Source organism: Alkalibacillus silvisoli (genome assembly GCF_039521975.1).
GTDB lineage: Bacteria > Bacillota > Bacilli > Bacillales > Alkalibacillaceae > Alkalibacillus > Alkalibacillus silvisoli.
Window position 1 is genome coordinate 57,672 of record NZ_BAAACZ010000005.1, and the last position, 115,343, is coordinate 173,014.

The window sequence follows — 115,343 nt, forward strand, 5'->3', positions numbered from 1 at the left end:
GTCATAATACTTCTTTGGAAGGTATGCTTCCATTAACCAACGAGCACCTTCTTTCTCTTCTCGGTCAATGATTAACGCATCAAAAAAAGCAATCCCTTTACTCGCAAGGTCTTCTCCTGATTTTTCTAAAATATCAAGCGACACTAATTTAAAAGTTTTCATCGAACCTTCCTTTCCTGTTCTTTATTATTATATAGGAAATTGCAGGAAGACAAAAGTCTTATTGTGAAATCGATGGTTTAGTTTCAAGTTCTTTTAGCAGAAGCTCATCAATTTGCCTCAGGCGGATTTCAGCTTCTTCTATACTCATGTATTTATAGTGATGTTGACCACCGGGGAGCTCTTCCATTTCATCAGCCTTATAGACGACTTCATGTAAGGGAGAACGCATATTTTCTATTGAAAAAGGCAAATATGAATCAGTATGCAATAAGATCGCAATCGAAATTTCTTTAGCTGTTTGAGGGTCTTCACCTAAACGAACTAATAACTTATGCGCTCGTTCTGCACCTTTAATTGCATGGATATCATGCTTCCGATACTCTTGATAATCCCACTTCCCATCCTTGTACCATTCATAATGCCCTATATCATGTAACAGCGCTGCCTTAGCAGCTAAGTTAATGTTTACCCCACTCTGCTTAGCTAATTCAACAGCCCGCTCAGTTGTCAAGACTGCGTGGTGAACTCCAGAACGCTTTAAATACTTTTGTGTTATTTTATGCTTAATGATTTCTGTTAAAAGTACCTGTTTCACGACAACCCACCCCTCTTTAAGTTTTTAAAGAATAATGTATCATGATCTATACTATTAAATCAATTGTTATTATTTACTTTCCACTTGTCAGTCATACTTAACCTTAATCTTGTACAAAGGCGTAAAAACTGAACTTCTATCTCTACAATATTGACTCTACTCTGTAAATGTTCGTCGGTTTAGCTCTAAGGAATTCTCTATATGAGTCGACCTTGAGTCATCACCTTCGCTCAAATACCCATACAATAATTAAAATTATTTATAAAAAAAGCTGCCGAAACTTTGTCGGGCAGCTAATGAATTAATTTATGAGAGAACGTTCACGATAGATCACCTTAAAGGCAATCAATGCAATTAGAACTAATCCCATAAAGGTTAGGAACAGATTACTATATACCGCACTTTCACCTGTTGCGGCTAAAAAGTTAACCGGATTTTGTGGATTAAATAAATCTAATACAACCCCTGCAATGGCACCACTTAATGCACCAGAAACAAAATTCATTAGATTAAATACGCCCATACCAACACCTGTTTCACTCTTTTTAAGTAAATTAGCTAAAATATCAGCACCAGATGCTTGAACTAAAGGAAAGCACATCATTGGGAATATAAGCATTAAACTAACAATTAATGGACTTAAACCGACTACTGATGAAATGATAAGAAAGCCAGTCATCAAAAGGGCTAAACTAGCTAAATAAACTTTTCTAGCACCCTTCTGGTCAACGAGACGTCCACCCTTCCTTCCAATGAGTGCAGCACTTATTGCCCCTGGAAACATAACTAATCCAATTTCCATAGTAGATAAGCTATACACTTCTCTAAGCATGATCGGAACTGTAAACATTAAGCCAAACAAGCAAGCAACGGCTAAAAAGCTCGTAAATAATGCAACAATATAGTTTCGGTCTTTAAATAAATGAGGAGGGATAAATGGATTTTTAGCTTTAAACATACGGATTATTGCTAACAAACCAAATATAACCGTTAATCCTAACGACCAGCCAACTCCTAAAGTAATTCCAATTAAAGCTGTTGCGATAGTAAGTCCAACTAAACTCGCACCTAAATAATCCAATCTAACATGAACTGTTTCTTCATCAGGTAAGTTTCTTAATAGAAATGGTAAAGTCACAATCATTAATGCTGAAGTTAAAAATAAAAACTGCCAAGATAAGAAACCAGCAATAACTCCACCTAAAATCGGTCCAATCCCAGATGCGAAGGCCATTACCGAGGCAATAATACCAAGGATCTTACCGCGTTCATTAGGGAAATAACGAATAGGTGCGATAAACGCAATAGCAGGCATCATTGAACCACCAATAGCTTGAATAACCCTTGCTACTAAAACGAAGTAATAATTAGGAGCTAAAAAGCCAATCAATGAACCAATTGAAAACACGATTAAACCAAATGTAATTAACTTCTTAAAAGCAACTGTATCGGCTAACTTACCGTATATTAATGCACCAATCGAGTACACCATAATGTATCCCGTCATGACCCAACTTACCTCTGAGGGCATTAAATCAAATGCTTCAGCTATATCTGGAATTGCAATATTAAACATCGTACCGTTCATAACCGAAAACATTAACACAAAACAAATCGAAAACAATAACATGCGGGGATTTTTAATATCTATTTGATGATCTTGTTTTATTGTTTCCATATAACAATCTCCTCTCACATTCACCTCATCTATATTATCGGTTCCCTATTAAACTTGCAATCGATCAGACTCTTTTCAACAAAATTCTCTAAATAATATTCCGATATGGTAGAATGGTATTAAATTTATTGTAAGAAAATTTGGAGGTGTTTGAATGTTTGAGGGCGATTTTCGAACAATTGAGGAACAATCATTACACAAAAAGAACATTTTACTATTTTGTCTACTTCTAACTATAACAATCGTCAGTACGATTGCCAATATTTTATCCGGGTTAGAGATGAGTGTGGTTCTTACAGTCATTTTTGGTGGTCTTTCGATCTTAACAGCCGCTGGAATCTTGATTTTTATGAACAAAGCAACAGTGTTTATTCCTTACATATACGTAATCGGGTTATCCGGATTCCTCGGTTTTATCATATTAGAAGCAAGTATTTCGACGCACAATTTTGGTTTAATTTTCTTTATTTTAGTTACTTCAGCTATTTACATGTCACGTACTTTATTATTGGTTGGCTTTATTTCCAGTATGATCATTTACCATAGCTTTATCTTCTTACATGGGGATATTCTAGATTTAAGATATGAAACAGCCTTATCGTTTATTTTGTTTACAGCCATTATTCTCTTTGGCTTACAAAAAATCACGAAGCAAACGGACAATCAATTAGAACAATTGCGCAAAGAAAACGAAGAGCGCTTTAACAATGAGGTAAAGCAAAAGCAGCAAATTGAAAAACAAGCCGATATTATTAAAAATAGCATGGAAGAAATTGAATCACAATCGAATACGAATAACCAAGCGCTTGATGAGGTTAACCGCGCCATTCAAGAAATTGCTACAAGCACTGAAACACAATCAAATGATTTATCATCAATCAATAATTTAATTGACCAAACCGCATCAAACATGGACCAGATGATGCAGGATTTAATACAAATTCAAAATGATACCGACCAAACTTCTTTACAAGCCCAAACTTCTCGACATGAAGCTGATCAATTAATAGATGAAATCCAGTCATTCGAAGCAAGTATGGATCAAATGCGACAAACCTTTAATCATTTAACGGAAAAGGTTGAATCATCAGCGAGTTTCATTCAATCGATCAAAGAGATAAATGAACAAACAGGTCTACTTGCTTTAAACGCATCCATTGAAGCTGCACGTGCGGGTGAACATGGTAAAGGATTTGCAGTCGTAGCTGATGAAATTAGAAAACTAGCTAATCATACGGACCAAACGGCATCAAATATATCAGATAACTTAACAGTAATGAAACAAACAAATGAAAAGACAGACGAACAAATGGAAAAACTACTTAAACTGTTAGAACAAAACATAAACTCTGTTCATAACAATGGTAAGAGTTTTGATCAATTTGAAGCCCATACACATAACCTTACTGCCAAGCTAGATCAGTTTAGTAAAGTTGCCGAGCAAGTCAGTACTAATGCGACTAGAGTTAATGATACAATGGAACAAATCTCCTCAAGCGTTGAACAAACGACTGCCTCGGTTGAGGAAATAACCGCCACGGTACAGGAACAAACGAATCAAAACAGTCACCTTCATGAAGAGATTGAAAAAACAACAATCGCCTTACAACAATTAACAAAGGAGTCATCAACATGAATGAAACAATTGATTTACTAATGCAACATCGATCGATTCGACAATTTAAAGATGTTCAATTGACTCAAGAACAAATTAAAACCATCATTAAATCAGGCCAAGCGGCATCTACATCAAGTTACTACCAAGCTTATACCATTATTGGTGTGACAGAACCTCAACTAAAACAACAACTAAGAGAGGTTAGTGGCCAAGAATATGTTGAAAATAACGGACACCTTTTCGTCTTTTGTGCTGACCTTAATCGTATGTATCAATCTCAAGATAAAACCACACAGGTAAAAATGAAAGATAACATTGAAAATACAGAATTTTTCATGATGGCAACAATCGATGCAACATTAGCCGCTCAAAACATAGCAATTGCTAGTGAATCATTAGGTCTAGGGATCTGTTACTTAGGAAGCTTACGCAATAACATTAATCGTGTAAACGAACTTTTAGACCTACCACAATATGTTATTCCGCTTTTCGGAATGGCAGTCGGTGTTCCAGATGAACAACCAGATGTGAAGCCACGGTTCAACTTTGATGCAATTTATCATGAGAATAGCTATCAATTCGAGAACCAGCACGTCGTAGCATTTGATGACACGACAGAGCGTTACTATGAAGAACGTTCATTTAATACGAAGGCTGATTCATGGAGTGAGCAAATCGGCCGAAAATTATCAAATCCGATGAGAATGGACGTCACTGATTTCGTAAAGAAAAAAGGATTAAATAAAAGATAAAACGGATTAGAAGACTCTAATCCGTTTTTCATTAACAACTATACGAGTATATTACTCAGAATCACCTTTTCCCTTTTTACGCTTTCTTCTTAAGCGAATCTTCTCCCTGATTTTCTTGTAATCCAATATAATCGTCTTTGGTTCATATTGATCATCAGCGATTAAATCTCCAGTTGTCGTTTTCATAAAGGACCACGCAATCAAAAACATAATGAAAATTAATGGGAATCCACCAATAATACTCGCGGTTTGGAGCGTCTCAAGCCCTCCTAAATACATTAAAGCCAGTGGTAGTAAACATAATGTAAACGCCCAAAACATTCGATTCCATCTTAACGGCTCTTGATCTTCAACTTTCTTCTGTGTTACTGAAGCTAAAATGTATGAGCTTGAATCAAATGTCGTAGCTAAAAATACGATTGATAAGAAAACAAAGATCGCAACCATTACACTTGAAAAAGGTAATTGATTAATAATCATAATGATTGCTGCTGGTGCTCCTTGATCATTAAGTACTTCAATGACATCAAAAGTCCCGCTTAATTGTAAATATAAACCGAAGTTACCCATAATTCCGAAAAATAACACGCAACCGATCGATCCGTAAATCATCGTTCCAGCAATCACTTGCCTGATCGTACGTCCTCTCGATATTCTTGCAATAAACAGACCTACAAATGGTGCATAAACAAGCCACCAAGCCCAATAGAATATTGTCCACGCCTCTGGGAATCCAGTTGGGTCATTTTCTAGTACAACAGCAAATGGCTCTGTCCATGTACTCATTCTAAAGAAGTTATCTAAAATTAGACCAATACTATTTGTTGTTGTTTCAGCAATAAATAAAGTGGGTCCTGTGACAAATACAAAAATAAGTAAAAAGATCGATAAGCCCAAATTCAGATTACTAAGACGCTTAATACCTTCTTTTAGACCTACAAATGCACTAACTGCAAATATTGCTGTTACAACTAACAAGACGACTGTTCTTAACACCATGTTATCTTCAAGTCCTGTTAATTCTGTAACCCCCCGTGAAATGAGTGGTGTACCAAGTGCTAAAGTCGTCCCGGCACCACCAATTAATCCAAAAATAAATAACACATCAATCATTTTCCCGAGAAATGTATCAGACCACCCTTTTAATAATGGTCTTAACGTTTCACTTATTTTAATAATCGGCGTTTTTCTTACGTAGAAGAAATAGGCCATCGGAAGTGCTGGTAAAGCATAAATTGCCCAAGCAATAGGCCCCCAATGGAAAATGCCATAAGTAGATGCCCATTGGATTGTTTCTAGTTGTTGGTCGGTTGGGCTCAAGCCAAACGGAGGGCCTTGGTAATAATACGCCCACTCAATTGTACCCCAATAAAGAATACTTGAACCAATCCCTGCACTAAATAACATCCCTGCCCATGCAGGTGTACTAAATTCAGGCTTTTCATCTTCTTCTCCGAGCTTAACTTGTCCATTTTGACTGAATGCAACATATATTAAAAAGAGAAAGATTGCTAATCCCATTAATAAATATAAAAAACCAAATGTATCAGACATAAAAGCATTAACATCAGCAATCACCTCAGCACCGGCTTCTGGAAATAGAACGAGCGGAATGACAACTGATAAAATAACGACAAACGAAATAATAAATGTCGGCCAATCTATTAATTTTCTACCCATATTTAAGTCTCCTCTTTGTTGTTGTAATACTTAGGTTGGTTAAAATGGGTTATTTTATTAAGGATTTTGAGTAGTATTAATGAGATTGACTGGTCGTTATTAAATTTAAAAAGAGACACTTATTCGATTAAGTGCCTCTTTTAACCCTTTTATTATTCAGCTTTTAACCTTAACTTTTCACCGGTGTATTCGTCCATTCTCGTTTCGTGATAAATTCCTTCAACCCAACCTTCAATCTGATGATCATACCACTTACTCCGGTAATGCCCTACTTGACCTGGACCAACAATATGGTAAGCTGATTGCGCATCAGACATATCGGTTACAAACCGCCAACTTGCACCATGATTAACAATCCCATCATCACCAAATGATGCAGCCATAACCGTTACATTGCTGCCATCAACAGGAACTGCACCTTCGCTATTAAAGAACCGGTCTAAAAAGGCAGTACTTGATAATGGATGGGCGAAATAAACCCGGTGATAATCCCCCCAATTCCACTCCTCTATATTTGCACCTTGCATTTCAACAATATCATTGACCGCATTCGTAAACGCTTCACTGACGACATAATCCAACCCACCACTTCTCTCAATCCAATTCATCTCTTCACCACTATAAGCACTTTGAATTAGGTGATCGACATTTTGGCCACTCCCTTTAAACATCGACATCAACTCTTCAGGAATTTCTTCTAAAAAGAGTTCATCTTCAATAAAGCTAATCAACCGGTGAAAGACTAACGGAGCTGCCAATTCACGATGATCATAGTAATTCCAATCTTTTAAAATATCTAATGCTTCTACTTCAAGCTCAGACAATTCAAGTCCTTCTAATAGATCAACAAAAATCGGTACAAACTCTCTTGCTTGTAAGTTTTTCGCATCCATTTGAAGATCTTTCATATCCTCAGCCGTTAAATCATCTCTCTCTTCTAAAAATTCATGAATACGAGTGTACCGGTATGGTTGTGCCCAAATATTACTAATATGATATGGATAAACATCAGAGATCACACGATTATTCGCTGTTGCGATAAACCCTTTATCAGGATTCACAACTTTTGGTAACTCTTCATAAGGAATATATTCATCTAAGGCAAATTCTGAATCCCAACCAGGCATTGGTAGTAACGCATCATCTGGATGGTCATAAATCGGCACACGCCCATTTGCTTTATACGCAATCGTCCCATCGCTTCCGGCAAAGACAAAGTTTTGAGCAGGGGCATGGAAATCTTCTAAAGCTTCCTCAAACTCTTCCCAATTCGTAGCACGATTCATTTGTAACACAGCAGACAGCTCTTTTGTAGCTTCTAATGCCGTCCAACGTAAGGATAAAACAGATTCATTCAAATGCTCATCGACATCCTCTGCAAATTCAGATACAACTGGACCATTAACCGTTTCAATTACTTCATATTCAACTGGGTCTTCTCCATCGACATAAATCGTTTCATCTATAATATCCGCTTCATACCATTCATCATCATATAAGAATTCATAAGGGTTGTTCTCATGCCTTCTTTCAATATATAGCTGTTGAACATCTGGACCTACATTTGTAACACCCCAAGCAATTTGTTCATTGTGACCTAATATAACACCAGGAATACCAGCGAAAATAACACCCGAAACATTATAATTAGGTGAATCTAAATGGACTTGATACCAAATCGATGGTGTTGCTAAACCTAAGTGAGGATCATCCGCTAATAATGGCTCTCCAGATTCTGTTTTACTTCCGTCTACTACCCAATTGTTACTACCATTAAATGGATGAGGTATTGTTGCTTTAGATAAACTTGAGGTGATCTCAACATACTCCTCATCAGCTATGTTTGATAATGCACGCTCAGGGTATGTTGGGAATAACTCAAATGCCTCTTCTTCAGGGAATGTGTGTAATAAGTAGTAGTTAAATGCTTGGCGTTCCCAATGGCCACCTAAATCAAAAGCCATATACTTACCAATAGTTAATGAATCAATAGGTGTCCATTCATCCATTTCACTCACACCCATTAACGTAAATTCAACTGGCATACTTCCTTCTTCTTCAGCATGTGCAATAAAGGTATTGACCCCTGCAGCATAAGCCTCTAAAGCCATTAACTCTTCATCATTATATTCACCTAATGATTTTTCGGCTGCACGCCTTAACCCTAGTGTTCTAAAATACTTATCTTGATCTAACGCCATATCACCAACAACTTCACTTAACTGACCAGACGCTTGTCTTCTTGACATTTCCATTTGAAACAAACGGTCTTGTGCTGTAGCAAAACCTTGTGCAAAGAAAAGATCCTCATCGGTTTCTGCCTCAATATGAGGAACTCCATTTTCATCTCGCGTGATCAACACTTCATCTTCTAGACCTTCAAACGCTAATCCCTCTATTACTTCTTCAGTATAACTTCCTACTTCTATAGATCCTTCTGTCTGAGGTAATGACTGATCAATATAAGCATTAACAAACAACAGTGAAACAACAGCGATTATAACTAATATGACTAGTGCGATTAAACTCCATTTAACACTCTTACGCATCTTACGTTTAGATCGAACTGCGTCTCCCATAGAACCTCCCCCTTTATATTATTATAATAATATAAAAATTCAAAAATTTTAACACTTCTATGTACTTTTCAACTTTTAATTTACTAAACGGTTAAACAAGCCTTATAATATACATTGGATTAAATGAACGAGGTGAACATATGGACCCGAAGAAAAAAGCATTAATAGCAGGTTTAATCATTGTTTTCTTTCTGTTAATAGGCATCATCTATTTATCTTACTTAGGGCTAGCAGAAGACCCTGAGAGTGTAGATGAGGTTAAAGTAAACGCAGAACAATATTTAGAGGATCATTTTGATCAAAAGACTGAAGTTGTCGATACTTTACTCGATTCCACTGGAGTCTATGAACAATTCCGGTATGCCGCCATTGTTGAACTTGAGGAACATGATGATTTTAGAATGCTCGTATATAAACATAACCAATATGAAGAATACATGGATAGTTATGTAGCTGAAATGTGGGAGCATGAACTTGAAGAATTTCTAATACCCGAACTAAAGAAGCGATTTGGAGATGATGCGATTCATGAAATCTGGACTACGTATCCGAAAGATGTCGGCTATCAATTAGAGATTAGCCCTCATGATGTCCCTTCATTACAAGGACAATCAGCTCACCCTGTTGTTCGCATCACACTAGATCGTGGCCATGAAGAGGGTGATGAGGAATACTTAGATGAAATTATTCAATTGATCCAAACAGAACTAGATATTCCTAGTGGTAATGTTACTCTAAGTTTTAACGATGATGCGTTAATTTTTAGTGATCGTAACATTAGAGAGGAATTTTAAGGTTAGAACAAAATGATTCATCACAATATAAAATCCGAACGATTCATCATAAATGAACGCGTTCGGATTTTTGCGTTTCGATCGTCTAACACCAAGTAATAATATCTTAACAACTCTACACCCTTTTATTTTGGCTCTACAATATTTGTTGGGGTAGAGACACAATTCAGAGTGAGGTTTTGGATGGCGGCCGTTGGCGTCAGGTGTTCCGCTTACGGTGGATGCTTGCACCCAAAGGGCACAAGTGCAACATCTGCTTAAACTTCCCTACGGTCGTTTGTCGCAGTGTTTTCTTTGCCGGGGCACGGCTCGAGCCTCCTCGGCCTAAAAGCGTGGCCTGCGGGGTCTCGAGACGCGTGCTGTTCCCGCAGGCGTCACCACCTACGCTTCTCACCTGAGGCCAACTCAGCGGTTTGATAAGACAAAAAAGCACGCAAACTCCTTATTTGTTATCCTTGTTTTATACGACTAAAACAAAACAAAGGAGCTGCGTGCATATGCATCATAACATGACTTTACCAGGATTGGAAAGCTTTCACGTCATTGAAACGCGAGACGAAAATGGCTATTATCACATCTTCATAAATATAAGGATATACAAAGCCAAATGGCATAAATAAGGAGTGCTCTTAACATTTGACTTAGAACCTTTATTTAAGGCAGGAACTTCCCGAAGTAACGCTCATGGAGACGAAAGGTTACTTTCGTCGTGGAAGTGAGAAGTTCCCACTTCAAGCGTCAGCTAAGTGGTGAGTAGTTCACTTAAGTCATCTTCAATTTTAAATGGTGTTGCTTGAGGTGGATAGCGTCTGATCACTTTTCCATCTTGATCAATTAAAAACTTGGTGAAATTCCATTTAATTTCGCCGCCTAAAAAGCCTTTTTTCTCACTAGTTAAAAATTCAAACAACTTACTTTGCTTCTCACCTTTAACATCAATTTTCTTAAACATTGGGAACGTTACACCATAATTTAACTTACAAAAACTTTCGATTTCACCTTGATCGTTAAACTCTTGATTCATAAACTGATCACACGGAAAGCCAAGTATCTCAAATTCTTCATCTTGGTATTTGTCATAAAGGTCTTGTAGCCCTTTAAATTGCGGCGTAAAGCCACACTTACTTGCTGTGTTAACAATAAGCAACACTTTCCCCTTATAATCAGCCATAGATTGTAATTCGCCACCACTTCTTTCTACTTCAGTATCATAAATTGAACTCAATAACATGACCTCCCCTTCTTTATATAGAGCACTTATGACATAACAATTTTCCGTCTATGTAATCACCGTTTAGAAATCCACTTTCACAATAAACGTGATCACCACATTTACTACAATACCCAACTAATTCTTTCATTCAAACCCACTTTCTAGTACAAAATATCTAATAAACTACTTATAACAAATTTATATTAATAAGGCTACCAATAGGCAAAAATTAGTGGTTATTTGTCAAAATTCGTGTTTTTCAAACAGGGTATAATCCTTTATAATTAGTAGTTAGAATACAATCAGGCAGGTGAAATAAATGAGTCTGAAGTCGAGCATTTATAAATTCCTTAGAATTTGGAATGATGTTGATGCAGTACGTAAGGGGCGTGTTGGACGTCGTGCCGGGCGCCGAGTAGCAGGTCGTGCAACAGGGAAAGCTTTTCGTAAATTGTTTAAATAAAGACTTGGACCATTAAAATCCAAGTCTTTATTCTTCATCTTCAGCATTAATTTTAACTAACTTTAAATCTATATCTTCTTGCTCTTTTATTCGACTCCCAGTAACAAATTCGTTAAATAATTGCTGTATATCTTCCGCATCACCACTCCCGTGTAACTCTCCATTAATATATAATTCGAATAATGAAAGTTCTCGCTTAGATTCAGCTACTTCTGTATTAAGGTTACACGCCTTGCATTTTTTATACAGGTTAGAATCGCTTTCCTCTTCCCAATCACCTTGATTTAAGTAATAACAATAACCGTTTTCATCTTGGTCTTGTTCAAAGTTTATACTCCAAAACGGACATGTACCATTGTCATCATAACAATTTAGACCTTGAGGAATGAAACGTTCAGGATGTAACTGCTTCTTTTCATAATCAAATGCTTCTTTAATTTCATCTTCTGTTAAATAGTCAAAATCTCGTATTACAACATCTAAGCTACCGTATTGGTATAAATGTCTCGGTTCGACATTAGTGCTTTTACATACACCTTTTCCTTACCATAAAGCTCTTTTTTCCTCTCTAAATACTCATATTTATGTATGAAATCTCTCAAACGAAAATCCCTCCAGCACACAATGTATATTCAAAATCTTCTATCTATTATACTATTATAATTAGAACTAAATGTACAATTTCATCTTCAGAAAAAGTCCGTTGGTATGAATCGAATTTTTCTTTCGTCTTTCGTTAGGGGGTGCAAATTTAGCATTTGTTTAAACTTCCCTAAGGTGAAAGGTGATTTGCTGCAGTGTTTTCTCCTTTAGAGCGCGGTTGACTAAAGCCAAAACAAAAAACTTGCCTGACACTAGGTACAAGCAAGTTAACTAACATCTAATACAACTCCTGATACTGCATCGACAATTACTTCAAAAAACAATTCATCATATTCAATACCAACTAAGTATATTAATTCGCCTTCTTCATCAAGTAATTCAGCTTTAACCGGTTTACCATTAACCGTTTCTAAAGCCAACTCAATCGCGTCTAACTTCTCAATCGTAGACTGATTATTTTTAGCTATTTGATCTGAATAGACTCGTCTAACCGTTTGATCAGGTGAATACTCTAAGTTAAATGAAACAACCTTTCCTCTAACACCATCAACGGTTAATTGATAATGATTCTTACCTTGAATTACCTTCACTTCAAATTGTTCATGACTATTTAACTCAACATCTTGTATTTGACCTTCAATCTTTTCACTTACGATCTGTTCTAGTTCATCATGTCCAATTAATCTTGTTGCATTATACATAACATTCGCCTCCGTACCCGATTTATTTTCCGAGATGGAATGTTCTTGCTCTTTGTTTTCAAATGCTGTTAATCCAAATACACTTCCTAATACAAATGTGCTAGCGAATGTGCTGTAAATAAGTTTCTTTCGCATATATATTCCTCCACGAATACTCGTTTCAACTCTACAATACCTAGTCTAGTCAACGAACATGAGAAAAAAGAGATAATAGGATTAAAAAAAGATTAAAATTTGTATGAAGTCACACAAAACGAAAATCACGTGTCAATGCTTCATAATTTAGCCTAAACGAAAAAATCACCGAAATGTCTGAAGAGTACATCAAGATATCATGAAATACACTGTTCATGGAGTTAGTGGCTATGAAATCGTAAATGATCTTGAGTGGTAGGAAACGAAGTAAATAATACTTAATTTTAAACCGGAGAGTGAACGAGTGTTTCTTATGTTTGAACCGTGGCAAAGTTTATTCTACTAAAAAGAAGAGGAAGATCATTTACTCTTCCTCTTCTTCCTCTTCTTCGTCTTCTTCCTCTATTTCACGCTCGTCAAAGGCAACAGAATGAATTTCTCCTGAAAAGGCATTGATTTGAGCAGTGGCCTGTTCTTCTTCGTTAATAGCAATGGTTATGAAGTAATACAAACCACCATCCACTTCACGAAGGTCAATCTCTAGAACATCCCCTTCAATCTCACTTAATCCAATCTCAATAGCCTCTTCCTCTGTAACGACCGTTTCAGGTGTTTTTCGTTCTGATTCTAAGGAAAGGACCGAACCCTCATAAGCATCAATCATCATCTCATAAATCATTTCGTCATCTTCAACCGTTATTTCATAATATGGTTGTTCACTTTCAACCAATTCTAAATATGTCACTTCACCACTTTGTTCGTTTAAAGCAATCGTTGTCATTTCTTCATATGAAAGGATGGTTGGCTCATCCTCATTCGCCTCTTCATCTTCTTGAGGCTCTTCTTCTATTTCTTCATCATTATCTTCTTGCAAAGCGCCTGGATCACTTTCTTCAGGGGATTGCTCTTCTTCAACTTCCTCATTTTCTTGTTGTTCACCTTCATAAATTTCTTCACGAATCACGCGATCAATATATCCATTTTCTTTCTCCACCAAGACCCGGTACACACCTGTTTTCAACTCTATTTCAAACTCATAATGTGAATTTGTTTCACGCACTTCTGTGATTTTTCCTTGAAAACGTTCATTAACTTGCCTCTCTGCTTCCTGTTGTGATAATTGTTCAGCTGAAGCGGTTGAGAAAACAAATTGCTGTGCAATGATAAAGATGATGACTGTCATTATAGTACCTATTATGAGCCATGTGATCTGATTTTGTTTCATGTTAACCATCCCTGTTCATTTCCGTTTACTTCAATTTTAAACCATTAAGATTAAAATTTAATTAAAAATGAGTTAAAAATAAAGCGTAACAACTGTCCCTCTACCTTCTTCACTGACTAATTGAATGTCAATATTTAATGCATCCGCTACTTCTTTTGCTAATGTTAAACCTAAGCCACTTCCCCCTGTTTGACGATGGCGTGCTTCATCAACACGGTAAAATCGTTCAAACACACGCTCTTGATGGTACTTTGAAATCCCAACTCCATAATCTTGTATATGAATCGCAGGTTTATGATTATGTTGACTTAAGGTCAGATCAATTGGTTGTTCACTATATTTAAGCGCATTGTCTAGTAAGATATAAAGTAGTTGAGTTAGTTTTTGCTCATCCGTTTTTAAATAGTAAGAGTCTTTAGAATGAAAGCGAATTTCCCTTTCATAACCTTGTGATAAATGATCACTAACTGTTTGTAACAATTGATTAAGGTGAACATTAGTGACACGGATTTGCCAATCTTGATCACGTTTAGCAAGTAGCAATAATTGATCTGTTAAGTCCTTCATACGTAGCGATTCAGAGTGAATGGCTTCAATGGCTTCCTCAATAACCTCAGGACGCTCTAGACCATGACGCTTTACTAAGTTCGCATACGATTCAACTACAGTAATTGGCGTTCTTAACTCATGTGAAGCATTGGAGACAAACTGTTCTTGTTTTTCATAATTTTGTTGTAGTAATGCAATCATATCGTTAAATGTCTCACTCATGGTATACAATTCATCTTTTGACTGACGTTTAAGTGGAATTTGTTTAAACGTTTGGCTTTCTTTAATATCATTCATCGTCTTAATCAATGACTTAATCGGCTCTAAAATTAAATCTGCTAACAATTTTCCAGATACAATCACAGGCACAACAGCGATTAACACAACGAATAACAATACGAGCATTAAGTTATTTAAACTTTCCTCGATATGAGTTATATTTTCAATTACTTGAACGTAAACAACTTGTCCATCTTGCCAAATCATGGGCTCTTGAACAAAAGCTAATGAATCAGAATCAGCATCATCAAACAAGAAGACATGTCGTCCTCTTTCTTCTGGTAATGTTAACTGATACATTCCGATTTGTTCACCTGATGTTATGGATGTCATCATACTAAAATCAGAATCAAGCACACGAATAGAGCCATTAGAAGGAACATAAGCACGTAATAAATCGTCTATTGGAATGGATTCATCAACATCACTTAAATTCATCACCATATGATCAACATCTGCTTGCAAGCGGTCTAATTCGCCTTCATATGTGTGATCTTTAAATAAATAATAGATCGAAACCGCAAAGGCTATTAATAAAATAATAAATAAACCAGTTGTATAAAGGAAAATTTTATTTCTTAGCTTCATAAGAATCCTTCATTACATATCCAACACCACGAACGGTATGAATGAGTGGCTTTTCTTCTTGTTGGTCGACCTTTTTTCTTAGATAGCGAATATATACATCCACAACATTCGTATCTCCAACAAAATCATAGCCCCATACAGTATCTAAAATTTGTTCACGTGTCAGTACTTGCTTTCGGTTTGTCATAAAATAAACGAGCAAATCAAACTCTTTCGGCGTTAACTCCATTGTCCGTTCACCACGGAAAACTTCACGCGTAGACGAATTTAATCGAAGGTCTTCAAAGGATAACCATTCCCCTACTTCCATTTCTTCAGGTTTGGGCCGTAGATTAACACGAATTCGCGCTAACAACTCTTCAATTTGAAACGGCTTTGTCACGTAATCTTGAGCACCTGAATCTAACCCAGTTACTTTATCTTCAACTGCATCTTTTGCTGTAAGCATAATGACAGGTGTTTGTTCATCGTCTGTTCGCAATCGTCGCAACAATTCTAACCCACTCATTTCTGGAAGCATTATATCTAATAAGATTAAGTCCCACTCATTCGTGCGAAATTGCTCTAACGCTTCGAATCCCGTTTTAGCTTTCGTTACTTGATAACCTTCAAATTCTAGTTCCAACTCCAATACCCGCGCGATTTTCGCCTCATCTTCCACGACTAAAATATGCGTCATCTTATCACCTTCTAAATGATTTTTAACGTCTCTTTTATTAAAATATGATACCATAAAGGGAGCAAAACGTTACATAAAGAAGCTTAAAACGATCAAGAGGTGTTATGAAATGTTAACCTGCGCCAATTGTAATTACCAATTCCAATACAAAGAAGCCTTACCCTTTAGTTGGAAAACCCGTGTTGGGCATACTTGTCCGAATTGCGATGAAAAACAGTATTACACTGCTTCTAGTCGCAAACGTTCGTTTAACATCACAATTATTGCGTTTATTTTGATCATTTTCTTAAATGCCATTGATGTTCCTTTTACAATCATTTTATTAGTAGCTGCCGCTGTTATCGTGGCCATGATTTTTTTATCACCGTATATTTATAAGTTATCAAGTGAAGAGGAACCAATGTGGTAGCTGAAAGGGGATTTTATGAAAGTTGTCATTCTTTTTGATGGTGTATGTAATCTCTGTAATGGGGTCGTTCAGTTTCTAATTAAACGTGACTCAAATGATGTCTTTCGTTTTGCCGCCTTACAAAGTCAATTAGGCGAAAGAATAACAAACAATATAAAGCAATCAAACTTAGATAGCATCATCGTCATTACAAATGACAAAGTCTATACACGTTCAGAAGCCGCCTTACAAATCATTAAACAAATGGATGGTGCTTGGAGATTTCTATACCTTCTACGCATCATTCCCAAGCCATTAAGAGATCATTTATATGACATGATTGCAAGAAATCGGAGCAAGTTGTTCGGACAAAGAGAAACCTGCATGATGCCAACACCTGAGTTAAAGCGGAAGTTTTTGAGTTAAATAAAAGCTTAAGTTAGTTCGGTTAGTGTCGACATCAAGATCACCTTAAAGTATTAACAATATAACAACAGGTTATAGAGATCACTTAAAGGAGATCAAGCAAGGGCTAACTGTATCGTATAGGTATCGTATAGCGATCAGTGACTTTTTAAATAAAGGTGTGAAAGTACATGGAAGATCAATTTAATTTATCTTTAAACGAAAACATATTCTTAGCTAAAAAAACATTAGTCGAGAATATTTATTATGCTGCTAAAATAGAAGGCGTTAATGTTACCTTCCCACAAACAAAGACTATACTAGAGGGTGTTTCGGTTAGCAACTTAAATATGGACGATGTACAAAAAATATTAAATTTAAGAAATGCTTGGCGATATACCTTAAACCATATTGAACAACCATTTGTTTTAGAATTTATTAAAAAGATCAATGAATTTGTTGCATATAACGAAAGTATTGATTGGGGTGTATTGCGTTATGGTAACGTTGGTATATCAGGTGTGAACTATCAACCCACTATCCCTGTTGAAAGTGAAGTTAATAAACACATACATGATATTCTAAGCATCCCATGTGTAACCGAGCGTGCTTTAACTTATATGTTATGGGCAATGCGAGAACAGTTATTTTGGGACGGCAATAAACGAACAAGCCTAATTGCAGCCAATAAAATATTAATCAAAAATGGAAAAGGTATCATCACAATTGAGGAATCTAAATTAGAAGAATTCAACGAAAGACTAACTAAATTTTATGAAACAAATGATTACAGTCAGATCATTTACTTTTTGTACGATAGCTGTCTATACGGAATAGACTATAAATGAGTAAGTCACAGGACATAAATCTGTGGCTTTTTTATTTGTAAGACACGACTGACTAGATGTCCTCTGTAGCTTTCAACAATTATAAAGCTACAGCGTTAATCAACAAGTGGTTTCGCAGGTTCTTAAGGCAGATTAAATCAATAATAACATCATTTATAATAATCGTAGGTGTAATTGTGTCCTCATAGTATTTTTGAATTAAAAGGTATTAGGGCATTGCCAATATTATTTTGCTACTGCCATTTTACATATTCGATTAGATACAGCTGTCGTTAAGCGCTTTGACGTTTGGGGAACGAGACTTTTTAATACGGAGTTAATAACAGGTCCCTTCATCCCTTTTGCTGTAACATTTAAGCTTCCACTTATTTTCGTGCTTGTTTCCATTATTTTTTTGGCGTGAAAATAACCATGACCGACTACATTTTCATTTATTCCGATTAATTTAAACGTGACCTTTTCTAACTCGATCGATTCCTGTATTTCTACTTTTAGCGCGACAGTCTTATACATCCTGCCAACTTCACCTTTGAAGGTCCATGTTGAATGACGATCATTTATGATTTCATGATTTAGATAACCTGGAACTAAGGGTGCCCAGTTATCCATTTGACTGACAAAGTCCCAAACGATGTCAATCGGAACATTCACTTCCACATGATGTGTACCACTTGGCATTCGCCACCACTCCTATACTAGTTTCACGTTTAACTATATGCACACCTCTGGTCGTCCTATACAAAAATTAAGCACGTGTAGCTTTTTTAATTACTCACGTGCTTAAAATTTTTATTTTACGATGAACATTTGCGTCCAATAAGGGCTCATTTGACCACTATCTTCATAGCCTACACCAATATGTGTCCATTGATCATTTAATATATTTTCACGGTGCCCTTCACTATTCATCCAATTATTTACCGCTTCATCAGCTGAATGCTGACCAGCAGCAATATTTTCAGATGCACCAGTATAAGACACATCGTAATGGTCTAACATGTCAAATGGAGAGCCATAAGTTGGTGAGTTATGACTGAAATAATTATTATCTGCCATATCCACTGACTTACGTTGTGCAACATCTGTTAATTCATTGTCTAACTCAACTGGGTTTAAACCATGCTCTTCACGCTGTTCATTCGTTAAACGAACAACTTCTTCAATCACACTTTGATCAGTCTCGACATCAGTTGTTTGGTCTTGATCTTGTTGACCTGGTTCACCCACTTCATCATCTGCTTCTGGTGAATCTTCACGTTGTTGGTCTTGTTGGCCTTGTTGACCTTCGTCACGTCCTTGCTGTCTTCCTTGGCCATGTTCACGCTGACCTTCTTGACCGCGTAAAATATCACCTAATCCATCCTGACCTTGTTGGCCTCGCTGATTATCACCACGACGGTTATTAAAATTGAACGGCTCCCAATCGTTTACATTTTCACGTCCACGCATTTGATAATTGATATCATTTGTTTCATAAGGAAAACGTAAATTATCTTGATTTTGTCGATTGTAATAAGGATGAGTATTACGATTACCGTCTTGACGCTCACCTGTATTTAATTGTGTAATATTTTGATCGTCACCAGTTTGACGTTGTTGTGCCTCATCTCCCGTCTGACATGCTGCTGTAAAAAGTAATGCCATCGCAATCATACTTAAAATTGAATTTCTAAACCTTTTCATCTTGATGCTCCTTTCAATCATGATGCACTTCTATTTTTAGTTTTATGGCTTAAAATATACCGCTCATAAGATGGTAATTTTTAATGTGAGAAATCCATCAAAACCCCGTATTGCTGCTCATTTAAAAGTTAAAATCGCCGGTTTCATCCGGCGATTTCTTTATGACCTATATGGACTCAGCAACCCCCATTAATTTATAATGCCTTACTTCTTGTTGGTAACTATTTATGACAATGCTGTAAGTCTGGTCATACTTATCCATATAAAGCCAGCTCACATCTGGGTCTTTTGAGTCTTCATCGACATCAACAATAAACACCTCAGTACCATCACTTAACTCATATGTATGACTGTCACTTGGAAGTTCATTTCGTGACTCAGAAGTTAAATGAACATGAAAAACACGATCATCATCTTCACCTACGACTGCAATGGATAACCCGTTCTCATTTACTTTGCCAAAAAAATGCTCACCTTGAAAAGGAATTTTCGATGGTAAATAAACTTGTTGTTCGATCTGTTCTTCATATTGATCAAGTGCTGATAATAAATCCGTATACCCTAACTTCTCATAAACCTCTGTTATAGAAAGTTCACGATCCTCAAACGCATAAATAGACGGTTGAACGGTTAACATGATGATGACAGCTAAACTTGCAACACGCATCGTATCACCTCAGGATTAGCATGAGTTACTTATTAATAATTTATACAAAAATAAAGCCGCCCCATTATGAGACGACTTAACTTATGCATCTTTAGCGTATAATTCTTTAGGCAATGAATTAAAAGCTTGCTCTAAATCAGCAATCAAATCATCGATATCTTCAATCCCTGCAGAATATCTGATTAAACCTTCTGGGATCCCCATTGCCTCTCGTTCTTCTGGTGTACATTCAACGTGACTTGTTGTACGTGGCGGTCCTATAATGGTCTGAACACAACCTAAACTTGCAGCACGTTTGGCTAATTTCATCTTAGGCAATAATTGATGCACGGTTTCTAATCCACCTTTAACAGAAAAGCTTAACATACCGCCGAACCCTTTCATTTGTCGTTTTGCAATAACATGACCTTTATGCTCTTCTAACCCTGGATAAAAGACATCATCGACCCAATCGATTGTTTTTAAATATTGCGCTACTTTCATCGCATTTTCGTTTTGCCTTTCGACTCTTAAATGAAGCGTTTTCATTCCGCGAAGTAATAAATATGATGCCATTGGATTTAACGTTGCTCCATTAATTTCACGATAATGATAAATTTGATCGATTAGCTCTTTAGAACCACAAACAATGCCACCTAATGCATCTGAATGACCACCTAAATATTTCGTTGCGCTGTGTAAGACGAGATCAACACCTAACTCAAGCGGATTTTGGTTAACAGGTGAAGCGAATGTGCCATCAATGATGACAAGTGCACCAGCTGCATGGCCTGCTTTTGCCATTCGTTCAATATCAATGATTTTTAACGTTGGGTTTGTTGGTGATTCCAAATAAAGGACTTGACAACCATTCGCTATTTCCACTTCAATCTCAGCATGATCGTCTGTTTCACAAAAGACGACATCGACACCACTTTTCGGTAAAAATTCAGTGAAAATTTTATTTGTACCACCATACGTATCTTTAATTGTCACAACGCGATCACCTGGGCGTAAAAATGTATAAAGTGTATTCGATATAGCTGCCATACCCGTTGAGAAACTAGTTGCTGCTTCTGCGCCTTCTAAATCTTTGACTTTGTCTTCGAATGCTTGTGTCGTTGGATTCGTGTTGCGTCCATAAATGTGACCTTCCCGCTTACCTGTTGCAATTTCATGCCATTCATCCATATCATCATAACCAAATGATACACTGTGCACAACTGGAACTTGAGTTGCCCCGTAAGCTAATTGTTCTTTTTCCCCTGACCATAAAGCTTTTGTACCTGGTTTAAATTGTGTCATCTAAAGCCCTCCTCTAAAATTTTATTTATGCGGTTAAAAGCATTAGCTAATAATCCCACTACTGTCATCTGGAAAGTGAAATGGACTTGTTACAATTAATTCACGTGGATAATCCGTTAACATCTCAACACCACTTTCAGTAATAACGAATGACTCACTCATCTCAATACCATCATTCTCAAACCACAGCCCTGGAATGAAATGAAAGGTCATGTTAGGCTCGAGCACTGTTTTGTCACCTTTACGAATGCTTGCTGTATGCTCTCCCCAATCAGGCGGATAATTTAAGCCCATCGAATAGCCGAGGCGCGATTCTTTTTCAATACCATATTTGCGCGTTGACTCACGCCAAGCTGCTTCTAATTCTTCTAAATAAACACCAGGCTTTGCATGCTCTAATACATTCTCAATCCCTTCACGAACGATACTAGCTAAACGTTGTAAACGCTCTGGTGGCACGCCAATTGAAACGGTCCGTGCTAATGGTGAGTGGTAACGATTATAACAACCACCCAATTCGATAATGACCGCATTACCTTCTTTAAAATAATGATCAGACCATGTTAAATGAGGGGTTGACGTATTTTCACCAGTTGGAAGCATTGGGACAATCGATGGATAATCCCCTCCATAATCTTCAGTTCCTTTAATAAGTTCATAGTAAATCGCTGCAGCAGCATCATTTTCTCTAGAACCAGTATGAATTGCTGATACCCCAGCATCCATTGCCGCTTCAGCAATCTTACCGGCACGACGCATAAATTCAATCTCTTGATCTGACTTTTTAATTCTCACCCAATTCACAAGCGATGTCGCATCTTTTAATGTAGCATTCGGCAACTTTCTCAACAACGTGACATACGCTTTTGCAGAGAAATAATATTGATCCATCTCAACACCAACTCGTCGATTCCCATGACCAATTTCAGTTAGAATCTCTGCAATGAACTCCATTGGGTGATATTGATCTGAGTGAACGTAATAATCTGGATATGACATGATGTTTTCATCGTACATCCACGTTGTTGATTTTGCGCCATTGGCATCCATTAATCGTCCAATCCAAATAGGTTGTGGCTCATCAATCATAACAACCAACATTTGATGAACGTAAAACGACCAAGCATCATACCCCGATAAATAGTTCATATTCGCAGGGTCAGTTATGAGTAACACCTCAATTCCTTCCCTTGCCATCCGTTCTTTAGTATTTCTAAGCCGTTCTTGATACTCTAAAATATCAAACGTCAACATAGTAAATCCTCCCTTCTTTCAATAACTGAATTTTTAAATTATTTGTTAATTATATTATATTGTCTTAGGAGGCCATTTGATAATATACAAAGTGTATGAACTTTTAATCACTTCCTTTATACACTTTTAGAAAGGAGAGTTGACGCCGGGTTAAAGCAGGTTAGTTTCTGATGAGTTCGGATTAATGTCGGATGAGGTGGTGTTATTGTCGGACGAGAGCGCTTTAGTGTCGGACGGGAAGCACTTATTGTCGGACGAGCGAGCTTTAGTGTCGGATGGGAAGCACTTATTGTCGGACGAGGACGCTTTAGTGTCGGACGGGAAGCACTTATTGTCGGACGAGCGCGCTTTAGTGTCGGACGGGAAGCACTTATTGTCGGACGAGGACGCTTAACCACCGGATGAGAACCTCTTATCACCGGACAAATGTGCTTAACCACCGGATGATCACCTCTTATCACCGGACAAATGTGCTTAATCACTGGATGAGCACCTCCTTCATTCATCAAAAATGCCCATAAATATCCCCAGAGCGCTTTACTCTGAGGTTTCATTCTAATTATTTGAACTGTTTCAACAGCCACAGCCGTACACTCAATTCGAGTAAGAAAGAATCATCAGCATCGACTAATGTTAAACCGGTTAGATTTTCAATATTACGCAAGCGATACAGCAAGGACTGCCGATGCAAATTCAATGCTCTCGCTGTTTGACTAACATTTCCTTTATATTTTTGATATGTCATGAAGGTATGAATTAAATCTGTCTGCCTTACTCGGTCGTATTCAATTAAAGGATCGACCGTTTCTTGAACCATATTAATTAAAGGCTTATTCCCTGCGACATTCATTAAAAGACGATTAACCTTCGTCTCATCGAAGAATGTCCGCTCACCAAAACCATGCTCCTCAGTATGAATATCTAATGCTGTTCGTGCTTCATGATAACTTTCATAAAATGACTGTAACCCTTGATTATGAAGGCCAATTCCCCATGCAAAATAAACATGTGCTAACTGGTCGTGTAACCTTCGTTCAACCATATCTAAAAAATGGTTTACCGTTTCTTGATAGCCTGACTCTTCAATTTCTAAAAAGATAATAACTTCACCTGCATCAAATGATGACATAGTTTTACGTCCAAGTTGTTGACTTGCGTGAGTGATTTCCTTTTGTACATAATAGTTTAAACTGTGCAATGATGAGCGGCCAGACTGATCTTGTGCGTCATTCCATGAAGGGTCATCATCTTCTTTAACCTGAAAATCACCGACTAAACAAGCATAGGGCAAGGACAAATCATAGCCTAACAATTCACCTTTGGACAATGACTTCGCATCAAGTGGTGTGTCATCTTTAGCTAATTGTAAAACGAAATTATCCTTCAACCGAATTTCAGTCATCTCGACAGCATTTTCAGTTAAAAAATATAGTGCACAGGCCGTTAAACCGTGCTCTAAAGCGTGCATTGTAAACCAATTTAGCTCTTTAGAAGTATCCGGCATGAATAAGAGGTACCCTTGCTTTTTGTTGTTAGAAAAAATAGTAAGTTCATAACACCTCTTACCATTCACATTGTATTGATTTAAATGGTGATATAGTGGGTGTTCATCTAATGGGACATCAGGTTGATCTAATTTATCGACTGGTATATCACTATGGTCATTCAAAGCATCAATGACATTGAAGTCAAAATCACAATTCGCACGAACATTTTTCTCATCATCACTAATGGCGACAGGAATTCCAATCGCCTCATATAAAATCTCCATTAAGTCTTCTAAAGAGCTCCCGTTCAACACACTATTTGTCAACGTTTGTCTTAAATCTTCTGCTTTTTGTCTTTTAAGTTCATTGTTTTGATTAATTAATTGCAAAATATCATGGATCACATCAGAAAAACGAGTTTTCCATGGGACCTCAATTAAGGTAAAGTCATGTGATTGAGCTAACGATAAAACATCTTGGGGAATATTTGAAACATAACGACCGGTTGCAACAGTTAAAGCAGTAGCCCCTGATTGAATAACATCCTCGACAAATGAACGAAACAAAGCTGGGTCTTCACTACACCCCATTCCGGTTGTTAAAACGAATTCATGCTTACGGACAAAGTTTTCCACTGGAACTTCAATGACTGAAATCCATTCAATTTGCTTTTCAGATAAAGAATCATTACCAGTATGAACAAACGCTTCAACCATAACATTCAATCGTAATACATCACTGACTTGAACCCCCATATGATCCCCCTTTTCACTTTTACATCTCTATTTAATTATAGTGATAAACCGAATAAACAGTCAATTCAGAAAATTATATTATGGTAAACATTTAAGATTCACATCTGTACATCCACCACCATTATAGACCATTTTATGTAATTATATTTAATAGAATTCCCCCCCCAAACTAGACTGATCTTATTAACAAAAGGCCGTCCATTCAATGAACGACCTTTTAATGATTTTCATTATGAATTCCCTTTTATACTTGCTGAATAAACAGAACTCCTGCAAATACCGCAATTAAAACTAATCCAACAAGAGAGAGTAGTTTTCCGATATTGCCTTTATTATATATAAATACAAACACGAAATAAGTAGCAACTGCTATTCCGAAAAACGCATATGCTTCAATCAAGTCACTATGAGTGTAAAGATGCGCGTAGAACAAGAAATAAAGCACTAGCGAAACCAATGAAATAACCCCTATTAAATATAAAAGCTTCGAGACGTTCATCCTAATTCCTCCATTTTATTCCTTATAGAAAATTATACAGTTTAATTCGGAATTTTTCCACACTGAGATAGTTAATATTATTCCCAATGATAGAACTTCTATGTTATTATGCACTTTTCGATTCTGGAGGGCTGAAGAATTAATCCGGTGAAAAACACATTACTTTTAGAATCCTTCTCACTTTCCAATCCTAAAAGAAAAACCCAGCTTGCAGTAATCCGCAAGCTGGGTCCATGATAATTTTAGCTTTCAAGTAGTGCGACTTCTTTCGGTGAGAAGCGTGCATTGAAGAATCGTAGCGTTGGTGGTTCGTAGTCCATCTTCAATCCTTTAATTTGATGACGCTTACGATACAATTCAATAACAGAATCTGCTACAACGTCCATATGATTATTAGTGTAGACACGACGTGGAATCGTAAGGCGTACCATCTCAAGCTTTGGAATATTGTTCTCACCCGTTTCTTTATTACGACCAGCTGAAACAATACCTCTTTCCATCGCACGAACTCCTGAATCTAAGTACAGTGCTGCTGCTAACGCTTGAGCTGGGTATTGCTCTCTGTCTAAATGATCTAAGAAAGCTTTCGCATCTAAATAAACCGCGTGACCTCCAACTGGACGCACCATTGGAATACCTGCATCCATTAGCTGCTCACCTAAATAACGCACTTGCTGAATACGATGCTCAATATAATGATCATCAATAGACTCATAGATTCCTTTAGCCATCGCTTCCATATCACGGCCAGCCATACCACCATATGATGGCATACCTTCATACACTACAACTAACTCCCGCGAACGCGTGTAAAGTTCCTCATCATTCATCGCTAAAAATCCACCAATATTAACTAATGCATCTTTCTTACCACTCATCGTACAACCATCTGAGTAAGAGAACATTTCGAGTAAAATATCTTTAATCGGCATATTCTGATAACCTTGTTCGCGCTCTTTAATGAAATAAGCATTTTCCACACAACGCGTTGCATCATACATCACGTCAATACCATGCTTTTGACACAAGTCATACGTTTCACGTAAATTATCCATGCTAACTGGTTGACCACCTGCCATGTTCACTGTAACAGCAACACATACATACGGAATACTCTCAGCACCCACTTCAGCGATCAAGGTCTTTAATTTATTAAGATCAACATTACCTTTAAAATCAACTTCTACATCTGGGTCGTGTGCCTCGTCGATGACAACATCTACAAAAGTTCCGCCGTTTAACTCTTGGTGTGCACGTGTCGTAGTAAAGTACATATTACCTGGAACATAATCGCCTTCTTTTACCTTTAATTGTGATAAAAGATTCTCAGCTCCTCTTCCTTGATGCGTTGGTAGAACATATTTATAACCATACACTTCACGAACGGCCTTTTCTAACTTATACCAGCTCTTACTACCCGCATAAGCTTCATCACCAACCATTAATGCTCCCCACTGCTGATCACTCATCGCATTCGTACCACTATCAGTCAGCAAGTCAATATACACATCTTCACTGTCTAATAAAAATGTATTATACCCTGACTTCTCTAATGCTTTTTGCCGCTCTTCACGAGTCAAGATATTAAGCGGCTCCACGGCTTTAATTTTGTAAGGCTCAGCTGTACGTCTTTTCATCAACGATCAACCCCTTTAAATATTTTCTCAATATTCAGTTTAAGCGAACTAAATTTTTAATACAAGCACACAGATAAAAAGATAAACGCTTTAATGGACTGAATTATACGAGGGCTTAGCTATTTCATGCGAGCGCTGATAAATTCCCCGCGAGCGCTGATAAATTCCCCGCGAGCGCTGATAAATTCCCCGCGAGCGCTGATAAATTCCCCGCGAGCGCTGATAAATTCCCCGCGAGCGCTGATAAATTCCCCGCGAGCGCTGATAAATTCATAAAAAACTAGGGACCCTATCTAGGGGTCCCTAGTTTTTTATTCACCTAATAAATAAAAATAATGCGCTAATGTTTCCATTCCTTGATCAAAGTTTTCTAAGTGGAAATGTTCATTTGGTGCGTGTAAGTTCTCATCTGGTAAACCGAAGCCCATTAACACTACAGGTACATCTAAAATTCGGTCTAATTCAGCTACGATTGGAATTGATCCACCGCCTCGAATGTACGCTGTGTCATTTTGATAAACTGTCTCATAAGCTTTAGCTGCTTTTTGAATAACTGGATGATCAAACGGTGTCACGTATGGTTTCCCTTTATCAAATGGATTGACTTCTACTTCAACGCCTTTTGGTACGTTTTCATGAACATGCTTCGTTAGCTGCTTAACAATGTGATCTGGGTCTTGGTCTGGTACTAGGCGGCAAGTTATTTTCGCTGTTGCCTGATTAGGTAAAACGGTCTTGATCCCTTCGCCTTGGAACCCACCATAAAGGCCATTAACTTCAAGCGTTGGTCGAACAGAAGTCCGTTCGACATAAGAGTAGCCTTCTTCTCCGTCTAATTCAGAAACACCTAGTTCACCTTTAAGCTTAGCTTCATCAAATGGTACTTTTGCTAAGGCATCACGCTCATCTTTTGTAAGCTCAGGAATATCACGGTAAAAGTCTTCAACTAAAATTCGATTATTCTCATCACGGAATGAGTCAACGATTTTAACAAGAGCGTGAATAGGATTAACGACTCCGCCACCATACTCACCAGAATGTAGATCACTATTCGCCCCTTTGACATCAATTTGAATACCCGCAAGGCCACGCAATCCGTATGTAATCGTTGGCTTACCTTTTTCAACTAATGCAGAGTCAGACACAACGACCAAGTCAGCATGTAACATCTCAGCATGCTCCTCAGCAAACTTCGGTAAGTTCGGACTACCAATCTCCTCCTCACCTTCAATTAATACTTTAAAATTCACAGGAGGCGTTTCATCTTGGCTAATTACAGCTTCCATAACTTTAAGGTGCATGAACACTTGCCCTTTATCATCTGTTGCCCCACGCGCGAAAATTTTATTATCACGGATCGTTGGTTCAAACGGCTCTGAATCCCATAAATGAACCGGGTCCACTGGTTGTACGTCGTAATGACCATAAACTAAAACAGTCGGTGCATTTCCATCCGCTATGTATTCACCATAAACAACCGGCTTACCATCTGATTCCATCACTTTTGCTTCTTGAAAGCCAATATTCTCAAGCTCAGATTCGACCCATTCTGCTGCACGCACGGTGTCTTCATGATACTCTGATAACGCACTAATACTTGGAATTTTCAAGAAATCTTCTAACTCTTGTAAATGACGCTCGCGATTGTCTTTTAAAAATTGAATCACTTGCTCTTTCATATCTCATCCTCCTAGATCATTTTACCGCCATAAATGTTGAAAAATCAGCTTTATCTTCTATATTAAACTCAAACAATTTTCGAAGCAATGATTAACCAACTTCTTCTACTCTATATTCGAGTGTTGTGACTCTTCAATCTTCACTAAAAAACCTCCAAGTTGGCCTCCTTTCGTCTATTATAATGGAATAAATATAAAATTTCATATGTATGGTCCATGACAAGTTTGGCCGAACGCTCTAGTTTTACTGTTTATCACTCATATATTTTCATTTTCGCTCAATTATTTAAAAGTTTACGACAAATATTTTGTAATTCGCTTAGGAAAATAAAATATCGCTTCATTATTCTGTTCAACCGGTGCTCGCTCCAACCAAAAAAAGCAGGGGAAATTTTAATCCCCTGCCCTCTTTCTTTACTCTTCAATTACAAATTCAAATGCAGCTTGTAGCTTGACATCTTTACCAATTAATACGCCGCCTGTTTCAAGTGGAGCATTCCAAGTTAGGCCGTAATCTTCACGGTTTACTGAACCTTCAACATCAAAACCAGCAACCATGTTACCACCCATCGGATCTTTCGCAACACCATTTGCTTCTACTTTAAACGTTTCTTCATTAGTAACCCCTTTAATCGTCACATCAGCTGTCACTTCATATTCAGAGTCGCTAACTTTTTTAACTGATTTACTATTTAATGTAATCGTTGGGTAATTCTCCGTATCGAAAAAGTCACCTGACTTTAAGTGTCCGTTACGATCTTCATTATTTGTATCAATAGAATCAACTTGGATCGTCGCTTTCACACTTGCATTTTCTAAATCTTGAACATCTCCACTGACTTCAACATCAAAGTCATGGAATTCACCTTTCGCCTTAGATACCATCATGTGCTTCACTTGAAAAGCCACTGAACTGTGGACTTTGTCTAATGTTACAGTTGCCATATAAAATTCCTCCTCTTTTCTATTCACTTACTTTATGTAAGTAAGTATAAATAAAATAGTTAATATAGTCAAGTAAGTTTGTTATTTTCTTTTCAACGATTTTTGGTTATAATAGGAGATAAGAGGTGAAGACCTATGGATCAATCAATTTGCCCTAGATTTGAAAGAGCTATATTTATTATGAACAAGCGTTGGACGACATTAATTATCTTTCAACTACTTGAAGGATCTCAGCGCTTTTGTGAGATAGAGTCAACGATTGGAGTAAGTGGACGCGTTTTATCCGAACGCCTTAAAGATTTAGAAAAAGAAGGCATAGTCAAACGCTCCGTGTACGATGAAACACCGGTACGCATCGAATATTCTTTAACTGAAAAAGGCGAATCTTTAAAGCCAGCCCTTGACCAAATTCAAATATGGGCTGAAACTTGGATCGAACCAAATAGTTAATTAGTTCTGAGTATTAGGAATCAATTCCTAAAATTATTCCCTATTAACTAGTTCCCGAATTCTTTCGGGAACTTTTTTATTTAACTACTGTTCTTCCACCCCTCTAATACTCTACTATTATGTCACTTTAACTCGATAAACTAGGACAATGGTCTAGTGTTATTTTGTCAAAATTCATTGTCTAACTAGCAAAAAAGGCTTTAACCCCCACCAATACAGTGATCAACTACCTAATTATTATTTTTTGAATATTAGTTCTTTTGTATCAAGGAAACTTACGTCAACTAGCCGAATTATTTATAACGTAACCTTTATTTTTAAAAAGGAGGTCTCATTAGGATTATTTAACTATTTCAAAATATTTATAATGGAGGGAATGTAGTTTTGAGAAAAGTATTAAGTAAACCGATTTTAATTTTACTTGCTTTAACACTAGTCTTAGGTACAATGGGCTTCTCCCCTGGAAATGGCAACGGTAATGGACCTGGGAATGGAATTGCTAACGGGATTAGCAACGGGAACGGAAATGGTAATGATAATGGTAATGGCAACGGAAATAATTCAGGTCAAAATTCAGGTGACCTACAACGCATAAGTGGTATTCATGGTGAGTTTGATCATGAATCAGAAGAAGAGTTAACTGTAATTGTAGAGCTAGAAGAACCATCAGTCTTACAAGCTAAACATAAAGGCGAACAACAACAAGATCGCGGTGACTTAGAGTTGCAACGACAAGATGTAATGGATGCAGCTAGTGAAGCCGCTCCTAGTAGTGAATTTAATCGTGAGTATGACTATGTCTTTAGCGGGTTTTCAGTTGAAGTTCAACAAAACGAAATTCGTGACTTAGCTGCTGTTGAAGGTGTCAATGCAGTATACCCGAACGTGACACATGAGGCTGAAATTCTCGAGTCAACTGAAATTGGTGCTCATGAAATTTCTCCTAATATGATGGACAGTGCTCCTCATATTGGCGCGAACGATGCATGGGAGGAATTAGGCTATACGGGTGACGGGGTAACTGTCGCAGTTATTGACACTGGTGCTGACTACACTCACCCTGACTTACAACATGCATTTGGTGATTATAAGGGCTGGGATTTCGTTGATAACAATGACGATCCTCAAGAAACACCAGCTGATGACCCACGAGGCGATGCGACAAATCACGGTTCTCACGTAGCTGGTACCGTAGCTGCTAACGGTGAGATCAAAGGTGTCGCACCAGATGCTACATTACTTGCTTACAGAGTATTAGGTCCGGGTGGTAGTGGTGCAACAGATGATGTGATTGCAGGGATTGAACGTGCAGTTGAAGATGGTGCAGATGTCATGAACTTATCATTAGGTAATACTTCTAATGACCCAGACTTCGCAACATCTATTGCTTTAGATAATGCAATGGCTGATGGTGTTGTAGCTGTAGCTTCAAACGGCAACAGCGGTCCAGCTGATTGGACAGTTGGTTCTCCAGGTACAAGCCGTGATGCCATTTCTGTAGGTGCAACAGAGCTTCCATATATGACTTATGATTCTTCTATGTCAACGCCTAGTGGATATGACTACTCAACAGCCAATGTTATGGGTCACCCTGGTGAGGAAGCATTAATGGCTTTAAATGAAGGCGAGTTCGAGTTTGAATATGTCGGATTAGGCGCACCTTCTGATTTTGATGGTGTTGATATGGAGGGTAAGATTGCGTTAATTGAACGTGGTGAATACGCATTTGTTGAAAAAGCTGAAAACGCAAAAGAAGCTGGTGCTGTCGGTGCTGTTATTTTTAACAATGAACCAGGTGAACAACCTGATGTTCCAGGCATGGCAGTTCCAACTATTAAACTATCTCAAGATGATGGTAGTGTCATGCTCCAAGAACTCGAATCTGGAAATAACACTGTTTCTTTTGATCTCGCTGAATCTGGTATGATGGGTGAAACAGTTGCAGACTTCTCTTCTCGTGGACCAGTTACAGACACGTGGATGATTAAACCAGATGTTTCAGCTCCTGGTGTAAACATTGTAAGTACTGTACCAACTCATAACCCAGATGACCCTTATGGCTATGCAGCTATGCAAGGTACAAGCATGTCAGCACCACACGTAGCCGGTGCAGCAGCTTTATTAGTTCAAGCAAACCCTAATTGGGATACACAAGAAGTAAAAGGTGCTCTTATGAACACTGCAGAAACGCTATATGATGAGAATGGCGATCGTTATCCTCATAACACACAAGGTGCAGGAAGCATCCGTGTTGTTGAAGCGATTACGACTGAAACATTAATGGCACCTGGTTCTTACTCTTTCGGAACTTTTGAAAAAGAAAATGGTAAACAAGTCGAACGTCAACACTTTGAAATTGAGAATCTTTCTGATGAAAGAAAGCGTTTTGACATGGATGTAGAATTATTCGATGGGGAAGATCACATAAAAGTTATGACGAGCAACAACTTAAATGTTAATCCTGGTAGTACTCAAAAAGTGAACATGAACGTTCAAGTTGATGCAAGTGGTCTTGAAGGCGGTTATTATGAAGGATTAATCACGTTAACCCATGATGATGAAATCGTTGAAATTCCAACCATCCTATTTGTCCAAGACCCATATGAAGTTTTCCCGATTGAAGACTTACTAGATTTCGGAAACTTTGAGCTAAATAACGGCATTTTCGATGTGACGTTAGGATTTAACTATGATATTGACTATGTTGACTTTGTCATTTATGATTCAAGTCTGGCTGCTGGGGCATTAATTCACGGTGTTGATGATCAAGCTGAAGGTGAACATCAATACCAAATTGATGCAAATGATATTTTACCGCTTCTTCCAATTGTTTTACCATCTGATTCATATAACTTTGTTGTATTCGTTGGTAAGGATGGTGCAGAAGAAGGTTGGGTTTTAGGTGAATTTGAATTAGATTAAGACAAAAAGGATGAGCTTAAAGGGCTCATCCTTTTTTATCCTTTAATTTATATTCTTTTAAGAACAATCAACAGCCTTAATAAGGCGTAAAGGAACCCTTTAATTTATTTTTATACCTTTCTAACTTTTTAATTCGTTTGAAAGTTAATAAAGAGCAAATCGTTGCAATTATTAGCATCAACTCATGCTGTTCTCCGCGGTTATCGATTATACGATAGCTTTTAAGGTTATTCATAGTCAACCTCCATTATAAGTCATAATTAATATACATTTTACCATACGACCCAGCAGTTTAACGTTTATTTAACTAACTCCTTTTTCTCTTGCTTACTCAACTTCTTAATCGCCACTTCTCGCTTCATGGCTTCTGATTTCGTTTCGAATTCTTCTTGATAAACAAGTTTAACCGGAAGCTTTGCGCGTGTATATTTCGCTGCTTCTCCTCTTTGATGTTTAGCCACACGTAATGAAACATCATTCGTATAGCCTGTATATAGCGATCCATCTTTACAGCGTAACATGTATATATAATACATACCTATAACTTCCTTTCTATTACCCTTTAAAAAAGTCGTCTTGCTCTTAATCTTACTCTCTTCAAATACTCATCACTAACATCCGGTGCACCACCGCGTAAAATCTCAGTCAAATAATGATCTGGTGGTGCGACCTCATCTTTTTTATCAATTACAATAAAAGTGAGCATCGGGACTAATTCACCGTGAAACTTTACATCCACGATCGCCGGGCGATACATTCCAGAATGTACGCCTTCTCGTTCATACAAATAATCACGTGCCGCTTCGGTAATCTCATAGACAATCCCTTCAACAACTTCACGTTCAACTTCCACAATGTCTGCACGCCCACCATCCGGACGATTGACTGTAAACTGCAGTTCATATCCTTTCAAATAGCCAACACCCAAGCGTTCAAACTCTTTAAGCTTATCAGCCAAGTTAATCCGCTCATCATCCATACAAGAACCATAGGCAAAATAATACGGCACATTATTTTTCAACTGTTGGTCTAATCGCCAGTTGCCAAACGCCACTTCTCGTAATCCTTCTGCTTTCCAAGCTTCATAATAATATGTATACGCCTTGAGTCGACCAAGATCCGTTTCAACCTCTACCACTTTTCGTTCATAGTGCGATTCTCCATCTGGAACATAGCCTTCTAATTTATCGATCTCTATCATCAATTCATCCGAAATACGATACAACTCACCATAAACTTGTTGATCAGAACCCAACACTAACGCTGGATAACCATTTGTCGTATCAACTAAATGACCTTTAACCCACGCCACTTTCGCCGAACAGTTCGCTTCTTCAATCAATCTATGATTTCTTTCACCAAATAATAATGTCCCATACACAAACACATAATGCTCCACTACTAACCCTCCCACTTTATCTTTAATACTAATTTAAAATCCCGTCACTGTCACCGTTTCAATGGTAAACTTTTTGGCAACAATGAGGATGAAAAGGAGTGATTGCATGCTTCAAATTGCTTTAACTGTCGTACTACTAGTTGGTGCGGTCCATCTATTAATCATCAACCGTAAAAAACATAAACAAAACCAGCAAGTCTATCACCTATTAGATCAAAGCAAAGACTTAAAACAAACACTCGCGATGGGGCTCTACTATCGATTCAATTTCAAAAAGGACTCTGAAACAGGTGAATTCACCGAGCAAGTAAGTAACCATTTTATTCAACAAGTCGAATATGAATTCGAAGACTTTGTCGCTAAAGTAATGGAAAATAAGTTTGGAGGCGAGTCGGTTGTGACTGGCACGATTGGCGACTATGGCGTTGACATCCGCCATCACCGAGACGACGGGCTATACCTTGGTCAAGTCAAAGCACACAAAAATGACATCCCTTTCGACCCAATTGCGATCATCCATTCCAACATCGTTCAAGAGAAAGCTGAAGGTGGATTCATCGTTACGACAAGTGACTTCACACCACAAGCACGAAAATACGCACAATCATTAAATATCGAGCTCATAAACGGCGAGCAATTCGTTAGCTATTTACTCGAAAGCCTAAAAAGCGGAGAACAACAACTATTCGGTCAGCCGAAAGAAGCTTAATTAAACACTCGAATGATTCGTTCGCTCAAATAATTTCAGTTTCGCACCATTAATGTGAAATGAGTAAAATTTAAAAAAACCGCTCAATCCACAATATAATCTATGTAAAAATATAGGTACATTACGCTTAGCTTCTGATTCTATGTTTCACCTTAAAATAATAGCTGTAATCTTGACCTCTTAATTATATTTCTCGTTCTAAACTCAACGATCCTCCTCAAAGTCAACCCGACACAAAAAATGCCAAACCTTTTACAGTTTAGCATCTCTTATTACAATCCATGATGAATCCATCTAAATTCTGGCACAAGCTCAGAAACGGTTACAAACTCCACTTCATCTTCTACTTCCTCGATCCACTCTTTCAATACTGTAGCCGTTTCTTCAACTGGTCTTCCTACATGACCAATCGCAACACATTCATCATAATCCTCAAGGCCGCTCTTGAATCGCCTGGCACTGCTCAGTAATATGCCCTACATCCGCCACATCATCTAAAAAGATATGATTCTCAACAATCGGAACGCCCAACTTTTCCGCGACATCCGGTGACAAACTGAAATAATTGGACTTACTATCAACATACATTAATCCATTCTCTTGTAATACTTCAAATACTATATTCATGATTCTCTCATCAACTGTCACAACAGATCCCATGTGATTATTAATACCTACAGCATAGGGTAGGGCACGTCATCAGCCGCTTCTTTCACTTTTGTTCTAATCTCATAATCACTCATCTGTGTCGTAATTGCTCCAGGACCTAACTGACGTGATGTTCCTGGAGGCCCTTCCATCGACAAGTGGACAATGACTTCATGACCTTCTTCATAAGCCACCGAAGCCTCTTCTTGTGTATGTTCAGAAAATGGCATCACCGCAACCGTCAACGGAACTGGCAAATCAAGAATATCCTCTGTCCCGGCCATATCGTTTCCTAAATCATCAAATTATGATCGCGACTTTCTTAGGCTGAGTATCTTCTTCACCAGATACATCAAGCGCGAACATATAAATCATCATTAATACCACACATAAGACAACAACACGCTTCACCCTACCACGCCCTTCATTTCATTGTTGTCTTATTATTTCCATTAGAAAAAAGCTTATACCGCTCTGATTGTGACTCTATGTTTCATACAACAATATCATGAAAGCTCTTCCTCTACCATAAAATAATAATGAGATACACCAACACAAAAATGAAGATCGAAATATAATTAATCGTCCGTTGAAATTTAGGTCGCAAATAATAAGCCAAAAAACTTAATAAAACAAATACCAACTATGAAAATGAATAACATGACAATATCAAAGACCACCATACCCCACCTTTCAAATACAACCTGCTAACTAGCTAAATTCTCTTGAACCTTTGATATTAGTCAAACATGTATATTCTAAAAGTCAGAACAACGACTCACCTCAAGATCATCACAGTCCATTTCCCTTTACAAATATACTAAAGAGTAAATTAAATCGCCAACTAAATTTTTCACAAAGTACAAAATATTATCATTTTAGTGCACAGTTTTGTTAAAATAGATTTAATTTGTTGGATAAAGGTGGAAAAGGAATGATTATCGAACTAACACGCTTTCGGGTAAAAGAAGGAAAAGAACATCGCGCCAATGAATGGTTAGACTTTCTAAATGATCATATGGAAGATGTGTTACTCACATTAGAAGGTGAAAAAATGTATGTCGAAAATATATTTCGTGAAACGGTAGATGGTATCGACTATTTATACTGGTATTCTATTGAGGGTGAAGATGGTCAAGATGTAGAAGAGTCAGAGCATTGGGTTGATCAGAAGCATTTGAAGTACTGGAAGGAATGTATTGATGAATCCTATGAACCTGTAGATTTAGATTTAGAGGTGACAATGATTCCTAAGCACATTCGTGAGATCTTAGGGTAAGGAGTGTTAAAATGGATACAAAACAACTGGATACCTTATTCATCATCGCGATATCCATTAGCGTCCCACTGTGTATTATAATTCCAATACTAGATATCATCTTCACCCTACCGCCAGTCCTGTTATATACACTACTGCCATTCGGCATCATACTAGCCTTAATCGCCATTGTTTCATCTATTATGCGAATAAAATAATCAAATAAAAATAAAAACGTACCGAGAACAACTCGGGTACGTTTTAGTTATTGCTTCTTTAATTGTTTGGCAATCAATAACGCACGCTTTAAATAGATAAACGCAAGCGCGCCAATTCCAATTATAAAAAGGACTCCAAATACCATGAATAAGTAACTTAAATATTGAGGAACACTCAGCGCTACTGCCGCTACGATTAAAGCACCGATTAATAAGAACGTTAACATTCGTGGTAGCATAAAAATTGTACCTCCAACTTCTATGAAAAGTATTGACATCTTCATTATAAGCTATTATATTAATACTTGTCGATTATTTAATTATGACACTTTCATAACATGACTCCGTAGCTCAGCGGGAGAGCACTTGCTTGACAGGCAAGGGGTCGGTGGTTCAAGTCCACTCGGAGTCATAGCCAAGAACCCTAAATATTTTAGGGTTCTTTTTTTATCTCATGAGTCTATTACTATTAGCATCTCTATATACACTTAAAACATGCTGATCTCTTGGTTCGGATATTATGATATACTGGTCATACATCAATTTTGTAATGATTCAGACTGACTGTTGATAAATTCCACTTCAAATAAGCGGTTTATTTCATCGCCAATATCCCTAAAAAGTCCAAAAAATGTGAACTCGGATGAATGGGACTTAAGCGAAAGAAAGGAGAATTATAAGCTATGGAAATTGCGCGTATTTTACTACCTATTGTAGTAGTGGGTGGGGCTTCAGTATTTGTCGTTTTAAGGATGAAACATAAATATAACAAAGGCACCCTGGGTCAGAAAAAATCAAAAAGCGCTCAAAATTTATTGGATAGTTTAATACCACTTGGAATGGTGATTGGTTGTGCTATTGCTGTACTTCTTAGCACATTTCTCCCATTCTCCTTACAATCTTCATTTGGTTTTGGGGCTGGAATAGGTTTATTATTTGGATATTTTGCTTATGAGATTTATAGCAAAAGTGAAGAAAATCATCTTCCAGAATAGAATTCTGTTAAGTCAATGTTGTCAATTTATTTGTTATTTGATGTGTTGTTTGAATGTTATGTATTTTCCTCTTAACTAAACTAACCCCGTTAATAATCTACAAATGCGCCCCTCTCATTTCACATACATTACATACCCTTAAATTTCGTGCATATAGTTATAAGGTATCCCCACTCTCATTGAAGGTGAGTGAGATTTAGATTTTGGAGGGATTGTGTGAAACAAATTGACACTCACGTATACTTACAGCGCCTAGTTTCATGGGCACAAGACATTCAACAATACCACCAGTTTTATATAAGATCGCATCAATCAAGAGATCAAGATCAGTTATCTGCGCGATTAGATTTCCTTATTCAGGATATTAATGAAACTATAAATCGATCTTATTCGTTACAATCTAATGAGCTATTAAACTTCCAGCATCAAGCGAACGATATTTATCATGAGGTTCTTTGGAGATATCAAAGCTCAGAGATTAACACCTTTAATAAAGCAAATAAGGTTCAAAAGCATGATGATGAAAAACCCTTTCACCCTAGTATGATACCGCCTAATTGGGTTCCGTTTTACAATCATTCTCCCCAAACAATAGCTACCTTCAAGGCACTCGTTGATACTATGATTCCATCACCCTGGACTGATCAATTTAAAATGGATGAATACTTAATGATGATATTGGATCATTTCATTTCTACTCAAGAAGAATGGGTTCCAGAAACGCTCCATTTATCTACTCCAACAGCTGAAATACTTGATATAGCTGCTACAAAACTTACCTTCCTCAAGTCTACAAAAAATCCAACTTTTGATACTGTTTCTCAAGAAGGGGCATTTACAACCTTATCACATAACGATCGAATTAAAGCAGTCAGCTTATTAGAAAATCTTCAAATTGATTTGAATGCTCTTCCCTCTCCCTTTTTTAACAATGGAGAACTCAATCAGTTTGTCGTTACTTATGCTTTTCAAATGGTTAAGTTTGGTTTTTATTCAGAGTGGATTTCTTATGGATCAACTCGATTTGCTTCTCCGGAAGATCGTGTTAGAGAAACGATCCCCTACACCTGGGATTTAGTGGGCTATCCTGGAGTTTCATATGGCTACCGTGCACTTCGTGGATTTTTGATTGATGAGTTTGATGAAAAGGTGGAATAAATGATGAGTATAGATGCAGATGTTATCATCATTGGAGCTGGTGCTGGAGGCGCAGTTGCTGCTAAGGAGCTTGGAGAGTTAGGGCTCAAAGTTCTTGTCCTTGAAGCTGGCCCATGGTATGGCAATAAGAAATGGGAGGAGCCGAATAAGTGTCGTGGTCCTGTTAGTAGTTCGAGTCGAGATGACTTAGACGTTAACCTTTTAAGGAAACACTACACGAGAGAAGAACATACTATGAATGATATTGTTTCTGGACGTTTTCGCTGGGGACCTGCCGACCGTCGCCGGCCCGGATGGTACCGCAGCCTTCCTGAGAATGGATTAGTTTGGCAAAACGCTGGTGTAGGCGGAACCACACAGCATTACTGGGCAAATTCACCTCGCGCTTATATCTCAGCAGTTGAAGGAGTTTGGCCCATTTCCTATCGTGAATTAATTCCTTACTATGAAAAGGTAGAGGATACACTACCGGTTCGCCCTGCACCCACTACACCGAAAGAAGAATTATTTTACTTTGGAGCTGAAAAAGCTAGTTGGTCACTAATTGATACGGCAAATCCTATTTCACCTGGTTATCGTCCACAACCCAATGCGATTCTAAGACCAAATGAACAGTTAATGAATCCTAATTATTCTTTAGAAGAGCTAAGTCATATGGATGGATGTACACTAGCTGGTCACTGTATGAATGGTTGTACGTATGGCTCATCCACTGATCAAGTCGCTAAACGGTCAACTCATGTCAGTTACGTTCCTCTAGCACTCGAGACTGGAAATGTTGAAATCAGACCTAATACATATACCACTAAAATATTAACCGAAAATCATCCAAGAGACGGGGTAATTGCCTGTGGTGTCCAGTTCAAAGATACGTGGACAGGAGAAACAGGAGAATTGTTCGCAAAAGTCGTCGTCATGGCTGCAGGCTGTATCGAAACCCCAAGACTTTGGCTTAATTCAGACCTCCCTTTTAACGATTGGGTTGGACGCGGTTTAACGAATCATTATTGGGATTGGATAACAGGAGAATTTGATGAAAAGGATCTGATGAGGATATTAGGTCAAAATAACGTCAACCCATTCGTTGGTCCTACATCAGCTGCTCGTTTGGATTATCCAGGACTTGGTGTTATTCAACCATCTGGCATTAGCCCGGGTCTATTTTCCTCATTAACCTTTGGCTTCAGTCAAAGTGGAGAGTCATCACTTCTAAATCTACCTCCTGAAATTCCTTGGGAAACAGAAGGTAGAGTTTCAGGAAAAGAATTAGAAGCATGGATGGACAATTACCGTAATACGTTAAGTATATTAATTTTCGCTGATGATCAACCCCATAAAAGAAATGGTGTCACCATAGACCCTTCAATCACAGATGAGCACGGACCTGTTCCTGTCGTGCAATATACACCTAGTAAAAAAGACAGCCAAAAACGAGAACAATTAACGAAAATTTCAGCAGACATTTTACGCCGAGCAGGAGCGAAGAAGATTCATCGTACCAATTGGCCATCAAACCTTTTTGCACACATGGAATCGACCATGAGAATGGGGTTTGTAGTCGATACAAATTGTGAAGCCTACCAAGTAAAACGCCTTTTTATTGCGGATAATAGCGCACACTACAATGGAATTGGCGGCCCTAATCCTACTTTAACGACTCAAGCATTAACTACTCGTACGGCAGAAAAAATTGCTCTAAATTATTTTAGCTAAAATCAAGGGATCACCCGGGAATGTTCGCAGCCAATAAAATATGATCCTCAATCTATAATCATTTGGACTGAGGATATTTTTTATTCTTAATCCTAAACGTACATACTTACTTGTTTTTCTCATCCATTAATTGCGCCAGTTGATTGGAATTCACTTTCTCTTCTTCATAGAGATTTTTGATGATCGCCTCATAATCTTTCTCACTACGATTTTGACTTAATTTATAAGCAGCTTGAACTTCTTCTAATTTAATTTTAAAACCGACAATCCCTTTTATTTGCCTCTTAGTTTGTGAAGAAAAATTCTTCCATAAGACGGGATTCTGTCGATGGCTTTCATATTTATGTAATAACCGTATAAGATCTTCTTCTAATTCTTCTTCGTCCATCAAACTAACTGTTCCATAAACATGAACAGCTTGATAGTTCCATGTCGGTACATCTTCTGTCTTATACCACGATGAGGATATATAAGCATGGGGACCTTGATAGATTACAAGCACTTGCTCATTATTTTCATTAAATGTTTTCCATTGTGAGTTCGCATAAGCCAAATGCCCAGTTATATAATAATCAGACCCTTTCTTGTGTAATTCCAAAGGCACATGTGTCGCCAAAGGCTTACCTTGATTTGTTGACACAATCGTCCCAAAAGAGTTCTTTTGAATGAACTCGATTATTTCTTCAAAATCTTTAACTTCATAATGCTTAGGAGTATACATGATGATCACCCTTTCAAAATCGTTAGACGAGTTTGTTTACGTGCTTTACATCAATTCTCTAAAAACACTAGTATGTTTTAATTGTAATCAATATTATTGAAATAAGTAACCTTAAATAACAAATGAAGACTTCACATACCCTCATAGAATCTTTCAAATACAAACAAATCATTCACATTTACATTACAAGAAGATCTTATTATCGATTAGATTTTGAAGTAATGGCCATTTCGGATTAGCACTTGCCACCTGAGGTTATTAGAGGCGTAAAGACTGCCTTAAGAAGTTCTACATAAAGCACACTTCTACTTTTCCTTCTTTTTCAGCTATCTCAAGACAGTTTTCAAGGAATTTTTTGATCTGCACATTGTCAGGATCGTTCCCTTTTAATGAGTACTTGTTTTCGTGTGATTGGATAAACTTTCGGAGTGCAAGTTCGATCTGTTGGACAGAGAAATTAGATCGTGCAAACGCACCACTAACTCCTGCATTATGTTCTTCTGAATCTAGCACATTGTATAGAACATCAGCATTATAATTCGACATACTAAAACGAGCATAAGCAATTTGTTTACCGGATTGATCGTAGCCCAAAATATCATGACCCATAAACGTTCTCCTCTCAACATATACAATTTTAAAGTGAGTACTAAGGGAAATTAACTTAGAGAGTGTTCTTCATTCTAAGAGTAGAAAAATGATTTAAACAGAGGGAATGTGAAGTCTATGATAATAATTATACTCGAACAAGCGTTCTTGTCAACTATTAAAATTCACAATTCGCATACTAAAAATAGAGACCACACACCGTGGCCTCTACATCTTTTATACATAATTTTCTTTAGTCGTTTTTTCCCGCAAGTGGAACAAGAATTCAATTAACAACACTGTTGCACTTACACCTACTGCAATAGCGAGCCCTGTACGTTGTTGCAAATCCATAACCGAACCAATTATATAAAAGACACCTATGCGAATTAAGGAAATCACAAGTGCATATAGCACGATTGGATTAATAAAATACTTCACCAGCATTTCTATTAAACTATCTAGTGTAAACAAATAGATAATAAAAGTAATACCCAGAACAACGAGTTGATTCGTGCTCAAGTTAAACGAAAACATCATATCAACTAAACTAACAGATCCGATAATTGCAAATGTAAACGCCCCTACAACAACTAATATTGGTAAAGCAAGAAAAGCAGCCACAATCACTACCATAGTTGCATGCATTTGCTCAGAGTATGATTCTTTTTTATTTTGCCGCTTAATAAAGTTATAGATTAATATAAATGAAATGATATAAACGGCTGTTAATGTAATAAAAAGCACCTCGTCTACTCTCCACTCCTCCTAGCTTCAGATACATACATCAATACCCATATTCTGAGCTTCTTGCATCGTAAGATACTCCATTACGTACACATCAGTGGCATAAGAGAACACTACATCCTTCCCTTTGTAATAAAACCTAGGCTTTTCTATGTATTAGCTAACGATTGAATGAAACATGACTCACATTTTTATTGTACCCAGCTTCACCTAAGTCAATTGTTAGGCCACTTTCCCTTGCTTCGTTATTTAGATTAGCATAATCAGTAAACAAAACACCTTCTACAATTATGCTTGAATTCGATAAATATCTTTCATTGTCCACTTTAGCTAACTTTATATAATCGATTAGCTCTCGTAATCCGGTCACCATATATCGAACTTGATTAGTGTATTTCACTTCACCAATTATAACTTTCCTCAAATCTCCTGTTTCTTGCTCAAAAACTTCAACAATAATATCCGGCCTTCCACTCCAATAAGAAGTTTGATCAGAAGAAAGCCCAAATAGTTTTTCTGCTACTTGGTTAGCCTCTTCCATCGATTCTAACTTTCGATCAATAAATGGGTGACTAACTTGTTTGACTTCATCAATTGAGATATTAAATTGGAGGTGCCCTGAACCAATTGAGTCATGATAAATTTTATAAACGTATTGATCATCTTTCCATTGAGCGACCATGTTTTGACGGCCATCCATGATTTGAAATTCTGCATGTTCAGAATTATGTTGGATGAGCTTTATTACGCAATATAGTTCAAATAACACGTCTTCCTCTTGAGGGAATACGAATGTTTCTTTTAATAATTCTTGAACTTCCGCTTCATCAACGTCTCCAGACATGACCTTTCGATACTGTTGTAAGATATAAGCTGCTTGTCTATACAAAGGGTTGCGGTGTTTCATCGTATCTAAAATCATGCGATCTGTTACGGGCTTTTGTTTTTGTACAACCCTAGATAAGTAGATATTCTTCTGTAAGGTGTGACGGACTGTATTTTTTAACGTATCCCACTCTTTAAACCACGAGTACTTCATATAATATTGGCTATCTATTTCGCGAAATAGTAGTCTGTTCATTACTTGCAACAATTCTAAGAGTACGAGGTTTTCTTTTATCGCAAATTCACGGTCCCTCTCGTTTACTGAGTAAATTGTTTTGTCTTTAGCATTTGATCTAAGTCGTTCTTTGATTGTACCTGGCCAGTTAATTTGACCTCTAATTTCACCGTGGTAAGTGTTCTGTGTTACTTTTGTCGATGTTTTAAAGCGTCTAATTAACATTGGTAAGTCTCTAACAAATTGTTTTACTTCATCTCTTAATAAGAAGTGTACTTTCAAGAGTTGCTCCATATTTGAGATATTTAAATCTGTTTTGTTTAGAAACGAGTTGATGCCTACAACCCCTGATTTTAAATATGTTACAAGAAACTCACTAATCTCTTCTATCATTTCTTCAGCATTACGTTTCATAAACTTACACCTTCACATGAAAGAAGTCTTCTGCAAATGATTTGAGCTCGTCCTCATTAATTTGATCCACTTGACTGATGCGGTTAATGAACTCAAGGATATCTTGATCTAACAGTCCTTCAAACTGTGGCAATACATATAAAATAATTGCAGAGGTAAAGTCACCATCTATTGCTGTATATTTAGCTATATCTTCTACAATAGCTGGGCCTATTTGTCTTATATCATTGATTTGTTGCCAAATAAACGTTAACACACTTGTATAAGAATAGTTCGTTACTCCCCATTTATTTAGGTAGAGTTCAACCATTTCATCATTAATGTCTTTAGGCACACCGACTGGTATAAATGCAAATCGTCTCATAAATGCATAACTCATCTCATATAAAGAGGCTTTATCAAGTGTGTTCATCGTTCCAATGAGACGCCAGTCATTTGGGATCATATATTCATAATCATTTGGCACAACACTTGTTTCATCTTCTTGAGGCAATAAATTTATTTGACGAGCACTATCAGACTGAAAATTAAGTTCGATTGAATCTCCTGTCAAAGCTGAGAATAATGAACCAAATGCTTTATCAATATCTGCTCGATTCATTTCATCAATAATTAACCATTTATTAATTGGCTGGTTAGTTTGCCCATCTTTAAAACAATTCAGGAACAAACCAGGTTGGAATGATAAAGTTCCATCAATATTAGGACGGTAACCACCCATCGTTTCATAAGTGAACCAATCAGATGTTGCTGTTTTCATCTTGAATTGCGCACCATAAGAATTACAAATTGCTTTGGCCAGTTTCGACTTCCCTGTTCCAGGTGGTCCTGTAAGAATAATGTGCTTACCGTTTTCTAATGCTGTTTTGACTTGCTTCAGAATTAATTCTTTGTTTTCGAAATATAAGTTATTAACTGTTAGCTCCTGCTTAAAATCAATTGTTGGAATTTCAACTATATTTTCAGTCACCTCAGGTTCCTCATCGTTTAAGCCTTCAACTAGCACCTTTTTTCGAAGGTTTTGATCAAATACTGCACTTTCCAATGTTGGGTTGTTTGACTTACGATAAGGCGACTTATTGTAATTTTTAAATTCTGATAAGGCGACTTGTAAAGCTTGATGGTGACTTTCGTGAAGATCTTCATTAGATTTAAAGTCCTCAAATGGCAAATAAGTCAGAGCTACTTGGGCTTTCTCATCATACTGAGTGAACAGTTCAGTTTTGTAATTTGTATCTTTTACATCCTTATACAGTAGGGCTACAGCCACTTGTATGCTCTTATTTCGGTCTCGTGTGGTACTAAAGATTAACCAACGGCCAAAGTCTACATGAAACTTCTTTTTCGATGGAAAAGAGACTGCCGCTTTTGGATTACCAGGGCTTTCTATCCCTAATTCACTCAAGGACTGGCTAGCAAAGTTAAATACCCACTCAGCTTGCTCAACTGAATCGAAAACATTATCAAAGTCACTAGAGAGCTCACCATCAAAATCAACTTCATTATCTTGGATAAATCTTGGATATACACTCTCGTATTTTTCCTTCATCTTCTCAAAGGTGAATTTCGTTAAATCAGTGTCTGTCTCTATATCTCTTTCACCATGTTGAGGATGTTCCGTACCGTGCAAAACACCATATTTAACGCCTTCTTTATCAATAGCTAAATATAGTTGAGCCGCTTCTTTATGGCTCACTTTACTATTTGGATAAACCGCAACCCATGTGCTAGACCCTCCTAAATTTCGGTTCCAGTTAAAGCCATTAATTACGTCACCTTCTACAAATTCGTGATCTTCAAAATGTTCTAAATCACTAATAGCTTTATGGATGTTGGCTAATTCAAACTCAACTTTACGTTGTATTGGCTGATAGTGAAATTGAAATAAAATCTTAAAATTATTCCAATTTCGCAATATATTTTTTTCATTTTCTTCACTAATTTCATTCTTAATCTGTTCAAATTGCTCTAAATTAACTGTCTCTCCATTAAGTATTTGATCAATTAATTGATAGCGTATTTTGTTTACTTTAGTACCTTGTTGATAACGCTTTCTTAAGTCATTTAAAACATCTCGATTACATTTATGTATTTTTGCTAAAAACTTTTCATCATCTTTTGAAAACGCAGCCAAATCAACAGCTTCTTTATAAATAAAATCAACAGCACTCTCTACTTTCAACTTGTCATAAGACGTTAGACAAAAAAAGAAATCTTGAACATCTAAAATCGTCAACGAATAGCCTTGTTCTTGGAAATAATCATGAACTACTTGCAATATGTCATAATAGAATTGATAGTTTTCACTAACAAGTCCAGACTTCACGTTTATATTGAACGACTCTTTTATATAATCAAGAACTCCATCTTTATATATTGGGTACTGGTTATAGTTATATGCAGCAAGCAAATAACCAAATAATGCACCGCCCAACCTTATTTTGGAATTATGTGCCTTGCCTGTTTGGCGAAAATGATTAATTCTTTGTTCTATACTATCGTTATTATTGAAGTACAAGTTATTGAGTAAGCGAGCTACTTCCTCTGGCTTTTCATTTGCATATTCATTTAAGTCACTTAAGTCTGTCCAAAAAGCAAAGAAGCCTTTGCTAGGATTAGCTTTTTCAACATACTTCACCACTTCAACCACATTATCTTCAGTTATTTCTAATCCAGTAAAGTACTCATTTAAATCTGATAGAATATCATACTTATATTGCTCGTCATATGTATTTGACTGTTTGAAGCGTTGGTACCTGTTAAACGCTAGAGCAATATAGCCATCATTAGTTAATAATTTTCTTAATTTATCTTGATCCATCAAATTCCTCCTCTTTTTGTCATTTTTCCTTCTTATAATCTATTTTACAGAATAATTTTATAAACTAAAATAGAAAAGGCTCCCTAAAGAAAATAGTTAGAGAGCATTTTCATTCATTCAATAAATTTTTAACCTCATGGAGCATGTTTTTCTTCCACCCAGCAAATTCAACCATCTGCTCTAGTGCACTCGTCACGCTTCCATTTAGTAAAAGGATCGAGTAAACACACTGATCAAGAGATTCTATCCCCATAGCTTTTCTTACTTTTTAATTTAGCTCATTAGCAGTATTCAGAAAATAAATCTAGTACTTTAAACAACATTTAACCAATAAATGAAATGTCATAACTCGCCTTTAATTTATATTCCAACTTATCAGATTCACTAAAATGTATATATTCTTTACTGGTTAATGGACTTTTTTTTAATGCTGTTTGCTTTATTCCAAAACTGAAAAACCCCCTAAAGCATCAGTAGTGCCCCCAAAAGTTAGAATTTTCGCTCTAACTTTTGGGGCAGTACCATCAGCTAAGAGGTTTTTCTGCATAAACATTTTCATTATTTTTAACCTTTTTCACTTTAAACCTACCCTTAAACGAATAAACGGTTAAGAATATTGATGCAAATAATAATACAAATCCGAATAGTTGCCATCCTGTTAATACTTCACTGAAGACTAGGACGCCCACTAATACGGCAATGACGATTTCAACTGAAGCTAGGATTGTGGCTTTGCTAGATTCTATATAGGATAATCCGTTTGTGTATAATAAATAAGCTACAACGGTTGATATGATGACGATCCCGGCTATATTAATCCATACTTCACCGTTCGCGAACGCTTGATGGTGTTCCCAAATACCGCTTGTTGGAATTAAGAATATAGTTCCTGATAACATCGCGTAAAACGTAATCGTAAACGGATGGTACCAGTGGCTTACGTTTTTCCCGATCAGGCTATAAGTCGAACAGAAAAAGCCCGCAAGCAGTCCATATATAATGGTTTGAATGGTTAATGAGAATTCACCAATTGGTAGAAATTCAATGGCAAAAGCACTTCCGATAATGGTTAGGATGATCGCTATGATTTTTGGTAGGGTTAGAGCTTCTTTGAAAAGGATTCGTGCGATGATGGCTGCAAAGATAGGTGATGTGTAGACGAATACGACTGCGACTGAGATTGATGCAAATTCCATAACTTGGAAGTAAAACCAATTGAAAAATGCAATGCTCAAGACGCCTAGTGCGATGAAGTAAGGTAGGTCGATTAGTCGAATCTTTAAATAGTTTCTTGCTAAAAGTGCTAACATGAGCAGTAAGATTAAGCTAGAAAATGTTAAGCGAAGTGTGACGACTTGCCATGGTGTGAACCCGAAGTCGTACAAATTTTGGACGAATAAGCCTGTTAATCCCCAAAAACCTGCACCTAGGATGACCATCCCATAAGCAATAACGTGATTCATTCTCATCGTTAAACCCTCCCTTTTCTCTCTGTCTGTCAGGTTCAGGTCAAACTACTAAGAAGTTTGATTAATTTGTTTCAAGCTAGTTAATCTTACAACGCTTTAGCTAAATAATCAACCTTTTTCAAAAATAATTTTTGCCATTTTTATAACTTATTAGATACAGTTTCTTAATTCCCTTCATAACTCTGCTAAGCCTGCAAATGTAACAGAATTACACCTAAAATAATTATTGAACTACCCGCCACTTATCGATCCTTCGGTCAGATTGAAGTGGGGGATTCCTAAGAACACCAGCGTAACCGCTAGTTATGGATTAGGCTAACCCCGCAGTCCCTGCGGTTAGAAGCCTTATAGCTTCATGTTTAAGGTTTAGTCCCGCGTTAATATCTCTTTGGTGGTGGGCTCCACACACACACGTCCACTCACGCAAATTTAGATCTTTAACGGCTTGGTTTTGGTAGCCGCAACTTGAGCAGAGTTGCGAGCTAGGGAAGGTCTGACTCACTTCAACGACGGTTTTGCCGTACCATTCAGCCTTGTATGTTAACAGGGTCTTAAATTGATGCCATGACACATCCTGAATGGATTGAGCCGTTTTCTTATTTTTCATCATGTTCGAAACTTGCAGGCTCTCGACTCCGATAACATCGTGGTTTTTGATGATATCGGTCGAGGTTTGATGCAAGAAATCATGTCGCTGATTTTCAATTCTCTCATGAATACGAGCTATCTTCTTTCGTTGTTTATGCCAATTCCTTGAACCTAACACACGCCCAATTATTACCACCTAGACAAACCCCAATGTATGAAAGGATTAAGATGCTTATAGATGAACATAACATCCCTTCACCCGACATAGTCGAACTACCATACCATGCTTTAATTGGTTTTGTTGCGCAAAATCAAGGTGTTTCTTATCTGCCTTCAATTATGGTTGAGAAAATTAATTATAAAAGTGTCGTCTTTCTTCCGCTTCAAGGTACGCCACTAAAGCGTGAAATGTATTTGTATGCTAATGATGAGAACACATTGAAAAAGTTAAAGAGACAATTTAATTATTAGTATAATGGTGATTTTGCTTAGTTAAAAATACCGTTTTGGTATGAGGATATAACCAGAAGTTATCGCATTGCGAGGAAATGAGAGTTGCTGTTAAAGAAATTTAAAAAGGAATGACTGAGGGGTGGTACCTCAATCATTCCTTTTTAATTAAAACCATCTAAAATCTTCTATTAATATGAGGTTTGAATTAATTTTCACAAGGACGAAATTCATTCCCTCACCTTCTCGTTTGTTTCAGACGATCATTCTGCATTGGATTAGGCACACCTTAATCTCCGTACTTTTCAATCAATTCTTTGTCGACGCCTTTCTTTTTACCTTTTTTCGCTAAGTAATTGAGGAAGTATTTTAAGAGAAACGGCATTCTTACAACGCGTGAGTCTTGCATGTATAGCGCAATAGCTGCGTAGGTTTTGTTATTCGGGACACCTTTGTCATTTGTTTTCCCATCTTCCATCAGCCCATACAAGATGCGCATCGATTCCTCGAATTGGTGAGCTGGCGTAATTTTCACGCGGAAGGTGACTGATTGTTCTTCTGATGCATTTGAAAAAGTATGGTTCGTTTCTTTCGTGATGGTCTTTGTTTCACCTTGTTGTAACACATGGTCTTCTTCAGCTATAGTCACTTTTAACTTCCCATCGATTACTTCGAATTCTTCTTCAAAGTTGTTATGATAATGTAACCCTGGTCCTTCTTTTGCTGGTGGTAGGTCTACTTCAATGTACTCATAAGCACCTTCTGTTTCTCGACTTGTCTTTAAAAATGTAATACGCTCTTTGGTAAACTTATGTGTGATCGAACGGCCTGCTTTTAACTCTTGCATCGCATACCCCCTCTTCAAAAATATTTATTTATGTTACCGTGTCGCCACAATTGATTTGCGGCGGTATAGCCAAGAACCAATAATATAAGCAACAACACCCCAAAGCGCCATCACACCCATATAAAACCAAATAGTACTTGATTCGATCCCGATACTATATACCATCGTGTCACGCAACCCTTCAGCAAAATACGTCAGTGGTAGCACATGCGCAACTGGGTGTAACCATTCAGGCATCATATCAATTGGGAAGAATACGCCACTTAAAAACATCATTAAAAAGCTAAAAATGTTCGCAACGCCCATATAAGCTTCTGTCGTTTTACTGAATGATGATATGAAATAACCAATCGCATTAAACGAAAGTGCCCCAACAATGAATAATACAACTAATCCTAATAGATTGATGTGCAATGTGGCATTAAAAAGTAAAACCCCAATGAGCGCGAGCACGATAATTTGTATAATGCTAAATAATAGACGCATGATCATGTCACTGAATCCGAACAAACTCATATTTACAGGTGTCATGCGTAGGCGTTTGATCAGCCCTTTTCGTCTCATATCAACTAAATCAACCATGCCAAATAAACCGCCTTGAGCCACCGCCAAAGCAATTAACCCTGTTAAGAGAAAGTCTTGATAACTCAATTCATGCTCACTTGATGAAATCGTCTCAAAATCGAGTGCATACGTTTCTGTTGCACCGACAACCTGTAAGTTCATTTGTTGAACAATATTATTTAACACACCCGATACGACTTGTGTTGATGTGCTTTGTTCATCTTCAGTGTTAACTATAAGTAGAATACTAGATTCGTCTTCTGATTCAGGTAGGACAACTGCAGCTGCTACTTCTTGATCTTCAACTAATTCTTCTGCTTCACTCCGGTCATCTAACTCATGTTCAACCACCAGTGTCGGAATAATCTCCATTTGGTCTGAAATCGCTGTTGAAATTTCATTCGGGCTCTCTTCAACCACTGCAACAGACGCTTCAAAATCTTCATCTGAGCTATCAGCGAAAATAAACATAAAGATGACCATTAATATGACAGGGAAAAACAATCCCCAAAACCACGCCTGCTTCTCTCTGAAAGTCATTTTTAAATGCATCAAAAACAATTGCTTAAACTGACTCATTTAATCTCGCCATTCCTTTCCTGTAAATGCAATAAACACATCTTCTAAACTCATTTCACGAATCGATATTTGATCCACTTGATAGTCTTTTTTGTTTGTAAAGTTAAACAGTTCAAGTAACGTATACTCTGGGTCTTCTGTCCAAATCTTCAATTCTGTCAAATCACGCTCCACATGAGAAACGACGCTAAGTGCATTCAAGACTTTTTCTGAATTAATTGCCGCTTCTTCATGTTCAAGAAAGGCTAACCTCACTTCGCGCTCAACGGTTAACTTTTTAATTAGCGCATCAGGCCTGTCGATCGTAATAACTTCACCTTGATCCACAATACATACACGATCACTTAATTGTTCTGCTTCATCCATATAATGCGTTGTTAAAATGATGGTTTTATCCAACGCTTTTAATCGTAAAATAATATCCCACAGATTACGCCTTGCTTGCGGGTCAAGTCCTGTTGTCGGCTCATCTAAAAAGATCATCTCAGCATCTCCAACCATCGCCATTCCGATTGCGAGACGCTGGCGCTGTCCACCTGATAGATTGCGAACTTGTTTATCTTTATGCTCAGTCAAATTCACCATTTTTAAAATCTCGTCTTCATGCCTGCTTTTATCGTAAAAAGATGCAAACAACTGTAAATGTTCAGAAGGTGTAAGTAAGTCAAACATCGCACTTAACTGCGGTTGAACACCGATTATCTTTTTTATATCATCTGAGTTCTTTTTCCAATTTAGATTTCCAAATTGAATCTCACCTTGATTTGGTGGAACTAACCCTTCTATCATTTCAAGTGTTGTCGTCTTCCCTGCTCCGTTTGGTCCGATGATCGTAAACACTTCACCTTGTTCGACTTGGAAACTGACATCTTTTACCGCCTGGACCGCCCCAAACGATTTCTTTAAATGATTCACTTCTAATACGTGCATGCGCACCCCTCCCCAGAAATAAGATATGTTAAAAGGCTTTATCATTATGTTTAAAGCTATTTCTTACTTTTATATAAGACGTCTAAGTTTCTGGAACGTTTCGTGTTTTTAGGAATAGTTAGAATTTTTTAACTAAAAACTCTACTGTAAGGGAATTTATGTTAATATGTGAGTAAGTTGTTACATGTGGAGGGAATCTCATGGTATATCGAGCAACGCCGTATAGGCGGATATTCATTTTACTTTTTTTAATCTTTATAGTAACTGCCACGACCTCATTAATACTGGGTAGAGCCATTGATCCATCCCGCTTAGTTCTGATGATTCTTCTCTTTCTCCCAATTTTCATTAGCTTTAGATTTGAAATAAATGATGACAGGTTAACCTACGAAATCTACTATTCTAAACTTCGCATTCATGAAAAGATAGTGCGCGTAAATGACATTCAAAAAATTATGTTCAAGCGTGTTGGCTTTAAACAAAGTGGTGCAGTCATTAAGTTGAAAAGTGGATTTAACATTAGAGTCTATCTATTTAAACCAAAGCGAATTTATCAAGACTTAGACGACTTCGCCGAACGGTATGAAGTATCTAAAAATAAGACTGAAGATTATTTGATTTTAGAGAAAATGAATCGAAAGAAGGTGATATTGTGAAGAAATTTATTTTGATTGTCATACTTCTTCTTATGGCCGCATGCACAACAGAGACTGACCAGATAGCTGATCAATACCCTGAACTTCTGCCGGATGAAGGTTACCAATATGGGTTGTTGACTGTTGGAGAGGATATTACGTTTGAAGAATTAAGAGATAGAGGGATAGGAAGTATCAATACCATTAATTACGTTAGTTCACTCGAACGTGCAGATGAGCGCTATCCACTTCTCGAATTAGAAAATGATCCTGAATTGGTTTTACTAGATGAAAACGGTTTAGTGACTAGAGTAAACTCTCTTGAGGAATTAATTGAAGAGTTAGATGGTGAGGGTGAGTAGGTTTCAGTGTTCTCGTACTGGTTTGTCAGGGGTCATACTAACATATCAGCGTTCACTCTGCGCTCATAACTTGTGCCGTCATACTTGTTAATGTTGCAATTCTCTCGCTCTTTTTTAAATAAGACATAAGCAGATTGATCAACTAAAACCTATTGAATTCTTTAACAAGAAGTAAAATAATCTCCCATCTGTCAGAAGATTTTAAGCAATGGGAGCTTACTAACTTGTTCTTCTTTTTCACTTCGTTTAATCATTAACCACTTACCACCTGAATATATGGCCCCTTCTAAATTGACTATAAACATAATAGCACTCCATTTAATACAATCAATTCTTTTCAGCAACAATATAAACATAGTCTCCAATTACACTACTATGCTTTGCCAAGACGTATTCTATTCTATTTGTTTCTATATCATGACTTAACCGACGGCATCCTTCATTAATCTCTTCTTCAGAAGCTATATTGGCAAATGTTGAAATACCTGATCTCACTTTTTCGTCCAAATACATGTGAGGATCAAACTTACCACTATATAGAAAGAAATCTTGCAATGATGGTTGAATTAAAAACGTCTCTTGTCCAACAATTTCAAACCCGGCATCTTCAAGTATTTCATTAACATTAGAAATACCAGGCATCTTTTTAGCAGATTGTTCAATTGCTTTTGGAAAGTATTCTTTTAGCCAATAATTATTCATTTGATTAGGATCTGAAGTGAAAATGACAAACCTACCTTGATCTATTACTCTATAGACTTCTTTAAAAGCAGCAACTAAATCATCAAAATGGTGAATAGATAAAATACACGTAACTCCGTCGAAAGAGTGATCAGAATAAGGTAATTGAGTTACATCCGCATAGTCCCATTGAACATACTGGGATTTTCCTTTCGCTCTGGTAAGCATTTCGTTAGAGATATCGCATCCAACCATTTGAAGACCAGATTCTTGTATAGCAACAGTATAATTACCTGTCCCACAAGCAACATCAAGCACTTTACTTTCACTTGGAATTTGTAAATGGTGAGTTAAGCGCCTTGTAATTTCAGGGTCCGCCTTACGTGTTGTATCGTAATCTTTTCCAATTGTATCGTATAACGATTTCACTCATCTACCACCTTTCACTCTGTCAAATCTTTTTCAAACATAACCATATCCAAAGCTCTTATTCCATTTTCGTAAATGGGTTCTGGATACCCCATAAAAAAGTTCTTCTTAATTTCTGACAACCTGAAACCAACTTTTTGGTAGAATGCTATATTGGCAATACTAGAATTAGCTGTTCCTACAATCATCTTACATATTCTTTTATTTACATAAATTTTACAGGCTTCATAAATGACTAATTTCCCAAGTCCTATTCCACGAAATTCAGGGGCAAGTGCGATGTTCTTTAATTCAACTACGTCCCTAGAAGGATATGTAAATAACGAAACTCCTGCTATTTCATTTCCAACTTGAATAGAAAACATATCGCCTTTATCAATGTACTGTTTTACTATATCCTCACTTTCATCTGCTAAGAGGAGATAGGATAAAAACTGTTCTCTGTTCTGCTTCGAGACGCTTTTTAGTTTAATACTTTCAACAATCTTCATTCTTAGTCTCCTTATTTACTGACAGTTTAATTAAAAACAAATATAACCCATGTCTAATCATCACTTTTATTCTTCTGATAGCTATAGAAAGCAAATAAATAAGCTACTACAACCCAAATGGTGATAAAGATTAGTGGCATCCACGTACCTTCATCGCTAGCTTGCATTAATAATGAAACAGGTAAGGCATCAAAAATAACATTTACTAAGTGACCTTCTGCTAAGCCAAACACATCAAACATTGGTGAGAAACCAAATATAAAAATGATTGGCATGATATAGAATGATGTGGCGGCAATTGACTTCGCAAATAAACCAATTCCAATCCCTAAAAAGATAAAGAATAAAAGTAATAAGACGCTGCCTATTATAACTTGTAAATTAAATACATCATAAACGTCGAGTAAAACAACAGAAATCATCAATGTTAAGAGTGTCATAACTATCGCTACTAAGCTTTTACCAACAATAATGTCTAAAAAGCTAGCTGGTGACATCATGAGCGTTCTTAACGTGTTTTTCTCCTTTTCCTCAGCCATCATGATCATGATGCAATATGAGGTAACACCAGCAAACACCATTCCAATAATGATAAACACCGTAAATAACGGGATAAAATCATCGAATAAGACACTATAAAATAACGCCAATAGAATTGGTACAACGGGCATAATCACTAGTGACGTGTTTTTGAAGAAATCTTTTATATCTTTTTCAAATATGGCTAATATTCGTTTTATATTCATGAACCTAAATCCTTTCCTGTTACTTTTAAAAATACCTCTCCAAGTGTCGGGTCATCACTATACATACGTTTCACTCGACCACTTGCGATAAGTTGTTCAATTTGACCGCTATTTTCTGGTTTGTTCTCGACTTTGATCAATTCACCATCGTGTGTTTCAATTTCGAACTGATTGGAAGAATGTTGGTATCTTAAGTGATCTGGATGGTCCATTTCTTGAATAGAACCTTTATATAACAAACCAACACAATCGCAAAGGTTTGTTGCCTCTTCCATGTTATGTGTTGATAAGAAAATCGTCGTCCCTCCCTCATTTAACTCTCTTAGGATTTGATGAATTTTATCAACATTTCCAGGGTCTAAGGCGGATGTTGGCTCATCCAAAAATAATAATTCAGGCTTATGGATGAGTGTCCTCGCTAACATGACACGTTGTTTCATCCCTTTGGACAGTTTTGAGACAACTTTTTTCTTGTCATCTATTAAATTAACTTTCTCTAAAATAATATCTATTTCATCTAAGCTAACGTCATATAACTTACAAGTTAGTTTAAGATTCTCATAGATTGAAAGACGTTCATATAAGGCACTATTATCTGAAAGGACACCGATCTTTGCTTTGTAATTGGGTGTAGGAAATTGTTCTTCTTTCATATTAAGAACATGGATTTCACCTGAGGTTTTTCTAAGCTCGCCTGTTAATGTTTTGATCATAGTTGTCTTGCCAGAACCACTTGGGCCGAGCAAACCGAAAATTTGGCCCTTAGGTACTTGTAATGTAATATCCTTTAATGCCACTGTATCACCATAACTTTTGCTTAAATCTCTTAAATTAATGACATAATCCAACTAAAGCTCCTCCTTGTGGTTTTAAAGTGTATAAATAAAAATTAATTACTGATTCCATTCCTTATGTTTACTTCTTATAGCTAAAACACCCAAAACAATGGCTACTGCCAGTAAAATATAGTCCAATAACTTAGTCCATTCAAAGAATTGCAGGGCCCCAATCATGATTAAAATTATTAACATACTTGAGTTGAACAGCTTATAGTTTCTCATTCTAGAAAGTATTGTCACAGCATGAGTCTCCTATTTTCAAAACTCTTTATGTATAAGACGAATATAACTTAAAATATTCACAATCTTACAGCATATTTTAACATAATTTTCTTTTACTTAGTAAAAGCTACTGAAAAAACAGACGGATTAAATAGATCAAATGCTTCTATAAAACGTAGTGTCATTACATATCGTTTCACCATACAACTATAACCACCAACCAAACAACAAAACCGAGATCATACCTTCACAGTAGACCTCGGCTTGTTGTTTAATCCTCACTTGGAACTTTTGTATGGAGAGGTGGTGGGATTAGCCAACCTTTTTCTTTGTTTAATTTTAATGCTTTTGCTGCTGCTTGGGCCTTATTCATATGATATTGTCCAAATAACATAGCAATATCTTCCCTCGTACATTGGGTGATTATAGTGGAACATCCAACTAATCCTTCCGCAAGTCCCTTAGAAACACCAGCACTAATTTCTGGATCTGCAAACTTTGCTCCTGGAGGAATCTCCTCTAAACTAGCTAATGGTTTATCTGGCGGTGCAGGTGGTAAACCAATCCCATTTTCTTTTAATACTTCTTCAACTTCAGTGATTTCTGCTTTTACACCAGGAATTAGCTCATCAATAAATTTCTTCAAATCACGATCACCTGTATGGTTGCCGTACGTTTGTAACATAGTATGAGAGCCATTAGCCGCCACTAAGTATGAAAACAAATGATAAACTTCACCATAATGTAATGGCTGTTTTTTCTGGTTTCCGCTTAAAATGCCCATCAAAACAACACCTCCTTATTAGTCATACATACCTATTCTTTGAGTAAGGTGAGGTTTTATTCAATAAATATTTAAACACGAAGTAGAATCATTCAAGATACCGCTAAATGATGAAGATTCATTTAAAAAAACCTCAATTTATGTGCAACACAATAAATTGAGGTTTCATATATATATGCTTTACCAGCTTGATTTTTTTAGTCCAGGAATTTGTCCTTTATGAGCATATTCACGTAGGCAGATGCGACATAGCATAAATTTTTGATAGACACTATGTGGTCTACCGCATTGTTTACATCGGGTGTATGCTCTAGTTTTAAACTTTGGTTGTTTTTGTTGTTTTACAACTAGTGAAGTTCTAGCCAACTTATAACCTCCTAACTTTTTAGTGTAAATAAGAAATTATAGCAAATTTAATCAAATGTTTCGTATGTAATTTATGGAAATGTTATGAAGTTTTGAGTACATTAAATAAGTGAGAAATTAGTTTTCCTCAATACACTTCGTTCATTTGAGGTTAGTGGCAGTTTGGGTGTGGTACTCATGTAATCCCCCTTCAAATACCTTCTGAATTGAATTTATAGCCAAATCCTCTTACTGTTTGGATGTATTTTGGTTTATTTGGGTTCATTTCAAGCTTTCTGCGTAAATGGCTAATGTGAACTTTAACGGTTTCGATATTACCAGTTGCATCAAAACTCCATATTTGGTCATAAAGTTGTTCATGACTCCAAACGCGATTAGGGTGTTTGGCTAAGTGGATCAGTAACTCCATTTCTTTTGTCGTTAGTAATATTGGTTCATCATCCAAAAAGCAATTCATAAGATCGAGGTCAATTTTAAGCTTCCCATAATCGAGGATGTTGTCATTTTCTAGTGGATTTGTATGATATATTCTTAAATTTGCTTTTATTCGCGCTTCAAGTTCTTCAAAGTCATATGGTTTTGTCATGTAATCATCCCCACCAAGTTCAAAGCATTTCACTTTATCTAATGTATTGCGACGTACGCTTATAAAAATGATAGGAACAGTCATCTTCTTTCGGATCGATTGGCATACTTCAAATCCATTCATTCCAGGCATTTCAATATCGAGGAGTATGAGTTGTGGTGTTGTTTTTGCGGTGATTTGTAATGCTTCTTCTCCACTTTGTGCCGCTAAAGTATGATAACCTTTGCTTTGAAGATACATTTGTGTCATCTCCCGAATGCCTGATTCATCTTCTACGATAAGAATCGTCTTTTCTTTCATGAACTTCCTCCTCTCTGTTTATTACGGCTGAACGCTTATAAATTGGAAGCTCGACGTAGAATGATGAGCCAGTGCCGATTTCACTTTCAACATGGATTCTTCCTTTATGACTTTCAACGATTTCTTTTGCTATAGTCAGACCTAATCCTGTTCCGTGAGGGTTATACTGTGATGACTTAGAATTCTTATAAAAGCGTTCAAATAGATAGGGTAAGTCCTCCTCGTCAACTCCCGCCCCGTTATCGACTACTTCTAATATGATAAGTTTTTCATCTTTGACAAATGAAGCGTTAACGGATATCTCACCGCTCTGTTCTGTCGTATATTTCACTGCGTTAGAGATTAAATTAGAAAAGACTTGATCTAACCGCTCACGATCAATTAAACAAGCCCAATCATCTGATTCTTCATTAAGTTTCTCCCATTCGAATCCATGAAAACTGCGCTTCTTTTGTTCAACTAGAAACGCACATTTCTCTTCAACTTGAATGAGCCAGTCACCTAACAATACTTCGACCTTATTCAAGCTCGTTTTCCCTTCTTCTAGTTTGGATAGATCAAATAAATCGTTAATAAGGCGGTTTAGTACTTGAATTTTCTTTAACACTTGCTCGTTAAAATGTTCGTTATAAGGTGAGATTGTTCCCCCTTTAAGGGACTGCATATAACTATGAATCAGAGTCACAGGTGTTCCAAGTTCATGCGCTATATTGGAAAGCATTTGTCTCCGTGAGTCTTCAGCTTCAAGTAACGCTTCATTGGCGCTTTTTAAATCAACATTCGCGATTTTTAACGCTTCTGTTCGTTCTTCTATCTTTTGTTCTAAATGGGCATTTAAATTTATAAGTTCTTGGTTGAGCGTTCGAATGCGAATTAGCGTGCGAACGCGTGATAACAATTCCATCTTGTCACAAGGCTTGACTAAGTAATCATTAGCCCCCGCTTCAAATGAAATAACTTTATCATCAAGCTCACTTTTAGCCGTTAACATTAAAATTGGTAGCTCCATTAGTGAGTAGTCTAGGCGTAGTCTTTGACATACTTCATAGCCAGATATTTTCGGCATCATTAAATCTAAAATGATCAAATCAATTGATTGTTCCTTTATAACCTCCAACACTTCTTCACCACTAGAAGCTGTTGTGACTTCATATCCTTCTAAAGAAAGTTGGTTAGTCAACACTTGTAAATTCACCGCTTCATCGTCAGCTACTAAAATGCGGGGCTGGTTCGTGTTTTGAAATGTTGGTGGTTCAATGGCTGTATGGTGATCTATAATCAAGCGTTCAGGGGAGCTTGATACCTCTTCAGATTGGCGCTTTTCTGGAACTGGCAATGTGACATAGAAGTTAGAGCCTTGTTTTAGCTTAGAATCAACTGACATCGTCCCTTCATGTAAATCGACAAGCCGCTTCGTAATACTTAAACCAATCCCTGTTCCGCTGTGACTTTTAGAAGGTGAAACATCCGCCCTTCTAAAAGGGTTAAAAATATAGTCCATTTGCTCACTTGAAATACCACTCCCTGTATCAGAAACACAAATCGTCACACCTTCTTCAGCCTCATAAACTGAGATGGTAATTTGTCCTTCTTCTGTATATTTAATCGCATTTCCGACTAAATTGTATAAAATTTGTTGTAGACGATTCGGGTCAGCTCGCACTGGTGATAAGTTATCAGGTATGTCAGTAACGAGCTCAATGGGTTTATTTTTTAATAACGGTTTTGAAACAGCGAGGACAACTTCAATAACACCTTTTATCTGAACCGATTTAAGTTGAATCTCTAAAGAATTATACTTTAGCTTTGAAAAATCTAAGATGTCATTCACTAAATGGGTCAAACGATTTCCGCTTGCGACGATCGTTGATAATTGCTGTTTCATCGGTTCTGACACTTGACCTACCACTCCATCACGTAATGATTCAGCAATGCCGACCATGCCATAGATAGGTGTTCTTAGCTCATGCGATGTAACGGCTAAGAATTCATCTTTTAATACGTCCGCTTTTTTTAAATTGTCCAATGCAAGCGCCTGACTTTCACGTGCTTTCTCTTCTGCTTCTTCTTTTTCCGCTCGCATAAGGTTAATCTTATCAGCTAACGCAAAGCTTAATAATACTACCTCGATAGTCATCGCCGCTTGCCCAGCATATTCTGTCATTAACGAATACGGAATGACGGCTGCCCTCTCTAAAATGGTTATGAACACACCTGTTAAGAATATCATCCAACCGAGAATATAAAAGCGTGCCTGACGTGCCCCACGCTTTAAACAAATGAAGGCTACGATTAACACGGTCAAAAATGTCATAAAAGCTCCTAAGATCATCATGTTTAATGCGACGATGTGGGAGATAAAAAGTAACACTACAGTTAATAGATTCCAAGCAATCAGTAAGTACGACAACTTATAAAACCAAGCAATATACTCATCTACATCAAGAAAAGCACGTGTGAATAATAAGACGAAAATACACCCAAAACTGACCCAGAACGGTGTTGAGATTAAATTCCAACTCGGAAAATCCGACCATAAATATTGAAAACCAACACCATTTATAGAAAGTTTACCTAACAACGTACATAACATCGCAATGACATAATACAGGTAACTTCGCATTTTTAAACTAAAATATAAAAACAAGTTATAGGCAATCATCACAATAACAATCCCGTAAAAAATCCCCAATAAAGTAAGCTCTCCTTGTGTTCGTTCGTAAAATGAATCAGGATGCCATATGTAGATTGGTGGGTGTAAATCGCCTCCTCCAACCGCCCTTGCGTAAAATGTTTCACTACTCCCTGGTTCAATGTCTAAATCAATGACGAAGTGACGGTGATTGATCTTACGCTGATCAAATGGAAAGTTAACAGCTCCGCCTTGATAGATCTGTTCATATCCTTGATCACTTTTGCGGTATATGTCTAATTCATAAATGAGTGGGAAAGCGAATTCTAACAACCAGTCGGCTTGATCAGATTCATTTTCTATTTCAAACAGAATCCAAGTAGCCGTCTCAAAGAAACCACCCCGCTGGTCAATCTGATCTTCGTGAACAAATTGATTAGCAAAATCAGGTGCTGTCACATCAGCAATTTCAAGCTGCATGTTACGATCTTTAACCATTTTAATCGATTGATAAAGGTTGATTTTTTCAGCGTCCGAATCTAGTTTTAATGATCCTGTTGCACTTGTGGTGCCATTTGGTAAGAAAGCAAGTAAGCTAACGACGATTATCACCCATAAATATTTATGTACACGAAGCATCGATACACCTCCAATTGTTGAAGGTCATGGTGTTACGGTTCATTTTATTACTTTCATTTTACTTGATATAAATATAAATGAAAGAATTTTTAAAAATTTTATACAAATAAATAGCCGGCTATCATTAGTAAGGTTATTTCTAATGATTTGCCGACTTAGGTTATTTCTCTATGAATCTGTGTCCATTTTATTCACTTGCTCTTCAGCAATGTTACCTACCACCGGGAACTTAAACCATTTCCCTTGGTATGCCATGATCATACAGGCAATCCATATGATCAATCCGACTGGTGCTAATAATAACGATATGAGCCAACCAATTAGTGGTACAAACCCTATCACCATACTAATGACGAATAAGGATAACCAAATAAAGATCGACTGAAAAGCATGATAGCGAACAAACTTGCTATCTTTTTCGACTAACAAGAAAATAATCCCCGTTACAAACCCAAACAAATAACTTAACATTCCAGCGACATTATTTTCTAATCCTGTAGAACTCTTTTTGTCCTCATCTTCGTCACGGAATACCTTTGTTTCTTCGGCTTGATTTTCTTGTGTCATATACAACCCCTCCCAACTAAATTAAGGACAGTGAATCACTTCACTTATCTATATCATAGTTAAGGAAGGTTAAATCTAAGTTAAAACAAATAGAAATCTTTCATTATAGTTATTTACCTAGTTTTCATCTATCCATAATCGATCTAATATAACCGCAATTACAGTACCAACAAGTAAGCCATTGCTTATGATTTGTTTGACGGTTTCTGGAAGTAAGGCAAAGCTTTCAGGCGGAATGAACATAAGCCCTGCACCTAATAACAACGAAACAGTTATGATCGTTGTCCGCCGTTCGTTTAGCGGTTCTATGAATAAATTTCTAAGACCTAATCCCATTAATTGAACAAAGGTTGCAAGTAAAGCCGCGTTCGCAACCGGAGCAGGAATCATCGCTAAGCTTGAAATAATCACAGGAAAGAATGAAACGATGACTAATATAGCTGATGCCCACATGAATGGTGATTTTCGCTTTTGTCCGGTCAGTTGGATAAACCCTGCTGTAGAGGCAAGCGGGACAACTGCTACACCTGAAAATACGCCAGAAATCCCATGGTTCACCCCTAAGACAAAGCTCCCTCGATTCATTTGCGTATGACTTAAATAAGGATCACCTTTAATGACATTTGAAGTCGCTGATAAAGCTGCGACGATATTGGATAGTAAAATAAATGCAGTTAAAAGCGCAATCGGCACAACGCTCCAGTCGAATATAGGTGTTCCCCAAGCAAATATTTCAGGTGCCTGGAATATTGGGGCATTTGATGGTGTCGATTGATCAGAATCTATAAACAATCCAAAGAGAATCCAGCCGATTGAAATGCCGATTAATACAGCATAACTTTTCATCCATCCTTTAAAGAAGCTTGATAAAATGAGAACCGTACTAAAGCTAATCATCGCAATGATCAACTCGTTAACCTGTATGTACGGTGTATTTTGATCAAGACCTAACATACCTTCTAAAAACGTCCCACTCAGCTGAAATGTCAGCAATGTTAGAAATACACCTGTCACAAGCGGTGTGAATAAATAGATGACTTTACCAGATACTTTGAACACACCCAATATTATTAAAAAGACCCCCGTTAAAATCATCGCCGCTTCTAACAATCGAAGTGCCTGCACCCCTTCTGAACCAGTAACGCCAATACTCGCAGCAAAAACCGCGAACGTCGAGACCCATAAACCAGCCGGACCATCAATAATCGGAAGCTTATGCCCAAGCCAACCCTGCAAGAAGCAAGCTAGACCTATAATAAGGAATGTACGTTGCATCAACAACATCAGCTCATTTGGGTCCATGTGAAAAATCGAACCAATCACAATCGGTATCGCAACCGCATTCGCAAGCAAAAAGATAAACCATTGTATGACAGTAAACAAATGCTGTTCCTCCTAAACTTAAATCATGCAATCATTACATTTTAACATATATTATGAAGGTTGATGTGAAGCGGACTTTATGCGAGCGCTGATAAACTCCTCCCGAGCACTGATAAATTCGTGCGAGCGCTGATAAATTCCGTGAAGAATCAATATCAATAAACCCTCTTTAAAACAAAAAATCACGCAAACAATTCTCGCGTGATTTTCTCTTACATTTATACGACTAATTCAATTTTATTTCCAGCAGGGTCTTCTGTTATGTTCTTAGAAACAGGTGAGCCCATATCTTTCAATCGAGTAATGACTGCTTCTTTTGATGCTTCATCAGGATAAACGATTTGGTATGATTGTAATCCAACACTATTTTCAGTTGGTTGTGGTGCACCAATGCCGTTCCAAGTATTCGCTGCAATATGGTGATGATATTGGTCAGTTGATAGGAAAATGGCCTGCCCACCAAATCGGCAAACAACATCAAACCCTAATCCATCTACATAAAACTGTTCTGCTTTCTCTAAGTCTGAAACGTGCAGGTGGATATGCCCCATCACCGTCTCCTCTGGCATGCCATTAAAACCTTCATCAGTCTTATATTTAACTAAGTCGTCAAAGTCTAGTGGATCAACAGCCATCTCTACTTGCCCACCATGCCACGTCCATGTTTCTGGATCTTTATCTTGGTAAACTTCAATGCCATTTCCATCTGGGTCATTAAAATACAATGCATCACTTACTAAATGGTCAGATGCACCAATGCGGACTTTTTGATCGGCTAAATGCATCACAAAATTAGCCAAGTCACCTCGCTCAGGAACTAGAATGGCAAAGTGATATAAACCTGATGTTCTCCCTTGTTTTGGTTGAGGATTTTCTGGTTGCTCGAGTGATAGAATACTCGTTTTTCCATTTGCTGTTAAATCAGCTTTATTATTTGTTTTCTCTAATACTTTTAACCCTACGATCTTTTGATAAAATTCCAATGAACGCTCAAGGTCTGTCACTCTAATTGTGACTTGGTTGACGAATGTCGTTGGTTTACTATGAAAAGTCATGTTTATTTCCTCCATTAACTTACTTTATGTAAGTAAGTGTATAATAGTAAGTAAATTTTGTCAAGGTAATAACTGCTCGTCTATTTTCCTAGTCACTGCATACAATGTGACGAGGTGAAAAATATTGAGTATAGCAGCGTTTGATAAATTGCACATATTTGCGGTTATGTTTTTTATGAGTTTAGTTATGAGTGTACAAGCCCCCTTGTTCACTCCCTATGCGGCGACTCTTGGGGCATCAAGTGTGTTAATCGGTATCATGATGAGCACCGGCCAATTGGCAAATTTAACAGGAAATTTAATTGCAGGGCCTTTAATTGATCGTTATGGTAAAAAGCTATTTATTACACTGCCTATGGTTCTTTCTGGAATTTTCTTCATAGCACATGGCTTAGTCACAGATGCATCTAGTTTATTAATGCTGCGTATTTTAAATGGCTTTGCACTGGCCTTTTTAATTCCTTCTGCTTTAGCGTTGTTATCGAGCTATGCAGCTAATAGTAAACAACAAGGGAAAAATATGGCAGTCTATGGCATGCTCATGACGATCGCAAGTATTTTGGCTCCACTAATCGGTGGAAATTTAGGATCTTTACTCGGTTATGAAACCACTTACTTTTTTATAGGGATTACTTTATTATTTATTTCCATTTATACACTTGGTTTTGTCGCTGATTCACAGTCGACAACATCTAAGAACAGCCACCAAAAAAGCTTAACTTTCGCTCAAGTGCTCGCGCTCCCGACAGTACATATTATATTAGTAACAGGATTTGCAGTGATGTATATTCACGGGGTAATAATATATGAAGTGCCATACTTGGCTGTTGAAAGTGGCTATTCAACAGCTACAACAGGATTATTATTAAGCTTGATGGCAACAGGCACATTAATATCTTTAGCATTATCTTTCATGCATCGCTTTGATCCAGTCAAACGTCTAATGTTCGGTTTATTCGGCATGTCGATGAGTTTATTTGCGATATTTAATGACATGTTGACTTTACCTGTTTTATTATTTTCTGTAGGATTTTTCTTTGGAATCATCATGCCGGCAATGGCAATCGCCATAACAGATGCAGTCGCTAAAGAGGGCCATGGACGAGCATTTGGCTTAATGTCTTCGTTCTATTCATTAGGTATGATTGTCAGTTCATTCGTAACAGGGGTGATACGAGATATTGTTTCCCCTTATTTCATCGCCTTTTTAGTTGGGATGATTGTCTTAACGTTCATTGGCTATAAAAAGTTGAGTCTTCCTCCTATGACTGAACCTAAAGTTTATCGATGAAAGATTGTGATGTAACGTAGTGAGGGTGATATCATATAAGTGTCGGTATTTATCAGCGTTCGAGATTTTTTATCAGCGTTCAGGACTCCTTTATCAGCGCTCAGGGCTCCTTTATCAGCGCTCACGACTTTTTATCAGCGCTCATGTCTGTCAATCGACATCTGACATAGATCAAACAAAAAAGCAAAGGCTTAAAGACTTTGCTTTTTTTCACGAAATATATTAGAACCCTGTAACTGTTTCACCGCGAACAGGGTCTTCGTCATTTTCTAGTTTGATTCTAATCGAACTAGCTTCATCCCAATTCGACCCATCCGAAACATGGTAGTGCACATGCGGTTCACTAGAGTTTCCTGAATTTCCGACAGCTCCTAGTAAGTCACCTGCACTCACTTCATCTCCTTCGCTTACTTGAACTGATCCTTCTTGTAAGTGCCCGATCACACTATACTCATCATTGGCGTGCTCAATTATGACATGGTTTCCAAGTGGTTGTTCACCATTCATTTCAACAGTTGGTGTATTGTCGGTGATGTTATTTTCAACTGAGACAATCGTTCCTTCTAGTGGCGCAACCACATCTTCTCCAAACGCATGATAGCTTTCATTATCCTCTGAATCACCATCAAAAGAAGATCCATCTTCATAGATAACTAGATCGTATGCGTATCTTTGGACTTCCAATGCATAATGGTAATTGACAAGTTCATTCGTACCACCCCAAAAGACAAACCATTCACCGACGACTGGCATTTGATAACTGTTTTCTGTATACACTTCATCACTCTCTGGATACGTCGTTAATGGTATTAATTGCAATACTTCAATCGTATCGTCAGCGGCAAAATGACCTCGAATTCCTTTATCTCCTTCATCACTGATCCACTGGTACTCTGTTATACCGCGAATCGGGGTTTCTGATAACAGATCATAGCTGTTAACACCTTCATTAAATTGATGACCTAAATTCTCAAATTCTTCAAACGAAACTTCTTGCTGAAACGATTCACTCAATTGAGCATAAATCGTCTCTAATTCACCATCTAAAAAAGCATCACCAAAATCTTCAGGTGAAACAATCTCATCATCCCCCTCTTGTTCATCAGGATCTTTATCAGTTGATTCTTCATCATTACACGCTACAAGTAAAATTGCTAAGATTAAAGCGAAGCAAATAAGTATGTATTTTTTCATTTCTTCCCCTCCAAATTTCTAGGTAATGTTAATCTACATAATCTTACCATAAAAAGATAGTGATTTAATCAAATTTATAAAAGACTGTGATTGAATGAAACAATTAATTAAGCGTTCGCTCAAATATATGAATTTAGCTCGATGATTACAAATTCCGCTCAAATACCATGACTTCACTTCATGATCATTACCCGAATATCGCTCGATGATGAATAACCTCACTCAATTACCAAGAACCTCACTCGACTATCAAGTGTTTCGCTCATACAACAAGGTCTCTGCAACAATCATCTCACCCCCATTAACACGAATCATCACCCTTGTAAGTAAGACAGCCCGCGATTGGAAAAATGGTTGATCAGTTCTGCGATTTCCTTTGGTGACTCTTTCATCCCTTTTGAGATCCACTCTTTAATCAAGTGAATCGCACCGCTAATAATATACGTGCTTAAATAGCCAGACAGATGTTCATCAATATTGCTAGTTGCCATGGTGTTTTTCATTACAAAGCGGTGTGCGACTTCCATAACCCTCTTCTCAAAGGTTGAGTCTCCTTTTTCGTTTAGTAACGTTTCAAACATTAGCTTCTTATCTTTGATGTACTCGACTAGTTTTTGTGTCATTAGTAGTGCTTCATCTTCTTTTGTAAAGCTATAGTTACTTAAATATTCATTCATATCTTCTATAATTTCATCTTCAATTTTCTTAAGTAGGTCATATTGATCGGAATAATGCGTATAAAATGTAGAGCGATTGATGTCAGCCAGTTCGCAAATTTCTTTTACCGTAACAGCAGTAATTGGTTTGTCTGATAAAAGTTCAATTAAACTATCTCTTAATACCATACGAGTATATTTTTTTCGTCGGTCTAACTTTTCACTCACATTGATCCTCCTCTGTGACAATTTTGTTGAAATCCAACATATAATCGACATCATGTTGGATAATGGACGTGAATAACTGAACTGTTTGTTGAATATCCAACACTGTGTCCATATAATATTAAAGTGTATAAAGGTTTAATGCAAGAGAGGATGAAGCCAAATCGATCTAGCTAGTCGCATTATTAAATATAAAAAGTCTATTGTTTGGACATTTTTCGTATTAGGAATCATGAGTACGATCGCGTTTTTCGCGGTTTCAATTAATTATAATATGATGGATTATTTACCAGATGATTCACCTTCTATGGAAGCAACCGATTTAATGGAAGAAGAATTTGATGAACCGATTGGAAATACAAGAGTCATGGTTGAAGACGTCTCGATTCCTGAGGCGCTCGCCTATAAAGAGGGGTTAGAGGCGGTTGATGGTGTTTCACATATTATGTGGTTGGATGATGTCCTTGATTTAAAAACACCCCTAGAAATGGTTGATTCTGATACTGTTGAACAGTATTATCAGGAAGATTCTGCCCTCTTTTCTTTAACCATTGATGAGGGTTATGAAGTTGAGGCGATGAATGCCATTTACGATTTAATTGGTGAGGAAAATGCGGCTGATGGTGAGGCGGCTGATACAGCAATGTCTCAAGAGATGGCAGACAGTGAAGCCATGTATGCCGCTGCCTTACTGATCCCGATTATTTTAATCATCTTAATCTTGTCAACGAATTCTTGGATTGAGCCAATTTTCTTCTTAACGGCGATTGGTGTCTCTGTGATCATTAACTTAGGAACGAATATTTTCCTCGGTGAAATTTCGTTTGTAACGCAGTCAGTCGCACCCATTTTACAGCTCGCCGTCTCACTTGATTATGCGATCTTCTTACTCCACAGTTTCTCAGATTATCGTAAACAAGTGCCAGACCCAGCTGAAGCAATGCGACTTGCGATGAAACGTTCATTCCCTGCGATTGCAGCGAGTGCAACAACGACGTTTTTCGGGTTTATTGCTCTGACATTTATGAATTTTGAAATTGGTGCTGATTTAGGACTTAATTTAGTTAAAGGGATCGTGTTTAGTTTTATTAGTGTCATGATCTTTTTACCTGCACTAACGTTGGTGTTCTATAAATGGATTGATAAAACACAACATAAACCGATCGTTCCGGAATTTAAAAATGTTGGTAAACGCGTATTAAAATTACGTGTTCCGACGTTAATTTTAGTAGGATTATTAATTGTTCCAGCCTTCTTAGCACAAAGTGAAACGAGTTTCATTTATGGTGTTGGTGAGCAGCCTGAAACGACAAGACTTGGAGCAGATGAAATACAAATTGAAGAAACATTTGATGAAAATACGCCAATGGTTGTGCTTGTACCTCGTGGTGATGTTGCGAAAGAAGAAGGGATGGTTTATGAATTCGAAAGCTTAGCCAACGTTTCAAGCGTGATGGCTTATGTCAATACAGTCGACCCAGCCATTCCCTCAGGTTATTTAGATGAATCGATGACAGAATCGTTTTATTCAGATAATTACAGCCGGATCACCCTTCATACAGAGACTGCGACTGAAGGTGATCAAGCGTTTGCCTTAGTCGAGGAAGTACGAGAAACAGCTGCATCTTACTATGGAGATGATGCTCACTTACTCGGTGAAAGTGTGACGTTATATGACATTAAAGATATCGTCCAAAGAGATAATACGTTAGTCAACTGGTTAACGGTCTTAGCGGTTGCAGTTGTGTTAATTGCAACATTCCGCTCAATCTTTTTCCCGGTTGTCTTACTGATTACCATTCAATCAGCTGTCTGGTTTAACTTATCAATTCCGTATTTCACTGATTCGACCCTAGTCTTTGTCGGATATTTAATTGTTAGTACGGTTCAGTTAGCAGCAACCGTCGACTACGGCATATTGTTTACGGAAAATTATAAGCGACTTCGAAAAGAAATGCCGGCGTTTGAAGCGATGAAAAGAACAATCGATGAAAAACTATTTGCGATTTTCATCTCGGCGGCAATCTTATCAAGTGTTGGGTTTATTTTATGGATTACATCATCAAATCCAATTGTTGGATCAGTCGGTTTATTATTAGGCCGCGGTGCGTTATTCGCATTCATCAGTGTTGTTTTCCTACTTCCAGCACTGTTGTTACTGTTTGATAAGTTAATTGAGAAAACGACTATAAAAGCGAAATTTTATAAGGGGAAATGAAAATGAAACGTTTATTATTCATAGTGATCGCATCCCTTTTACTCATTCCATCATTCGCAATAGCAACTTCAGGTGAATCAGAATCTGATGAGCCTTCATCTACTCAAGGTGAAGGTTCCTATTCTGAAAAGCATGAAGTCATCTATGCGACACTTGATGCAGGTGGTGAGCAAGATGCGATGTATGTCGTGAACCAATTTAATGTGACAGAATCTGGAGAGATGGTTGATTTTGGTCCTTACGAAAGTGTTCAGAACTTAACGAACTTAGAAGAGATGTCACTTAATAGTGATGAAGTGACATTTAGTGCAACAGAAGATCAATTTTATTATCAAGGGAATTTAAATGGCATGCCGCTTCCTTGGACATTTGATGTAGGATATACATTAGATGGGGAAGAAGTCGATGCTAACGACATTTTAGGTGAGGATGGCCAGTTACAGATTGAGATCGAAACGAATGCCAATGATGATGTCGACCCTGTCTTTTATGACAATTATTTATTGCAAATTTCTTTAACATTAGATTCTGAGATCTATAACCAAATTGAAGCTGAAGATGGTACTATAGCGAGTGCTGGTAAGAATAAACAAGTGACGTTTACTGTCATGCCAGGTGAGGACGAACATTTTATCGTTGAGGCAAATGTTTCAGACTTTGAATTTGATGGTGTAGAGATTTCGGCTTTACCTGCTTCTATGTCAGTTGATCAGCCAGAAACTGGTGAGATGAAAGATGAGATGAGTTCTTTATCTGATGGGATTGCTGAAGTGCATGATGGTGTTGGTGACTTACAAGATGGTGTATCTGAGATGAATGATGGCATCATCGAATTACACGACGGCTCTTTTGAGTATTTAGACGGCATGCGTGAACTAGATGATGGTTCTTCTGATTTAATTGAAGGCTCATTAGCAATTGATGATGCACTTCGGCAAATGAGTGCAGGCTTTGATGCAGATCATGAAATGGACTTTAGTGAAATTGAAGAATTAAGCCAAGGCTTAAAAGAAATTGCTGATGGGTTATACGAAATTGAAGGTGGATTATCTGAGCTACGAGGAAATTATCAAGAAGCACTAGAAGCCTTAGATAACGCCATTGAAGCCATTCCATCTGGTGAGCTTGATGAAGAGGACATTGAAGGGGTTTATGCAAGTGGTGCCGACCGTGACGTGGTCGATCAATTAGTTGAAACTTATGAGGCCGCACTACAAGCTAAAGGAACATATGATGCAGTTAGTGAAGCATTTAACGTTGTTGACCCTGTATTATCAGAATTAGAACATTCTATTCATGACATTGCTTCTAATTTAGACATGATAGCTGATGAACTTGCAGGAAGTATAGACGATATGGATTTCATTGATGACTTAGCTCAGCTTCAAGAAGGGCTTAATGAAATATCCAGTCAGTATGGTGAGTTCCACGCTGGACTAATTGAATATACTGACGGTGTCGGTGAACTATCTGAGTCTTATAGCGACATTCACGACGGTATTGGTGAATTATCTGAGGGAACCGCCGAATTAGAAGACGGTGTTCATGAATTGCATGATGGGACAGGTGAACTTGCTGAAGAAACGAGCAATTTACCAGACCAAATGCAAGAAGAAATTGATGAAATGATGAATGACTTTGACCACTCTGATTTTGATCCTGTTTCGTTTGTATCTGAACGTAACGAAGCTATCGAAACAGTCCAATTCGTCATCCAAACAGAGAGTATTACAATGGAAGATGATGACGATGAAGAAATTGTTGAAGAAGAAGATAAAGGGATTTGGGAACGCTTTTTAGATTTATTTAGATAAGATGAAACGGTCTTTCTGTTCTAGGAAAGACCGTTTTTCTATTTATATTCAGAGTCCATACTCAATATATCAGCCCTCATGGATTGATCTCTAGCCCACAAGATTTTATCAATGATCCAATAAATTGACCAGCTCACCCCCTTCTCTCCAGCAAAATAAAGGCGCTCGTTAGCCCGAGCGCCTTTATTATAATCTATTTAATTACTAAAACTGGGCATTTTGCATCGTTGGTGACTTTATTACTGACACTACCCATGACGAGTTTCTTTAGCCCGCTTAATCCGCGGTTTCCTAAGATGATTAAGTCAACATCTTCATCTTCAGCAAATTGAGTAAGTTCTCGTGCTGCTGGACCTGCTAACGTTTCGTAATCAGCATCGATCGCATTTGATAGTTTCATTCGTGCATGACCTAGAATTTCATCTGCTTGGTGATCCATTACTTCTGCTTGTTCTTGTTCAGCACTATTTGAAAGTGGAACAGAGGTTGTATAATTCGTCGTCTGGTACATCATTGAAGTGCCGTGCGGGATTGTATGATTATCTGATATGGGTGCTGATGGATTGATGTCTTGTACATATACCACCTTCAGTTTAGCATCATTTTGTTTAACATTCCCTTGAGCTTTCTCCAATGCTTTTACACTATCTGTAGAACCATCATACGCTACTAACACTTTGTTAAATAAACCCATATAACTCAAGCCTCCTTTGAATAAATCACATGACTTACCATAATTCTTATGAATGTATTTTAATGTATTATTTATGTCTGTCTTCTACAACCACTTCAATTTTTTTGTTTAAAAACCTTTCATTCTAGCTCCTTAATTAAAAGAGCTTTCCCTATTCTATAGACGCTTTACTTAATATCTAAACATGTAATTGATCAATTAGTGCTATAGATTGCCTCTAACCTTGTTTATTAGTAATCTATTTAACTCACTATAAAAATCTTGTATATTATTTCACAGATAATTTGACAAAGTTCGTGATTATCGTTTATATTAATTTTGTAAAGAAAAAATTTAACGTTCTTAACAATCAAAAGGATGGTGGTTTATCGTATTAGTCCATTGATATGTCTTGCGCAATAACTTGGCTATTCGCTGCATATTCTTATAGTTTGAGATTACACTTAGTTGTAATATTACATTAAACAATCACAATAATTTTTCCGAGGGGGAACTTATGATTTTCAAACAATCAAAACTTCTACTATTAGGTGCAGCTCTTTTATTAGTACTAGCTGCTTGTGGTGGAAATGATGAAGCAGAAAATGAAGGTGTAGAAAACGAAGAAGCTAGTGAATCAGTAAACCAAGAACCGATTGAAATGGGTCAAATTAATTGGGCAGAAAACATTGCCGTAACGAATATGTGGAAAGTTATTTTAGAAGACCGTGGCTATGAAGTAGATTTAATTAACCTAGACATGGGACCAACGATGTCTGCTTTAGCAAATGACGAGTTAGATGTTGGTTTAGAAGTTTGGTTACCTGTACAAGACCAACATTACTTGGAAGAATATGATGAAGAGATTAACTTCTCTGAAGAAACTTGGTATGACAATGCGAAAGTTGGTTTAGTCGTACCAGAATATATGGAGCATATTAATAGCATTGAAGATTTAAATGAGCATGCTGAAGAATTTGATTATCAAATTACAGGCTTCGACCAAGGAGCTGGCACAATGGAAGTTGCTGAGGAAATGGTTGAAGAATATGAGTTAGAACTTGAATTAATGCCTAGTTCTGAACCAGCGATGATTGCAGCGATTGACAGTGCTGTTTCAAATGAAGAGCCAATTGTTGCTCCACTATGGAATCCACACAGCATTTTTGCTAATCATGACTTAAAGTATTTAGATGACCCGAAAGAATCATTTGGTGACGTTGAAAAAATTCACCACGCGACACGTCATGGGTTTGAAGATGATTATCCTGACTTCAGTGAATGGTTAAAGAACTGGAAGATGGATGATGAGGAAATTGGTGAGCTAATGGCTTACGTTGAAGATACAGAAGAACCGATTGATGGCGCTCGTGAGTGGGTTGAAGAGAACGAAGACTTAATTAACGAGTGGATTGACTAAAATCATAAAGATGGTAGCCACAACAATAGTGGTTACCATCTTTTTCTTTGTGTTTTAGTAAAAGAACTTATGCCTTTTTGCATAAATAAGATTTAACAGTTTACAAATGCCATTATAAATCCATACTATGACCAAATCATTAAATGGAGGGTTTATCATGGGACAAAAGAAAAAGAAATCGAATAAGGCGAGCCACAAAATCGCAGAAGAAAATTATAAAAATGAGCATTATGAAGGTGACACACAATTTGAGAAAGGCTTAGCCGAAACGCATGAACAAGTGTCCGATGATTATCATGAAGGGACGATCGACAGAAAGCTTGGAAAAGAAGATTAATCTTGAGTTAGAGTGCCAAATGCCGTTCATTTGGTACTCTTTTGATTTTTAATACTAGAAAAACCAACATGATCAGATAAGCTATGGCACCACCTATCATCCATGCGATCCACTGACTCCATACCAATTCATCAACCCATAAGCTTCTTATAATGAATGCAATCGTAAAACCAACCAACGTTCCGAGTAATGTAAAATGTAAGAAGTTATAGCTCACTTTCATCCAATCCACCCCTTCATTTTAAAAATTCTTAATTACCCTCTATCACCAAAATATAACAATAGATCTGATACGTCCATTTCCCATACGCTTTAATAAGAAGCATTTAATATTAGCGAAATAGTTAAAACCGCCAGTGTAAAATAAATACTTTACACTAGCGGTTTTAATTTATGAATAATCTGTAGTCATCCATGTCGTTTTCTCTTGAAAAGGGGTTCTTGTGCCCTTTTCTTTCTTAGCATCCGGATAACCTAAATAGATAAAGCCTAACACTTCATCTTGTTCTCTGAGTCCGAATTGTTGCTTCATTTTCGGGTGGTAAGTTGGCTTTCCTGTTCGCCAAATTGCTCCTAAGCCTAATCCATGTGCAGCTAATAACATATTTTGAACGGCTGAATTAACAGCACCAATCTCTTCTAAATAAATGACTTTTTCCTTTTCAGATGGTGTCACAGCAACTGTGATAATAACAGGTGCACGAAATGGCTTTTGTTCGATTCGTTCTAATTTCGCCTGACACTCTTCTGTCATTGGGTCGTCCATTTCATCTTTCGCAATATCGGCAAGTGTTCTTCCTAATGGACGCCTTCCTTCTTCTTTTAATACGAAAAACTTCCACGGTTCTGTATGAAAATGATTAGGTGCCCAAGTTGCTGCTTCTAATATTTTTTCAATCTTCTCATCTTCAATGGGTTGATCTTTGACTTTACCAATGCTACGTCTTTCGTGAATTGCTTCAAAAATATCCATCTCTATGTCACCTTTCATCGTGTTTGTATGCGTTTTCTCTCAACTGTTATTATACAATCACTTTTGTTTGGCTGTCAATTTAATTGAGAATGATTTTCATTATTCGTAATTAAAAAGATGATCCTAGATGAGGAGAACTCAACTATCTAGAATGTCGTTAATTCGCCTCTACTTCTTCTACTTCTAATGCTTTTAAGATTTGTCTAACACCGTGAAATAACCCGCGGACTTCACCTTGTTCATCAAATAAAAAACGGATTGGGGATTCTGATTCACTGATCTCAATCGTAAAAAGGTGATTACCTACTGGCCGCATTTGTATAGGTTGTCCTTCACTTTTATAGTAAAGTTCTCCCTCTTCTTTCGTAATTGTGATTTCCGCTCCTTCACCTGATTTATAACTACCTACATATTGATCAAGATCCACTTCACTAATTTCATAATCTGAGAAAGTCACAAGTGGTGTTTCAGGTTCAATGTCTTGAACAGCATTAAAGCCTGCCACCATTAACTTAGCTGCTGGAACACCTGCAAGATTATTTAAAACAACACAAGCCAGTCCTTTTTCAGGAACAACACCCATATTAGATGAAACCCCTTTAAGGCTACCCCCATGCTCTACTAAAGTACCACCATTATAATGAGGTGTAATCATCAATCCGTAACCATAGTATTTATTATCTTGAAATGGGACATGTGGGTGAATCATCTCTTGTACACTTTCTGGTGTGATGATTCTCGACTCACCTACTTTACCTTGATTTCTGTAGATTTCGCTATAACGAAGCATGTCTTTTAAAGTTGATCTGAGAAAGCCACCTGCACACATCGCATGTGAATCCCACCAAGTTTCAGAAGCATAAACTTCTTTCTCTCCATCCTTCTCATCAGAAGCATAAATTGTCGTTACATTATCCGATTGTAAGACCTCATCAATCTTAAATGTACTATTCACCATTCCTACAGGCTTCAATATATTCTCAGTCACATACACATCATACGAAACACCACTCACACGCTCAATAATAGCTCCAAGTAATGCATAAGAATCGTTAGAGTAACTGAACTCTTCACCTGGCTTTCCGAGTAATTCAAGATCCAATTGACCGATAAAGGACATGAGCTCATCATAAGTTTCAATTGATTCATGAGATTTCACACGTTCCATTTGCTCTAAAGAGACAGATGAATCATTCTCCATAGTTCGTCTCATCGCATGATAAAGGGTTGGTAAAGGAGGTAGGCCAGCTGTATGTGTCAGTAAGTGATGAATCGTAACTTGTTCTGTATGTTTCTTGTTACTAAGATTTAATTCTGGTAAATACGTTACAACCTTGTCTTCTACTGACAGCTCCCCTCTTTCTTGTAGCTGCATAATAGCAACGCCCGTAAACGACTTCGTAATAGATGCAATACCGAAAATTGTGTCTTCATTCACTTCTAATTTTTCTTCAACATTCCGTTTACCAAAACCACGCTCATAAATTACCTCACCATCTTTTTTAACACCAATTGCTGCACCAGGAACCTGATATTTGTCTAAAATTGTTTCTACATACGCTTCATAATTGCTAATCCAACTTTGCTTCGCCATTAATTACACCTCAATTTGAAAATATTTCGTCTTACTAAATAAATTCGATTCAAGATGAAAATTATCCTTCATTTTTTTAATGATTTTCAAAACAATAAAACAAGCTCCTCTTTATATAAGGAACTTGTTTAATGGTTACTGCTCATGTTTGATATTCTCACGTCGTCGATTAAGAAATCGTTGTATGTCTTTTGGGGTAAGACCAATGGCTTGAGCTTCTTTCATTAAATCCAACCACTCTTGGTCTATTGTCTTAGGTTGAACAGTTGAAACCTTCTTTTCATTAAGTTGGTTCTTCTTAAACACAACTTCATTCCCCCTAAAAAATCTATAACCATTTACAAAATCCAGAGCACTGGAAATTATGTAAATCGCAAATGTCCAACAGTTTAATCATAATTATTGTAGGTTAATTCTGGGTTAAATTATGAATAAACATTCCAGTTTTTGAAGAAATTGAACTGTTCTTATCAAAGCATGATCAAATCGTTACATACTCAGGATCAATACAAAAGAAATACATATAACATATCCATTCAATTAAATGACATTAACCTCCCAAAAGTTCACGAGATTTTTTCACGTTTTGTGGAATTCATCGAATATGAAGCAACATTATATGTTCGAAAACAACATAAAAATAAAATTACATACACGTTACTATCTAAGATGAATGGGAATGATCGTGGTTTTCGCTGTAGCATCATTTTCAATAAAAATCGCTAGCTTTTAGAAACGTGTGAGTCATTTAAAGGTATAAGATCATTTTGTAGAATATTGTTACAGGAGTTGCTTATATGCATAAAGTTCTTTACCTAATCGTTTTCATGATTATTTTATCAGCTTGTCATGCTAATGACAGCGCAGATTATAGCAATGTTGAAAAGGAATTAAGCGATGAAGTTAGCTTTGACGTTCACATTATACCCCCAGATGGCTTAACTTTAACTCTGGCTAGTATTCACGCAGTAGAGGCAGTTGGTTTCCATTTCAGTAATGTCGAATTTTAGAAAGTTACTGATTAATTTGACTGATCAGCTAATTGCTTAAGATACGTCTCACAATAAGCTTTACATGATAATAAACCCAAGCTGGTAGCACACCTAGAGTTAATAAAAGTGTAAGGTCAATTGGCGAGAGCTTCTCAATCACCATCGACAAACTTGCTAATATCAAAATTCCCCCATAAATATACAGAAATACGCTAGCTATATATCGGTAAATTGGATTACGGAACCGTTTGTGATCGATGATAAAACTAACAAAAAGCTCAAGCAGTGAACCAAGTGTTAAAAATACTAAAAAAACTGTCCAAAAGAATGAAAAAAAAGACACCCCTAGATTAGGTGCTAAAATCATGATTAATAATGTACTCACCAATGCCACGACGACCTTCTCCACCCACCTCACACTTTTCACCTCATCATTCTGTTAAATTGCTTATTACATATTATGTCCTTTAAATCTAGAAAGGTAAAGAGGACTTATTGATTGAAATAGGTGAAATTTCACAATTCAAGACAAAAGTTTATCAGCGTTCAGAGGTTTTTATCAGCGCTCGGGCCCTTTTTATCAGCGCTCAGACAGCTTTTATCAGCGTTCAAACGAATTTATCAGCGCTCGGCAGCTTTTATCAGCGCTCAAACGAATTTATCAGCGCTCAGGCAGCTTTTATCAGCGCTCAAACGAATTTATCAGCGCTCAGGCAGCTTTTATCAGCGCTCAAACACTTTTTGATCCAATACTATCGAAATACAAAAATCCGAACGAATTCATTTTCGATGAATCGTTCGGATTTTCTATTTTGACAACTAGTTTGTCACAACTTCATTAAGCTTATTCATTATAAAGAATTGGTGAACCAGGTCCTAATTCAATACCTAAGAACATCCAACCGATTAACATAACTGTCCAAATGATCATAAATACAACTGAGTATGGGAACATAACAGAAATTAAAGTACCAATACCCATGTTCTTGCTATACTTTTGAGCGAATGCAATAATAATCGCAAAGTAAGGCAGTAATGGCGTAATAATGTTTGTTGCTGAGTCTGAAATTCTGTAAGCCATTTGTGCCATTTCAGGTGAGTAGCCTAATTGCATCATAATTGGCACGAATACAGGTGCTAACATGGCCCATTTCGCTGTTGCACTTCCAACGAATAGGTTAATAATACCTACTACGAAAATAAACGCAACGATTAGTGGAACTCCTGTAAAGTTAGCTGCTTCAAGGAACTCTGCACCTAACACACCTAATACTAATCCCATATTAGACTCGTTGAAGTATGCTACGAACTGACCTGCAGTAAAGGCAAGGACAATAAACATACCCATAGCAGCCATTGTATCTGACATTTGATTCGCGACATCTTTATCACTCTTAATGACCTTCGTTACAATACCATAAACGAGGCCAGGTACAAAGAACAAGATTAAAATGATTGGAACGAGTGAATCCATAAATGGTGATTGAATAATACCACCATCATCTGCACGTAATGGGCCGTTTGGTAGAGCTACTAATAAAGCAAAACCAATTGCAGTGACTAAACCAGAAACAGCTGCCCATACAAGACCTTTCTTCTCTACTGATTCCAAACCTTTTAATTCTTCGCGGTATTCACCAGTGTACTCGCCTAAACGAGGTTCAACGATTTTTTCAGTTACCCATGCACCAGCTAATGTTAGGATAAATACTGAACCAATAATGAACCAGTAGTTCATCGCAATGTTCATCGTCTCAGCATATTCAGGGTTAACGATGGCTGCTGCTTCTATTGTAATTTCACCTAACATCGCATCAGTTGCTGATAGGAAAAGGTTCGCACTGAAACCTGCAGATACACCAGCAAATGCTGCTGCTAAACCAGCTAGTGGGTGACGACCTAACGCTGCGAAGATTACTGCACCTAGAGGTGGTAATACAACATAACCTGCATCAGATGCCACACTTGACATAATACCGGCAAAAACTAAACCAGCAGTTATTAAACGATTCGGTACAGAAAGCACAAACCCACGTAAGGCTGCACTGATTAAGCCAGACCTTTCAGCTATTCCAATACCTAGCATCGTTGCTAACACTACACCTAAAGGCGCGAAGCCAATAAAGTTATCAACCATGCTTCCAAATATATAGCGGATCCCCTCTGTATCTAATAAGTTATTAACCGCTACATCACTTCCATCACCAGGGTGTTCAACAGTTAACCCCATGTTCGAAACGATCGCAGACAACACAAGAACCATTAAAGCTAATATTGCAAATAATGTTATTGGATGAGGGAGCTTGTTGCCTGTACGTTCGATGACATCGAGGAACCGTTGAAAGAACCCTTTACGTTTCTCTTCCATACGGCATTCCCTACCTTTCATTTCTCTCCCAATTTATAAATATTTAGACAATTTCAAAGTTTGTACAAACGATATTATATACAACTTGTCGAATTTTAGAAAGGGTTAAATTAAAAATTTTATTAACAAATTTCTCCTTGTATAATTCGTATATTTTTAATTTTTGCATGATTAACGTTAAACTAATAGAATACATCAAATAGAAAGGGTGACTGACATGGGTCAGAAACTTGAAGGAAAAATCACTTATATTACTGGTGCTAGTCAAGGAATCGGTCGAGCTACAGCCATTGAACTGGCTAATGAAGGGGTTCATGTCGGATTAATCGCAAGAACAGAAAGTAAGTTAAACGAGTTAAAAGAAGAAGTAAACCGGTATGGAGTTAAGTCTGAAGTAGCAATTGTTGACATCTCAGATTTGAAATCAGTAGAACAAACAATTAACAACTTAGTATCAACATTAGGTGCTCCTGATATTTTAATAAACAATGCTGGGATCTCGACAAAAGGGAAGTTTTTAGAAACAGATCCTGAGGAATGGAAGCGAACATTTGATGTAAACGTGTTTGGGATGTATCACGTTACACGTGCGGTCTTACCGTATATGATTGATCAAGATCGTGGTGACATTATTAATATTTCATCCAGTAATGGACTAAAAGCAACAGCTGGATCATCAGCTTATAGTGCCTCTAAATTTGCTGTTCAAGGGATGTCTGAAGCGTTAATGCAAGAAGTACGACCGCATAATATTCGTGTTTTCACGATGAATCCAAGCCTAGTTGCTACAGAATTACCATTTGGTGAAGAGTTAGATGAAAAGAACGACCCTGAAAAATTCATGCAACCAGAGGACTTAGCAGAATTTATGGTAGCCCAGTTAAAATTGAATCAACGCATCTTCATAAAACAGTCTTTACAATGGGCGACAAACCCGTTTTAAACTACTTAACAAACTAAACAGATGGAAAAAAACAATAACTTTTAATTGAATTAAACACAATATTCCGCAGGGCGAATTCTAAGGATGAATTTCCCTGCGGTTTCTATTATTATGTAACGGACTGCATGATGTCGTTCATGCTCCTAAAAGAAGATTAACTGCCCATTATAGCCCCACCATTGACATGAATCATCTGACCGGTAACATAAGTTGAATCATCACTTGCTAAATACACGTATGCAGGTGCTAGTTCATAAGGTTGGCCTGCTCTTTTCATTGGGGTACCATATCCGAAAGTCATCATTTGTTCTCGAGGGAAGCTTGACGGAATAATTGGTGTCCATATTGGTCCAGGAGCAACACCATTAACACGAATACCCTCATCAACTAAATCTAAAGCTAACGAGCGTGTAAATGTTGCATTTGCCCCTTTTGTTGTAGAATAATCTAAGTTTCCCCTTTGCCCATCGTATGCAACTCCAGAAGTCGTATTAATTATTGAACTACCTGATTGTAAATACGGTAAAGCTGCTTTTGTTAAATAAAAGTATGAGTAGACATTGGACCTAAACACTCTTTGAAGCTGTTCAGCTGTAATTTCTGTTATCCGCTCTTTAGGATAAGACTCTGCACAATTATTCACAATGATATCTACTTTACCAAATAAATCAATCGTTTGATTAACAACCGAAACACTTGTTCCCTCTTCACCTAAATCTCCTGCAATCGCTAAACATGGCTTCCCTATTTGCTCTACACGCTCTTTCGTTTCTTGAGCATCGACATGTTCATTTAAATAAACGATGACAATACTTGCCCCTTCTTTCGCAAAAGCATATGCCGTTGCTCTTCCAATTCCACTATCACCACCTGAAATGATGGCGACTTTGCCTTCTAATTTCCCAGAAGGTCGATCATATGGCGTTTCTGATACTGGCCTTGGTTCCATTAAGTACTCAAGCCCTGGATGAAAAGGTTGATGCTGAGGTGGAAATTGAACAGGGATTCTTTCCGTTCTTTCCACAAACTCTTCACGATCCATGGTGGTTAAACTCCCTTCTAACTAGTTATGTCATGCATTACTATATGTCTTTATTGCCTTGAACGTTTATTAACAGACATAAGTTATCAGCTTTCTTCATGCTTTAAGTAGATATAAAAAAACCTAAATGATGTGACAATCGAAAACGAAACACATCATTTAGACGTTTGTTTACTTCTTTTCTAAATTTGCAGATATTAGTCCAATTAGTGAACCTAATAAAGCTCCTCCAAACACTTCGATTGGTTGATGACCTAAGACTTCTTCTAACTCTTTATCTTTTTTAACAAATTGAAAGCTTGGATAATTACCTGAAAGCTCTTCGAAATGATCTTCTAAATCATTAACGATTTGCGCAATTTCACCAGTGTGACGACGAATCCCTTGTGCATCATACATCACAATAATTCCAAAAATGGTAGCAAGTGCTGTTTCAGTATGGCGACTCCCTCTACTTACAGCCAGATAAGAAGTTAGAGCTGAAACACCAGCTGAATGAGAACTGGGCATCCCACCAGATGTGCTTGCTTGTTTCATATCCCAGCTACCGGAAACTCTTCTATGAGTAAAAATTTTCAAACCTTGAGCAATACCAATCGCAGACAGCGCTGTAATAATTCCTCTGTTCATTTTTCTCACCCTTTTTCTTTTAAATCTCCTACTATGTTAATCCCCTTACAAGACCACAATTATTCAAGACATTTTTTTTACCATGATTTAACTTCCATTTAACCTTAAGGAAGACGAAGGTGAATCTTATACTGCTGTAGAAAACCAACTATCTGAAGTTAACTTAAGTGGTGATGGTTTGTATGCAAGTGGTACAATTGTACTCAGAACCAGGCAGGGCCATGGTCGCTGAAGGAAGAGATCTTGAGAATGGAATAGTTGAGTTTGAAATAAGTTGCGAAGAATAATAGAACGAATTCTTCATTTTATAGTATGATTAGTCACTCAATAAATGGTGCACTCTAAGGGTAATACATTATAGTGAGGGACTTGTCATGCCGAAGAAAATCCTAATTTTGTCAGAGCCATTTGGATTAGGTCACACAAAGGTCGCAGAAGGAATCGCGCAAAGAATTTCGATGTATGATTCTTCAATCGATATAAAAATAATGGAGTTAGGAAGTGTTTTAAAGCCCTTTATAACTTCCGTTTTTGTCCATTCATATCAAAAGTTGAGCACTCAATTGCCAACATTATGGCGAAAGCTCTATCACTTTCAACAACATCAACCTGTCTCTATGTCGTTACAGTATTCCATATATAAACTATTTCATCGTAAAATTGAAGATGTCCTCGAACAATTCGAACCTGACCTAGTCATTTGTACACACCCATTCTGCAGTTCGACTGTTGCACGGAAAAAGCGGCTAGGATTTAAGGTTAAGCAATGTACTATTCTGACAGACTGTTATGCTCACGGGATTTGGGCACAGCCTGAAGTTGATCTGTATTTCGTACCCAATCAAGGTGTCAAAGATCAAATGGTGGACATGGGGATCAAATCAGATCGGATTGTAGTGACAGGAATACCTGTTGACCCGAAATTTTCTACAAATGAAAACAAACATCATATTAGGAAAGAATTGAATCTAAAAGAGTTACCAACTGTATTGATTATGGGTGGAGGATTAGGCTTAGGTGGGATCCCACAAATCGCAAATACTATAGCTAAATGGAAAGAAGAACTCCAAATCGTCATTTGTACTGGTAAAAATGAAAAACTAAAAGATTCTCTATTAGATAATAAGGATTTTCAGCATACAAATATCCATGTCTTAGGCTATGTCGATAATGTCGATGAGTGGATGGAAGCTTCTGACTTACTAATTACAAAGCCTGGGGGCTTAACTTGTTTTGAAGCTATATTTAAAGGAGTTCCATTACTAATATATCAACCTCTATTCGGGCATGAAGAAGAGAACTGCCAATTTTTCGTAAAACAGGAGTTGGCCATTGAGCTATCTGGTGAGGACATGGTTGATGATTATATTAACAAATTACTCAATGAACCAGAAGAGATCAACAAAATACGTCAAAACATGCAGCAATTTCAACAGAAAATGGACCCTCAAAGAAGTGTCCAAAGCATTGTCGAATTTCTATATCAATAAAGGCTTGGCAAAAGAAATGAAATTTTGTAATTAAGAATAATTGACACTTTGTGCTAATATAAGCATTTACCCGAGCGGATCATTTTATCAGCGCTCGGGACTAGTTTATCAGCGCTTCGGCATCTTTTATCAGCGAACAGACAAATTTATCAGCGTTCAGATGAGTTTATCAGCACTCGACATCTTTTATCAGCGTTCAGATGAGTTTATCAGCACTCGACATCTTTTATCAGCGTTCTCGTTCAGATTATCTATTATGACAACTATTTTTCTTCAACTTCATTTCATGCTGATCCTAATCATCTAAAGGTTCTGGGTTTTCAATAAGCAGTTTAAGAAGATAATCTTTCAAATCAACGATCCGGATATGTTCTGGTCTTTGTTCTGTTCCAGAAATAATCATAGCGGCCTCTAGGTCATTTTTATGAAGTCCCCCGTGTTCACCGCCACCCTCATGAATCGTTATTCCATCTGTTCGAAAAGAATGCCCAGGCTTAGCAGCAAGCATAATTTTAGGTGTGTCATGGCTTCTTAATGCTGTCATTATATGGCTTAGAGCATCTGGGTAATCAGAATATAAGATCTCATTTCCATTCTTGTCTAAATCTAAAATACTTTTATTCCCCTCTATTGACCACTGCTGATTGTAAGAATCGGACCATTCGCCATCTTCTGTAAAGCTAAGTGAACCATCATGATCAGGACTGATGACATGAACCCAGTCATCTTCTTCCCAAGTAACCAAGTCGATACGTGGATCCTGTAAAGCTTGTTCTGCCAAATTAGGAAGTAGACCATCATCATGAACATCATATATATAGGCTGTCCGTTGATTCACACCAAAGGCTATCTCACCTTGACTAACCGGATCACCTAACTTGGAGAAGTTATACTTAGCATACATATCCTCTAAATCAATCGCTATATCTTCCTCAGCTTCAAGCAGTTGGTCTTGACCATGATCTCCAAAAATAATAAAAATATTTTCCTCTAATGCTTCTTCAAAGCTACCATAGCTATTTAAAATACCTTGTAAATATTCTTCAGCGTCTTGAAGTCCACCTGTGTAACTTGGACTGTTTTTATGCGTTTCTTGATCATTCTCTGGGAAAAATATAAATAAAAAATCAGGCTGATCGTCTTGTTCAATTAACTGTTGAGTCACTTCCATCGAGTATTCATCCTGCAATCCGATTCGGTTAAATAACCCATCCGGTAATTCTTCATCGTCATCTATAATCTCTGGGTTTGTCACACGACCTAAGGCTAATACATCAGGTCCTTTTGTCTCGAGTGTTTCCGGTAAACCCGTTACTTCATCGAGATATAAAGGAACCTTTAGCTGATGCGGTTGGTTACCACGATAAACAATTAAATTAATTGCCCCAGATGTTAGTCCTTCCTCTTCTAACTCTTCAAAAACCGTCGTAACATCATCGCTTAAATGTTCATTATTTAAGCGATACAACACATCATAAGCAGCTTCAGAAAAGCCGTTCTTCAGCCAAAACTGCCACGTCGTACCGTAGTTCACAATACGATCATCTTCCTCATGGTACCATGATAATCCAGGTACACCATGTTGATCTGGCATTTCCCCTGTTAATAATGTACTTTCAATAGTAACTGACATACTTGGAACTGGGGCTATTAAATCTGGATAATATTGACCATTTTCCATTAAAAATTGAAGCGCAGGAGCTTCACCTTCATCAATGACATGATTTAAAGTATGATCCATCATGGAGTCAACCATCACCATGATTACTTTTTTATCAGAGAATGAACTTTCTACTTGTTCTTCATATTGATCTTCATCTGCTGAATTATTCTGACAGGCTGCAATTGTTAAACCGAGTAAGCAAATTAAGAGAAATGTCATGAAGTGTTTATTCAAAAGCATCAGCCTTCCTTTGTGGGTTGCGGTTAATTTTGGTTTCACACATTATTTTTCCCTTTTTCAAATGACCTACTCTTAATTGTCAGCATTTTGTCAGCATTCATTTATCAATTAATTCTAAATGAAAGTCACCTATAGCTCCCTCTTTATATAGATTTGTCAATGAAGTTGAATAATTATAAATGGTTGCATTCATGTTGATTGACTGATCAGGTACAGATACTTGAAAATCATTTTTATACAAAAGTGTCGTTATGTCATGATAGTCTTCATGTTTCACTTTGAAATCAAATTTGATCAACTTTTTCACTTCACCAGCCACATCAACAGTTTCTTCTTCAAACGTTACAGCTTCGATTGTTTCATTATTAATCATAACTTTCATCCTTCTACCTCCGTTTTATTTGTGTCTTTTAAAAGCCAGTTCTTTTATGTATAATAATGGTAATAAGATTATATCAATAAGGAGTGGATTCTATGACTGTTTTTGCTTGGGTAGCTTTAGCCGTTTTACTCATAATAATTGTTTCAGCTACAGTTATATTGTTTATACGTCCACCTCAGAATGACACTTTAACTCACGCTTTATCGATCACGCCACTAATTGCTGGCGTTTTATTTGTCTTCACCTTGCCTAATCATCTATTGTTCACAAACGAAAGTACCGCATCATTTGTTAACATCATTGTTCCTTTAGGCTGTGTCATTGCTTCTTTCCCATTAGTCTTAAAAGCCTATCAAAATATCAATATGAAACAACACACTTAAAAAGGGTCTTCAAATCGATTCCAAGTCGCCACCCTATCATTGAGGCTTTTGTTCATATATTGAAGGTTTTCGCTCAATTATTCTTCGTCACAACAATACTATACTTTAACAAGCATAACAAAAAGAGGCTAAAAGCAGTATCAAGCCGCTCCTAGCCTCTTTCCCAACTATTTAATAATGACTGAGCTCTCTCTCTAAAACTTTCTTCTCAGTTATGTCGACACACGAGCCGATGACTTCAATGACCTTCTCACCTTCAAAAACCGGCCTTAATTGAGCCAAATAATATATTCCATTTAATTCAGCTTCATAACTTGTATCTTGACCATTCCACGCGATCGAATAGTGATATTCTTTATTCGAGGCGAGCTCATTTGGTAAAAAGTCATATAACGTCTTACCCACAACATCCTGTGATGTAAGACCTAATTTGCGCATTAACTCGCCTTCACAAAGTGTATGAACAAACCCACGATTCGTTTTTAGAAACTTAATCGTCATACCTTGTTGACGACTTAACGTATTTTTTAAATCGCGTTGTGTTTTTTGAAGCTCAAGCTCTGCCTTCTTCCTCCTCGAAATATCACGTGAAACAATGACAAAGTGTACAACATCTCCTTCATCATTTAAGACTGGATTGGCATGAGCTTCAACCCAAACTGAATTCCCATCTTTTATTTGTAAACGCACTTCAACATACCCTGATTTTTTACTTTCAATTAGTTTGTTAAACTCTTTTTTAACATGGTTAAGGTCCTCTTTATTAATAAACTCAAAAATCACTTGCCCTTCCATTTGTAAGTGGTCATATCCTAATAATAAACTGTTAGACGTTGAAGCGTATTGAATGACACCTTTTAAATCAATCGAAATGACGTAGTCTGACATATTTTCAGTAATAAATCGATACTTTTGCTCTTTTTCTTTTAATGCATTTTGTAACTTTTTTTGCTTAGTTGTATCTTTAATGACGCTATATACACCAACTACTCGCCCCCCTAAACGCATCGGGAAGCATGTCACATTACACGAAACGATATGACCTTCTTTATGTACAAGGCTAATATCGATTGGATCTGGTTCTTCACCTTGAATCACACTGTTTAAATGTGCCTGTGTTAATTCAAGGTCATCCGATTGGACATAAACATCTAAATCTCTATTTAACACTTCATGTGGCTTAAACCCTAATAAACTCTCGACTGCTGGATTAATACTTAGTACTTTTCCATTTAAACTAAATGAACAGACTAGATCTGGATTTTGTTCAAACAATGATTTAAACCGGTGATCATGAACTTGGGCTGATCTTAAGTTTACTTTTTCTTCTAGACGGTAAATCATCTCGATCGCTTCTGATTCAGATTGGGTGATGTTAGCTTCATAGTCATCTACGAATAAAGGTTTACTAAATAAAAACCCTTGCGCTATCGTACAGTGATGTAGTGATAGGAATGTTACGACCTCTTCTGTTTCAACGCCTTCTGCAATAATTTGTAAATCTAAATTATGACACATTTGAATAATATTCTTTACAATAGTTGACTCTTTATGACTGTACGGAATGTTATTCATAAATGAACGATCTAATTTGACTGTCGTGATGGGTAGATCTCTGATATAAGCAAGTGTTGAATTACCTTTACCAAAATCATCAATTGCAATTCTCACACCGGATTGATTAATCTTCTTTAATAAATTGATCGTCTGTGAAATATCTTTCATCATAACATTTTCTGTTATTTCAAGCTCTAAATACTGGGGTTGAAGATTTGATTCGACTAACGTGTCCATAACCGTGTTGTATAGCTCATCATTTTCAAAGTCAACTGGTGAAATATTGACTGAAACGACTGTTTTTTGTAATCCTTGATCATGCCACGCTTTATTTTGTTGACAGGCCTTCTTTAACACCCATTTAGTAATCTCAGTGATCACACCTGTTTCTTCAGCAATCGGGATGAAATCTACTGGTGAGATCCATCCATGTTCAGGGTGCTGCCAACGCAATAATGCTTCAATCCCTATGACTTGTCCTGTTGTTAGGCTGATTTGTGGTTGAAATACTAACTTGAATTGTTCTTCTTCTATTGCTTGTAAGAAATCACGCTCACCAAATAATTTATCACTCAATCAAGACACTCCTTAATGCCGTTAAACGCTACTTTTTAAAAATCAATTGATCTTATTCTATATATCTATATACCCACAAGTAAATAACGTCAAACCTTCTAATATGACAAAAGTCCCACGCATGAAAAATAAGCCATCACCCTAATTAAAATATGGCTTTACTTTAATATCGACAAAAAATAGTGTTTATTTAATTTCGGTTTATAGACCCTTTACCACAACTCTTAAAGGCTTCGTTTATCTTTAGACCCACTAACTTTATTTCACCAAAAATAACTTGGGTTAAATCTAACTCTCCACTCTACTTAGTTCTTTATACTTATGTGTTTCATTATAATTTGAATTTCAGAGCAGTTTATACATTAATAAAAAGAATGGATTCTCTCTTTAGAAAACCCATTCTCGAATCTATTAAACCCCACGTTTGTTACCCCAAACGAGTGTATGCAGTTGTGGTAATACGCGAATATCATTTAACTCTTCATCACGGACGACACGATCAATTAACTGTTCGTATTGATCGAGTAGTGTACTTGTTAGATTAACACGATCTTCACCATGGACATCACGATTCCCCACTTGAAGATATAGTGGAACTTCTGGATAACGCTTAGCAATATTTTTCGCATATTGGAAATCGTCTTCATTAAAGATGACAACTTTTAAACTCGTACTCGTGATTCTGTGATGGTCTTTAAGCTTTAATATAATGTCATCTAATATATCAAAATTTGTGATCATAGTTGAGCTTGGAGGCTTCGGTGAAATCGTCAAATCATCAATGTCAACAAACCAATCTTGCCAACGACTTCCTTGTGTTTCGAGTGCGACTTCAATCGCATTTTCTTTTAATTTATTAATTAGTTCATCTAAATTCTTTAACAGTGCAGGGTTCCCGCCTGAAATCGTAACATGTGAAAAACGCTCACCACCAACTTCTTGTAAACAGTTCAACACTTCCTCAGCTGTCATTTGGACGATCTCTTCTTTCGCAGAACCATCCCAAGTAAATGCTGAATCACACCAAGAACAAGAATAATCACACCCAGCTGTACGAACGAACATTGTCTTTTTGCCAATTACCATCCCTTCACCTTGAATCGTTGGACCGAAAATCTCTAAAACAGGAATTTTACTCATCTTGCATCCACTCCCGCCTTGCCTCAGCATAGCTTGTTGGGGTCTCAAATAAACGAACAAACTCCACTCTTGCACCGTCAAAACGATTTTCATCTTGATTTAAAGCCTCACTCATCTTTTCATATATCCATACGACCATATTTTCTGCAGTCGTGTTCATCGGAGGAAGCATTTCATTTAAATAGCGATGGTCAAGATAGATTTCGATTTGCTCTTTCCAAATCTGCTTAATATCGCCGAAATCGATTAAAATTCCTTTATCATCAACATACCCACTAATACCGAAAATGACTTTATATGTATGGCCGTGTAAATTTTTACACTTCCCTTCATAGCAATGTAAATGGTGCGCGGCATCAAATGTGAATTCTTTACTCACCATCACGCGTTCATGGTGATACTTTAACTGTTCACGCTTGATATCTTGACCTAGCTTTTCCAAACGGTCGACTATTTTAAAATCCCACATTACAAGACTCCCTCCTCTTTCAAATAGGCTTCTAATCCTTCACGTCTTAATTTGCATGCAGGGCATTCACCACAACCACCTGACATGACACCGTTATAACAGGTTAACGTTTTATCCCGAACGAACTCTAAAGCATCTAAATCATCAGCCAACTTCCATGCGCCCTTCTTATCTAGCCACATGAGCGGCGTATGAATAACAAATTGATCATCCATTGATAAGTTTAATGTGACATTTAACGATTTTATAAAAACATCCCGACAGTCCGGATAACCACTAAAGTCTGTTTCACATACACCTGTTACAATGTGTTTGGCGCCAATTTGTTTGGCTAAAACCGCAGCAAATGATAGAAACAAATGATTACGTCCCTCAACGAATGTAGAAGGCAGTTCACCTTCATTCTCTTCAATATCAATATCATCCCGCGTTAACGCATTGGCTGACAACTGGCTAATCAGTGTCATATCTAGCACTCTATTAGTGACACCTAGCTCTTTTGCGATATCTTTAGCGACCTGAATCTCTAAGTCATGGCGTTGATTGTAATCAAACGTTACGGTCTCAACTGCTTTGAAATTCTCAAGTGCCCAAAACAAACAAGTTGTACTGTCTTGCCCTCCACTAAATACGACTAAGGCTTTTTCGTTTTTCATTTAAACCACCTATTCATGTTAAAATTAGCCAAATTAAAAAGCCATACCCCTAAGGATATGGCTGGACATATAAGTATCCCTAGTTTTTTATAGAGGGTTTGGCTAGAACCTCTCCCGATTAAAATCGGTATTAATATAGGATTGTTGCTAAGTCATTATATCATAGATTATGAGATTTCTTTAATAATTATGTTTTCCTATTTTTACAGTTTTGTAGGCGAATTGGCCTTATATTAGATCATACTTTAACGAACTAAGATTCCCGTTAAAACATCAGATATTAGTCACCATCAATTGGTTGAAAACAATGAAAGGATTAGTCAAATACAATCGTTATGGATTCTTCTTCATTTGCCAAGTGATCACGAATAATTAATTGACCTTCACCTTGATTAGGCTCTTCTGTTATCGTCATATTCAATTCAATCCCTGTCCATTCGTGTTCACCTGATTGGCCTCCGAACCATTCTTGGTCAATAAGTGTGTTTTCTATTGTTTCGCCAGCGGAATCAAGCACTTCTAATTCTATATCACCAATTGCACCTAGATGGATTAATCCTTGAATTGAAATCATGTCTGATAAAACATCTTGTGATTGGGGTGTATGTAATTGAAAATGTTCCGTTTCAATGACGCTTATTGAATCAGTACTTTCCCGAGTTTCTCCATCACTTTCATCAGTAGCATTCTCTTCTTCTCTCTCATTTTCCTGTTGATGGTTCTGTTGCTCTTCTCTTGTCTTTTCTTCTAGTTGGTTTTGTAGTGTTTCGATTTGTTCTTGTTGTTGTTCAACTTGTGTAGTTAACTGTTCGATTTGTTGTTCATATGCTTCTTCTTGTTCTGAGCTACAAGCCATTAATACAATTAACAATATACTAATTAAAAACAGTCGCATTAGTCATTCTCCCTAGTTTTATCTATTATTAATTAATTAATATCCTATCAAACTAATGAACGGCATGTATAGTCAAAAGAAATTACCCCACCCATATTAGGAGTGGGATTAATTTCACGTTAAAATGGATTAGAAGCGAGACTATTATTTTCAAATGCGCTTCCGACTTGAAGTAATAGCTTTTCAGTGAGGTGATTACTCATAAGTTGTAAGCCAAGAGGAAGGCCATTTGATGAGAGACCCATTGGTACCGCTAGGCTTGGAATTCCTGTAGTTGCTGCTGGTGCGGTAAATGGCATGAAATCGTTAATTATTTCTAGATTTTGTTCGACCCAATGATCTTGAAAGCGTGGAGCCGGGTAAGGAGTCATCGGGCTTGCAATCACATCAACATCTTCAAATGCCTTTTTAAATGCATCTGTTAGAGCACGACGCACTTGTTGTGCCATTACGTATTGTGGAGTTGTCGTGAGGGTACCAGTATTAAAGAAAATTCGAACATCACTAGCGAAATCCTCTGGTTGATTGCGCAGCCTACTGTAATGGTATCCAGAACCTTCACCAATTGTAACTAAATAACCGGCATAAGTAGACAAATTTAATTCAGGAATTGAAATGTCTTTTACTTCTGCTCCTAATTGTTCAAACGTCGACATAGCGGTTTGAAATGCATCTTTAACTTCAGGGTCTAAATTGTTCAAATAAAAGTTTGGAACACCAACTTTAACACCCTTTACTCCTTTACTTAAATTCTTTAAGTAATTTGCTGAAGGTGCTTTAATACTTCCTGGGTCATCATGGTCATAACCCACCATATGATTCAGCATCAAGGCTAAATCTGTGACAGAGCGTGCCATGGGACCAGGATGATCCATTGACCAGGCTAGGGGTGCAACACCGTATCCACTCACTAAACCATAAGTAGGCTTTAATCCATATGTTCCGGTTAATGCAGCAGGTACACGAATCGAACCAAATGTGTCAGTTCCAGTTGCAAGCGTTGAGAGACCAGCTGCTAATGCAGCAGAACTGCCACCACTTGAACCACCCGGTGTTCGTTCTAGGTCCCAAGGGTTCCTAACATCACCATAGAAAGGGTTCGTATTAGTCAATCCACCACCAAATTCATGCATGTTTAATTTTCCAGTCATAATCCCACCTGCACACAGCAATTTCTTTACCACTGTGGCTGTATAGTCTGGGGTTAAATCTTGAAAAAATTTTGACCCACTTGTGGTCCGGACGCCTTTAGTATAATAATTATCTTTAATGCCGATTGGAATTCCATGTAAAGCCCCTTTATAAAGGCCATTCATTATTTCTGCCTCTGCATGTCTAGCTTGTTCGAGTGCTTGTTCTTCTAATATGGTTATATAAGCATTCACCTCTTGCTCTACTTGATTCACTCGACTCATCATATTTTCCATTAATTCAACAGGTGACAATTGTTTCGTTTCAATTAACGGAGCTAGTTCATGAGCGGTCATTGAGTATAATTCAGTCAAATTGAATCACTTCTGGATCAACGACAACAAGCGGGACTTCTTCGTGAATTTCTGGGTTTAAATCGATGGGAATTTGTAACTCTTGAATCGTGTTTAACAATTGTTGAATATATGGAATGTCCTCTCGAATTACTGAAATGCCTTGTAATGCTAATCCTTGTGGGACGATATGTGCTGTTTCCATATTTGTTTATTCCTCCTCATCATACTAGGTTAATAACACTGTATGAAAGTTACAGTTGATTGTGAGGGGATAGAGAGCAGATAATCAGATACAAGGATTTAAAGGCATTACACCTGATTCAGTAACAAATTAAGTTTGTGTTGATGGAACACATATTTTTATTCAAAACGCAATCAGTTTCTACATCGCTGATACAAAGAACGACACAAGACTACAATTGAATGCTAGTGCTAGATATTACAGATATGTTTTGATATAAAATATGGCGCTAATCGTATCAATACAGATGCCAAATATTATAAGGGTTACGATTCAACATGGCTGTTAATCCATTTTGTCTGAAGTAGTTAATGAACCTCAGATAGTGTTAACCGTAAATCTCTAAATTATTGAAATTGGACTAGTGCTTAAATTAAAACTGTAGTAACATGATTCATAAGAAATACTTTTTCTATGAATATGATCTACTAAACTCAATTCTACAAAGTTTTTCTTTTTCTAAACTTACAATTTCTATAGTTCTTCAGAAGGTGTTGGCTTACAGAAAAATGGTAAATTATCTTTGGCACTAATGCCACATAATTCGAAAGATTAATTTAATGAAGGAGGTTTACAATGCGTGATAATTCAAAACAAGCGAGTCTGTCTGAAGAAGATTTAAACATAATAATTGAGAACACTAAAAAGTTCTTTAGGGATGAAATTATTCCCAGCCATATTGAAAACACTAAAAAATTAAGAAAACTAAGTGAATTTCAGAAAAATCCTTTTTTGGATAAGTATAAAGCTAGTTTTTTAACAGGAAAATCAGATTCAGTCTCTATAGCTAAAGCAATGATATACCCAAGAATTTTAGGTACATCAATAAATACTTCATTTGGAACTAGATTTCAAAAGTATTGTACTAACATTTTGGAAGGCTTTGCTTCTACGACTTCCGGGATTGATATAGAATTTATTGATAAAATTGATGGTCGGAAAAAGTATTGTCAATTAAAAGCGGGTCCAAATACAATTAATGCAGATGATGTAAATACTTTAAAGAATCATTTTTCGGACGTTAAAAATTTAGCTAGAACAAATAACTTAAACGTTGGCCTTAATGATTTGGTTGTTGGTGTATTTTATGGTGAATCTGAAGACTTGAGCGGCCATTACAAAAAAGTTAATGAAGATTATCCTGTTATTATTGGTAAGGAGTTTTGGGAAAGGTTAACCGGAAAAGAAGATTTCTATGATAAATTGACAGATGCTATAGTGGATGTGGCGAATGAAGCTGATGGATCAGAGTTAATTGAAGAGACTATAGAGAAGCTAGCGAAACAAATTGATAGTGAAGGGGAGTTTTAGAATAGGGGAAGGGCAATTGTTACAATTGCCCTTCCTTTGTATTATAAGGAAGTTGATTTAAGACACTTATGATTGATAGACCAATAGCTTTGGCCATGTTTACCGGGACTGCGTTACCGATTTGCTTATAAGCGTTACCTATAGAACAATTAAACTCCCAACCATCTGGAAAACTTTGAATACGTGCATATTCCCGAACGGTGAAAGGCCTGGTTTCTTCTGGATGACACCGCTCAGTTTGTTTTTGAGCAGGAGAGCAAGTTAATGTAAGTGAAGGTTCATCCCATGACAACCTTCTCGCCATTCCAGTTCTTCCTCCCCCTGAATAATAGCTTTTACCCATATACTCTTTAGCGAGTTCTTCTGGTAAGTCTCTCCAATACCCTCCAGGTGGCACCTTTTCAAGGATTTTCTTTTTAGATTCTGGATATTGTGTACCTCCTGATTTTGGAACATTTTTTAATACGTCTTTTAAAGATAAATGGTATCCAAAAGGGTTAGGAAAGAGAATCTTTAGATCTTGATTTTGATTTGCTAAATCATTTCTCATTCCAATAATTACAATCCTTTCTCGTTTTTGAGCAACATCATAATCAAGGGCTTTTAATACTTTATAACTTACTTGATAACCTATATCAGAAAATGTTTTTAACATTGTATCTAGTGTATTTCCATTATCATGATTTACTAATCCCTTAACATTTTCAGCGAGGAACATTTTTGGCTTTAACTTTTCTACAAACATCGCATAATGATAAAACAAGGTCCCTCTAGCATCTTGGAGTCCTCTTTTTTTACCTGCATAACTAAATGCTTGGCAAGGGTATCCGCCTGAGAGTAAATCTAACTCACCTACATTTATGTTAAATTTTTCCACCAAATCTTGATCAGTTAGTTTTTCGATATCAGACTCAAATATATTCCAATCTGGCCTATTATGCCTTAATGTATCACAAGCCTTATTATCATTCTCAACCAAACCAATTGTTTCAAATCCTGCTTTTTCTAAACCTAAAGCTAGACCGCCAGCACCTGCAAATAATTCGAGAACTTTATAGTTATGATTTGGTTTGACATTTCTAATATCTATAAAGTTGTCATCTATTTTTTTTACGTTATTTGCTATACCCTGGTCTAAATCTAAACTTAATTCAAGTTGTTCTGATATAATGTCATCAAATTTGACATCTAATTTTTCACAGATTTTAAGAACATTAGTTTTAACTGGGTTATATTTGCTTGATAGTAAAATAGAAAGTTGGTTTTTACTTATTTCTAAGTCATCTGCTAATTCTTGTTGTGTGTTATATCCTTTTTTGTTCATATATGATCTTACTTTTTCTTTATTAACAACGTACACATAACCCCTCCTTGAGTTAAATTTATTTTTAACTAACATTAGTATAAAATGAAAACAAACGTTCGTCAATAAAAATACTCAATTGAATTTTGTGGAATCAAAAAAACTATTAGTTGCATATCTTTATAAGTTATAACTGGCTATACTTCAACTTCCTATTCTTCTTATCTCACCAATCATCTAATAATGCCCAAGTCATTTTAGGCAAATTTGATTGTAGTGACATTGAACCGACATAGATATTATGATCAAACTGTCCGACTTGTTCATAATGCTTTACGAGCTCACGTGTTGCCTCAGTTACAGGTTGTTCTTTTACTTGTTTATAGTGAACCCAATTGAGTTTACCTTCATCACTTTCTACAAGTTTGACATCAGACTGGATATAGCCGAAAAAAATGTACTGAATATAAATCTGATCACCTTTCATTCGTTGTACAATGTAACGTAATGACAAGTCTTGTACCTCTTTTGGACTAATTCCAGTCTCTTCAGCAATCTCACGAAAACAAGCCGCTTCAGGGTTATTCATTTCAGATGTCTCCATATGTCCACCAATTGGTACACGCATACCAGCAAGAAGCTTAGCATCACGCTTCTTTTGTAATAAAAGCACTTCATCTTCTTCATTAAATAGAAAAGCTGCTGCGAACTGTTTTAATATCATTAAGATCATCCTTATTTTGAATCGCTTACCTTGTTCGATATAAATAGACTTAATTTAAGTTTTCTCGAGTAGGAATTTTACAATATGGTTTAAATGGCTTAGGGTTGATAGTTTATAATTTGCACTGTGTGATTGTTTTATAAGGGATAAAAGATATTTGAGCGATAATTCCATTATTTGAGCTGAATTTCCATTATTTGAGCGAAAACCTTATTTAACTGAGCGAAGTTATCGTTAACGCCCTGCGCCTGCCGTTAACCGCCCTAAAATTTATACGCTCGCATGGATCCTTCTATTCCTCTCTCGTCAATCCAAAAAATGCAGCAAAACCGAGTAATGATGTAATAAACATTACGGCACCCATTGGTACAGCTGTTGTTTCATCTAGTCCAACAAGAGGTGAAACGGCTGCACCTAATAATAACGGTAATGTACCTAATAGCGCACTCGCACTTCCAGCTCGGTTTGATTGATTTTTCATCGCTAAGGTAAACGTACTCGTTAACACCATTCCCATCGCTGTCATGTAAATGAAGATTGGAACGACTAATGTAACGAGAGGACCTTGAATTATGGTCATCATCATTAAAATGGATGTCATGAGAAGCACTGTAATGACAGCTGTTTTGAGTAGTGTCCTTTCATGAAACACACCTGCTAAACGGCCAATTAAAAAGCTTCCGATAATAATTCCAAGGCCATTAATACCAAACAAGACACTAAACAATTGAGGTGAAGCCCCATATATATCTTGATACACAAATGGCGTACCAGCCACATACGCAAAGCTTCCGCCGTGGATTAACCCTAACGTTAAAGCATACCCAATAAATGATCGATCTTTAAATAGACTTCCCATCGTTTTAACAGTGCTTCCGATTGAACTAGGAATACGTCTGTCCTCAGCTAAGGTTTCAGGTAACTTCCAAGCTGTTACAAGCACAATAATAATACCAAGTAAGCCTAAGAAATAGAAGATTGTATGCCAAGTTGCAAATGGGAAAGCTAAAATCGCCCCACCAGCCATAGGTGCCATCATCGGCGCTGTAGAATTAATTACCATTAACAACGCAAAGAACTTCGTTAACTCTTTTCCGGAAAAGACATCTCGCACAACAGCACGTGATAACACAATCCCGGCTGATGCTGTGAAACCTTGCAAGAAGCGCGCGATAATTAATGTTGTAATATTTGGAGCAATTGCACATAAAAAAGATGCAAGCGCAAATAAGAAAATACTAATTAATAACGGTTTACGTCGACCCTGGGCATCACTTATTGGCCCGACAACGACTTGTCCTAAGGCAAGACCAATTAAACATGTTGTTAAACTTAGCTGAACGAGTGAGGCACTTGCTTCTAAATCATTTGAAATACTCGGAAAGCTCGGCAAGTACATGTCAATATTAAGCGGACCTAATACAGCCAACATACCGAGTAAAAATGCTAAACCAATACGCTTTCTTCCTGTTGGATTATGTAGCATGATGTATACACCTTTCTGTCTATAAATCTATCTATTATTCAAATTTTTACTAGTTTATCATAGCATATATCTGTAAAAAACACTGAACTTTTAAACTGACCAAGATTGTGTTAATTTTTAATAATTAAGAAGGGGAGAATCTCTAATGCTAAATTGCTTGTGTGAAAGTGAAAGAACAAATGAATTAAAAGTCGAGGCCGATATATCAGCTGACCCGCTTTGGTGTAATAAGTGCTCAGCCAACCTCGATTTAGAAGTGATCCCATTATCGAATGAGTTAAAAGAAGAATTAACTCACTGGGTGTTAAAGTATGGTGAGTGGATAGATTGGGACAATGATGAGCGGATTGTCTTAAATGGAGTAAAGATGGAGAATGACCATAACAAACAAGGTGAAAGATTAACGGTGAGGGTTAAAGGTGAATTGGAGCCTGAGTATGCTGTTAGATTTTCCCCTGCCACATTCGCAGCTTCAACATATGGCCATCATAGAAACTAAACTCGAGACTCCAAACTTAATAACAACAACAAACCTTTCATCCGAACACCCTTAATCTAATTACTTCCTCGCCTTAATCTTCGCTAACAAACGAACAATTTCTAAATACAACCAAATAATTGTCACCATCAGCCCGAATGCAGCATACCATTCCATATATTTTGCTGCTTGTTTATTAGCTTTACGTTCAATAAAGTCAAAGTCAATAACGAGATTCAATGCCGCAACAATGACGATCACGACACTTATTACAATACCTAACAGTGTTGCTTCATGTAGATGTGGGATTTGAAACCCAAAGAATCTTCCAAAGAACGAAATCATATAAGCGATAAAGATCGCACCCGTTGCTGAAAGTACGCCTAATCGGAACTTACTCGTAACGCGAATGATTCCTAATCGATACACGATCAACATCGCAATTAATGTCGCGATCGTTAGTAACGCTGCTTGAAACACAATTCCTTCAAACATTGTTTCATAATAAGCTGAGATAAACCCAATACTTAACCCTTTCAATAGTACATAAATAGGTGCAGTTACTGGGGCAAAGCGTGGTACAAAAGCTGTTAAAATTGCTACACCTAAACTACTAATTGCTGCAATCGCAATAAATCCACCTAACGCCTCACTGTCTTGTTGATACTGATGCCAACTATATGTCGCGGTTATTAATAATAGCAAGGCTAAAATTAATGTCCGTCGCACTGTGCCATTAATCGTCATAATTTCATCTGAGAATCTAGCTTGATTATGGCTAAACGTTTTATTCTGTAACGCTGGATTTCCTGCTCTCATCTTTTACTCTCCTAAAAACTAATTTAAATAGGTGGTCTAATTTTGGAATGACAAACTTCTACTTCAACTTTCATATCTTATGATTGAAAACAGATTTTTTTCGGGCATTTTTTCCTGTTTGTCTTAATTAAAAGACAAACTTAACAATCAAAAGCGACTACAGTTTCAAGCAACTATGACCTTCCATAACAAATTATTCTTTCTTCATAATAAACTTACGGATAAATGCGCCTATAAATATTCCCGCTAATGCTACGATCATTAACTGACCAAAAAACCCTAAGTCTGCCTCATCACTACGCCACAGGTTAAAAATAAAATATATAATGGACAGTCCTAATATAATGGGTAACCAGATGAATAAGATTTTTCTCCACATGTTTAATGGTCCTCCTACCTGAAAATCTTCTTAACGATGTATAGACTTCTCACTCGTTCAAGTTGACTTTATTCTATCATACCTAAAGCTACTAAAAACCAAAAATATATGCAGAAGGCTGTTATGAGTTATTCATAAGACCCTTCTGCATTAGGTAATGCACGATATGCTTCTTGAGAAGTAAAGACTTCGTGTACATAATCTGTAAAATCAGTTAACTTGATTAAGTCCTCTGTCAAGCAGTTATTCGTTGTCCAATCGACATAATAATTTTCACCATTGACCTGCAAATCTAAATGATGCGTCGTGTAAGGATTACTCGTACAATGTGTACCATCCTCTGCTTCATTTGTAAGGTTCTCAGGTGTTTCTAAAATCTTCACATCACGCATTTTTTCATAGATGGATACACGGTCATCTTCACTTAACGCCATCGCTGTAGATGCTTCACCTTTTTCGATTAAGTCTTTAGTATAAATTTCTTCAAACGTATTCATTTCATTATTTGCTTCATAGCCATATTGATACGAAAATTCAAAGTCATCCGGCATATTAGCTGGCAACTCTGCTTCATCCCCATCGTAATCGCTGTTTTCATCTGAAGTACACCCTGCCATAGCCAAACATATCATTAAAAGAAAAGTGAGTAATCTCATAGCAAACCGCCTTTACTAGTATACTTATTAGACGTTAAAATTAATAAAACTGTTTCAATAAAATGATTTTTACAGGCCTATATACTCATTTCTACATAAAATCACAAATTTCCTTTTAATGAATTGAAAAAATGTATAAAATTTCAACATATAAAGAAGAGCATTGGATCGTAATTTCAATGCTCTTCTTTATTTTACAGCTCTATTAATAAGGTGTTCGCTCTTTTATTGAGATTTTCGCTCATATGTCGTGACTTCCGCTCTTATATCATGACTATCGCTCTATCGATAAGCGATCTAATCACTGTTTCTTTTTCTTACAAGGTCAATAACATAGAGAATACTACCCAAAAAACCGCCTGCCCAAAAGAACATACTAGCCATTTGGTATTCATTTAAGATAAGCGTATAATATACTTCTAAAATAACAAATCCAACAACGCCTATGATTAAAAGGGTTAACCCTAAGACGCCATAATTATTCTCTGGTTTTAAGAAATCTAACATAATCATTGATGCTCCTTATCATAATCGTATTAAAAGCGTATCAGAACTTAAAACCAAACACTAGCGAATATTAGTTAGACCTTTCGTCTAGCTGTTTTTCTAATTTGTTAACTTGCTCTTTTAATTCTTTAATATCATTATTTCGCTTATTGAAAACAATCATAATAGTGACTACTGCAGCAATCAAAGCGACTAGAAATACGATTAAAGTCAATTGAAAGATCATGTCAGTAGTGTTAAATCCAACTTGTTGGATTAACAGTTCGCTAAACATAAGACTTCTTCCTTTCTATGCCATTATTTTACGAACCATTTTAGGGGTTATATAAGCAATGGTTGCTGCGATGATTGCAATGATTAACGTTGCAACAGTTGGTGAACTAGCTAATGTCACTTGCTGTGATAGCATTTCACTCATCTCCCATGCCTCTTGTATATTCGGCGTATATGTATATGTCAAAATCACACCAGACAACCACTGAATAGCGATGAATAAAACCATAAAGCTCACTAAAAAGATCGAAAAGTTTTTCACGGAACACGCCCCCCTTCACACCCTCGATTTTACAATAAATACAGTTAATTTCCAACTAATTTTAAGGTTTTTATTCAAAATCAATTAAGCTCTCAGATGAGAATTCATCCTGCTCTACGAATGGTTCACCGAAAGCTAACATGCCATAATTCGTTACAAAGCCTACACTTCCTACTGCATAAACTTCTTCTGTCACAGGATTCCAATACATATTAAATGAAAGCATGTCCAATTCACCAGAAACTGTGGTAAATTCACCATCTATACTCATGCCTCTTATAACACCGGTTTCTTCTCCTTCAATTTGATAGACTTGAGCTTCATCAAATTCAAGATCAAATTCAAATTCATCTGTCGTAAAATAGGCCTGGCCTTCCCCTTCTAACACATGGTCCTCAACGCGCCTGACCTCTGTCAATACAACGTCAACCTCTCCAGTTACATCTTGGTCTGAGAGATTAAATCCAAGCTTTTCTTCAATTGCTTGCTCATACATAGCCTCTTCATCAGCATAACTATATAAAAGGTCCTGATTTAACTGAGCCGAAAATGCCCATCCCGTTTCATCAACTTGCATCGATTTACGATCAACCAACCCATTTACCGCTAGCAAACTACCGCCAATGACTAGAAAAGCAGTCAAACTAATCAATAAGATTCTTTTTGCCATTTTGTTGTTAACTCCTTTATGTTAAATCTACTGAACTAACATTCTAAATGCGAACAAACTTAGAATAAAGGCTGCAGCAACCAAGGAAATGACGAGCAACTTATACTCTCGCTTCATTGTCCCACCTACCTTAAGAATTGTCATAAATTTATTATTACTATATCATTACCACCTATCGTATTCAAAGCTAAGACCAAATACCTGTAGAAGATCTTTGTAGATATTGCTATAATATCAGAAAAGTGTGTTAATTTATCATAAAGGGGTTATGCCATGTCTAGTGACGTTTGTAGCATGCATGAGTTAAATGGCACTCAACAAGTTGAAAAAGTCTACGAAACCCAAAATGTATTAGCTTATTACCACATAGAGCCGAAATCCGACATTCATATTATCGCTTTTCTAAAAACATCGACCCCACCACCATTTGAACCACAAATCATGTCTGAAATGATCGGTGTTATTAAAATCATTTCCATTCATGTTGAAAAAGAATTCGGTGATTGTCGTGTGGTCACTCACTTAAAAAAGCTTAATCAATCCAAATATATCCAGTGGCATATTATTAGTGGTCAATAATAATTGCTTGGTGCAGTTTAAGGCGAGACAATAGTAAAAGAGAACTGTTTAAATACGAACATTGGTACCATGTGTTACAATGAGCAGCTACCCGAGCGCAACCAAATTTTATCAGCGTTCGGGTGGATTTTATCAGCGCTCGGGTCCATTTTATCAGCGTTCGAGCTCATTTTATCAGCGCTCGGGGCCATTTTATCAGCGTTCGAGCTCATTTTATCAGCGTTCGAGCTCATTTTATCAGCGTTCAATCAGTTTTGACTCGTAGCGAATATTAACACTTGATAAGGTACCTTACTGTTTTTGTAATACACGGCAAATATACTTTACGCCGATCTCATCACAATTTTTGTTCATGTCGATTTGTTTAAAGCCGTATTGTTTGAATAATTTCTTGTAATTACGTGGGAAATGGCGATCAGAACTCCACTTTTCAGCTTCTATAGTAATAATAAAAGACTTCGTAATTCTGGCAATCTCCTCAAAAACCCAATCACTACTCGGGTGAAGGTGCTCAAAAACTGCCATAGAAAAGGTTAAGTCGAACTCATCATTTTCAAATTGTTTAACGCGTTCTTCAATTGTTTCGAGGTATATATTGGCTTTCTCCGCTAGATTAGGATATTGCTTACTTAACAATTCAACTGCCTCTTCATTAATTTCAACCCCTGTTAACTGTTCATATCCTTTTTCATATAAATAATTAAGGTTCCTACCAACATTACATCCCGGCTCTAATATTTTCGCGTCTTTTCCAACATACTTATTCACATACTCGTACAAAAACTTAGAGCGTTTCGTATGCTTCAAATAACGACTAGGTTGATTGCCTTTACTAGGGTTCTTCCAAAAATCATGTATGTCGTCTAATGAATGACACATTATAATCCCTCTCTTTCTTATAGATTCTTAATCTATCATATGAAGTTCAATATCGAGGTGACTTGGTTGTTGTCATGAAACAAAAAATTGAGCTACTAACTCTATTAATTTGCGCAAGTGCGACTACCCAATTATTTAAAAATCAGCGTTAGCATTAGTCACTTTGATTTATTTCTCATATGTTACGAGTGAAAGGTTATTTAATAATCCGGAGGTGTCCTATCTATGCAAGAAAAAGGCTTAATTGGAGGCCAAGAGCTTCTATGTATTAATACTGAGAAAGTCTATGACTGGATCATTAACGAAGCAACTTTCGACTTAAACGTGATTGATGAAGACCTACCAGATGGTATTGATTGTGATGATATCGAAATTGATGATGTAACGTGTACTGTAGAGCCAACAGAAGAAGATCCGATTGAAATTATCAATCGTGAGGATCGCCCATTCATCATTGATGGAGCAGAAATCATCTTACAAGTGGTGACCATTCGTAAAAACTTCGTCGTCACAATAAACCTACCAACTGACAACGGAGACGAAGAAGTCGAGTTAGAGTTCTCGCGCAGTGAACAAGTCGTTTTATGTGCCCCAGATGGAACAGAAATCGAAGTCACTTACACAGAATTAGATTGCTTTGTTGTCTCGTTTGAATGTGATCCTGGCGACACAGAATTAGATGATACATTTGACGCTGTCATCTCAGTCCGTCTGTGCCAAAGCATCCAGTCAGTTTACCCTGTTACACTCGAATTAGTTGCTGACTTCTGTGAACCTAGAGATCAATTACCTATCCAGCCATGCCCAGTGCCAATTCGACCTGAACAATGTCCAGTCATTTTTCCTACAGCCAATAACAATGGCTAAAGAATTCACAAATAACTGACACTTTAGACGTGATTCTCTCACTGTCTAAAGTGTCAGTTTTTATAAGAATCAAGCGTATTGCTCCACCCAATTCTCCATTTCATACCGCTCCTGTTCATTCAATAACTCTAACTGCTTATTAAATCTCTTCTTTGAAAAGCGATACAGCATTAAGTCATGTTGATTGTACGTTTCAATTACCTTTATTAGTTTTGGGTCGACCTTGCTTAAATGCGGACGATTTTTGGTGACATTTTGTTTTGTAAATTCACGAAAATTCCAACCATACATTCTTTGCATCATATAGAGTGACTCCAAGTAATAATCGATAACCCCGACAAACGAAAAATATTTCTTCAAGTTTTTCTTCGCTTGATGAAAAGCATCAGGACTGCCACCTGCTAAATATCGTGTTGATAAATTGACAGTTCGATAGCGAATATTCGCTAAATCTTGCTTCGTTTTAGAGCGTTTATTTTCAACTGACTCATCTTGAATCCAACCAACAAATTGCTCTAAGCTCATCTTCTTAACCTTTGAATAGAGTGGATCACGTTCATACTGCCTAATATAGTAATACGTTGAGATTACCCGATCAACAGGGTGTCTTAGCATCGTTATATATGTTGCAGGTTCATTTAACTTTCTAAAATATCTATTGTGCCACACATGAATCTGTTCTTCTTGTTGTTCGAAAAGGTGCCACATGGTCTTTCCACCTGTTTTAGGTATGTGAATGTATATAAATGGGTTTGTTTCATTTAAAGGCCTTTGATCAAATTCAATCATACTTTTCCCTCTTTTCTCTAAACCTTCTTACTTTAATATAAGTTAAGAGAGCAAAAACGGTATAGACATTTAGTAGAGTTCTCAGTAAAACAGGCAAGAAAGATAGTTAAACCCTTCACTAACCTACAGCAAAACTATAAGTTCTACATATTATAGTATGTAGAAAGTGAGGGAATCAGATGAGCAAACATATACACTGGCAAAAGCATTTGATTAATCAGGCTCAACGCGAGAAATTAATGGGGCATAAGAGCTTAGTCATATGGCTTACAGGGTTATCAGGCTCTGGTAAATCTACTATTGGAAACCATGTTGAACAACAGCTTTATCAAGAAGGGATTCATTCCTTTCTATTAGATGGTGATGATATGAGACAAGGGATTAATAAAGATTTAGGATTTAAACGAGAAGACCGCACAGAAAATACCCGAAGAATCGCTGAAATAGCTACTGTTTTAAATCAGGCGGGTATTATAGCAATTGTTAGCACCATTTCTCCTTTTAAAGAAGACAGAGAAATGGCTAAAAATATAATATCTAAAGATTATTACTCGGAAGTTTATATTAAATGTTCACTAGAAGAATGTGAAAGGCGTGATCCTAAAGGGTTGTACCAAAAAGCTAAATCAGGTGAAATTAAGCAATTCACAGGTGTTAGTCAACCCTATCAAGAGCCGGAAGATCCCGATTTGATATTAGACACGACGTATTTATCAGTACAGAAATCGAGTCATCACCTGACCAATTATATTAAATCACAAATAGAGGGTGAGATAAGATGACTATTTCTCCACATGGTGGAAAATTAATTAATCTAATCGATTCGTCTGTTGAACTAAAGAGAATTGATAAAACGATTACGATTGATAAAATGGCCGCATCAGACCTTGAGTTATTGGCAACAGGTGCATATAGTCCACTTAATGGCTTTTTAAATCGTGATGATTATGAATCAGTCATTCACAATATGAGACTCGCTAATGGTTTAGTATGGTCTATACCAATCACTCTCCCCGTAACAAAAGAGATCGCTAAAACGATTAAAACAGGTGAGGTTATTAAATTAAATTATAATGGTAAAATCTACGGTACACTTAGAGTAAGTGACAAATATATCCCTGACAAAATACTAGAAGCCAAACTCGTCTATCAAACGACGGATTTAAATCACCCCGGCGTTAACAAACTGATCTCACGCGGAAGTGTGTATCTAGCTGGAGAAATTACAGTCACTCAGGACATAAAATCTCTGCACCCCTTTAAAACTGATCACCTAACACCAAGAGAAACACGTCAATTGTTTCAATCAAAAGGGTGGGATACCATTGTAGGCTTTCAAACGCGAAATCCCGTTCACCGAGCACATGAATATATTCAGAAAAGTGCCCTTGAAACGATTGATGGACTATTTCTTCACCCACTTGTTGGTGAAACAAAACAAGATGACCTACCTGCAGATGTCCGTATGGAAAGCTATCATGTATTACTAGAAAACTATTACCCTAAGAATCGTGTATCATTAGGAATATTCCCTGCTGCCATGCGTTATGCTGGACCGCGTGAGGCTATTTTCCATGCTCTAATAAGACGAAATTATGGTTGCACACATTTTATTATTGGAAGAGATCATGCTGGTGTTGGCAACTACTATGGTTCTTATGATGCACAGCATATTTTTAAGCAATTTGAGCGAAGTGAACTTGGAATTAAGCCTTTATTTTTTGAGCATGCGTTTTATTGTAAGCAGTGTCACACGATGGCAACAAAGAAAACTTGTCCTCACAATAAGTCTAAACACCTTCAATTATCTGGTACTAAAGTTCGCGAAATGTTAAAAAGCGGGGTTAAACCCCCGCAAGAAATCTCAAGATTAGAAGTAGCTCAATCATTAATTGATGGTTTATCCAAATAAATCCCACGATGTTGGTGTTCCTCTTTTAACATGACGGTTGACTCGTTTGCCGATTAAAGTATCATAATGCTTTGGTGCTAATCCGTAACCTGGTCGGATAATTCGCATATGATTGTGATCTAAAACTTCGCCTTTTTGTAAGTCTTCTGAAATGTAGACTGAACGGCGAAGTTTTTTAGATGATTGTTCTCTATTAGTTGGTCCGTAATGAATTGCACCTAATGATTGCCACGCGCGCTTCGTTTCATTCACTAACATTTTAAACTCATCTGGCTCTAATGAAAATTCAGCATCCACCCCTCCTTCTTCTCGTGATAACGTTAAATGCTTCTCAATGACTACTGCACCTAATGCCACACTCGAAACGGCAACTCCAACACCTAATGTATGATCAGATAACCCGATTTGACAGTTAAACAAGTCTTTCATATGAGGGATCGTATTAATATTTGTATTTTCAGGTGTTGCTGGATAAGTGCTCGTGCATTTTAATAAAATCAGCTGTTCACAACCTGCTCCTCTCGCAGTATCAACCGCTTCTTCAATTTCAGCGGCTGATGCCATACCTGTTGAAATAATCATCGGTTTGTTCGTTTGAGCAATTCTTTTAATTAATGGTAAGTCAGTGCATTCAAATGATGCCACTTTATAACAAGGCACATCTAATGACTCTAAAAAGTCAACCGCTGATTCATCAAATGGTGAACTAAAACCGATCATCCCTAACTCTCTACACTTTTTAAAAATTGCTTCATGCCATTCCCATGGTGTATAGGCCTCTTCATATAAATCATAAAGTGACCTTCCACCCCATAAGCTTTGGTCATCTTCAATGACAAAACCTTCTTCATCTACATTTAATGTCATCGTTTCTGCTGTATAGGTTTGTAGCTTAACTGCATCTACACCTGCTTCTTTTGCTTTTTCCACCATTTGTAACGCCCGCTCTAACGATTGATTATGATTACCTGAAAGCTCAGCAATGATCAGTGGAGGTTGATTAGCTCCAACTTCTCTGTTTTGAATCGTGATCGGCCTCATTATTCACACCTCACCCTTTAATTTAGTCCTTACTTGTTGCCATTCATCGTTAAATAAAGCCATCGGAATCACATCTAAGGCTTGATTATGCTTGATGATATGCTTGATGAATCGCCCTTCTTCAACGAAGCCTAATTTTTTATGATAGTGGAAGCTTCTAGTATTATTCTCAATGACTTCTGCTAACACTTTTTCTAATCCTTGTTTTAAAAAAATATAATCCAGCGCCAAAATCCCTAAAGCTGTACCAGTTTTATTCGGCGGATTTTTTTCGCCAATATAAAACCCCCAATAACATCGTTTAAACCTTTCATGAATATGGTTGAATTGAACTAAACCAAGTGGCGTTTCTTGATAGAATAAGAGTTTAACAATGGACTCGTTACTTCTTATCACATTTTCAAACCACTTTTCATGTTCTTCTTTTGTAATGAGGTGATCTGTATACATCATCTCTCTTACATGAGGTTGATTACGCCACGTTAACACTTGAAGTAAATACGGTTCTGTAAGGTTCTCTAATCGATAATTAGTGAGATCCACCTGCTTCACCTCCGTTCATCCACCTCGTTATCTCATTTAAATCAATAACACTAGAAAACAACTCGAATGCGTTACGGCTCATGTGATGAACGTTTTCTGGTAGTGAAATCAACTGGTCTATCATAGTTGTAATTTGGCTTGTCGTAACTGTTTCACTTGTACCGAGCGATTGGACGAACCCCAGCTTTTCTGCTGATTGAATGACACCCGTTTGGTTATTCGCTGTTTCAATGACTAATGCTGGCAACCCTAAATAAGCACGTTCATATGTTGTTGTACCTCCTGCGCCTATTGCTAGGTCTGCTTTAGCCATTAATTGAGAGATATAATCAATTGAAACGTGGCAAGTTATATTACTTCGTTTAGCGCACCACTCCTCAATCCAATGCTTAAAGGGATGATCTTGCCCGATGACAACATCAACTGTTACAGCATGTGATAACTGCTCGAGCGCTCTTAACACTTTTACTGACTCGCCTGTTTTATCGGAACCGCCGAAAGAAACTAGTAGTCTATTAACCGATTGACGTATTTTCACACTCTTTCTTGCCTCAATAAATTCTGGCCTTAACAGTAGGAATTTCAACCCTAGTAATTTAACTGCGTCTTTTGGAACTAATGATTCATAATGAAGGTGGTGGTTCGAGCCTATTTGATAATCGAGTAAAAGGTCACAATCATGTTCACGATCAGCTAAATCGTCAATCACCATTATTCGCTCTGTATAGGGGCGTAATACTTTTTCCCATTTTGAATCTAAGCTGTAATGGTCGACTATTAACCAATCGACTAGTTCTTTTTCGATCAGTCGTTTAGTCTGATTGGCATCTTCAAACAAATCATAGGATGGTGTAATCGATTGACATTGAAAACCATACCCCTTTATTAGATCGATTAAATGACCTCGTAAACAACTACAAATAAAGGTAACGCTTGCGCCTTGCTTCTTTAAATGCTCAGCCAAAGTTAAAGAGCGCATGACATGACCTGTGCCAATTTGCCTTGATGCATCTGTTCTAAAGACAACATTCATTTTAATCATTCCTTTTTTTGTTCAATATGGCTGTTAATGAGGAGCCAGTGAGGATTTTCGTTTAATACTCCAACTACATCGTTTAACGTAAAATGAGATTTCTCTGCTGCAAGTACATGGATTATTCGCTTGATTAACTCAAAATCCTCAGCTGTATCAACAGTTAAGCGTAGATGACTCTGATCTTCACTTCTCACAACTTGATCGATATTAAATTGATTGCTCTTATTTATCATATAAGGTGTGACGTGTTCTCTCTCTCGCATGGCCTTTGCGTGAATATATGCAAGTCTTAAAGCCTTTATTGTAAAGATTTCAACATCCATTCCACGAGGGTAGGTGCGATCAATCGTATTCGATACATAATCATACGTTTTATTAGTTAAAAAATGCCCAATAATCGAATCGACTACTGTCGGGTCAATCAATGGGCAATCAGATGTTAAACGTACGATTGCATCTGCTTGAAAGGTGTTAGCTGCTTCATAATACCGTGACAATACGTCTGTTTCTGAGCCTCTAAAATAATCCATGTTATATTCGTTACAAAACGTTACAATCGCATCATCTTCTAATAAATCCGTTGTCGCAACAACCATTGTGTCAATTAACTTCGCCCTTTTCATTTGTTTTAATTGATAAGCTAGTAAGGGCTTTCCTAATACTGGCTTCAATACTTTACCTGGTAGTCTAGTTGAACCCATTCGTGCTTGAATGATCGCTACTATTTTCATGAAGCATCATCTTTTTGGTAGTAATCGATAACTTTATAAACCGCTTTAACCACATCATCAACATCAGCCTCTGTCATACTCGGAAATAATGGTAATGTAATAAACGATTCGTACAAACTCTCAGCGACTGGACACAAACCTTTTAAGTAGCCGAGATGTTTATAGTAAGGGTGGTAGTAAACAGGAATGTAATGAACATTAACGCCAATATTCTCAGATTGGAGCGCTTTATAAATCATTTTGCGGTCTGTTGTTAATTGAGATTGAGCTAGGTGAATGACATACAAATGCCAACTTGATTGTGCTTCTTCGTGAACAAAAGGAGTTGTAATCGCTTGAATAGATTTAAACGCTTCATCATATCTAGATACCAAGTGCTTTCGCTTTTTTATAAACTGATTGAGCCGCTTTATTTGACTAATGCCTAACGCTGCTTGGAGGTCAGTCATGCGATAATTAAACCCTAAATGATGCATTTCGTAATACCAAGGACCACCTTGATTCATAAGCTTACTTTCTTCACGTGTGATTCCATGGGTCCGAAATTGAATAAGCTTCTCATAATACTTAAAACTATTCGTTGTTATGATGCCTCCTTCACCTGTTGTCATTTGCTTAACTGGATGAAAGCTAAACATCGTCATATCACTAATAGAACCAATATGCTTATTCTTATACTTAGCACCAATCGCGTGAGCGGCATCTTCAATAATCGTTAAATTATAGCGTTCAGCTAATCCTGTTAAGGCATCATAATCACAAGGCTGGCCTGCAAAGTCTACTGGAATAATTGCTTTTGTTTTGGGTGTGATTTGTTTTTCGGCGGCTTTGGGGTCGATATTGTATGTCTTTTCATCAACATCACTAAACACTACATTCGCCCCTTGATAACGTGGTGCATTCGCACTTGTAACAAATGTGAGTGGCGTTGTTATTACTTCATCACCTTCATTAATTCCAGCTGCAAAACAAGCCGCATGTAAAGCAGCTGTTCCATTTGTAAATGAAACAGCATACTTAGCTCCGACATAACTAGCAATCGCCTTTTCAAACTGTTCGATTTTGGGCCCTGTCGTTAAAAAATCGCTTTTTAATACGTCTGTTACTGCTCGAATGTCATCATCATGAATAGCTTGCCGACCATAAGGTAAAAATTCTCTTCTGACAGGAGTACCCCCGTGAATAGCTAATTTTGGCTTCATGATGAACCACCTAATAAATCTGTCGTTTGAACCCATTCTTCTGTTCGTTTAATGCCTTCTTCTAAGGATACAGTTGGCTCCCAGTTTAGAAGTGATTTTGCCCGATTATAATTACACGTTAGCTTATTGATTTCACTTTGTGGGTGAATGTGTTTGACATGCTTAATTTGATTTTGATCGTCTACAATCATCTTGGCTAAATCATTAATCGTGATATCCTCACCTAAACCTGCATTTAAAATCTCTCCATTTACGCGGTCTGATAATCCTGCTTCAACAACGAAATGAGCACAGTCCTCAACATATAATAAATCACGCGTTTGGGTACCATCACCATATATTTCAACGGGGTTTCCATCTAGTTTATTTTTAATAAAAATCGCAACAACTCCGCCTTCTCCACCTGTTTTCTGAAATGGTCCGTACGTATTAAAAGGTCTTAAGACGACGGTTGGTAATCCATAGGCGTGGTAATACGATAACACCATATTTTCAGCGGCAATTTTACTTCCTGCATAGGGTGAAGCCGGTTTAACCGGGTCTGTTTCTGTAATTCCTGCTTCAGAACTAGCACGCTCATATACCATACACGTACTCATAAATACCATTTTCACTTGATTTTTTAAGCAAAGTTGTAGTAAATGAAATGTTCCAACCGTATCATTCATAAAGGTCGCCATAGGGTCATCAATACTGTCTTGAACATTAATACTCGCCGCTAAGTGATAACAAATGTCAAAGTCTGATGAAGAAAATAAATCCTCCAAAGTTTTTAAATGCTTAATATCACCTTGGGTCATACCCATAAAAGTTTCATACTTCATTAAATCTTCAAGGTTTTCAGGCCGACCATTCGATAAATCATCAAGCACCCAGACACGATTCCCTTGTTCAAGCAATCGTTTTACAACCCAACGCCCGATAAAGCCAGCCCCTCCTGTCACTAATAGATTCATATAAACTTCCTCCTTTAACTCTTAAGATATTCGACTGATTAATTCGCTTAATCGCTCACCCGATAAAATGTGCTGGTTCGGATACGCTACTTTAATAAATTGTTGCCTGCTATCATTTAATTCTTTCTGCTTCACACGATTACTAAAATATTCAACGACTAATTCTCCTAGCTTTTCAGGGTCTGATTGGACTAAATCCCCAAGCTGATCATAGTAACCGGTGTATCCTGGAAACGATTTATTTAAAATAAAAACAGGCCTATTATTCAGCATAGATTCTAGTGCAATTGTTGAAGAATAAGTGACGACCGCATCAGCATGGTGTATCGCATCATATAAGTGGATCCCTTTAGTCGATTTAATAAATGGAAATTCCTTTTGTAATAGATGACTCTTCTTATTAGGGAAATCTCTTAAAATCAGATTAAATTGACCTGATTGGCTAATGACTTTGATAAACTTACGCCATTCATCTAATTGACTATTGCTTCTTACGCCAATCAGTATGGTTTTCTTATGACGATCAAGCTTTAATTTCCTTTGAAACTTAATTTGAGATATTGTTTTGCGGTTTCCTACTTCATCAAATCTTGGATGCCCGA

At 37.0% G+C, this 115,343-nt stretch carries 118 protein-coding genes, 1 tRNA gene, 2 pseudogenes and 1 riboswitch (2 of these 122 cut by a window edge); of the genes and pseudogenes, 34 read left to right on the plus strand and 87 right to left on the minus strand.

Going from position 1 to position 115,343, the window contains the following annotated elements:
* The 3 genes from ABDZ63_RS02505 to ABDZ63_RS02515 all read right to left on the minus strand — a co-directional run.
* Positions 1 to 162, minus strand: the 5' portion of a protein-coding gene (locus ABDZ63_RS02505; RefSeq protein ID WP_343781555.1) for a YwpF family protein. The gene continues 267 nt to the left of window position 1, outside the view; 162 of the gene's 429 nt are visible here — the first part of the coding sequence; the start codon lies at positions 160 to 162; its stop codon lies off the left edge, out of view.
* Positions 163 to 220: 58 nt separating this feature from the next.
* The gene (locus ABDZ63_RS02510) at positions 221 to 757 is read right to left on the minus strand and encodes an HD domain-containing protein (protein ID WP_343781557.1); all 537 of its coding nucleotides are present in this window, start codon (positions 755 to 757) and stop codon (positions 221 to 223) included.
* 301 nt (positions 758 to 1,058) lie between these two features.
* A complete protein-coding gene (locus ABDZ63_RS02515) occupies positions 1,059 to 2,435 on the minus strand; it encodes an MFS transporter (RefSeq protein WP_343781558.1) in 1,377 nt (458 codons plus the stop codon).
* A 154-nt stretch (positions 2,436 to 2,589) separates the two neighbouring features.
* Here ABDZ63_RS02515 and ABDZ63_RS02520 point away from each other — a divergent pair, with 154 nt between their 5' ends.
* Both ABDZ63_RS02520 and nfsA read left to right on the plus strand, forming a co-directional pair.
* On the plus strand, positions 2,590 to 4,071 hold the full coding sequence (locus ABDZ63_RS02520) for a methyl-accepting chemotaxis protein (RefSeq protein WP_343781559.1): 1,482 nt from the start codon (positions 2,590 to 2,592) through the stop codon (positions 4,069 to 4,071).
* Positions 4,068 to 4,805, plus strand: a complete 738-nt coding sequence (gene nfsA, locus ABDZ63_RS02525; protein WP_343781560.1) for an oxygen-insensitive NADPH nitroreductase — start codon at positions 4,068 to 4,070, stop codon at positions 4,803 to 4,805. The genes ABDZ63_RS02520 and nfsA overlap by 4 nt, the downstream gene beginning before the upstream one ends.
* 51 nt (positions 4,806 to 4,856) lie before the next feature.
* Here the strand turns inward: nfsA and ABDZ63_RS02530 are convergent, their stop codons facing one another.
* Together ABDZ63_RS02530 and ABDZ63_RS02535 are read right to left on the minus strand one after the other, a co-directional pair.
* The gene (locus ABDZ63_RS02530; RefSeq protein WP_343781561.1) at positions 4,857 to 6,485 is read right to left on the minus strand and encodes a BCCT family transporter; all 1,629 of its coding nucleotides are present in this window, start codon (positions 6,483 to 6,485) and stop codon (positions 4,857 to 4,859) included.
* 152 nt (positions 6,486 to 6,637) lie between these two features.
* Positions 6,638 to 9,064: a penicillin acylase family protein gene (locus ABDZ63_RS02535; RefSeq protein ID WP_343781562.1), complete on the minus strand. Its 2,427-nt coding sequence runs from the start codon at positions 9,062 to 9,064 to the stop codon at positions 6,638 to 6,640.
* 140 nt (positions 9,065 to 9,204) lie between these two features.
* Between ABDZ63_RS02535 and ABDZ63_RS02540 the strand changes: the two genes are divergently transcribed.
* A complete protein-coding gene (locus ABDZ63_RS02540) occupies positions 9,205 to 9,858 on the plus strand; it encodes a hypothetical protein (protein ID WP_343781563.1) in 654 nt (217 codons plus the stop codon).
* 742 nt (positions 9,859 to 10,600) lie between these two features.
* On the opposite strand, the gene ABDZ63_RS02545 is transcribed toward ABDZ63_RS02540, so the two are convergent.
* On the minus strand, positions 10,601 to 11,083 hold the full coding sequence (locus ABDZ63_RS02545) for a glutathione peroxidase (protein ID WP_343781564.1): 483 nt from the start codon (positions 11,081 to 11,083) through the stop codon (positions 10,601 to 10,603).
* 307 nt (positions 11,084 to 11,390) lie between these two features.
* Between ABDZ63_RS02545 and ABDZ63_RS02550 the strand changes: the two genes are divergently transcribed.
* A complete protein-coding gene (locus ABDZ63_RS02550) occupies positions 11,391 to 11,534 on the plus strand; it encodes a hypothetical protein (RefSeq protein WP_343781566.1) in 144 nt (47 codons plus the stop codon).
* 479 nt (positions 11,535 to 12,013) lie between these two features.
* On the opposite strand, the gene ABDZ63_RS02555 is transcribed toward ABDZ63_RS02550, so the two are convergent.
* The 5 genes from ABDZ63_RS02555 to ABDZ63_RS02575 form a co-directional block, all read right to left on the minus strand.
* Positions 12,014 to 12,136, minus strand: a complete 123-nt coding sequence (locus tag ABDZ63_RS02555; protein ID WP_343781568.1) for a hypothetical protein — start codon at positions 12,134 to 12,136, stop codon at positions 12,014 to 12,016.
* A gap of 267 nt (positions 12,137 to 12,403) precedes the next feature.
* Complete coding sequence (locus ABDZ63_RS02560; RefSeq protein WP_343781569.1) at positions 12,404 to 12,973, minus strand: PepSY domain-containing protein; 570 nt, start codon at positions 12,971 to 12,973, stop codon at positions 12,404 to 12,406.
* 364 nt (positions 12,974 to 13,337) lie between these two features.
* On the minus strand, positions 13,338 to 14,198 hold the full coding sequence (locus tag ABDZ63_RS02565; protein ID WP_343781570.1) for a PepSY domain-containing protein: 861 nt from the start codon (positions 14,196 to 14,198) through the stop codon (positions 13,338 to 13,340).
* 72 nt (positions 14,199 to 14,270) lie between these two features.
* Entirely contained in the window at positions 14,271 to 15,614 is a 1,344-nt protein-coding gene (locus ABDZ63_RS02570) for a sensor histidine kinase (RefSeq protein ID WP_343781571.1), read from the minus strand.
* A complete protein-coding gene (locus tag ABDZ63_RS02575) occupies positions 15,598 to 16,293 on the minus strand; it encodes a response regulator transcription factor (RefSeq protein WP_343781573.1) in 696 nt (231 codons plus the stop codon). The genes ABDZ63_RS02570 and ABDZ63_RS02575 overlap by 17 nt, the downstream gene beginning before the upstream one ends.
* 109 nt (positions 16,294 to 16,402) lie before the next feature.
* On the opposite strand from ABDZ63_RS02575, the gene ABDZ63_RS02580 reads away from it, so the two are divergent.
* From ABDZ63_RS02580 to ABDZ63_RS02590, 3 genes are all read left to right on the plus strand, one after another.
* On the plus strand, positions 16,403 to 16,702 hold the full coding sequence (locus ABDZ63_RS02580; protein ID WP_343781574.1) for a TIGR04104 family putative zinc finger protein: 300 nt from the start codon (positions 16,403 to 16,405) through the stop codon (positions 16,700 to 16,702).
* 15 nt (positions 16,703 to 16,717) lie between these two features.
* Complete coding sequence (locus tag ABDZ63_RS02585; protein WP_343781576.1) at positions 16,718 to 17,107, plus strand: thiol-disulfide oxidoreductase DCC family protein; 390 nt, start codon at positions 16,718 to 16,720, stop codon at positions 17,105 to 17,107.
* A gap of 170 nt (positions 17,108 to 17,277) precedes the next feature.
* Complete coding sequence (locus ABDZ63_RS02590; RefSeq protein WP_343781577.1) at positions 17,278 to 17,934, plus strand: Fic family protein; 657 nt, start codon at positions 17,278 to 17,280, stop codon at positions 17,932 to 17,934.
* A gap of 225 nt (positions 17,935 to 18,159) precedes the next feature.
* Here ABDZ63_RS02590 and ABDZ63_RS02595 read toward each other — a convergent pair whose 3' ends face one another.
* The 10 genes from ABDZ63_RS02595 to ABDZ63_RS02640 form a co-directional block, all read right to left on the minus strand.
* Entirely contained in the window at positions 18,160 to 18,612 is a 453-nt protein-coding gene (locus tag ABDZ63_RS02595; RefSeq protein WP_343781578.1) for an SRPBCC family protein, read from the minus strand.
* 111 nt (positions 18,613 to 18,723) lie between these two features.
* A complete protein-coding gene (locus tag ABDZ63_RS02600) occupies positions 18,724 to 19,617 on the minus strand; it encodes a CAP domain-containing protein (RefSeq protein ID WP_343781580.1) in 894 nt (297 codons plus the stop codon).
* Between the two features lie 166 nt (positions 19,618 to 19,783).
* Positions 19,784 to 20,284 carry a hypothetical protein gene (locus ABDZ63_RS02605; protein ID WP_343781581.1) on the minus strand — a complete coding sequence of 167 codons (501 nt, stop codon included), beginning with the start codon at positions 20,282 to 20,284 and terminating at the stop codon, positions 19,784 to 19,786.
* An 81-nt stretch (positions 20,285 to 20,365) separates the two neighbouring features.
* Positions 20,366 to 21,568: a cystathionine gamma-synthase family protein gene (locus tag ABDZ63_RS02610; protein ID WP_343781583.1), complete on the minus strand. Its 1,203-nt coding sequence runs from the start codon at positions 21,566 to 21,568 to the stop codon at positions 20,366 to 20,368.
* Between the two features lie 42 nt (positions 21,569 to 21,610).
* Positions 21,611 to 22,822, minus strand: coding sequence for a M24 family metallopeptidase (locus ABDZ63_RS02615; protein ID WP_343781584.1), 1,212 nt, complete (start codon positions 22,820 to 22,822; stop codon positions 21,611 to 21,613).
* A 559-nt stretch (positions 22,823 to 23,381) separates the two neighbouring features.
* The gene (locus tag ABDZ63_RS02620) at positions 23,382 to 25,064 is read right to left on the minus strand and encodes a PucR family transcriptional regulator (protein WP_343781586.1); all 1,683 of its coding nucleotides are present in this window, start codon (positions 25,062 to 25,064) and stop codon (positions 23,382 to 23,384) included.
* A gap of 244 nt (positions 25,065 to 25,308) precedes the next feature.
* A complete protein-coding gene (locus tag ABDZ63_RS02625; protein WP_343781588.1) occupies positions 25,309 to 25,563 on the minus strand; it encodes a hypothetical protein in 255 nt (84 codons plus the stop codon).
* A 242-nt stretch (positions 25,564 to 25,805) separates the two neighbouring features.
* Positions 25,806 to 27,200 (minus strand): tyrosine phenol-lyase, encoded by a 1,395-nt coding sequence (locus ABDZ63_RS02630; RefSeq protein WP_343781590.1) that lies wholly within the window; start codon positions 27,198 to 27,200, stop codon positions 25,806 to 25,808.
* A gap of 311 nt (positions 27,201 to 27,511) precedes the next feature.
* Positions 27,512 to 28,879, minus strand: coding sequence for a dipeptidase (locus ABDZ63_RS02635; RefSeq protein WP_343781591.1), 1,368 nt, complete (start codon positions 28,877 to 28,879; stop codon positions 27,512 to 27,514).
* Between the two features lie 414 nt (positions 28,880 to 29,293).
* A complete protein-coding gene (locus ABDZ63_RS02640) occupies positions 29,294 to 29,824 on the minus strand; it encodes a YceI family protein (RefSeq protein ID WP_343781593.1) in 531 nt (176 codons plus the stop codon).
* 135 nt (positions 29,825 to 29,959) lie between these two features.
* On the opposite strand from ABDZ63_RS02640, the gene ABDZ63_RS02645 reads away from it, so the two are divergent.
* Both ABDZ63_RS02645 and ABDZ63_RS02650 read left to right on the plus strand, forming a co-directional pair.
* Entirely contained in the window at positions 29,960 to 30,274 is a 315-nt protein-coding gene (locus ABDZ63_RS02645) for a winged helix-turn-helix transcriptional regulator (protein WP_343781596.1), read from the plus strand.
* A gap of 384 nt (positions 30,275 to 30,658) precedes the next feature.
* Positions 30,659 to 33,196: a S8 family serine peptidase gene (locus tag ABDZ63_RS02650; protein ID WP_343781599.1), complete on the plus strand. Its 2,538-nt coding sequence runs from the start codon at positions 30,659 to 30,661 to the stop codon at positions 33,194 to 33,196.
* A 76-nt stretch (positions 33,197 to 33,272) separates the two neighbouring features.
* Here the strand turns inward: ABDZ63_RS02650 and ABDZ63_RS02655 are convergent, their stop codons facing one another.
* The 3 genes from ABDZ63_RS02655 to ABDZ63_RS02665 form a co-directional block, all read right to left on the minus strand.
* The gene (locus ABDZ63_RS02655; protein WP_343781600.1) at positions 33,273 to 33,431 is read right to left on the minus strand and encodes a hypothetical protein; all 159 of its coding nucleotides are present in this window, start codon (positions 33,429 to 33,431) and stop codon (positions 33,273 to 33,275) included.
* A 64-nt stretch (positions 33,432 to 33,495) separates the two neighbouring features.
* On the minus strand, positions 33,496 to 33,738 hold the full coding sequence (locus tag ABDZ63_RS02660; RefSeq protein ID WP_343781811.1) for a GIY-YIG nuclease family protein: 243 nt from the start codon (positions 33,736 to 33,738) through the stop codon (positions 33,496 to 33,498).
* 20 nt (positions 33,739 to 33,758) lie between these two features.
* A complete protein-coding gene (locus tag ABDZ63_RS02665) occupies positions 33,759 to 34,595 on the minus strand; it encodes a gamma-glutamylcyclotransferase family protein (protein ID WP_343781602.1) in 837 nt (278 codons plus the stop codon).
* A 106-nt stretch (positions 34,596 to 34,701) separates the two neighbouring features.
* On the opposite strand from ABDZ63_RS02665, the gene ABDZ63_RS02670 reads away from it, so the two are divergent.
* Positions 34,702 to 35,304, plus strand: a complete 603-nt coding sequence (locus ABDZ63_RS02670) for a restriction endonuclease (RefSeq protein WP_343781604.1) — start codon at positions 34,702 to 34,704, stop codon at positions 35,302 to 35,304.
* 432 nt (positions 35,305 to 35,736) lie between these two features.
* Here the strand turns inward: ABDZ63_RS02670 and ABDZ63_RS02675 are convergent, their stop codons facing one another.
* Positions 35,737 to 35,931, minus strand: coding sequence for a divergent polysaccharide deacetylase family protein (locus ABDZ63_RS02675; protein WP_425541932.1), 195 nt, complete (start codon positions 35,929 to 35,931; stop codon positions 35,737 to 35,739).
* A 47-nt stretch (positions 35,932 to 35,978) separates the two neighbouring features.
* Positions 35,979 to 36,242: pseudogene (locus tag ABDZ63_RS02680) on the minus strand (divergent polysaccharide deacetylase family protein); the annotation flags it as partial.
* Positions 36,243 to 36,886: 644 nt separating this feature from the next.
* Here ABDZ63_RS02680 and ABDZ63_RS02685 point away from each other — a divergent pair.
* Entirely contained in the window at positions 36,887 to 37,231 is a 345-nt protein-coding gene (locus ABDZ63_RS02685; RefSeq protein WP_343781607.1) for a DUF6176 family protein, read from the plus strand.
* 244 nt (positions 37,232 to 37,475) lie between these two features.
* On the opposite strand, the gene ABDZ63_RS02690 is transcribed toward ABDZ63_RS02685, so the two are convergent.
* Positions 37,476 to 37,667, minus strand: a complete 192-nt coding sequence (locus ABDZ63_RS02690) for a hypothetical protein (RefSeq protein WP_343781609.1) — start codon at positions 37,665 to 37,667, stop codon at positions 37,476 to 37,478.
* Between the two features lie 101 nt (positions 37,668 to 37,768).
* Between ABDZ63_RS02690 and ABDZ63_RS02695 the strand changes: the two genes are divergently transcribed.
* The 4 genes from ABDZ63_RS02695 (at position 37,769) to ABDZ63_RS02710 (ending at position 41,294) form a co-directional block, all read left to right on the plus strand.
* Positions 37,769 to 37,840 (plus strand) — tRNA-Val (locus tag ABDZ63_RS02695).
* 271 nt (positions 37,841 to 38,111) lie between these two features.
* The gene (locus ABDZ63_RS02700; RefSeq protein ID WP_343781610.1) at positions 38,112 to 38,423 is read left to right on the plus strand and encodes a hypothetical protein; all 312 of its coding nucleotides are present in this window, start codon (positions 38,112 to 38,114) and stop codon (positions 38,421 to 38,423) included.
* A 216-nt stretch (positions 38,424 to 38,639) separates the two neighbouring features.
* Positions 38,640 to 39,581: a hypothetical protein gene (locus tag ABDZ63_RS02705; RefSeq protein ID WP_343781612.1), complete on the plus strand. Its 942-nt coding sequence runs from the start codon at positions 38,640 to 38,642 to the stop codon at positions 39,579 to 39,581.
* Between the two features lie 3 nt (positions 39,582 to 39,584).
* Complete coding sequence (locus tag ABDZ63_RS02710; RefSeq protein ID WP_343781613.1) at positions 39,585 to 41,294, plus strand: GMC family oxidoreductase N-terminal domain-containing protein; 1,710 nt, start codon at positions 39,585 to 39,587, stop codon at positions 41,292 to 41,294.
* A gap of 106 nt (positions 41,295 to 41,400) precedes the next feature.
* On the opposite strand, the gene ABDZ63_RS02715 is transcribed toward ABDZ63_RS02710, so the two are convergent.
* The 7 genes and pseudogenes from ABDZ63_RS02715 to ABDZ63_RS02745 form a co-directional block, all read right to left on the minus strand.
* Complete coding sequence (locus tag ABDZ63_RS02715; RefSeq protein ID WP_343781615.1) at positions 41,401 to 42,015, minus strand: FMN-binding negative transcriptional regulator; 615 nt, start codon at positions 42,013 to 42,015, stop codon at positions 41,401 to 41,403.
* 288 nt (positions 42,016 to 42,303) lie between these two features.
* On the minus strand, positions 42,304 to 42,624 hold the full coding sequence (locus tag ABDZ63_RS02720) for a hypothetical protein (protein WP_343781616.1): 321 nt from the start codon (positions 42,622 to 42,624) through the stop codon (positions 42,304 to 42,306).
* A gap of 216 nt (positions 42,625 to 42,840) precedes the next feature.
* Complete coding sequence (locus ABDZ63_RS02725; RefSeq protein ID WP_343781617.1) at positions 42,841 to 43,350, minus strand: hypothetical protein; 510 nt, start codon at positions 43,348 to 43,350, stop codon at positions 42,841 to 42,843.
* A gap of 160 nt (positions 43,351 to 43,510) precedes the next feature.
* Positions 43,511 to 44,824, minus strand: a complete 1,314-nt coding sequence (locus ABDZ63_RS02730; RefSeq protein ID WP_343781618.1) for a hypothetical protein — start codon at positions 44,822 to 44,824, stop codon at positions 43,511 to 43,513.
* A 4-nt stretch (positions 44,825 to 44,828) separates the two neighbouring features.
* On the minus strand, positions 44,829 to 47,645 hold the full coding sequence (locus ABDZ63_RS02735) for an AAA family ATPase (protein ID WP_343781619.1): 2,817 nt from the start codon (positions 47,643 to 47,645) through the stop codon (positions 44,829 to 44,831).
* 524 nt (positions 47,646 to 48,169) lie between these two features.
* Positions 48,170 to 49,114: a DMT family transporter gene (locus ABDZ63_RS02740; RefSeq protein ID WP_343781620.1), complete on the minus strand. Its 945-nt coding sequence runs from the start codon at positions 49,112 to 49,114 to the stop codon at positions 48,170 to 48,172.
* Positions 49,115 to 49,424: 310 nt separating this feature from the next.
* Positions 49,425 to 49,883 (minus strand): annotated as a pseudogene (locus ABDZ63_RS02745) (RNA-guided endonuclease TnpB family protein); the annotation flags it as partial.
* A 29-nt stretch (positions 49,884 to 49,912) separates the two neighbouring features.
* Here ABDZ63_RS02745 and ABDZ63_RS02750 point away from each other — a divergent pair.
* Positions 49,913 to 50,173 (plus strand): LysR substrate-binding domain-containing protein, encoded by a 261-nt coding sequence (locus ABDZ63_RS02750; RefSeq protein WP_343781621.1) that lies wholly within the window; start codon positions 49,913 to 49,915, stop codon positions 50,171 to 50,173.
* A gap of 268 nt (positions 50,174 to 50,441) precedes the next feature.
* Here the strand turns inward: ABDZ63_RS02750 and ABDZ63_RS02755 are convergent, their stop codons facing one another.
* Genes ABDZ63_RS02755 through ABDZ63_RS02765 form a run of 3 tightly spaced genes read right to left on the minus strand, consistent with a single transcriptional unit; the run spans position 50,442 to position 53,072 of the window.
* The gene (locus ABDZ63_RS02755; RefSeq protein WP_343781622.1) at positions 50,442 to 50,999 is read right to left on the minus strand and encodes a cupin domain-containing protein; all 558 of its coding nucleotides are present in this window, start codon (positions 50,997 to 50,999) and stop codon (positions 50,442 to 50,444) included.
* A gap of 33 nt (positions 51,000 to 51,032) precedes the next feature.
* Positions 51,033 to 52,142 (minus strand): ABC transporter permease, encoded by a 1,110-nt coding sequence (locus ABDZ63_RS02760; protein ID WP_343781623.1) that lies wholly within the window; start codon positions 52,140 to 52,142, stop codon positions 51,033 to 51,035.
* Positions 52,143 to 53,072: an ABC transporter ATP-binding protein gene (locus ABDZ63_RS02765; protein ID WP_343781624.1), complete on the minus strand. Its 930-nt coding sequence runs from the start codon at positions 53,070 to 53,072 to the stop codon at positions 52,143 to 52,145.
* Positions 53,073 to 53,272: 200 nt separating this feature from the next.
* Between ABDZ63_RS02765 and ABDZ63_RS02770 the strand changes: the two genes are divergently transcribed.
* Both ABDZ63_RS02770 and ABDZ63_RS02775 read left to right on the plus strand, forming a co-directional pair.
* Complete coding sequence (locus ABDZ63_RS02770; protein ID WP_343781625.1) at positions 53,273 to 53,728, plus strand: hypothetical protein; 456 nt, start codon at positions 53,273 to 53,275, stop codon at positions 53,726 to 53,728.
* On the plus strand, positions 53,725 to 54,069 hold the full coding sequence (locus ABDZ63_RS02775) for an outer membrane protein assembly factor BamD (RefSeq protein WP_343781626.1): 345 nt from the start codon (positions 53,725 to 53,727) through the stop codon (positions 54,067 to 54,069). The genes ABDZ63_RS02770 and ABDZ63_RS02775 overlap by 4 nt, the downstream gene beginning before the upstream one ends.
* Positions 54,070 to 54,396: 327 nt before the next feature.
* Here the strand turns inward: ABDZ63_RS02775 and ABDZ63_RS02780 are convergent, their stop codons facing one another.
* From ABDZ63_RS02780 to ABDZ63_RS02830, 11 genes are all read right to left on the minus strand, one after another.
* On the minus strand, positions 54,397 to 55,179 hold the full coding sequence (locus tag ABDZ63_RS02780) for a class I SAM-dependent methyltransferase (protein WP_343781627.1): 783 nt from the start codon (positions 55,177 to 55,179) through the stop codon (positions 54,397 to 54,399).
* A gap of 14 nt (positions 55,180 to 55,193) precedes the next feature.
* Entirely contained in the window at positions 55,194 to 55,670 is a 477-nt protein-coding gene (locus ABDZ63_RS02785) for a GNAT family N-acetyltransferase (protein WP_343781628.1), read from the minus strand.
* Positions 55,671 to 55,723: 53 nt separating this feature from the next.
* Positions 55,724 to 56,416, minus strand: a complete 693-nt coding sequence (locus ABDZ63_RS02790; RefSeq protein WP_343781630.1) for a hypothetical protein — start codon at positions 56,414 to 56,416, stop codon at positions 55,724 to 55,726.
* Entirely contained in the window at positions 56,413 to 57,264 is an 852-nt protein-coding gene (locus tag ABDZ63_RS02795) for an ABC transporter ATP-binding protein (protein WP_343781631.1), read from the minus strand. The genes ABDZ63_RS02790 and ABDZ63_RS02795 overlap by 4 nt, the downstream gene beginning before the upstream one ends.
* A gap of 484 nt (positions 57,265 to 57,748) precedes the next feature.
* Complete coding sequence (locus ABDZ63_RS02800; RefSeq protein ID WP_343781632.1) at positions 57,749 to 58,261, minus strand: DUF3231 family protein; 513 nt, start codon at positions 58,259 to 58,261, stop codon at positions 57,749 to 57,751.
* 180 nt (positions 58,262 to 58,441) lie between these two features.
* Positions 58,442 to 58,627: a type Z 30S ribosomal protein S14 gene (locus ABDZ63_RS02805; protein WP_343781633.1), complete on the minus strand. Its 186-nt coding sequence runs from the start codon at positions 58,625 to 58,627 to the stop codon at positions 58,442 to 58,444.
* 190 nt (positions 58,628 to 58,817) lie between these two features.
* Positions 58,818 to 59,513 carry a response regulator transcription factor gene (locus ABDZ63_RS02810; RefSeq protein ID WP_343781634.1) on the minus strand — a complete coding sequence of 232 codons (696 nt, stop codon included), beginning with the start codon at positions 59,511 to 59,513 and terminating at the stop codon, positions 58,818 to 58,820.
* Positions 59,479 to 62,784 carry an ATP-binding protein gene (locus ABDZ63_RS02815; protein ID WP_343781635.1) on the minus strand — a complete coding sequence of 1,102 codons (3,306 nt, stop codon included), beginning with the start codon at positions 62,782 to 62,784 and terminating at the stop codon, positions 59,479 to 59,481. Before ABDZ63_RS02815 ends, ABDZ63_RS02810 begins: the two co-directional genes overlap by 35 nt.
* Positions 62,785 to 62,952: 168 nt before the next feature.
* Positions 62,953 to 63,351 carry a DUF4870 domain-containing protein gene (locus ABDZ63_RS02820; protein WP_343781636.1) on the minus strand — a complete coding sequence of 133 codons (399 nt, stop codon included), beginning with the start codon at positions 63,349 to 63,351 and terminating at the stop codon, positions 62,953 to 62,955.
* Positions 63,352 to 63,468: 117 nt separating this feature from the next.
* Entirely contained in the window at positions 63,469 to 64,734 is a 1,266-nt protein-coding gene (locus ABDZ63_RS02825; RefSeq protein ID WP_343781637.1) for a purine/pyrimidine permease, read from the minus strand.
* A 218-nt stretch (positions 64,735 to 64,952) separates the two neighbouring features.
* Positions 64,953 to 65,789 (minus strand): VOC family protein, encoded by an 837-nt coding sequence (locus ABDZ63_RS02830; protein ID WP_343781638.1) that lies wholly within the window; start codon positions 65,787 to 65,789, stop codon positions 64,953 to 64,955.
* A 166-nt stretch (positions 65,790 to 65,955) separates the two neighbouring features.
* Between ABDZ63_RS02830 and ABDZ63_RS02835 the strand changes: the two genes are divergently transcribed.
* Complete coding sequence (locus ABDZ63_RS02835) at positions 65,956 to 67,080, plus strand: MFS transporter (RefSeq protein ID WP_343781812.1); 1,125 nt, start codon at positions 65,956 to 65,958, stop codon at positions 67,078 to 67,080.
* Between the two features lie 222 nt (positions 67,081 to 67,302).
* Here ABDZ63_RS02835 and ABDZ63_RS02840 read toward each other — a convergent pair whose 3' ends face one another.
* Together ABDZ63_RS02840 and ABDZ63_RS02845 are read right to left on the minus strand one after the other, a co-directional pair.
* On the minus strand, positions 67,303 to 68,274 hold the full coding sequence (locus ABDZ63_RS02840) for a peptidoglycan DD-metalloendopeptidase family protein (protein WP_343781639.1): 972 nt from the start codon (positions 68,272 to 68,274) through the stop codon (positions 67,303 to 67,305).
* Positions 68,275 to 68,588: 314 nt separating this feature from the next.
* Positions 68,589 to 69,158, minus strand: coding sequence for a TetR/AcrR family transcriptional regulator (locus tag ABDZ63_RS02845; protein WP_343781640.1), 570 nt, complete (start codon positions 69,156 to 69,158; stop codon positions 68,589 to 68,591).
* A 229-nt stretch (positions 69,159 to 69,387) separates the two neighbouring features.
* Between ABDZ63_RS02845 and ABDZ63_RS02850 the strand changes: the two genes are divergently transcribed.
* Positions 69,388 to 71,373 (plus strand): efflux RND transporter permease subunit, encoded by a 1,986-nt coding sequence (locus tag ABDZ63_RS02850; protein ID WP_343781641.1) that lies wholly within the window; start codon positions 69,388 to 69,390, stop codon positions 71,371 to 71,373.
* 2 nt (positions 71,374 to 71,375) lie between these two features.
* Positions 71,376 to 73,187 (plus strand): methyl-accepting chemotaxis protein, encoded by a 1,812-nt coding sequence (locus ABDZ63_RS02855; protein ID WP_343781642.1) that lies wholly within the window; start codon positions 71,376 to 71,378, stop codon positions 73,185 to 73,187.
* Between the two features lie 193 nt (positions 73,188 to 73,380).
* Here the strand turns inward: ABDZ63_RS02855 and ABDZ63_RS02860 are convergent, their stop codons facing one another.
* On the minus strand, positions 73,381 to 73,881 hold the full coding sequence (locus ABDZ63_RS02860) for a universal stress protein (RefSeq protein WP_343781643.1): 501 nt from the start codon (positions 73,879 to 73,881) through the stop codon (positions 73,381 to 73,383).
* 496 nt (positions 73,882 to 74,377) lie between these two features.
* Between ABDZ63_RS02860 and ABDZ63_RS02865 the strand changes: the two genes are divergently transcribed.
* Together ABDZ63_RS02865 and ABDZ63_RS02870 are read left to right on the plus strand one after the other, a co-directional pair.
* The gene (locus tag ABDZ63_RS02865) at positions 74,378 to 75,280 is read left to right on the plus strand and encodes a glycine betaine ABC transporter substrate-binding protein (RefSeq protein WP_343781645.1); all 903 of its coding nucleotides are present in this window, start codon (positions 74,378 to 74,380) and stop codon (positions 75,278 to 75,280) included.
* A 157-nt stretch (positions 75,281 to 75,437) separates the two neighbouring features.
* Positions 75,438 to 75,617 (plus strand): YozQ family protein, encoded by a 180-nt coding sequence (locus ABDZ63_RS02870; RefSeq protein WP_425541933.1) that lies wholly within the window; start codon positions 75,438 to 75,440, stop codon positions 75,615 to 75,617.
* 7 nt (positions 75,618 to 75,624) lie between these two features.
* Here ABDZ63_RS02870 and ABDZ63_RS02875 read toward each other — a convergent pair whose 3' ends face one another.
* The 4 genes from ABDZ63_RS02875 to ABDZ63_RS02890 all read right to left on the minus strand — a co-directional run bounded on the left by ABDZ63_RS02875 (position 75,625) and on the right by ABDZ63_RS02890 (position 78,490).
* Positions 75,625 to 75,840 carry a hypothetical protein gene (locus ABDZ63_RS02875; protein WP_343781646.1) on the minus strand — a complete coding sequence of 72 codons (216 nt, stop codon included), beginning with the start codon at positions 75,838 to 75,840 and terminating at the stop codon, positions 75,625 to 75,627.
* Between the two features lie 168 nt (positions 75,841 to 76,008).
* The gene (locus tag ABDZ63_RS02880) at positions 76,009 to 76,590 is read right to left on the minus strand and encodes a nitroreductase family protein (protein WP_343781647.1); all 582 of its coding nucleotides are present in this window, start codon (positions 76,588 to 76,590) and stop codon (positions 76,009 to 76,011) included.
* Positions 76,591 to 76,747: 157 nt separating this feature from the next.
* Positions 76,748 to 78,184: a serine hydrolase domain-containing protein gene (locus ABDZ63_RS02885; protein ID WP_343781649.1), complete on the minus strand. Its 1,437-nt coding sequence runs from the start codon at positions 78,182 to 78,184 to the stop codon at positions 76,748 to 76,750.
* 135 nt (positions 78,185 to 78,319) lie between these two features.
* A complete protein-coding gene (locus ABDZ63_RS02890; protein ID WP_343781650.1) occupies positions 78,320 to 78,490 on the minus strand; it encodes an anti-repressor SinI family protein in 171 nt (56 codons plus the stop codon).
* A 491-nt stretch (positions 78,491 to 78,981) separates the two neighbouring features.
* Between ABDZ63_RS02890 and ABDZ63_RS02895 the strand changes: the two genes are divergently transcribed.
* Positions 78,982 to 79,194, plus strand: coding sequence for a hypothetical protein (locus ABDZ63_RS02895; protein ID WP_343781651.1), 213 nt, complete (start codon positions 78,982 to 78,984; stop codon positions 79,192 to 79,194).
* 28 nt (positions 79,195 to 79,222) lie between these two features.
* Here the strand turns inward: ABDZ63_RS02895 and ABDZ63_RS02900 are convergent, their stop codons facing one another.
* A complete protein-coding gene (locus tag ABDZ63_RS02900; protein WP_343781653.1) occupies positions 79,223 to 79,570 on the minus strand; it encodes a hypothetical protein in 348 nt (115 codons plus the stop codon).
* A 101-nt stretch (positions 79,571 to 79,671) separates the two neighbouring features.
* Between ABDZ63_RS02900 and ABDZ63_RS02905 the strand changes: the two genes are divergently transcribed.
* Positions 79,672 to 79,992 (plus strand): hypothetical protein, encoded by a 321-nt coding sequence (locus ABDZ63_RS02905; protein WP_343781654.1) that lies wholly within the window; start codon positions 79,672 to 79,674, stop codon positions 79,990 to 79,992.
* 28 nt (positions 79,993 to 80,020) lie between these two features.
* Here ABDZ63_RS02905 and ABDZ63_RS02910 read toward each other — a convergent pair whose 3' ends face one another.
* Positions 80,021 to 81,544, minus strand: coding sequence for an AbgT family transporter (locus tag ABDZ63_RS02910; RefSeq protein WP_343781655.1), 1,524 nt, complete (start codon positions 81,542 to 81,544; stop codon positions 80,021 to 80,023).
* A 217-nt stretch (positions 81,545 to 81,761) separates the two neighbouring features.
* On the opposite strand from ABDZ63_RS02910, the gene ABDZ63_RS02915 reads away from it, so the two are divergent.
* Positions 81,762 to 82,487, plus strand: a complete 726-nt coding sequence (locus ABDZ63_RS02915) for a 3-ketoacyl-ACP reductase (RefSeq protein WP_343781656.1) — start codon at positions 81,762 to 81,764, stop codon at positions 82,485 to 82,487.
* A gap of 154 nt (positions 82,488 to 82,641) precedes the next feature.
* Here the strand turns inward: ABDZ63_RS02915 and ABDZ63_RS02920 are convergent, their stop codons facing one another.
* Entirely contained in the window at positions 82,642 to 83,529 is an 888-nt protein-coding gene (locus ABDZ63_RS02920; RefSeq protein WP_343781657.1) for an SDR family oxidoreductase, read from the minus strand.
* A gap of 171 nt (positions 83,530 to 83,700) precedes the next feature.
* Positions 83,701 to 84,159 carry a divergent PAP2 family protein gene (locus ABDZ63_RS02925; RefSeq protein WP_343781658.1) on the minus strand — a complete coding sequence of 153 codons (459 nt, stop codon included), beginning with the start codon at positions 84,157 to 84,159 and terminating at the stop codon, positions 83,701 to 83,703.
* Between the two features lie 374 nt (positions 84,160 to 84,533).
* On the opposite strand from ABDZ63_RS02925, the gene ABDZ63_RS02930 reads away from it, so the two are divergent.
* A complete protein-coding gene (locus ABDZ63_RS02930; RefSeq protein ID WP_343781659.1) occupies positions 84,534 to 85,649 on the plus strand; it encodes an MGDG synthase family glycosyltransferase in 1,116 nt (371 codons plus the stop codon).
* 295 nt (positions 85,650 to 85,944) lie between these two features.
* On the opposite strand, the gene ABDZ63_RS02935 is transcribed toward ABDZ63_RS02930, so the two are convergent.
* Positions 85,945 to 87,546 (minus strand): alkaline phosphatase family protein, encoded by a 1,602-nt coding sequence (locus ABDZ63_RS02935; RefSeq protein WP_343781661.1) that lies wholly within the window; start codon positions 87,544 to 87,546, stop codon positions 85,945 to 85,947.
* A 103-nt stretch (positions 87,547 to 87,649) separates the two neighbouring features.
* Positions 87,650 to 87,934, minus strand: coding sequence for a DUF3219 family protein (locus ABDZ63_RS02940; RefSeq protein ID WP_343781662.1), 285 nt, complete (start codon positions 87,932 to 87,934; stop codon positions 87,650 to 87,652).
* A 92-nt stretch (positions 87,935 to 88,026) separates the two neighbouring features.
* Here ABDZ63_RS02940 and ABDZ63_RS02945 point away from each other — a divergent pair, with 92 nt between their 5' ends.
* Positions 88,027 to 88,317, plus strand: coding sequence for a hypothetical protein (locus tag ABDZ63_RS02945; protein WP_343781663.1), 291 nt, complete (start codon positions 88,027 to 88,029; stop codon positions 88,315 to 88,317).
* Between the two features lie 171 nt (positions 88,318 to 88,488).
* On the opposite strand, the gene ABDZ63_RS02950 is transcribed toward ABDZ63_RS02945, so the two are convergent.
* From ABDZ63_RS02950 to ABDZ63_RS02980, 7 genes are all read right to left on the minus strand, one after another.
* Complete coding sequence (locus tag ABDZ63_RS02950) at positions 88,489 to 90,450, minus strand: EAL domain-containing protein (protein WP_343781665.1); 1,962 nt, start codon at positions 90,448 to 90,450, stop codon at positions 88,489 to 88,491.
* Positions 90,451 to 90,861: 411 nt separating this feature from the next.
* The gene (gene queE / locus ABDZ63_RS02955) at positions 90,862 to 91,590 is read right to left on the minus strand and encodes a 7-carboxy-7-deazaguanine synthase QueE (protein ID WP_343781666.1); all 729 of its coding nucleotides are present in this window, start codon (positions 91,588 to 91,590) and stop codon (positions 90,862 to 90,864) included.
* Positions 91,583 to 92,059, minus strand: a complete 477-nt coding sequence (gene queD / locus ABDZ63_RS02960; RefSeq protein ID WP_343781667.1) for a 6-carboxytetrahydropterin synthase QueD — start codon at positions 92,057 to 92,059, stop codon at positions 91,583 to 91,585. Before queD ends, queE begins: the two co-directional genes overlap by 8 nt.
* Positions 92,059 to 92,715, minus strand: coding sequence for a 7-cyano-7-deazaguanine synthase QueC (queC, locus tag ABDZ63_RS02965; RefSeq protein ID WP_343781668.1), 657 nt, complete (start codon positions 92,713 to 92,715; stop codon positions 92,059 to 92,061). Before queC ends, queD begins: the two co-directional genes overlap by 1 nt.
* A 73-nt stretch (positions 92,716 to 92,788) precedes the next feature.
* Positions 92,789 to 92,833, minus strand: a riboswitch (PreQ1 riboswitch).
* Between the two features lie 198 nt (positions 92,834 to 93,031).
* Complete coding sequence (locus ABDZ63_RS02970) at positions 93,032 to 93,610, minus strand: hypothetical protein (protein ID WP_343781669.1); 579 nt, start codon at positions 93,608 to 93,610, stop codon at positions 93,032 to 93,034.
* A gap of 119 nt (positions 93,611 to 93,729) precedes the next feature.
* Complete coding sequence (locus ABDZ63_RS02975; RefSeq protein WP_343781670.1) at positions 93,730 to 95,115, minus strand: amidase; 1,386 nt, start codon at positions 95,113 to 95,115, stop codon at positions 93,730 to 93,732.
* Entirely contained in the window at positions 95,108 to 95,299 is a 192-nt protein-coding gene (locus ABDZ63_RS02980; RefSeq protein WP_343781671.1) for a hypothetical protein, read from the minus strand. The genes ABDZ63_RS02975 and ABDZ63_RS02980 overlap by 8 nt, the downstream gene beginning before the upstream one ends.
* A 615-nt stretch (positions 95,300 to 95,914) precedes the next feature.
* On the opposite strand from ABDZ63_RS02980, the gene ABDZ63_RS02985 reads away from it, so the two are divergent.
* Positions 95,915 to 96,649 (plus strand): PmeII family type II restriction endonuclease, encoded by a 735-nt coding sequence (locus ABDZ63_RS02985; protein WP_343781673.1) that lies wholly within the window; start codon positions 95,915 to 95,917, stop codon positions 96,647 to 96,649.
* Between the two features lie 19 nt (positions 96,650 to 96,668).
* Here ABDZ63_RS02985 and ABDZ63_RS02990 read toward each other — a convergent pair whose 3' ends face one another.
* From ABDZ63_RS02990 to ABDZ63_RS03000, 3 genes are all read right to left on the minus strand, one after another.
* Entirely contained in the window at positions 96,669 to 98,009 is a 1,341-nt protein-coding gene (locus tag ABDZ63_RS02990) for a DNA cytosine methyltransferase (RefSeq protein WP_343781674.1), read from the minus strand.
* Between the two features lie 169 nt (positions 98,010 to 98,178).
* Entirely contained in the window at positions 98,179 to 98,676 is a 498-nt protein-coding gene (locus ABDZ63_RS02995; protein ID WP_343781675.1) for an NUDIX domain-containing protein, read from the minus strand.
* Between the two features lie 292 nt (positions 98,677 to 98,968).
* Complete coding sequence (locus tag ABDZ63_RS03000) at positions 98,969 to 100,162, minus strand: Bcr/CflA family efflux MFS transporter (protein WP_343781676.1); 1,194 nt, start codon at positions 100,160 to 100,162, stop codon at positions 98,969 to 98,971.
* A 145-nt stretch (positions 100,163 to 100,307) separates the two neighbouring features.
* Between ABDZ63_RS03000 and ABDZ63_RS03005 the strand changes: the two genes are divergently transcribed.
* Positions 100,308 to 100,661: a hypothetical protein gene (locus tag ABDZ63_RS03005; RefSeq protein ID WP_343781677.1), complete on the plus strand. Its 354-nt coding sequence runs from the start codon at positions 100,308 to 100,310 to the stop codon at positions 100,659 to 100,661.
* Between the two features lie 60 nt (positions 100,662 to 100,721).
* Here the strand turns inward: ABDZ63_RS03005 and ABDZ63_RS03010 are convergent, their stop codons facing one another.
* From ABDZ63_RS03010 to ABDZ63_RS03040, 7 genes are all read right to left on the minus strand, one after another.
* Positions 100,722 to 101,459 carry a Bax inhibitor-1/YccA family protein gene (locus ABDZ63_RS03010; protein WP_343781678.1) on the minus strand — a complete coding sequence of 246 codons (738 nt, stop codon included), beginning with the start codon at positions 101,457 to 101,459 and terminating at the stop codon, positions 100,722 to 100,724.
* A gap of 193 nt (positions 101,460 to 101,652) precedes the next feature.
* Entirely contained in the window at positions 101,653 to 101,838 is a 186-nt protein-coding gene (locus tag ABDZ63_RS03015; protein ID WP_343781679.1) for a hypothetical protein, read from the minus strand.
* Between the two features lie 128 nt (positions 101,839 to 101,966).
* Positions 101,967 to 102,455: a hypothetical protein gene (locus ABDZ63_RS03020; RefSeq protein WP_343781680.1), complete on the minus strand. Its 489-nt coding sequence runs from the start codon at positions 102,453 to 102,455 to the stop codon at positions 101,967 to 101,969.
* Positions 102,456 to 102,791: 336 nt separating this feature from the next.
* Positions 102,792 to 103,001, minus strand: coding sequence for a hypothetical protein (locus ABDZ63_RS03025; protein WP_343781681.1), 210 nt, complete (start codon positions 102,999 to 103,001; stop codon positions 102,792 to 102,794).
* 70 nt (positions 103,002 to 103,071) lie between these two features.
* Positions 103,072 to 103,275: a hypothetical protein gene (locus ABDZ63_RS03030; RefSeq protein WP_343781683.1), complete on the minus strand. Its 204-nt coding sequence runs from the start codon at positions 103,273 to 103,275 to the stop codon at positions 103,072 to 103,074.
* A gap of 15 nt (positions 103,276 to 103,290) precedes the next feature.
* Entirely contained in the window at positions 103,291 to 103,536 is a 246-nt protein-coding gene (locus ABDZ63_RS03035; RefSeq protein ID WP_343781684.1) for a hypothetical protein, read from the minus strand.
* Between the two features lie 70 nt (positions 103,537 to 103,606).
* On the minus strand, positions 103,607 to 104,206 hold the full coding sequence (locus tag ABDZ63_RS03040) for a hypothetical protein (protein WP_343781685.1): 600 nt from the start codon (positions 104,204 to 104,206) through the stop codon (positions 103,607 to 103,609).
* A 273-nt stretch (positions 104,207 to 104,479) separates the two neighbouring features.
* Between ABDZ63_RS03040 and ABDZ63_RS03045 the strand changes: the two genes are divergently transcribed.
* Positions 104,480 to 104,785 carry an HIT family protein gene (locus ABDZ63_RS03045; protein ID WP_343781686.1) on the plus strand — a complete coding sequence of 102 codons (306 nt, stop codon included), beginning with the start codon at positions 104,480 to 104,482 and terminating at the stop codon, positions 104,783 to 104,785.
* A gap of 291 nt (positions 104,786 to 105,076) precedes the next feature.
* On the opposite strand, the gene ABDZ63_RS03050 is transcribed toward ABDZ63_RS03045, so the two are convergent.
* Complete coding sequence (locus ABDZ63_RS03050) at positions 105,077 to 105,664, minus strand: class I SAM-dependent methyltransferase (RefSeq protein WP_343781687.1); 588 nt, start codon at positions 105,662 to 105,664, stop codon at positions 105,077 to 105,079.
* A gap of 225 nt (positions 105,665 to 105,889) precedes the next feature.
* Here ABDZ63_RS03050 and ABDZ63_RS03055 point away from each other — a divergent pair, with 225 nt between their 5' ends.
* A complete protein-coding gene (locus ABDZ63_RS03055) occupies positions 105,890 to 106,531 on the plus strand; it encodes a BMQ_0737 family morphogenetic spore coat protein (RefSeq protein WP_343781688.1) in 642 nt (213 codons plus the stop codon).
* Positions 106,532 to 106,600: 69 nt separating this feature from the next.
* Here ABDZ63_RS03055 and ABDZ63_RS03060 read toward each other — a convergent pair whose 3' ends face one another.
* The gene (locus ABDZ63_RS03060; RefSeq protein ID WP_343781689.1) at positions 106,601 to 107,320 is read right to left on the minus strand and encodes a sulfotransferase family 2 domain-containing protein; all 720 of its coding nucleotides are present in this window, start codon (positions 107,318 to 107,320) and stop codon (positions 106,601 to 106,603) included.
* A 179-nt stretch (positions 107,321 to 107,499) separates the two neighbouring features.
* Here ABDZ63_RS03060 and cysC point away from each other — a divergent pair, with 179 nt between their 5' ends.
* Both cysC and sat read left to right on the plus strand, forming a co-directional pair.
* Positions 107,500 to 108,102, plus strand: coding sequence for an adenylyl-sulfate kinase (gene cysC / locus ABDZ63_RS03065; protein ID WP_343781691.1), 603 nt, complete (start codon positions 107,500 to 107,502; stop codon positions 108,100 to 108,102).
* The gene (sat, locus tag ABDZ63_RS03070) at positions 108,099 to 109,232 is read left to right on the plus strand and encodes a sulfate adenylyltransferase (RefSeq protein ID WP_343781692.1); all 1,134 of its coding nucleotides are present in this window, start codon (positions 108,099 to 108,101) and stop codon (positions 109,230 to 109,232) included. The genes cysC and sat overlap by 4 nt, the downstream gene beginning before the upstream one ends.
* Here the strand turns inward: sat and pseI are convergent.
* The 7 genes in view from pseI to ABDZ63_RS03105 are tightly spaced (at most 21 nt apart) and all read right to left on the minus strand, a layout consistent with a single transcriptional unit that may run on beyond the window.
* A complete protein-coding gene (gene pseI / locus ABDZ63_RS03075) occupies positions 109,221 to 110,273 on the minus strand; it encodes a pseudaminic acid synthase (protein ID WP_343781693.1) in 1,053 nt (350 codons plus the stop codon). The genes sat and pseI overlap by 12 nt on opposite strands.
* A 3-nt stretch (positions 110,274 to 110,276) precedes the next feature.
* The gene (gene pseH, locus ABDZ63_RS03080; protein WP_343781694.1) at positions 110,277 to 110,816 is read right to left on the minus strand and encodes a UDP-4-amino-4,6-dideoxy-N-acetyl-beta-L-altrosamine N-acetyltransferase; all 540 of its coding nucleotides are present in this window, start codon (positions 110,814 to 110,816) and stop codon (positions 110,277 to 110,279) included.
* Positions 110,803 to 111,849, minus strand: coding sequence for a UDP-2,4-diacetamido-2,4,6-trideoxy-beta-L-altropyranose hydrolase (pseG, locus tag ABDZ63_RS03085; RefSeq protein WP_343781695.1), 1,047 nt, complete (start codon positions 111,847 to 111,849; stop codon positions 110,803 to 110,805). Before pseG ends, pseH begins: the two co-directional genes overlap by 14 nt.
* A gap of 5 nt (positions 111,850 to 111,854) precedes the next feature.
* Positions 111,855 to 112,583 (minus strand): cytidylyltransferase domain-containing protein, encoded by a 729-nt coding sequence (locus ABDZ63_RS03090; protein WP_343781696.1) that lies wholly within the window; start codon positions 112,581 to 112,583, stop codon positions 111,855 to 111,857.
* Positions 112,580 to 113,788 (minus strand): UDP-4-amino-4,6-dideoxy-N-acetyl-beta-L-altrosamine transaminase, encoded by a 1,209-nt coding sequence (gene pseC, locus ABDZ63_RS03095; RefSeq protein WP_343781813.1) that lies wholly within the window; start codon positions 113,786 to 113,788, stop codon positions 112,580 to 112,582. The genes ABDZ63_RS03090 and pseC overlap by 4 nt, the downstream gene beginning before the upstream one ends.
* Entirely contained in the window at positions 113,782 to 114,741 is a 960-nt protein-coding gene (locus tag ABDZ63_RS03100; RefSeq protein WP_343781698.1) for a dTDP-glucose 4,6-dehydratase, read from the minus strand. The genes pseC and ABDZ63_RS03100 overlap by 7 nt, the downstream gene beginning before the upstream one ends.
* A gap of 21 nt (positions 114,742 to 114,762) precedes the next feature.
* A protein-coding gene (locus ABDZ63_RS03105) for a glycosyltransferase family protein (protein ID WP_343781700.1) crosses the window boundary here: on the minus strand, positions 114,763 to 115,343 show its 3' end. 835 nt of this gene lie beyond the right edge of the window; only the last 581 of its 1,416 coding nucleotides appear in the window; the start codon falls outside the window, past its right edge — the gene reads right to left on this strand; the stop codon is at positions 114,763 to 114,765.

Coding starts and splice junctions, on each gene's coding strand:
- ABDZ63_RS02515 (WP_343781558.1), bottom strand. CDS start 2,435: ATGGAAACAATAAAACAAGATCATCAAATAGATATTAAAAATCCCCGC.
- ABDZ63_RS02520 (WP_343781559.1), top strand. CDS start 2,590: ATGTTTGAGGGCGATTTTCGAACAATTGAGGAACAATCATTACACAAA.
- nfsA (WP_343781560.1), top strand. CDS start 4,068: ATGAATGAAACAATTGATTTACTAATGCAACATCGATCGATTCGACAA.
- ABDZ63_RS02530 (WP_343781561.1), bottom strand. CDS start 6,485: ATGGGTAGAAAATTAATAGATTGGCCGACATTTATTATTTCGTTTGTC.
- ABDZ63_RS02535 (WP_343781562.1), bottom strand. CDS start 9,064: ATGGGAGACGCAGTTCGATCTAAACGTAAGATGCGTAAGAGTGTTAAA.
- ABDZ63_RS02540 (WP_343781563.1), top strand. CDS start 9,205: ATGGACCCGAAGAAAAAAGCATTAATAGCAGGTTTAATCATTGTTTTC.
- ABDZ63_RS02550 (WP_343781566.1), top strand. CDS start 11,391: ATGAGTCTGAAGTCGAGCATTTATAAATTCCTTAGAATTTGGAATGAT.
- ABDZ63_RS02560 (WP_343781569.1), bottom strand. CDS start 12,973: ATGCGAAAGAAACTTATTTACAGCACATTCGCTAGCACATTTGTATTA.
- ABDZ63_RS02565 (WP_343781570.1), bottom strand. CDS start 14,198: ATGAAACAAAATCAGATCACATGGCTCATAATAGGTACTATAATGACA.
- ABDZ63_RS02570 (WP_343781571.1), bottom strand. CDS start 15,614: ATGAAGCTAAGAAATAAAATTTTCCTTTATACAACTGGTTTATTTATT.
- ABDZ63_RS02575 (WP_343781573.1), bottom strand. CDS start 16,293: ATGACGCATATTTTAGTCGTGGAAGATGAGGCGAAAATCGCGCGGGTA.
- ABDZ63_RS02580 (WP_343781574.1), top strand. CDS start 16,403: ATGTTAACCTGCGCCAATTGTAATTACCAATTCCAATACAAAGAAGCC.
- ABDZ63_RS02585 (WP_343781576.1), top strand. CDS start 16,718: ATGAAAGTTGTCATTCTTTTTGATGGTGTATGTAATCTCTGTAATGGG.
- ABDZ63_RS02590 (WP_343781577.1), top strand. CDS start 17,278: ATGGAAGATCAATTTAATTTATCTTTAAACGAAAACATATTCTTAGCT.
- ABDZ63_RS02595 (WP_343781578.1), bottom strand. CDS start 18,612: ATGCCAAGTGGTACACATCATGTGGAAGTGAATGTTCCGATTGACATC.
- ABDZ63_RS02600 (WP_343781580.1), bottom strand. CDS start 19,617: ATGAAAAGGTTTAGAAATTCAATTTTAAGTATGATTGCGATGGCATTA.
- ABDZ63_RS02605 (WP_343781581.1), bottom strand. CDS start 20,284: ATGCGTGTTGCAAGTTTAGCTGTCATCATCATGTTAACCGTTCAACCG.
- ABDZ63_RS02610 (WP_343781583.1), bottom strand. CDS start 21,568: ATGACACAATTTAAACCAGGTACAAAAGCTTTATGGTCAGGGGAAAAA.
- ABDZ63_RS02615 (WP_343781584.1), bottom strand. CDS start 22,822: ATGTTGACGTTTGATATTTTAGAGTATCAAGAACGGCTTAGAAATACT.
- ABDZ63_RS02620 (WP_343781586.1), bottom strand. CDS start 25,064: ATGGGGGTTCAAGTCAGTGATGTATTACGATTGAATGTTATGGTTGAA.
- ABDZ63_RS02625 (WP_343781588.1), bottom strand. CDS start 25,563: ATGAACGTCTCGAAGCTTTTATATTTAATAGGGGTTATTTCATTGGTT.
- ABDZ63_RS02630 (WP_343781590.1), bottom strand. CDS start 27,200: ATGAAAAGACGTACAGCTGAGCCTTACAAAATTAAAGCCGTGGAGCCG.
- ABDZ63_RS02635 (WP_343781591.1), bottom strand. CDS start 28,879: ATGAAAGAGCAAGTGATTCAATTTTTAAAAGACAATCGCGAGCGTCAT.
- ABDZ63_RS02640 (WP_343781593.1), bottom strand. CDS start 29,824: ATGGCAACTGTAACATTAGACAAAGTCCACAGTTCAGTGGCTTTTCAA.
- ABDZ63_RS02645 (WP_343781596.1), top strand. CDS start 29,960: ATGGATCAATCAATTTGCCCTAGATTTGAAAGAGCTATATTTATTATG.
- ABDZ63_RS02655 (WP_343781600.1), bottom strand. CDS start 33,431: ATGAATAACCTTAAAAGCTATCGTATAATCGATAACCGCGGAGAACAG.
- ABDZ63_RS02670 (WP_343781604.1), top strand. CDS start 34,702: ATGCTTCAAATTGCTTTAACTGTCGTACTACTAGTTGGTGCGGTCCAT.
- ABDZ63_RS02675 (WP_425541932.1), bottom strand. CDS start 35,931: ATGAATATAGTATTTGAAGTATTACAAGAGAATGGATTAATGTATGTT.
- ABDZ63_RS02685 (WP_343781607.1), top strand. CDS start 36,887: ATGATTATCGAACTAACACGCTTTCGGGTAAAAGAAGGAAAAGAACAT.
- ABDZ63_RS02690 (WP_343781609.1), bottom strand. CDS start 37,667: ATGCTACCACGAATGTTAACGTTCTTATTAATCGGTGCTTTAATCGTA.
- ABDZ63_RS02700 (WP_343781610.1), top strand. CDS start 38,112: ATGGAAATTGCGCGTATTTTACTACCTATTGTAGTAGTGGGTGGGGCT.
- ABDZ63_RS02710 (WP_343781613.1), top strand. CDS start 39,585: ATGAGTATAGATGCAGATGTTATCATCATTGGAGCTGGTGCTGGAGGC.
- ABDZ63_RS02715 (WP_343781615.1), bottom strand. CDS start 42,015: ATGTATACTCCTAAGCATTATGAAGTTAAAGATTTTGAAGAAATAATC.
- ABDZ63_RS02720 (WP_343781616.1), bottom strand. CDS start 42,624: ATGGGTCATGATATTTTGGGCTACGATCAATCCGGTAAACAAATTGCT.
- ABDZ63_RS02730 (WP_343781618.1), bottom strand. CDS start 44,824: ATGAAACGTAATGCTGAAGAAATGATAGAAGAGATTAGTGAGTTTCTT.
- ABDZ63_RS02735 (WP_343781619.1), bottom strand. CDS start 47,645: ATGGATCAAGATAAATTAAGAAAATTATTAACTAATGATGGCTATATT.
- ABDZ63_RS02740 (WP_343781620.1), bottom strand. CDS start 49,114: ATGAGAATGAATCACGTTATTGCTTATGGGATGGTCATCCTAGGTGCA.
- ABDZ63_RS02750 (WP_343781621.1), top strand. CDS start 49,913: ATGTATGAAAGGATTAAGATGCTTATAGATGAACATAACATCCCTTCA.
- ABDZ63_RS02755 (WP_343781622.1), bottom strand. CDS start 50,999: ATGCAAGAGTTAAAAGCAGGCCGTTCGATCACACATAAGTTTACCAAA.
- ABDZ63_RS02760 (WP_343781623.1), bottom strand. CDS start 52,142: ATGAGTCAGTTTAAGCAATTGTTTTTGATGCATTTAAAAATGACTTTC.
- ABDZ63_RS02765 (WP_343781624.1), bottom strand. CDS start 53,072: ATGCACGTATTAGAAGTGAATCATTTAAAGAAATCGTTTGGGGCGGTC.
- ABDZ63_RS02770 (WP_343781625.1), top strand. CDS start 53,273: ATGGTATATCGAGCAACGCCGTATAGGCGGATATTCATTTTACTTTTT.
- ABDZ63_RS02785 (WP_343781628.1), bottom strand. CDS start 55,670: ATGAAGATTGTTGAAAGTATTAAACTAAAAAGCGTCTCGAAGCAGAAC.
- ABDZ63_RS02790 (WP_343781630.1), bottom strand. CDS start 56,416: ATGAATATAAAACGAATATTAGCCATATTTGAAAAAGATATAAAAGAT.
- ABDZ63_RS02800 (WP_343781632.1), bottom strand. CDS start 58,261: ATGGGCATTTTAAGCGGAAACCAGAAAAAACAGCCATTACATTATGGT.
- ABDZ63_RS02810 (WP_343781634.1), bottom strand. CDS start 59,513: ATGAAAGAAAAGACGATTCTTATCGTAGAAGATGAATCAGGCATTCGG.
- ABDZ63_RS02815 (WP_343781635.1), bottom strand. CDS start 62,784: ATGCTTCGTGTACATAAATATTTATGGGTGATAATCGTCGTTAGCTTA.
- ABDZ63_RS02820 (WP_343781636.1), bottom strand. CDS start 63,351: ATGACACAAGAAAATCAAGCCGAAGAAACAAAGGTATTCCGTGACGAA.
- ABDZ63_RS02830 (WP_343781638.1), bottom strand. CDS start 65,789: ATGACTTTTCATAGTAAACCAACGACATTCGTCAACCAAGTCACAATT.
- ABDZ63_RS02835 (WP_343781812.1), top strand. CDS start 65,956: ATGTTTTTTATGAGTTTAGTTATGAGTGTACAAGCCCCCTTGTTCACT.
- ABDZ63_RS02840 (WP_343781639.1), bottom strand. CDS start 68,274: ATGAAAAAATACATACTTATTTGCTTCGCTTTAATCTTAGCAATTTTA.
- ABDZ63_RS02850 (WP_343781641.1), top strand. CDS start 69,388: ATGAGTACGATCGCGTTTTTCGCGGTTTCAATTAATTATAATATGATG.
- ABDZ63_RS02855 (WP_343781642.1), top strand. CDS start 71,376: ATGAAACGTTTATTATTCATAGTGATCGCATCCCTTTTACTCATTCCA.
- ABDZ63_RS02860 (WP_343781643.1), bottom strand. CDS start 73,881: ATGGGTTTATTTAACAAAGTGTTAGTAGCGTATGATGGTTCTACAGAT.
- ABDZ63_RS02865 (WP_343781645.1), top strand. CDS start 74,378: ATGATTTTCAAACAATCAAAACTTCTACTATTAGGTGCAGCTCTTTTA.
- ABDZ63_RS02870 (WP_425541933.1), top strand. CDS start 75,438: ATGGGACAAAAGAAAAAGAAATCGAATAAGGCGAGCCACAAAATCGCA.
- ABDZ63_RS02875 (WP_343781646.1), bottom strand. CDS start 75,840: ATGAAAGTGAGCTATAACTTCTTACATTTTACATTACTCGGAACGTTG.
- ABDZ63_RS02880 (WP_343781647.1), bottom strand. CDS start 76,590: ATGGATATTTTTGAAGCAATTCACGAAAGACGTAGCATTGGTAAAGTC.
- ABDZ63_RS02885 (WP_343781649.1), bottom strand. CDS start 78,184: ATGGCGAAGCAAAGTTGGATTAGCAATTATGAAGCGTATGTAGAAACA.
- ABDZ63_RS02895 (WP_343781651.1), top strand. CDS start 78,982: ATGCATAAAGTTCTTTACCTAATCGTTTTCATGATTATTTTATCAGCT.
- ABDZ63_RS02910 (WP_343781655.1), bottom strand. CDS start 81,544: ATGGAAGAGAAACGTAAAGGGTTCTTTCAACGGTTCCTCGATGTCATC.
- ABDZ63_RS02915 (WP_343781656.1), top strand. CDS start 81,762: ATGGGTCAGAAACTTGAAGGAAAAATCACTTATATTACTGGTGCTAGT.
- ABDZ63_RS02920 (WP_343781657.1), bottom strand. CDS start 83,529: ATGGATCGTGAAGAGTTTGTGGAAAGAACGGAAAGAATCCCTGTTCAA.
- ABDZ63_RS02925 (WP_343781658.1), bottom strand. CDS start 84,159: ATGAACAGAGGAATTATTACAGCGCTGTCTGCGATTGGTATTGCTCAA.
- ABDZ63_RS02930 (WP_343781659.1), top strand. CDS start 84,534: ATGCCGAAGAAAATCCTAATTTTGTCAGAGCCATTTGGATTAGGTCAC.
- ABDZ63_RS02940 (WP_343781662.1), bottom strand. CDS start 87,934: ATGAAAGTTATGATTAATAATGAAACAATCGAAGCTGTAACGTTTGAA.
- ABDZ63_RS02945 (WP_343781663.1), top strand. CDS start 88,027: ATGACTGTTTTTGCTTGGGTAGCTTTAGCCGTTTTACTCATAATAATT.
- queE (WP_343781666.1), bottom strand. CDS start 91,590: ATGAGTAAAATTCCTGTTTTAGAGATTTTCGGTCCAACGATTCAAGGT.
- queD (WP_343781667.1), bottom strand. CDS start 92,059: ATGTGGGATTTTAAAATAGTCGACCGTTTGGAAAAGCTAGGTCAAGAT.
- queC (WP_343781668.1), bottom strand. CDS start 92,715: ATGAAAAACGAAAAAGCCTTAGTCGTATTTAGTGGAGGGCAAGACAGT.
- ABDZ63_RS02970 (WP_343781669.1), bottom strand. CDS start 93,610: ATGCGACTGTTTTTAATTAGTATATTGTTAATTGTATTAATGGCTTGT.
- ABDZ63_RS02980 (WP_343781671.1), bottom strand. CDS start 95,299: ATGGAAACAGCACATATCGTCCCACAAGGATTAGCATTACAAGGCATT.
- ABDZ63_RS02985 (WP_343781673.1), top strand. CDS start 95,915: ATGCGTGATAATTCAAAACAAGCGAGTCTGTCTGAAGAAGATTTAAAC.
- ABDZ63_RS02995 (WP_343781675.1), bottom strand. CDS start 98,676: ATGATATTAAAACAGTTCGCAGCAGCTTTTCTATTTAATGAAGAAGAT.
- ABDZ63_RS03000 (WP_343781676.1), bottom strand. CDS start 100,162: ATGCTACATAATCCAACAGGAAGAAAGCGTATTGGTTTAGCATTTTTA.
- ABDZ63_RS03005 (WP_343781677.1), top strand. CDS start 100,308: ATGCTAAATTGCTTGTGTGAAAGTGAAAGAACAAATGAATTAAAAGTC.
- ABDZ63_RS03010 (WP_343781678.1), bottom strand. CDS start 101,459: ATGAGAGCAGGAAATCCAGCGTTACAGAATAAAACGTTTAGCCATAAT.
- ABDZ63_RS03015 (WP_343781679.1), bottom strand. CDS start 101,838: ATGTGGAGAAAAATCTTATTCATCTGGTTACCCATTATATTAGGACTG.
- ABDZ63_RS03020 (WP_343781680.1), bottom strand. CDS start 102,455: ATGGCAGGGTGTACTTCAGATGAAAACAGCGATTACGATGGGGATGAA.
- ABDZ63_RS03025 (WP_343781681.1), bottom strand. CDS start 103,001: ATGTTAGATTTCTTAAAACCAGAGAATAATTATGGCGTCTTAGGGTTA.
- ABDZ63_RS03030 (WP_343781683.1), bottom strand. CDS start 103,275: ATGTTTAGCGAACTGTTAATCCAACAAGTTGGATTTAACACTACTGAC.
- ABDZ63_RS03040 (WP_343781685.1), bottom strand. CDS start 104,206: ATGGCAAAAAGAATCTTATTGATTAGTTTGACTGCTTTTCTAGTCATT.
- ABDZ63_RS03045 (WP_343781686.1), top strand. CDS start 104,480: ATGTCTAGTGACGTTTGTAGCATGCATGAGTTAAATGGCACTCAACAA.
- ABDZ63_RS03050 (WP_343781687.1), bottom strand. CDS start 105,664: ATGTGTCATTCATTAGACGACATACATGATTTTTGGAAGAACCCTAGT.
- ABDZ63_RS03055 (WP_343781688.1), top strand. CDS start 105,890: ATGCAAGAAAAAGGCTTAATTGGAGGCCAAGAGCTTCTATGTATTAAT.
- ABDZ63_RS03060 (WP_343781689.1), bottom strand. CDS start 107,320: ATGATTGAATTTGATCAAAGGCCTTTAAATGAAACAAACCCATTTATA.
- cysC (WP_343781691.1), top strand. CDS start 107,500: ATGAGCAAACATATACACTGGCAAAAGCATTTGATTAATCAGGCTCAA.
- sat (WP_343781692.1), top strand. CDS start 108,099: ATGACTATTTCTCCACATGGTGGAAAATTAATTAATCTAATCGATTCG.
- pseI (WP_343781693.1), bottom strand. CDS start 110,273: ATGAGGCCGATCACGATTCAAAACAGAGAAGTTGGAGCTAATCAACCT.
- pseG (WP_343781695.1), bottom strand. CDS start 111,849: ATGAATGTTGTCTTTAGAACAGATGCATCAAGGCAAATTGGCACAGGT.
- ABDZ63_RS03090 (WP_343781696.1), bottom strand. CDS start 112,583: ATGAAAATAGTAGCGATCATTCAAGCACGAATGGGTTCAACTAGACTA.
- ABDZ63_RS03100 (WP_343781698.1), bottom strand. CDS start 114,741: ATGAATCTATTAGTGACAGGAGGGGCTGGCTTTATCGGGCGTTGGGTT.